At 49.0% G+C, this 87,212-nt stretch carries 78 protein-coding genes (1 of these 78 only partly in view); 18 read left to right on the plus strand and 60 right to left on the minus strand.

All coding sequences use genetic code 11. The features are described 5' to 3' along the window. Positions 1–96 carry the final stretch of a cupin domain-containing protein gene (locus tag KTH89_RS02105; protein WP_158344377.1) on the plus strand. It extends 243 nt beyond the left edge of the window, so the window shows 96 of its 339 coding nt (coding positions 244–339); its start codon lies beyond the left edge, outside the window; its stop codon occupies positions 94–96. A 130-nt stretch (positions 97–226) separates the two neighbouring features. Next, entirely contained in the window at positions 227–1,327 is a 1,101-nt protein-coding gene (gene aroC / locus KTH89_RS02110) for a chorismate synthase (protein WP_238720452.1), read from the plus strand. Between the two features lie 26 nt (positions 1,328–1,353). On the opposite strand, the gene KTH89_RS02115 is transcribed toward aroC, so the two are convergent. From KTH89_RS02115 to KTH89_RS02185, 15 genes are all read right to left on the minus strand, one after another. Then, positions 1,354–1,704 (minus strand): hypothetical protein, encoded by a 351-nt coding sequence (locus KTH89_RS02115; RefSeq protein ID WP_158344375.1) that lies wholly within the window; start codon positions 1,702–1,704, stop codon positions 1,354–1,356. A gap of 167 nt (positions 1,705–1,871) precedes the next feature. Continuing rightward, positions 1,872–3,119, minus strand: a complete 1,248-nt coding sequence (hisIE, locus tag KTH89_RS02120) for a bifunctional phosphoribosyl-AMP cyclohydrolase/phosphoribosyl-ATP diphosphatase HisIE (protein WP_238720453.1) — start codon at positions 3,117–3,119, stop codon at positions 1,872–1,874. A 29-nt stretch (positions 3,120–3,148) separates the two neighbouring features. After that, on the minus strand, positions 3,149–3,739 hold the full coding sequence (gene hisB / locus KTH89_RS02125) for an imidazoleglycerol-phosphate dehydratase HisB (RefSeq protein WP_158344373.1): 591 nt from the start codon (positions 3,737–3,739) through the stop codon (positions 3,149–3,151). Between the two features lie 11 nt (positions 3,740–3,750). Next, complete coding sequence (hisD, locus tag KTH89_RS02130; RefSeq protein WP_238720454.1) at positions 3,751–5,043, minus strand: histidinol dehydrogenase; 1,293 nt, start codon at positions 5,041–5,043, stop codon at positions 3,751–3,753. A 29-nt stretch (positions 5,044–5,072) separates the two neighbouring features. After that, positions 5,073–5,708 (minus strand): ATP phosphoribosyltransferase, encoded by a 636-nt coding sequence (hisG, locus tag KTH89_RS02135; protein WP_158344371.1) that lies wholly within the window; start codon positions 5,706–5,708, stop codon positions 5,073–5,075. A gap of 2 nt (positions 5,709–5,710) precedes the next feature. After that, a complete protein-coding gene (gene hisZ, locus KTH89_RS02140) occupies positions 5,711–6,976 on the minus strand; it encodes an ATP phosphoribosyltransferase regulatory subunit (RefSeq protein ID WP_238720455.1) in 1,266 nt (421 codons plus the stop codon). Positions 6,977–7,118: 142 nt separating this feature from the next. Continuing rightward, positions 7,119–7,673: a Holliday junction resolvase RecU gene (locus KTH89_RS02145; protein WP_238720456.1), complete on the minus strand. Its 555-nt coding sequence runs from the start codon at positions 7,671–7,673 to the stop codon at positions 7,119–7,121. Positions 7,674–7,685: 12 nt separating this feature from the next. After that, complete coding sequence (gene lepB, locus KTH89_RS02150) at positions 7,686–8,240, minus strand: signal peptidase I (protein ID WP_158344368.1); 555 nt, start codon at positions 8,238–8,240, stop codon at positions 7,686–7,688. A gap of 208 nt (positions 8,241–8,448) precedes the next feature. After that, on the minus strand, positions 8,449–9,087 hold the full coding sequence (locus KTH89_RS02155; RefSeq protein WP_158344367.1) for a cytidylate kinase-like family protein: 639 nt from the start codon (positions 9,085–9,087) through the stop codon (positions 8,449–8,451). Between the two features lie 168 nt (positions 9,088–9,255). Then, positions 9,256–10,173 carry an RluA family pseudouridine synthase gene (locus KTH89_RS02160; RefSeq protein WP_238720457.1) on the minus strand — a complete coding sequence of 306 codons (918 nt, stop codon included), beginning with the start codon at positions 10,171–10,173 and terminating at the stop codon, positions 9,256–9,258. Then, positions 10,160–10,714 (minus strand): signal peptidase II, encoded by a 555-nt coding sequence (lspA, locus tag KTH89_RS02165; protein WP_158344365.1) that lies wholly within the window; start codon positions 10,712–10,714, stop codon positions 10,160–10,162. Before lspA ends, KTH89_RS02160 begins: the two co-directional genes overlap by 14 nt. Further along, positions 10,707–11,816: a 3-dehydroquinate synthase gene (aroB, locus tag KTH89_RS02170; protein ID WP_238720458.1), complete on the minus strand. Its 1,110-nt coding sequence runs from the start codon at positions 11,814–11,816 to the stop codon at positions 10,707–10,709. The genes lspA and aroB overlap by 8 nt, the downstream gene beginning before the upstream one ends. 248 nt (positions 11,817–12,064) lie before the next feature. Then, the gene (locus KTH89_RS02175; RefSeq protein WP_158344363.1) at positions 12,065–12,589 is read right to left on the minus strand and encodes a cell division protein SepF; all 525 of its coding nucleotides are present in this window, start codon (positions 12,587–12,589) and stop codon (positions 12,065–12,067) included. A gap of 74 nt (positions 12,590–12,663) precedes the next feature. After that, positions 12,664–13,368, minus strand: a complete 705-nt coding sequence (locus KTH89_RS02180; RefSeq protein ID WP_158344362.1) for a YggS family pyridoxal phosphate-dependent enzyme — start codon at positions 13,366–13,368, stop codon at positions 12,664–12,666. Between the two features lie 26 nt (positions 13,369–13,394). Further along, positions 13,395–14,786 (minus strand): HlyD family efflux transporter periplasmic adaptor subunit, encoded by a 1,392-nt coding sequence (locus KTH89_RS02185; protein ID WP_238720459.1) that lies wholly within the window; start codon positions 14,784–14,786, stop codon positions 13,395–13,397. A 118-nt stretch (positions 14,787–14,904) separates the two neighbouring features. On the opposite strand from KTH89_RS02185, the gene KTH89_RS02190 reads away from it, so the two are divergent. Further along, positions 14,905–15,126: a DUF378 domain-containing protein gene (locus KTH89_RS02190; RefSeq protein WP_158344360.1), complete on the plus strand. Its 222-nt coding sequence runs from the start codon at positions 14,905–14,907 to the stop codon at positions 15,124–15,126. 250 nt (positions 15,127–15,376) lie between these two features. After that, entirely contained in the window at positions 15,377–15,964 is a 588-nt protein-coding gene (locus KTH89_RS02195) for a DUF1349 domain-containing protein (protein WP_238720460.1), read from the plus strand. Positions 15,965–16,665: 701 nt separating this feature from the next. Here KTH89_RS02195 and KTH89_RS02200 read toward each other — a convergent pair. The 20 genes from KTH89_RS02200 to KTH89_RS02295 all read right to left on the minus strand — a co-directional run bounded on the left by KTH89_RS02200 (position 16,666) and on the right by KTH89_RS02295 (position 40,554). After that, positions 16,666–17,085 (minus strand): twitching motility protein PilT, encoded by a 420-nt coding sequence (locus KTH89_RS02200; RefSeq protein ID WP_158344358.1) that lies wholly within the window; start codon positions 17,083–17,085, stop codon positions 16,666–16,668. 103 nt (positions 17,086–17,188) lie between these two features. Then, positions 17,189–18,166 (minus strand): D-alanyl-D-alanine carboxypeptidase family protein, encoded by a 978-nt coding sequence (locus tag KTH89_RS02205; RefSeq protein ID WP_158344357.1) that lies wholly within the window; start codon positions 18,164–18,166, stop codon positions 17,189–17,191. Further along, on the minus strand, positions 18,150–18,545 hold the full coding sequence (locus tag KTH89_RS02210) for a methylglyoxal synthase (protein WP_158344356.1): 396 nt from the start codon (positions 18,543–18,545) through the stop codon (positions 18,150–18,152). The genes KTH89_RS02205 and KTH89_RS02210 overlap by 17 nt, the downstream gene beginning before the upstream one ends. Before the next feature lie 18 nt (positions 18,546–18,563). Beyond that, on the minus strand, positions 18,564–19,667 hold the full coding sequence (locus tag KTH89_RS02215) for an FtsW/RodA/SpoVE family cell cycle protein (protein ID WP_158344355.1): 1,104 nt from the start codon (positions 19,665–19,667) through the stop codon (positions 18,564–18,566). 11 nt (positions 19,668–19,678) lie between these two features. Next, the gene (gene minE, locus KTH89_RS02220; protein WP_158344354.1) at positions 19,679–19,954 is read right to left on the minus strand and encodes a cell division topological specificity factor MinE; all 276 of its coding nucleotides are present in this window, start codon (positions 19,952–19,954) and stop codon (positions 19,679–19,681) included. A gap of 19 nt (positions 19,955–19,973) precedes the next feature. Then, positions 19,974–20,762 carry a septum site-determining protein MinD gene (gene minD / locus KTH89_RS02225; protein ID WP_158344353.1) on the minus strand — a complete coding sequence of 263 codons (789 nt, stop codon included), beginning with the start codon at positions 20,760–20,762 and terminating at the stop codon, positions 19,974–19,976. Positions 20,763–20,783: 21 nt separating this feature from the next. After that, positions 20,784–21,449, minus strand: a complete 666-nt coding sequence (minC, locus tag KTH89_RS02230; protein ID WP_158344352.1) for a septum site-determining protein MinC — start codon at positions 21,447–21,449, stop codon at positions 20,784–20,786. An 11-nt stretch (positions 21,450–21,460) separates the two neighbouring features. Then, complete coding sequence (locus KTH89_RS02235) at positions 21,461–24,319, minus strand: penicillin-binding transpeptidase domain-containing protein (protein WP_317251194.1); 2,859 nt, start codon at positions 24,317–24,319, stop codon at positions 21,461–21,463. Continuing rightward, positions 24,312–24,830, minus strand: coding sequence for a rod shape-determining protein MreD (gene mreD / locus KTH89_RS02240; RefSeq protein WP_158344351.1), 519 nt, complete (start codon positions 24,828–24,830; stop codon positions 24,312–24,314). The genes KTH89_RS02235 and mreD overlap by 8 nt, the downstream gene beginning before the upstream one ends. 40 nt (positions 24,831–24,870) lie before the next feature. Beyond that, a complete protein-coding gene (gene mreC / locus KTH89_RS02245) occupies positions 24,871–25,710 on the minus strand; it encodes a rod shape-determining protein MreC (protein ID WP_158344350.1) in 840 nt (279 codons plus the stop codon). A gap of 17 nt (positions 25,711–25,727) precedes the next feature. After that, entirely contained in the window at positions 25,728–26,744 is a 1,017-nt protein-coding gene (gene mreB / locus KTH89_RS02250; RefSeq protein WP_158344349.1) for a rod shape-determining protein, read from the minus strand. 15 nt (positions 26,745–26,759) lie between these two features. Further along, positions 26,760–27,458, minus strand: a complete 699-nt coding sequence (radC, locus tag KTH89_RS02255; protein ID WP_158344348.1) for a RadC family protein — start codon at positions 27,456–27,458, stop codon at positions 26,760–26,762. A 78-nt stretch (positions 27,459–27,536) separates the two neighbouring features. Further along, a complete protein-coding gene (locus tag KTH89_RS02260) occupies positions 27,537–27,797 on the minus strand; it encodes a DUF4321 domain-containing protein (protein WP_158344347.1) in 261 nt (86 codons plus the stop codon). A gap of 74 nt (positions 27,798–27,871) precedes the next feature. Further along, a complete protein-coding gene (locus KTH89_RS02265) occupies positions 27,872–29,464 on the minus strand; it encodes an NAD(P)/FAD-dependent oxidoreductase (RefSeq protein WP_238720461.1) in 1,593 nt (530 codons plus the stop codon). After that, a complete protein-coding gene (locus tag KTH89_RS02270; protein WP_238720462.1) occupies positions 29,461–30,732 on the minus strand; it encodes a BaiN/RdsA family NAD(P)/FAD-dependent oxidoreductase in 1,272 nt (423 codons plus the stop codon). The genes KTH89_RS02265 and KTH89_RS02270 overlap by 4 nt, the downstream gene beginning before the upstream one ends. Beyond that, complete coding sequence (locus KTH89_RS02275) at positions 30,729–32,006, minus strand: methionine gamma-lyase family protein (protein WP_238720463.1); 1,278 nt, start codon at positions 32,004–32,006, stop codon at positions 30,729–30,731. Before KTH89_RS02275 ends, KTH89_RS02270 begins: the two co-directional genes overlap by 4 nt. Next, on the minus strand, positions 32,003–33,082 hold the full coding sequence (miaA, locus tag KTH89_RS02280) for a tRNA (adenosine(37)-N6)-dimethylallyltransferase MiaA (RefSeq protein WP_238720464.1): 1,080 nt from the start codon (positions 33,080–33,082) through the stop codon (positions 32,003–32,005). Before miaA ends, KTH89_RS02275 begins: the two co-directional genes overlap by 4 nt. A 45-nt stretch (positions 33,083–33,127) precedes the next feature. Next, complete coding sequence (mutL, locus tag KTH89_RS02285) at positions 33,128–35,449, minus strand: DNA mismatch repair endonuclease MutL (RefSeq protein ID WP_238720465.1); 2,322 nt, start codon at positions 35,447–35,449, stop codon at positions 33,128–33,130. 26 nt (positions 35,450–35,475) lie between these two features. After that, the gene (gene mutS / locus KTH89_RS02290; protein WP_158344341.1) at positions 35,476–38,115 is read right to left on the minus strand and encodes a DNA mismatch repair protein MutS; all 2,640 of its coding nucleotides are present in this window, start codon (positions 38,113–38,115) and stop codon (positions 35,476–35,478) included. Between the two features lie 222 nt (positions 38,116–38,337). Beyond that, positions 38,338–40,554, minus strand: a complete 2,217-nt coding sequence (locus tag KTH89_RS02295; RefSeq protein WP_238720466.1) for a bifunctional diguanylate cyclase/phosphodiesterase — start codon at positions 40,552–40,554, stop codon at positions 38,338–38,340. A 163-nt stretch (positions 40,555–40,717) separates the two neighbouring features. Between KTH89_RS02295 and KTH89_RS02300 the strand changes: the two genes are divergently transcribed. The 3 genes from KTH89_RS02300 (at position 40,718) to KTH89_RS02310 (ending at position 44,653) form a co-directional block, all read left to right on the plus strand. Continuing rightward, on the plus strand, positions 40,718–42,187 hold the full coding sequence (locus tag KTH89_RS02300) for a GntR family transcriptional regulator (RefSeq protein WP_238720467.1): 1,470 nt from the start codon (positions 40,718–40,720) through the stop codon (positions 42,185–42,187). A gap of 135 nt (positions 42,188–42,322) precedes the next feature. Continuing rightward, the gene (locus tag KTH89_RS02305) at positions 42,323–44,092 is read left to right on the plus strand and encodes a prolyl oligopeptidase family serine peptidase (RefSeq protein WP_238720468.1); all 1,770 of its coding nucleotides are present in this window, start codon (positions 42,323–42,325) and stop codon (positions 44,090–44,092) included. A gap of 57 nt (positions 44,093–44,149) precedes the next feature. After that, positions 44,150–44,653, plus strand: coding sequence for a MarR family winged helix-turn-helix transcriptional regulator (locus tag KTH89_RS02310; RefSeq protein ID WP_238720469.1), 504 nt, complete (start codon positions 44,150–44,152; stop codon positions 44,651–44,653). Between the two features lie 114 nt (positions 44,654–44,767). Here KTH89_RS02310 and KTH89_RS02315 read toward each other — a convergent pair whose 3' ends face one another. The 6 genes from KTH89_RS02315 to KTH89_RS02340 form a co-directional block, all read right to left on the minus strand. Next, positions 44,768–45,976: an NADP-dependent isocitrate dehydrogenase gene (locus KTH89_RS02315; RefSeq protein WP_238720470.1), complete on the minus strand. Its 1,209-nt coding sequence runs from the start codon at positions 45,974–45,976 to the stop codon at positions 44,768–44,770. A gap of 64 nt (positions 45,977–46,040) precedes the next feature. Beyond that, on the minus strand, positions 46,041–46,724 hold the full coding sequence (locus KTH89_RS02320; RefSeq protein WP_158344337.1) for a GntR family transcriptional regulator: 684 nt from the start codon (positions 46,722–46,724) through the stop codon (positions 46,041–46,043). A gap of 18 nt (positions 46,725–46,742) precedes the next feature. Next, positions 46,743–48,131 carry a beta/alpha barrel domain-containing protein gene (locus tag KTH89_RS02325; RefSeq protein ID WP_158344336.1) on the minus strand — a complete coding sequence of 463 codons (1,389 nt, stop codon included), beginning with the start codon at positions 48,129–48,131 and terminating at the stop codon, positions 46,743–46,745. A 433-nt stretch (positions 48,132–48,564) separates the two neighbouring features. After that, a complete protein-coding gene (locus KTH89_RS02330) occupies positions 48,565–49,935 on the minus strand; it encodes a [FeFe] hydrogenase, group A (RefSeq protein ID WP_158344335.1) in 1,371 nt (456 codons plus the stop codon). Between the two features lie 348 nt (positions 49,936–50,283). Beyond that, positions 50,284–50,868, minus strand: a complete 585-nt coding sequence (locus KTH89_RS02335; protein WP_238720471.1) for a DUF1653 domain-containing protein — start codon at positions 50,866–50,868, stop codon at positions 50,284–50,286. A 129-nt stretch (positions 50,869–50,997) separates the two neighbouring features. Further along, a complete protein-coding gene (locus KTH89_RS02340; RefSeq protein WP_158344333.1) occupies positions 50,998–51,840 on the minus strand; it encodes an AraC family transcriptional regulator in 843 nt (280 codons plus the stop codon). A 175-nt stretch (positions 51,841–52,015) separates the two neighbouring features. Between KTH89_RS02340 and KTH89_RS02345 the strand changes: the two genes are divergently transcribed. From KTH89_RS02345 to KTH89_RS02365, 5 genes are read left to right on the plus strand one after another with little or no spacing between them, the layout of a single operon-like run. Beyond that, entirely contained in the window at positions 52,016–53,314 is a 1,299-nt protein-coding gene (locus tag KTH89_RS02345) for an ABC transporter substrate-binding protein (RefSeq protein WP_330656645.1), read from the plus strand. A gap of 58 nt (positions 53,315–53,372) precedes the next feature. Continuing rightward, complete coding sequence (locus tag KTH89_RS02350; RefSeq protein WP_158344331.1) at positions 53,373–54,248, plus strand: carbohydrate ABC transporter permease; 876 nt, start codon at positions 53,373–53,375, stop codon at positions 54,246–54,248. Beyond that, positions 54,245–55,087 (plus strand): carbohydrate ABC transporter permease, encoded by an 843-nt coding sequence (locus KTH89_RS02355; protein WP_158344330.1) that lies wholly within the window; start codon positions 54,245–54,247, stop codon positions 55,085–55,087. The genes KTH89_RS02350 and KTH89_RS02355 overlap by 4 nt, the downstream gene beginning before the upstream one ends. Before the next feature lie 12 nt (positions 55,088–55,099). Next, entirely contained in the window at positions 55,100–56,545 is a 1,446-nt protein-coding gene (gtfA, locus tag KTH89_RS02360) for a sucrose phosphorylase (protein WP_238720472.1), read from the plus strand. Further along, positions 56,535–58,742 (plus strand): alpha-galactosidase, encoded by a 2,208-nt coding sequence (locus KTH89_RS02365; RefSeq protein ID WP_238720473.1) that lies wholly within the window; start codon positions 56,535–56,537, stop codon positions 58,740–58,742. Before gtfA ends, KTH89_RS02365 begins: the two co-directional genes overlap by 11 nt. 359 nt (positions 58,743–59,101) lie before the next feature. Here KTH89_RS02365 and KTH89_RS02370 read toward each other — a convergent pair whose 3' ends face one another. From KTH89_RS02370 to KTH89_RS02430, 13 genes are all read right to left on the minus strand, one after another. Further along, positions 59,102–59,845: a glutamine amidotransferase gene (locus KTH89_RS02370; protein ID WP_238720474.1), complete on the minus strand. Its 744-nt coding sequence runs from the start codon at positions 59,843–59,845 to the stop codon at positions 59,102–59,104. Between the two features lie 165 nt (positions 59,846–60,010). Further along, positions 60,011–61,285 (minus strand): ArgE/DapE family deacylase, encoded by a 1,275-nt coding sequence (locus tag KTH89_RS02375; protein WP_158344326.1) that lies wholly within the window; start codon positions 61,283–61,285, stop codon positions 60,011–60,013. Between the two features lie 12 nt (positions 61,286–61,297). Continuing rightward, a complete protein-coding gene (locus KTH89_RS02380) occupies positions 61,298–62,242 on the minus strand; it encodes an ABC transporter permease (protein WP_238720475.1) in 945 nt (314 codons plus the stop codon). Further along, the gene (locus KTH89_RS02385; protein ID WP_158344324.1) at positions 62,235–63,734 is read right to left on the minus strand and encodes a sugar ABC transporter ATP-binding protein; all 1,500 of its coding nucleotides are present in this window, start codon (positions 63,732–63,734) and stop codon (positions 62,235–62,237) included. Before KTH89_RS02385 ends, KTH89_RS02380 begins: the two co-directional genes overlap by 8 nt. 111 nt (positions 63,735–63,845) lie before the next feature. Then, positions 63,846–64,865, minus strand: coding sequence for a substrate-binding domain-containing protein (locus tag KTH89_RS02390; protein ID WP_238720476.1), 1,020 nt, complete (start codon positions 64,863–64,865; stop codon positions 63,846–63,848). Between the two features lie 34 nt (positions 64,866–64,899). Next, positions 64,900–66,018: a M28 family metallopeptidase gene (locus KTH89_RS02395; RefSeq protein WP_238720477.1), complete on the minus strand. Its 1,119-nt coding sequence runs from the start codon at positions 66,016–66,018 to the stop codon at positions 64,900–64,902. A gap of 60 nt (positions 66,019–66,078) precedes the next feature. After that, positions 66,079–67,080: a LacI family DNA-binding transcriptional regulator gene (locus KTH89_RS02400; RefSeq protein ID WP_238720478.1), complete on the minus strand. Its 1,002-nt coding sequence runs from the start codon at positions 67,078–67,080 to the stop codon at positions 66,079–66,081. Positions 67,081–67,194: 114 nt separating this feature from the next. Next, positions 67,195–68,244, minus strand: a complete 1,050-nt coding sequence (locus KTH89_RS02405; RefSeq protein WP_238720479.1) for a substrate-binding domain-containing protein — start codon at positions 68,242–68,244, stop codon at positions 67,195–67,197. A 28-nt stretch (positions 68,245–68,272) separates the two neighbouring features. Further along, positions 68,273–69,457 (minus strand): M24 family metallopeptidase, encoded by a 1,185-nt coding sequence (locus tag KTH89_RS02410; RefSeq protein WP_238720480.1) that lies wholly within the window; start codon positions 69,455–69,457, stop codon positions 68,273–68,275. A gap of 676 nt (positions 69,458–70,133) precedes the next feature. Next, positions 70,134–71,042: a S8 family peptidase gene (locus KTH89_RS02415; protein WP_158344318.1), complete on the minus strand. Its 909-nt coding sequence runs from the start codon at positions 71,040–71,042 to the stop codon at positions 70,134–70,136. Positions 71,043–71,101: 59 nt separating this feature from the next. Then, positions 71,102–73,666, minus strand: coding sequence for an ABC transporter permease (locus tag KTH89_RS02420; protein ID WP_238720481.1), 2,565 nt, complete (start codon positions 73,664–73,666; stop codon positions 71,102–71,104). A 12-nt stretch (positions 73,667–73,678) separates the two neighbouring features. After that, entirely contained in the window at positions 73,679–74,347 is a 669-nt protein-coding gene (locus tag KTH89_RS02425) for an ABC transporter ATP-binding protein (protein ID WP_238720482.1), read from the minus strand. 286 nt (positions 74,348–74,633) lie between these two features. Next, positions 74,634–75,119 (minus strand): hypothetical protein, encoded by a 486-nt coding sequence (locus KTH89_RS02430; protein WP_238720483.1) that lies wholly within the window; start codon positions 75,117–75,119, stop codon positions 74,634–74,636. A gap of 163 nt (positions 75,120–75,282) precedes the next feature. On the opposite strand from KTH89_RS02430, the gene KTH89_RS02435 reads away from it, so the two are divergent. The 5 genes from KTH89_RS02435 to KTH89_RS02455 all read left to right on the plus strand — a co-directional run bounded on the left by KTH89_RS02435 (position 75,283) and on the right by KTH89_RS02455 (position 79,808). Beyond that, a complete protein-coding gene (locus KTH89_RS02435) occupies positions 75,283–75,957 on the plus strand; it encodes a response regulator transcription factor (RefSeq protein WP_238720484.1) in 675 nt (224 codons plus the stop codon). Continuing rightward, a complete protein-coding gene (locus KTH89_RS02440) occupies positions 75,945–77,126 on the plus strand; it encodes a HAMP domain-containing sensor histidine kinase (RefSeq protein WP_238720485.1) in 1,182 nt (393 codons plus the stop codon). Before KTH89_RS02435 ends, KTH89_RS02440 begins: the two co-directional genes overlap by 13 nt. A gap of 86 nt (positions 77,127–77,212) precedes the next feature. After that, entirely contained in the window at positions 77,213–78,277 is a 1,065-nt protein-coding gene (locus KTH89_RS02445; protein WP_238720486.1) for an ABC transporter permease subunit, read from the plus strand. After that, on the plus strand, positions 78,277–78,927 hold the full coding sequence (locus KTH89_RS02450) for a hypothetical protein (RefSeq protein ID WP_238720487.1): 651 nt from the start codon (positions 78,277–78,279) through the stop codon (positions 78,925–78,927). Before KTH89_RS02445 ends, KTH89_RS02450 begins: the two co-directional genes overlap by 1 nt. A 5-nt stretch (positions 78,928–78,932) precedes the next feature. After that, positions 78,933–79,808 (plus strand): ATP-binding cassette domain-containing protein, encoded by an 876-nt coding sequence (locus KTH89_RS02455; protein WP_238720488.1) that lies wholly within the window; start codon positions 78,933–78,935, stop codon positions 79,806–79,808. Here the strand turns inward: KTH89_RS02455 and KTH89_RS02460 are convergent. The 6 genes from KTH89_RS02460 to KTH89_RS02485 are packed head-to-tail and all read right to left on the minus strand — an operon-like array spanning position 79,802 to position 86,094. Further along, positions 79,802–81,775 (minus strand): FtsX-like permease family protein, encoded by a 1,974-nt coding sequence (locus KTH89_RS02460; protein ID WP_238720489.1) that lies wholly within the window; start codon positions 81,773–81,775, stop codon positions 79,802–79,804. The two genes, KTH89_RS02455 and KTH89_RS02460, sit on opposite strands and share 7 nt — an antisense overlap. Next, positions 81,759–82,454: an ABC transporter ATP-binding protein gene (locus KTH89_RS02465; protein ID WP_158344311.1), complete on the minus strand. Its 696-nt coding sequence runs from the start codon at positions 82,452–82,454 to the stop codon at positions 81,759–81,761. Before KTH89_RS02465 ends, KTH89_RS02460 begins: the two co-directional genes overlap by 17 nt. Positions 82,455–82,495: 41 nt before the next feature. Then, complete coding sequence (locus KTH89_RS02470) at positions 82,496–83,431, minus strand: sensor histidine kinase (RefSeq protein ID WP_238720490.1); 936 nt, start codon at positions 83,429–83,431, stop codon at positions 82,496–82,498. Beyond that, positions 83,428–84,120 (minus strand): response regulator transcription factor, encoded by a 693-nt coding sequence (locus KTH89_RS02475; RefSeq protein WP_238720491.1) that lies wholly within the window; start codon positions 84,118–84,120, stop codon positions 83,428–83,430. The genes KTH89_RS02470 and KTH89_RS02475 overlap by 4 nt, the downstream gene beginning before the upstream one ends. Positions 84,121–84,142: 22 nt before the next feature. Then, positions 84,143–85,114, minus strand: a complete 972-nt coding sequence (locus KTH89_RS02480) for an MraY family glycosyltransferase (RefSeq protein ID WP_238720492.1) — start codon at positions 85,112–85,114, stop codon at positions 84,143–84,145. 35 nt (positions 85,115–85,149) lie between these two features. Beyond that, on the minus strand, positions 85,150–86,094 hold the full coding sequence (locus KTH89_RS02485) for an NUDIX hydrolase N-terminal domain-containing protein (protein WP_238720493.1): 945 nt from the start codon (positions 86,092–86,094) through the stop codon (positions 85,150–85,152). 366 nt (positions 86,095–86,460) lie between these two features. Between KTH89_RS02485 and KTH89_RS02490 the strand changes: the two genes are divergently transcribed. Next, positions 86,461–86,697 carry a chorion class high-cysteine HCB protein 13 gene (locus KTH89_RS02490; RefSeq protein WP_238720494.1) on the plus strand — a complete coding sequence of 79 codons (237 nt, stop codon included), beginning with the start codon at positions 86,461–86,463 and terminating at the stop codon, positions 86,695–86,697. Positions 86,698–87,212: the final 515 nt, after the last annotated feature.

An 87,212-nucleotide genomic window follows, 5' to 3' on the forward strand; every position in this document is an offset into this window, starting at 1 on the left:
GGGGAGGCTGGATTCATCCGGCCGGGTCAGTTTCATGGTCTGATGAATACCGGAAGCGGGGAAATGGTCGTGGTTGCGGTCGTGCTTTATGCATAATCTGTAGCTGATTGTTGATAAAGGGTAAGCTTGCGTTATTCTTGCTATTCATTTGGGATTTTGGTTGTTTTTGTTTCTATTTGGGCTTTTTTTAAATAAATAAATGAACGGGATAAGGAGTGGAGTTTGTATGTCAGGATCGACTTTTGGCACTATATTTAAAATGGCAACCTGGGGGGAATCCCATGGGAATGGGATCGGCGTGGTGGTGGATGGATGTCCTAGTGGTCTTCCACTCTCGGAAGAGGATATTCAGGTCTATTTGGACCGGCGTAAACCTGGGACGTCCAAATTCGCTACGCAGCGCAAAGAAGGGGATCTGGTGGAGATCATTTCCGGCGTGTTTGAAGGACGTACTACCGGCACTCCCATTGCTATGCTGGTGCGGAATATGGATCAGCGCTCCAGGGATTATAGTGAGATCGCTGATTATTACCGGCCGGGCCACGCGGATCTGAATTTTGACGTGAAATATGGCTTTCGGGATTACCGCGGCGGCGGACGTTCTTCCGGCAGGGAGACGATCGCCCGGGTGGCGGCAGGGGCGGTTGCCTGTAAGCTTCTAAAGTCTCTTGGCGTCACTTTGACTACTTATACAAAGTCGATCGGACCGGTGGAAATGAACGCCGAACGCTTTGATCCGGAGGAAATTAACCGCAATCCGTTCCATATGCCTGATCCGGTGGCTGCCGGTGAGGCTGCCGCTTATCTGCAGGAATGTATGCGCAATCAGAATTCTTCCGGCGGTGTCATTGAATGTATCATCCGGAATTTTCCCCAGGGAGTCGGTGAGCCTGTCTTTGAAAAGCTTGACGCTAACCTAGCCAAAGCGGTTATGTCTATCGGCGCCGTGAAGGGCTTCGAAATCGGTGACGGCTTTGCGGCTGCCCGTTCTACCGGGCTGACCAATAATGATCCTTTCACTGTGGATGCTGCCGGTAAGATCACAAAAGCAACGAACCATGCAGGAGGTATTTTGGGAGGTATCAGCGACGGCTCTGCTATTATTTTGCGGGCTGCGGTGAAACCGACTCCTTCTATCGCCGCTCCTCAGATGAGCGTTAACCGCAGTGGGGAGGCCCAGGAAATACGTATCAAAGGGCGTCATGATCCTGTTATTGTTCCCAGGGCAGTCGTCGTGGTGGAGTCTATGGCCGCTATTACCCTGATTGATATGCTGTTCCAGAGTATGACCTCACGCCTGGATGACATTGTGGAGTTTTTCAAATAGAATAGAACAGAAATATTCCCGGAGGATCAGGAATCCTTCGGGAATATTTGGTTTTTCACATCTTCAATATAGGCGGACACATCTTCCGCTTCAATCGTGTCGGAAAATGCGGCGACAATTTTCTGGCTGTCATAATTAAAAATGGTAGCCCCCGTCGTATATAGAAAAAGGAAGCCCATGAAAAGCACAACGGCGATGATGCAGCGGATTTTGAAAAAGCTGACCGTTCCTTCCGTCTCCTGCTGCTCCTGCGTTCTTCCGTATCTGGGATGAATCAGGCCGGGGTTATTAAACGCAGATTCTCCATGGCTGGACGACATGGTGGCTCTGGCTTCCGCCAGCAGCTGCTGCCGGTATTCCATCGGATTTTTCGGCATCTTTTTTCCTCCTTTATTCCTAGTCAGGACAGCGCATCCTGGTTCCTCAGAATAACTTATCCATCCTTTTTTACACTATATGTGGGATTTTTGGGGTTTATGCCGTCTGCTTTGTATCTTCTTCTCTTTTTCTTCTCTTTTTCCTTTTCTCCGTATCTGCCTTTTTTCTATCGTCTGGCCAGTTCTCTCATGATATCGTCCCAGGTTACGCCCCGCTCCGCCATCAAAACCATGACGTGATAGAGAAAATCTGAGATCTCATATTTAATCTCTTCCGGATCCGGATTCTTGGCGGCGATGATAATCTCCGTCGCTTCCTCTCCTACCTTTTTGAGAATCTTATCGATCCCCTTATCGAACAGGTAGTTCGTGTAGGAACCCTCTTTGGGATGCTCCTTGCGGTCCATGATTACGCCGTATACGTCTTCAAATACTTTGCGGGGATTGGTCTCGTCGTACTGTTTTTTTACAAGTTCATTGAAAAAACAGGAAATCTCTCCGGTATGGCACGCCGCTCCCACCTGGGAGACCCTTGCCAATATCGTGTCTTTGTCGCAGTCCGCGCTCAACGAACGGACATATTGGAAATGTCCCGATGTGAGGCCCTTTACCCACAGTTCTTTGCGGCTTCTGCTCCAATAGGTCATCTTTCCTGTCCGCAATGTCATCTGAAAGGCTTCTTCGTTCATATAGGCCAGCATCAGAACCTGATCCGTGCGATAATCCTGAACGACCACGGGAATCAAGCCGTCGCCGTTTAACCGGAATTCTTCCCAGGCGATGGCACTCTCCATGACATTCATGGAATACCCCCCGGCCCGAAACTCTTCCTTCAGCTGCATATAATCCACCGTATCCCGGCTCAATGACACGCTGGATACGCCGGTAAGGCCGGACTGTTTAAGATAAGCCGGGATCGCGCCCTCCACATCTATGGTCATAAAAATGATCCAGGGCGCGGCCATATTCCGTTCGACTGCGGCCGCATCCTCCGAGCCATAATACACCACTAGGGAGGCGTATTCCTGTATATCCGCCCGGTGTTTTTGCAGAGATTCCAAATCATCTGCGGACACAGCGATTTTTTCTTTTCCGAAGCGTTTGGAAGCTTCGGGCAGAAGCCCACGATGGGCTTCGTTGGAAAGCTCCAGCAGCGCTTTATCACATCCGGCGTAGAGCAGTTTTTTCACATCTTCCAGCCGTTTGATATTCCCGCCTGCGATGACGGGCAGATCCACCTTGCGGTAGATTTCTTTGATTTCCCCGATCACTTCGTCGTGACCGGTATCGTCCGCGGAACAGTCCAGGATCAGCAGCGCGTCCGCTCCCCGGTCCGCAAAGCTCTGAGCCTGCGAGAGCGCATGGTCCGAGCGGTCGTGGATTCGTATATAGGGTATCAGGTTCTTTTTATTCATAGGATTTTTCTTCCACTCCTTACCGTTATTCAGAGGCTTCCTTTTGTGGACAGTACGTTCTGTATCCTTCTGTCATACACGGTTGCCTCATCCAATGCCTTGGCGAAAGCCTTAAACATGGCCTCAATGATATGGTGATTATTGCTGCCGTACATCAGCTTCAGATGCAGGTTCATTCCGGCTGCGTAGCTGACTGCGTAGAAGAATTCCCGCACCATCTCCGTATCCAGATATCCGACCCTGTCCGATGTAAATTCTGCATCGTATACCAGATAGGGGCGGCCGGACAGATCTACCGCGCACAGGACTAACGTCTCGTCCATAGGAAGCATAAGGCTGCCATACCGTTTGATGCCCTGCTTATTCCCTACGGCCTTTCGGATCGCATTTCCTAGCACGATGCCCGTGTCCTCCACCGTGTGGTGACAGTCCACGATCAGATCACCCTCCGCCTTTACATCCAGGTCAAATAAACCATGCCGGGCAAACCCGTTTAACATATGGTCAAAAAAGCCGATCCCGGTGTCGATCTGGGCTTTGCCGCTTCCATCCAGATTCAGCTCCATTTTTATCTTTGTCTCATTGGTATTTCTCTCAACTCTTCCGATCCTTTGCTGCATGCTACCTCTCCTTATTCTTCAAAACGGACTTTGATGGAATTGGCGTGGGCTGTCAGCTGTTCCGCCGCAGCGAATTTGATGATATCCTCATGCACCGGCTCCAACGCTTCCCTGGAATAGTAGATAATGCTGGACTTCTTGATAAAGTCATCAACGCTTAAGGGAGAAAAGAACTTCGCCGTTCCATTGGTGGGAAGGACGTGGTTCGGCCCTGCAAAATAGTCGCCCAGCGGTTCGCTGCTGTATTCACCGATAAAGATCGCTCCCGCGTTGCGGATCTTTGTCATCACCTCAAAGGGATTGGCCGTGATGATCTCCAGATGCTCCGATGCGATCTCGTTGGCCGTCTCGACCGCTTCTTCCATATCCTTGGCCAGCAGAATATAACCGTATTGATCCAGGGATTTTTGCATGATTTCCGTCCGGGAAAGCTCCGCTACGAAACGATCCACTTCTTTGGATACCTGTTCCGCCAGTTCCCTGCTGGTAGTGACCAGGATGGCGGACGCCATCTCGTCATGCTCCGCCTGGGACAGAAGGTCTGCCGCCACAAAACGGGGATTGGCCGTCTCATCCGCCAGCACCAGGATTTCACTGGGGCCCGCGATGGAATCGATGCTCACATGACCGTACACGGCCTTCTTGGCTAAAGCCACGTAGATGTTGCCGGGCCCTACGATTTTATCCACCTTGGGCACACTTTCCGTTCCAAAAGCCAGGGCGGCTATGGCTTGCGCCCCGCCCACACGGTAGATCCGGTCGATGCCTGCCTCATTGGCCGCCACTAAGGTGACCGGATAGACTTTTCCGTCCCTCATCGGAGGCGTCGTCATAATAATCTCATCGACCCCGGCGACCTTGGCCGGAAGCACATTCATCAGTACGGACGATGGGTATACCGCTTTTCCTCCGGGCACATAGACGCCGACCCTTTTAAGGGGGGTCACTTTCTGGCCCAGCATGGAACCGTTGGGTTTACTGTCAAACCAGCTGTACTGGCGCTGCTTCTCATGGTATTCCACGATATTCGCCTTCGCCTTGCGGATGATCTCTACCAGCTCCGGATCAACCAGCGTATAGGCTTCCTCGATCTCCTCTTTTGTCACCAGAATGGTGTCGGCCGTAACCACAGCGTGATCAAACCTCTCGGTGAAGGAAAATAGCGCCTGATCCTTCTTCTTCTTTACCTCATCTATAATCTGCGCCACCTGCTCTTCAAACTCTCCATAGCTGGAAGGGTTCCTTTTGAGCAGCTGTTCCTGAAGATTTTTTCTGGATTCTTCCGTAATCTGTATCGTCTTCATGATAACCTTGCCTCCTGTATATGATAATATTATAGAATCTTCTTCAAATCCTGAATAATCCGGCTGATCCGCTCATTTTCCATCTTCATGCTGACCTGATTCACTACCATACGGGCGGACAATGGGCACACCTCTTCCAATACCTTCAGGCCGTTTTCTTTAAGGGTGGAGCCCGTCTCCACGATATCCACGATCACTTCCGACAGCCCCACGATAGGCGCCAGCTCGATGGAGCCATTTAATTTTATGATTTCCACCGTCTGGTGTTTCTTATTATAAAAATAGTCCTTCGCGATATTCGGATACTTCGTTGCCACCCGGATCAGCTCGTGGTGCTTTAATAATTCCCGGGCAGATTCCGGGCCGCACACGCACATCGTGCATTTTCCAAAGCCCAGATCCAAAACCTCGTACATTCTCCGGCCCTCTTCCAGTATGGTGTCCTTGCCGACGATCCCGATGTCGGCAGCGCCGTACTCTACATAGGTGGGAACATCCGGCCCCTTGGACAGGAAAAACTTAAGCTTCAGCTCCTCGTTCACAAAGATCAGCTTTCTGGACCCCTTGTCCTTCATCTCCTCGCAGGTTATTCCGATTTTTTCAAACATCTCCAGCGTCTTGCTGGCAAGCCGTCCTTTGCCCAATGCAAATGTCAAATATCTCATGTTTACACTCCTTCAATCAGATCATTCAGGTTCACGGTCCGCCTGCTTCCATCTGACATATGTATCATTTCAATCTGCCCGTCAGGCCGCAGGACCAGGATTCCCCCGATCCGATTCTGCCTTGCGTACTCCAGGTATTCGCTCAGCTCATGATCCGGGCTTTTCCGTATCATTTCCACCTGGGCCCCCGTCTTTCTAAGCCCCACGGCCAAAGGGATCGCCGCCTGGCGAAGCGCCTCTTCATAGAGCAAAAGAGTAGCGCCGTTTGAAAGAGGAATATCGATCTTCTGTCTGGACAAGGCCATCATCAGCTGGTCTATCACAATCGCGAAACCGATGGATGGCGCTTCCTTGCCAAAATGCCCCAGCAGATTATCATATCTGCCGCCTTTCACGATCGCGTCTCCGGTTCCGTAGGTATATGCCCGGAAAATCACGCCGGTATAATAGTGATATTTACTGATCATTCCCAGATCAAAAGAAATATACGGTTCATAGCCATAACAGCACATCACCTCATACAGTTCCCTGAGGCGTTCCAGCGCCTGCAAGGATCTGTCATTGCGGGTCAGTTCCTTCGCCTCATCCAACACGGCAACACCGCCGAACAGCTCCGGCATTTTCAGAAATACCTGTTTTAACTCCCCGCTGAGCCGCTGCTCCTCCACCAGCTCCTCGATTCCGAAATGATTTTTATTGGATATCAGTTCCCGCAGCATTTCCTCGGTGTCTTCCTCGATTCCGGCCTGCTCCAGCAGCCCTTTGAAGAAATCAATCTGTCCGATGCTCACCTGGAAATCCTTCAATCCCGCTTTCAACAGCGCTTCCACCACCAGAGCGATCACCTCGGCGTCGGCATCCACACTTCCGTCCCCGATCAGCTCCGCACCCATCTGGGTGGTCTCCTTTAACCGGCCCTGATAGCTGGAATGGTTGATGAAGGTATTTCCCATATAACACATGCGCAGCGGGAGCTTTTCCTCCATAAAATATTTGGCCGCAGAACGGGCGACGGACGGCGTGATGTCCGGCCGGAGCACCAAAGTATTCCCCTCCCGGTCAAAGAATTTGTACAGCTCTCTGGACGGCGTGGTCCCGATCTCCTTGCTGAACACATCAAAAAATTCGATGGTGGGCGTCTGAATATCCCGATATCCATATAGCTGCATAACCTGATGCAGATTTTCCTGCAACACATTTTTTCTGGCGCATTCTTCATTATAAATATCCCGGACGCCCTCCGGCGTATGTAATAATTGCTGTTTCATAACTGCCTCCGTTTCCTGACCTTTGCCGCCCGCTTTGATCCGTCATTCTTCGATCTGAATTACTTTATCGATTTAAAGTGATAATTCTCTAATTTGGTAGCAAAGTAAATCTCATATATTATAATAGTAAACCGAATACTTGTCAATCCCTTTGATCCAGATCTTCATCCCTTTGATCCAGATCTTTCTGCAGCGCATCCAGATACGGAACCATCACGCCTTTTCCCGGATGTATCTCGAATCCCTGCTCCAGTTCCTCCATGCGAAAGCTCTTGCGTCCGCCATTTTCAGCCCTGCTCCAGAATTTCTGCAGCTGCCGGAAGGTAAGATAGTAAAAAAAGTTCTCCGAAGTATAAAAAAGAAGGAGAAATGCGATTCCTCCCTGATGTTCAAACTCTTCCATAAATTGCATCTGATGTGCATGGACATTCTGAAGCGGAAATGTCTGTGTCGTACACTCTTTCGCGTCGAAGCAGACCGGTATTCCCTGAATAGCCCCTATGTAATCCACCGTACTTTTCTGTTCAAAGTACGCCAGGGTAATATGCCGGTTATCCTTATCAATCTTAATGGGGGTAATAGGGGTCGGGACCTTCTGAATCAAAGCCAGTCCCTTCTCCCGGTATATATCATTGGTCCGGTTAATCAGCTCCTCCAGGGTAGAACCCCTTAAGCCTCTTGAATTCCAGGTAGCCATCTCATCCCTCCGTCAATGCAGCATCTGAAAGCCCGGATAATATTTAAAATACGCTTTCCCGATCAGCTCATCCTCAGTCACATACGTGTGATCCCAGAATCTCGAGTCATGGGAATCATTCCGGTTATCCCCCATCATAAAATAGCAGCCCGCCGGTACGGTAAAGGTGCCAAATGATCCATAAGGGGTCTCTTTCAGATAAGGTTCATCCAGAGGGGTATCGCTGCCGTTGATATAGACCTTTCCGTCCACGATCTCAATGGAATCTCCCGGAAGCCCAATCACTCTTTTCACAAAATTCTGGGACTCGTCATCGGGGAACTTAAATACCACGATGTCTCCCCGCTCCGGGCCTTTAAACCAATAAGACACTCTCAGGCCCATAATATGGTCTCCCGCCTTGATCGTATTCTCCATCGACTTGGTGGGGACTTCCGCATTGACCAGAATAAACGCGTTCAAAAACAAGGCCAGCGCCACTGCGAACACGATAACTCCAACCCAGCTTAAGATCTCCCTCCCTATACTCACTTCTTTGTTTTCAGTTTCTCTATTGTCTTTTGCCATGAATAAAAAGCCTCCGTTACTTGATAAAGCGCAAGCGCACTTCTCAACTATTATAACACCACTTTCATAAAATTACCAATAAATTTGACAAAGGCTGCGGGCGGGCTTCATCCCGCCTTCCCATGTAAAAAAAAGCAAAACCGCCGTCAGCATCCGAAAAAGCTGAACCGGCGGTTCCGTCATCGATCTATTTAAAATTAATAAAAGCTTACAGTTTGGGTTCCGGAGTGGATTCCTTGATTTCTACGAAATCGAGGATCATTTTGACCGCTCCTTCAACTCCCAGGATTCCGCTGTCTACGCTTAAGTTGTATCCGGCGGCCTCGCCCCACTTCTTACTGGAATAGTAATTATAATAGCTGGCTCTTTTTTTATCGGTCTTGTGGATGATGTCTTTTGCCTTCGCATCCGTCAAGTCATAGATCCGGGCAATACGGCGGATCCGCGCCTGAATGTCCGCATGAACAAATACGCTTACCATATTCGGATAGTCCGCCAGCGCGTAATCCGCACAGCGTCCAACTAATATACAGGGGCCTTCGTCTGCGATTTTTTTAATGGCGTCGAATTGTGCCAGAAATACCTTATGGTTGATGGGCATATCTGAAAATGCCGCGGAAGAATATCCCAGGGAATATGTATCCATGACCAGGGAATATAAGAAACTGTTAGTGGGCTTTTCGTCATGATTTTCAAATAATTCCTCACAGATCCCGCTCTCTTTTGCTGCTACCGCCAGCAATTCTTTATCGTAACATTTGATTCCGAGCTTTTCCGCTACTTTTCTTCCAATCTCACGGCCACCGCTGCCGTACTGCCTTCCGATCGTAATAATAGTATTACCCATACGATTCACTCTCCTTTTGGGCTTCGGCATCTTCTTTCCCGAAGGATGTCTGATTACCAATATGAAAGCCGCTCCTTGTTGTATATTTATTATAACCCAATCGATCTGAAATGTAAAATATTTTTAAGGACCGGGAGAAACCGCACTTTCCTATGGAAAAAAAGCGGATCAGGAGATCCGCAGGGCATTTAACAAATCTGTGAAATAAGGAGGAAGAGGGGCGGTGTATTCTACATACTTCAACGTGGTGGGATGAATAAAGCCCAATACCATGGCGTGCAGGGTTTGGCCCTGCAGGCCTTTTACGGGACACTTAGCGGGGCCGTACACCTCGTCTCCCAATAGCGGGTGGCCGATACTGGCCATATGGACACGGATCTGATGGGTCCTGCCGGTCTCCAATTCACATTCAATGTAGGTGAAGTTGCGCAGAGGCTCCAGAATATGATAGTGGGTGACCGCTTCTTTACCGTTTTTTGGGTTGACGGCCATTTTTTTCCGGTCAATGGAATGCCGCCCGATCGGGGCGTTGATGATGCCATCTTCCTTCAGAACCCCATGCACAATGGCGCGGTAGCGCCGGGTGATGGAATGGACTTTGAGCTGGTCCGCCAGGCAGTTATGCGCCCGGTCGTTTTTACAGACCACCAGGACGCCGGTGGTGTCGCGATCAATCCGGTGGACGATACCGGGGCGGGTGATTCCGTTGATGCCGGACAGCTGGCCTTTACAGTGGAACATAAGGGCGTTGACCAGGGTCCCGCCGGAATGACCGGCCGCCGGATGGACCACCATGCCCTTGGGTTTATTGACCAGGATTAAGTCGTCGTCCTCATACAGGATGTCCAGCGGAATATTCTCCGGTTTGATATCCGGCTCCGCCAGATCCGGCACCAGCACTTCTATTTTATCTTCGGCGGCTGTCTTGCTGCTGGGGCGCGCCAGCCCACCGTTGATGGTGATCTGCCCGTCCTTTAACAGCTTTTGCAGATAAGAACGTGAGAAATCTCCCATCATAGATGAGAGATATTTATCGATTCGCTGGCCGGACTGTGTATCAGACACCTGGAATTCATATTTGGTCATTGTCTGTCTTGGACTCCTTTTGGGATCGGTATTTCTTGGGTATCAGGTTTTCAAAGTCTCCGTCTTTGTAGTAGAACAGGTAGAGGATGATCAGCATGACTGCGGACAGAGTTACATAGCAGTCGGCCACATTGAATATCGGGAAATTGATCAGTTCAAAATAGAAGAAATCAACTACAAAGTTTCTGGTCAGCCGGTCTATCAGGTTGCCCAGTGCTCCCGCCAACAAAAAGCACAGAACAATACGCAGAATCCGGAATTTCCGTTCATAGGGAAGGCGGTAGTAGGCATAGCCAAACACGGCCACGATGATCACCGCCATGATGGCGAACAGCCACTGGCGTCCCTGCATCATGCCGAATGCCGCGCCTCTGTTTTCCAGATATTGCAGGCTGAACACACCGTCGATGAGCGGGTGGGAGGCTTCTTTTAAATGGCGTACCGCCAGCAGTTTTGTCCACTGGTCCAAAAGGATCAGGGCAAGCATCCCGATTATACCACATATACAACTGTTACGTTTTCTCGTCTTTTCGCTAGTCATTTAGGTCCTCACTTTTTACGGATATATATTCTATGGCTTCTCTCATTTCCTGTTCTGTTACGGTTTTGTCGATAACCGCTTTACCAATGCCTTTCAGCAGAATATATTTCACCTGGCCGCCGGACATCTTCTTATCGGATCTGCTGGTTTCAATGATATCTTCCGTGCTAAGGCCCGTTAAGGAGATAGGAAGCCCGAATCCTACGAACATATCCCGGATCTCAAAGAACTCTTCCTCTGAAAGACTCCCCCTCTGCCAGGAGATATAGGCGGCTGCTACGCAGCCCAGTGCAACACACTCTCCGTGAAGCATCGTAAAGTCTTTTAATTTTTCTATGGCATGGCCAATGGTGTGGCCGAAATTTAAAAGGGCGCGTTCCCCTTGTTCCGTGGGATCTTTTTCCACTACCGCTCTTTTTATGATACAGCTTTCCGCGATCAGGCGCTGTAATACTTCCGGCTCCTTTTCCTCAATCTCGTAAAGGTTGCCCAGGATCCATTCATAATAGGAAGCGTTCCGAATCAGGCCATGTTTGAGCACCTCTCCCATTCCCGAGGCAAACTGTCTGTCATCTAAGGTATCCAGGGTGTGCAGGTTGATATAGACCAGTTTGGGCATATGAAAAGCGCCCACCATGTTCTTATAGCAGTCAAAGTCCACCCCTGTCTTTCCGCCGATGCTGGAATCCACCTGGGACAGTAATGTGGTCGGAATCTGAATAAAATCTATGCCCCGCAGATAAGTAGCCGCTGCGAACCCGGTCAAATCCCCCACCACGCCGCCTCCGAGAGCGATGAGAACGTCTTTTCTCTCAAAGTGATTTTGGATCAGATGTTCATAGAGTTTCTTAACGGTATCCAGCGTCTTGCTGGCTTCCCCCGCCTCAAATATGAACTCGGTTACGGACTCTTCCACCGGGATCAGAGACTCTTTTAACTGATCCGCATAGAGGGGGGCCACATGGCTGTCCGTGACAATACACACTTTTTTCCGGACCATGCCGGTCTCTTCAAGCGCAGCCGGCAGAGCCTGAAAATCCGGCTCCAGCAGTATATCATAACATTTGATTCCATCCTTTTTTACTTGTAGTCTCTCAGCCATTTTATCCTCCAGTACGCATTTGCCGCGCCAAACATATTTGCGAAAGCAGGTTCAAAAGAACTTATCTTTCGTATCCATCCAACCATTCCATTCCAAAAGAAAGAGCATCAGGAGTAAAAGCTTCTTACTGACGCTCTGCACAGACATAGCCGCCGAACCGTACCATCATTACGGATATAATCTCCCGTCCCGGCTATGTAACATATGTAATTGGTGTCTCTATTCCCGCCTATCCTGTGCCGGATGCTTTAGAAATCCGTCTGGATAGCCGGCACATCGAACGCGCCGTTTAAGATATCCTGAAGATCTCCGGAAATATCCACACTGGAAGGCGTCACTATGAAAATGAAACTGGAAATCTTTTGCAGGTTTCCGTTGATGGCAAAGCAGGACCCGGAGGTGAAATCAATGATCCGCTGCGCCAGCTCCATATCCAACCCTTCCATATTCAAGACTACGGTCCTGTCCGACAACAGGGTCTCGGTGATCTCCCTGGTATCCTCAAAAGAAGTGGGTTTAATCACACAGACTTCCATTCCACTGCCGGTCCTTCTGGGCTGGCGCATCGGGGTTACCTTATTACTTGCCTGCTTCATAGGTTTTACCTTGGCCGGCTTCTCATCCATGAAATCGTCATCATCGTCTATATCGGTTTTCTTAAATTTTCTTTTCTTTGGTGTATCGTCAAATTCTTCATCATCGAAGAAATCGTCATCAAAATCGTCATCATCATTCAGTTTCATCGCATCCAAAAACTTGTCCAAAACGCCCATGACTAACTCTCCTATCTATATCCTATTCGTTCCCGCGCGGCCATAAACCGCACGCTTATCCTAATGGCATCGGATTACAGGCTGTCAGGGACGGCGTAATTTCTGGCTCCAAAAATACCTGTGCCAACCCGTACCATCGTAGCCCCCTCTTCGATTGCTACCTCATAGTCACCTGTCATTCCCATCGACAAGGCGCTCATAGATACATTATCAATGTTTTTCCCTGTTATGTCAACAGATAATTTCCTTAAATTACGGAAATGAATCCGGTTATCTTCGGGGTTTTCCACAAACGGGGCGATGGTCATCAGCCCGTTTACCCGGATACCCGGAAGCTTAGCGGCGGCTTCCACAAGCCCGGGGGCAGCCTCCGGCGCGACGCCGAACTTGGTGTCTTCCCCGGCCATATTCACTTCGATCAATATCGGAACTACCACATTTTTCTTTACCGCCAGCTCGCTGATGGTCTCGGCCAGCTTAAGTGAATCCACCGAATGGATCATGCATACTTTATCTACAATGTACTTTACTTTATTTCTCTGCAGGTGTCCGATCATATGCCAATTCAGTTTTTGCGGGATTGCTTCATACTTATCCACGATTTCCTGCACTTTATTCTCTCCGAAATCCACGATTCCGGCCCCGATAGCCTCTTCCATCATGGATACCGGTTTTGTCTTACTGACGGCGATCAGCGTAACTTCTTCCCGGTTCCGTCCCGCCCTTTCACAGGCTTTACTTATACGTGCCTCTACTTCTGCCAGATTCTCTTTTACCATGGAATCCATCTCCTTTTTTCTAAAAACTATTGGTAAATAATATCGTCTTCCTTCACCGCGGAACCGTCCAAAGCGATATGGTCATAGATCGACAGGCCATATTTGGTCCCCTCTTCCACGATACAATATTCCTCATTCTGATACAGGATATTGACCTGACGGAATATGGCATATCCTTTGTTAATATTATAGACGCCTTTTAAGGTGGCCTTTTTCCCGATCTGATAGCGCTCCTGGGATTCCGGCTTGATCACGTAATCCCCCAGATGGAATTCCACCGTATCCACATATGCCTCCGTCTCAGAGACCGAATAAACCGTTGGATAAATCATTTCCATAGACGCCTGCCCGTTCTCATCATAGGTCTCCAGCATAAATCCTTCCTGGCTGCTGGTGCCGCCGACGGTCAGATAATCAAGCGGTATCAGATAAAAGTCCTTATCCACCAGGGAACTGGCCGGTATTTTTAAGCCCTTTGTCTGATCCAGCATCAGCTCTATATGCAAATACCGTTTATCGGCATAGCGGATCATGGAATTCCTGAAATCCAGTTTTCCATAGGTATTTCCATCCCTGCTGGACATACTGAAGGAAGCCCAGGCCTTCGTATTATCATCCAGGAACCGGACCTGCACATACTGCATGTCCTGCATTCTGCGCACCTGGTCCTCGTCCATCTGGATCACCACGGACCAGTCCTCACCGGTTATCAATTTGTAAGCGGGGTCACCCGGATTCACGATCTCATTGGTCCTCAGGTTCGTCTTTTTATAAGCGGTCTCGTCAAACATATCCGGAGTCACCACATCCGCCGTAACCCCTTCCAGCTGATCCACATTATAGACGATGACTCCCGGCTCAGCCGCGGAATACGTATTGAACATCCCTCCCGCCTGCGAAGCGATCTCGCCCAGATCCGTCAGCATAGCGGTGTTCATCAATTCTATGATGTCCCCCTCCAGGCTGTATTTGAAATCATAAACGCTGGTAAAATCCGAATTATCGAAGCTGCTGCTGAAATTCTGGATTTCCGACTTAATCGTTTTCAGGTTGTCTCCTGACAGGATATTTTCTTCCTTTGCGGATTCCGCCAGGGCTTCCATGGCCTTTCCGCTTTCATCTATGGAATAGACAACGGTTCCGTTGGCTACTTTTTCCTTTTCTCTTGCGTAATAGTTGACATACCCGGACTGCTCCGCATTGACCACGGTTTCCTGGCGCAGAATGAGGCCTGTATAGGTGTTATCTTCAGCCAGACTTCCGGCTTTTACCTCATATGGTGAGATACGTACACGCGTGGCATACATATAGACACAAATCACTAAATAAATAAAAATTGCCGCAAATATAATGACTCCGATATTTATGTGAAAAGGTTTCCGGTACTTCGTAACCTTTTTATTCTTGCTGCCTGACAACTTATAACCTCCGATCCTTTCGTCGCTTTTTCGATTATACCACTTTTTCCCTCTTTTGTGTATAACTTCTTATAATTCAGCCAATAATACAATCAGACTGAAAAGGAGGTATGATATTATGGGTTCTAAAGGTATTGACTATACGGTTCTCACTATCGTTATCATCGGAGCAATCAACTGGGGATTAATCGGCTTCTTTGGTTTTGACCTTGTGGCTTTTCTCTTCGGAAATATGACCTGGCTATCCAGAATCGTATATGGACTCGTAGGTATCTGCGGTTTATATATGATCAGCATCTATGGTCGTGTTACTGATCTGGGCCATGCTCACAGCAACTAATGTTTGCAGCCATTTTGTTTCCTGTTCGTGAACGATAGGGAACAAAACACCAAGTTAACCGGAATAGAAAAAAAGAACCTTTTCCAAGTCCGTCTCATTTCCGCCCAAAACGGCTGAGACAGATAGACGGCCTGGAAGGGTTCTTTTTTCTTATGCTAGGGTTCTTTTTTCTTATGCCCCATTGTCAGAACCCCGCAGGAATGCTAAATTAATAGTAGATTCAACCAAAAGCCAAACCAGGAGGTCCCCTATGAAATTTGATACCAAAGATATGAAATGGATTCACGAACCAAAAGCCTATGAAATCACAAAAGACCGGATCGTGATCCAAACAGATCCTTTCACCGATTTCTGGCAGAGAACATATTACGGATTCCAAAACGACAATGCCCCGGCCCTTTTGTATGAGACCGGCGAGCCATATTTTTCCTTTACGGTCCGAACCGATTTTGAAAGCCGGTGCCGGTTTGATCAGTGCGGCATCGCCGTCTATGAAGACAGTGATAACTGGTGCAAAGCATCCGTAGAATATGAAAATGAACACTTCCAAAGACTTGGGAGTGTAGTAACGAATCTGGGCTATTCCGACTGGGCGACCACCGACATATCCGCAGAAATAAAAACCGTCTGCTACCGCCTCAGCCGCCGGGAAAGTGATTTCTGCATCGAGTACTCCATGGACGGCCAAACCTATCACCAGATGCGGATCTTCCATCTGTTCCGTGGAACCGAAAAAATACATTTCGGAATATACGCCTGCAGTCCTGAGGATTCCTCCTTCCAAGCAACCTTTACCAAGATGGAATTAACAGACTGCAAATGGCCTGCGCATAAGTAGTGTTCTTGGGCGGGTTTGGACTGTCCCTCCCTTCCCTCTGTTTCCTTTATGCCGCTTCGGGGGGATGCCTGGCGCCGGAGGCCTTTTGTGTCTCCCCGGACGGGCATAGGGCGGCTGTGAAGCAGCTTAGTGAAATCCAAAGGCCGGATTCAGGAACCGGGCCAATTTCACCAGGGGCTGTCACACTCTTAGTGTTCTTCCTGGAGGCTTCGTATGTTCGCTGCTTACGGCTTGGAAACGCGGGCTGTATACGGGGACGCTCCGGGCGGCCGGGTTCTTTTGTATCTCCCTGGGGGCGCATAGGGCGGCTGAGAATACGCTTAGTGAAATTGGAAAGCCGGATTCAGAATGCACGGCGGACTTCACGTCCGACGGGCAAGAGCCTCTGAACCGGGAACACATCACGTGTTCCTGGTGAATTGGCCCGGTTCCTGAATTCGGCTTTTGGATTTCACTTAGCTGCTTCCAGCGCAAGCCCTCCGCCCTGGGAGACACAAAAGGCCTCCGGCGCCAGACAGCCCCCCGAAGCGGTACAAAGGAAACAGAGGGAAGGGAGGGGCAGTCCAAACCCGCCCAAGAACATCCACAATGTTCCTAACAATAAAAAAAGCATTCCGCAGAATGCCTTTTTTATTCTATTTTTTTCTTACTTTAAATTCAATTGTTATTTTATGAAACGAAAAGTGATTCCCTATGTATGATTACAGGGAAACCAGGATGTTCTGTTTTACTGACTCAGGGAGTTGGTCCTCATCCATAGAGATACTTAATACAAATTTAATACCGAAGGTTTCTCCGATCTTTTCTATTTTTGAAATTACAGAAGTGATATCCTGTCCTTCCAAACAGGCGATTTTTAAGAAGCTGTCTAAATACATCTGCTCAAGATCATGATCCTGGGAAATAATCCCGCTTATAAATCCAACAAATTCATCACTGTTTTCAATCAGATATTCTGAAACATCGATCAAACGAATCTTATTATTTAACTCATACATGTGCTTCGCACTTTTATCCAGATATACAATGTTTCCGGAAGCGGCTTTGATCTCCTGATTTACTTTATCCAAGAGATGTTTTGTCTTTCCTTTCCCTTTGTTGCCTACGATTAACTGTACCATTGCAATCTCCTCCTTGTTTCCGGGATGTTCTTGTTCGTTAAATTTACCAAAAACATCTGTTATTTATACTTAATTATAGTCTGAATGATAAAAAAATACAACCTTAATTATTAATTATACTCAACAAATTATTCATCTGTGCGTATAACGCGTCTCTGTCCTTCGCTTTTAGAATTGTGGAAATATATGGATTGCCGGAAGCATCCTGCGCTAACAGGGTCAGACAGGACTGGGCCTTCTCCGTGGTCCCCGTTTTCCCGCCGATTACGACTACGTTTTCCGGGGCAGTGGTGTCGCCGGTAAGGTAATGATTCGTGTTCTTCCAGTTGATCTCTCTGGTTGAGCCGTCGGCGGATGTGACCGTCGCCGTATATTCCTTGGTCTGCATCATATCCTGGAAGGTTTCATTTTGAATCACCTTCTGGAAGATAAGGTAGAGGTCATAGACGGTAGAATAATGGTTATCGTCGTGAAGACCGCTGGCGTTTACAAAGTGGGTGTCCACAGCCCCCAATTCCCGGGCCCGCTGGTTCATCCGGTTGGCAAATTCTTCCTCGCTGCCGGCGATATGCTCCGCCACCGCTTTAGCCGCGTCGTTGCCTGACCACATGATCATTCCGTACAGCAGATCCCGGAGTACGATCTGATCTCCCGCCTTGATTCCGCTTTTCTGCGCTCCGGCTTCCAGAGTCACCGCGTTCTCACTTACGGTTACCACATCGTCCAGGTTCCCCTGCTCCAGCGCGATCAGCGCGGTCATGATTTTTGTGATGCTGGCCGGATATAAAACCTCGTGCACATTTTTCGCATACCGCACGTCCTGTCCATTGATGTTGAACAGACCCGCGCTCTCTGCCTGCGACATATCGATATCCGCGTCCACGTCCCCCGCTGTAACGCACAAATTCGCAGCAAAGGGTTGGAGCTCCTCTCCTGCGTCACTGGTTGCACTGGGGCCATAGGCCGGATTGTCAAAATCATAAGCATCTGTAAGCACTGCACTTTGTCCGCAGCCTGCTAACAGGACTGTCATGAAAAGTGCGGCACTTACCCCTCTGATCTTTTTATTTATACATCTCACGCCACTCTAAGTCTCCTCTGTCCAGAGATTTAATCAGTAACTCCGCGCTGGCCAGATTGGTCGCCAGCGGAATATTGTGCATATCGCACAACCGCACTACATTGTTGACATCCGGTTCGTGAGCTTTCGGCGCCAGAGGATCCCGAAGGAAGATCACCAGATCAATCTGATTATGTTCGATCTGTGCTCCCAACTGCTGCTCTCCGCCCAAATGGCCCGCCAGATATTTGTGTACGTTCAGATTCGTCACTTCTTCGATCAGGCGCCCGGTTGTCCCTGTGGCATATAATTCATGTTTGCTTAAAATCCCCCGATAAGCAATGCAAAAGTTCTGCATTAGTTTCTTCTTCGAGTCATGCGCGATTAATCCGATATTCATTTACGATTCCTCCTAATGCTAATATTTCTTGGGCTGCATCCCCACGTTCAGCACGATCCCCATACCAATGAATAAAGTTACCAGCGAAGTCAGCCCATAACTGACAAACGGCAACGGTATTCCCGTGTTGGGGAGCAGTCCTGTTGCTACACCGATGTTGATAAAACTCTGGAACCCGATAAATGCCCCCATACCACAGCATATCAGGGTTCCCTCCAGATCCCTGGCTTTCCTTCCCATCCAAATACATTCTAACACAATTAAAAACAATAAGATAATGATGGCACAGCAGCCGATAAATCCCAATTCCTCTCCTGCAACCGCAAAGATAAAGTCTGTCTGAGGTTCCGCGATAAAATTCCCGTTTTTGACGGATGAGATCTCATTGGTATCCAGTCCCTTTCCGTACAGCTGGCCGGAACCTATGGCCATCTTGGAATTCAACTGCTGATATGCAATATCCGGATATTTCTCCGGCTCCAGCCAGGCCAGCACCCGATCCTGTTGATAGTCATGGAAAAACGGCTGATCCGGCTGAACAATCAGACTGAAAAAAATGATAACAAGAGGAAGCACTACCGCCAGTACCCCACCTATTATTTTATAACTTAATCCGGCAACATACAAGAGGCTGCAGAAAATTAATGTAATCGCAATCGTGGTCGACAGGTTCGGCTCTTTATAAACCAGAAACAGCGGAATTCCGATCAGGATCAGGGATGCGCCGATTAAGCGCACCGTATTGATGTATTCCCGATAATCGGATAACAGCTTTGAAAAGAACAAAATCAACAAAACCTTCGCCAGCTCCGAGGGCTGAAACTGAATTCCAAAAATCAGAATCCATCTGGTAGCCCCGTTCACCTCTTTACCGAATATAAGCACCGCCACCAGCAGCGCCACACACAGCAGATACATCAGCCACTGAAACTTCAGAAGGAAATGGTAATCGATCAGAGAACATACAATCAGCGCGACCATACCGATGGCCATACCGAAGATCTGCTTGTCCTGTGACGATTCCTGGGCGCTGCCCACGATCAGGATTCCCATAATGGTAACCAGAATTATATAAAACAACAATCTGAAGTTATAGTTTCTAAGCTGATATTGTTTGAACATAAACACTCCTGCTATTTATTCATTTTCTTCATGTCTTTAATCGGAATGTTCGCGTACAGCGCCGGAACGCTGCCATTGCTTCCTTCCGATTCCGTCTGGGTAATCTGAATATCCAGGCCATCCGGGTCTATTTCCATATATTTCGTGATAACCTGAATAATATCATTTTTTATCATTTCCATTACTTCCGGTGAACAATTCGCCCGGTCGGAGATTAACAACAGTTTTAAGCGATCTTTTGCAACGTCTCCTGAATTTTTCTTTTTAAATAAATCTAATAATCCCATTGTTGTATCCTCCCCCTGATCACTTTTTAAATAAACCGGCCAGTTTTGCAAAAAATCCACTGCTGACTGCCAAATCCATCAGCGGGACCTCTTCACCTATAACCCTCCTGCAGATATTCATAAATGCCTGTCCTGCCATGGAGTCGCTTCCTACCAGCGGCTCGCCCTGGTTCGTGGCGACGACGATATTCTCGTCATCCGGAACCGCGCCGATCAGGTTAATAGCCAGGATATCCACCACATCATCAATGGACATCATATCTCCCCGCTTCACCATATCCATGCGGATTCTGTTAACGATCAGCTCGATCTTTTTTAAACCATTGGCTTCCAGCAGACCGATGATACGGTCCGCATCCCGGATCGCAGATACTTCCGGAGTCGTCACTATGAGCGCCCGGTCCGCTCCTGCGATGGCGTTTTTGAATCCCTGCTCGATTCCGGCGGGGCAGTCCAGAAGTATGTAGTCGAATTCTTCTCTCAATTCATCGGTCAGTTTTTTCATCTGCTCAGGGGTGACCGCCGTCTTGTCTCTGGTCTGGGCGGACGGCAGCAGATGAAGGTTCGGATATCTTTTATCCTTGATTAACGCCTGTTTGATCCGGCAGTTTCCTTCTATTACATCAACCAGGTTATAGACGATTCTGTTCTCCAGTCCCATGACCACGTCCAGGTTCCGAAGCCCTATATCCGTATCGATCAAAACCACCTTTTTATCCAATTTGGCAAGGCCTGTTCCGACGTTGGCCGTAGTTGTTGTTTTCCCGACGCCGCCTTTGCCTGATGTTACTACGATTACTTCACTCATGCTGATTCCCTCCAAATGTTTTTATAAATTTAGTTCTCCGATGGATTCTTTGGTAATTGGCTCGATATAGATATTGCCGTCCTCCACATAGGAGATTTTCGGCTCATTATCGCTCTTCTTATGTGATTCATCCGGGCAGCGCGCAATCACGTCGCCGATCCTGATCTGCATGGGATGCATGGAAAGGGCCGCCACAAAGGCGTTTTGATTTCCATTGGCTCCCGCATAGGCATTCCCCTTAAATGCCCCCAGAATTACAATATTGCCTTTGGCAATCACCTTCGCCCCGGGGTTTACATCACCCAGGATTATAATGCTTGTCTCAGACTCCAGTACCTGTCCGGATCTTAAAGTGCCTTTATAAAATTGTCCGTCATGGGCGGAAATTTCATTCAGTTTCTCATCCAGTGATTTTTTGAATTCCTGTTCTTTCTGAAGATCCGTGTCTACCACACAAAGAATCTTGATATCGGAATTCTCACTGATCGCTTCCAATGCCTGCCCTATCTCTTCTTCCGATAATTTTCTTCCCTCAAAACTGACAGCCATCTGTGCATCTTTGAAAAACTTGGCTGAGTCACGGAACTTTTCAGCAATCTTTTCCAGCAATTCCGGGAAAGGCATGTCCCGGTCCAGAATCACGATAATACCGTACCGATTGCTTTTGATGATTACAGGCTGATTCATTGCTAATCCCCCTAGTCTCCTGTTACTGTTTGTGTCTCTGTGGCTGTGCCGCTTATGATCTCCTCCGCACTTGCCAGATTAAAATAGTATTTTACAATGTCTCTTGTGATCTCCGCGGTGTTCGCGGATGTATAACCGTTGGCGATCCGCGTCGCGATGGCGATCTCGGGCTGCTCATAGGGCGCATACCCCACAAACAGCGCGTGGTCCGGCCTGCTGGTGGTCTGCTGTGCCGTACCGGTCTTACCCGCGGCCTGCACGCCCAGCCCATCGAATGCCGAGGTCTTCTCCACCACCATACGCATTCCTTCGTGAACTGCATTCCAGATCGTATCCGGAAGATCCACTTTAGTACCTTCTTTGGTTCCAAAGGATTTTATGGTTTCTCCCGACGGGCTTGTCACTTTATCCAAAAGAGTCAGCTCATAACAATTGCCGGAGTTGGCAACGGTCATCACATAGCGGTTCAGCTCGGAGGTCGTATAGGCGTGGGAACCCTGTCCGATTGCGGAACGCACCGCGTCCTCCTCGGAAAACTGCGGCTCCGATTCGGGAATCTCGATTCCGGACTTGGAAGTCAGACCGAACATCTCCGCATATTTTTTCAAACGTTCCAGGCCGTATTCACTCTTATAATTCCCATTGGCCGTTCCCAGCCGGTATCCCACCTCGTAGAAAAAGTAGTTACAGGAATCCCGAAGCGCCGTTGAAACCGTCTCCGCCCCATGAGTCCCGTGTGAACGGACATAGAGCCAGCATTTTGGTGATGGTGTTATTTTATCATAAACACCCAAATCTTGTATAGTGGCAGTTGTGGAAATCACCTGTTCCGACAATCCCGCAACTGCGGATAACATCTTAAAGGTGGAACCCGGAGCCGTCCGCTCCTGCGTGGCCCTGTTATACATGGGGGCCGCCTCTTTATCCGACTGCAGTTTCTGGAAATACGCCGAATCCATGGAATTGGCCAGCCGGTTATTATCATACCCCGGATAGGAGACGCTGGCCAGGACCTGTCCGGTGTTCACATCGGTAATCACCGCGGAACCGGAGCAAGGGTCAAGCCCCAGCTGGCCCGGTGTAATCTGAAGATTCGTGATCTTTTTCATCATAAACTGGTAAGCCGACATCTGGCCGCTCTCGACCGCCGCTTTGTCTTCGTCGTCGGCCGGAAGAATTCCCTGCTCATATAATAACATACAAACTTCTTTCCCGCTAAGGGAATTATCGCGAATCATATATTTATAAATAAGGGAACTGAATCCTTCCTCGCTCTCTAAGGAGGTGACGATATAATCCACCAGGGCGTCATAGATCTGGGAGGAATCCAGATATTTATCTTCCACGGATATATTGGAAATATCAATCCACTCTTTGGAAATCGCGTACTCCAGATATTCCTTAAGCCCGATTGTCTCGTCACTTTTCCAGGCGATATAGGTGGGATCTTTTGTATCCACCGCCTTGGAGATCAAGATCTGATTATCCGTCAGGAATGTGTTGACGATATAGCTCATATAGGACTGCATATCCTTGGGAAGCGCCCGGTAAGCGGTCGGCGCGTCGGTGGTAAGTTCGGAGCGGATCCGGCTCAGCACGCTTTGCTGGCTGCCGACGAATTTATCATATACCGCCCTCTCCGTCTCCTGCGCCTCGGGCTTGGAAAAGCGTCCCGTATCCAGAACCTTGTGCTTGAAAAATGCGTAGTAGACATCGTCGATGGGAATCACGATATCACCCGCGCCGCTGTTGGCAGACGGGTTATACTCTTTGATATTCCGGATCTTGGACACCAGAATTCCAGCCAGCTTCTGCTCGATTATATCGTAGACAGCTATCTGCAGATCCCGGTCGATGGTCAGGTACAGGTCGTTGCCCGCCTCGGGCTCAGTCCGCTCGGATACCTCGAGAACCTTTCCCAGGTTGTCCACATAGAACTTTTCCATTCCCTTTTTCCCCTGCAGATCGGTCTCCATATATTGTTCAATCCCGGATTTTCCGATGATATCGTTCAGGGCATAGCTGTCATCCTGTTTCTTCAGCTCATCCAGCTCCTCCTGGGAGGCTTTTCCGGTATAGCCGATAATATGGGAAAAATACAGGCTGTCGTTATATCTGCGGAGGAATCCTTTCTCGATCTGTACCCCCTGAAGCTTATCGCTGTTTTCCATGATAACCGCCACCGTTTCGTCGCTGACATCCGTGGCGATGGTGGTGGCCATATACTTCTGATAGTTGTTTCCGGCCATGGCAAACCGCACGCTGGCTATTTTCAATATTTCTTCTTTTGAAAAATCCGGTGAAATCCCATATCCCGTCTTATTATCCGCGCACAGACGCGCCATGATCGTATCGGCAGACGCGTTTTTCTGCGCCGGTTCCAGTTCATCTATGGTCTTCTTCCCGTAAACGTCGGCGCGGAAGCGCATCAGCGAAGTGCCTTCCACAGAAAAAATATAGTTATCGTTACTGTCCAGCACGATCTGGAAATCGCTGATCATGGTATCGCCGTTGCCTTCCACGATCTGAATTACCTGATCGATAATAGAGTTGAGCTCTTTATTTTTTTTCGAAATGCTGTCGTATTCCCCGTTGTCCTCTATCGTAACGGAATAGGCCAGCTCGTTATAAGCCAACAGATTCCCCTTACTGTCGTAAATATTACCCCTGGTGCCGTTTAAAACCCGCTCTTTTTTTATTTTCAGCGTAAATGTATTTAAGTAATCCTCTCCATTTACGATCTGCAGGACAAACAGCCTCTGAATCAGTAAGGCCGCCAGCGCGAGAAAGACGATTACCATAACAAACTCTCTGGATTTTACAACGCCCAGGATATATTCTTTGATATCCCTTAGTATCTCTCTAAACAAATTTGTTTGCACTCCTTTTCTCGGCCGCCTCTAATTTCCGGTTGATCCACAGGATAATCCGGTAAAGGATCACGGTGACCACCACGGTGTACACCACCTCCGGTATGATCACATGGACCAGGTAATACGGAAATTCCAGCCTGTTGCGCAGTAAAAATAAAAAGAAATAGATCACAAAGCTGAATATGATCTCGCTTAAAGTGATCAGGATCATGGGCAGCTTCACATCCTCGTCGAAAAAGATCTTGTGGAAGAATCCGTTCCCATACCCGATCAGCATGTACATCAGAGCGTAAAAGCCCAAAATGTCTCCATAAAAAATATCGATTAAAAAGCCGCAGAAAAAGCCGATAATCAGCCCTTCCTTCTTGCCTCTCATGAAACCAAATGAGGAAGTTACGACAATCAGCAGGTTCGGAGAAATACTTGCCAGAGCCAGACTCTGGAACAGCGTACACTGCAGCACATAACATATAATAATCAACACGGTGACAACCAGCGTTCTCTTCACTTGCCTGATGTCCTCCTTTCTTCCGGCGATTCCGTTATTATTATTTCAGATCCGTAATCACCAGCACTTCTTCCAGATGTTCAAAATCCACCACCGGAGTGATCGTACCCGATTTTGTCAGGTTGTTGGCGTCCGGATTGATTTCTTTTACATATCCGATCAATATCCGCGGCAGATACTTACTGCTGATAATCGATGTTACCACCTTGTCTCCCACATTGACCTTATTTTCTTTATCGGACAGTTCGCTGAACTGGATGATCCCATCGTTCATCAGCTGGAGATTTCCTTGCACAATACAGCGGTCGGAGGTGGTCTCAATCATGGCGCTGACATTTGTGGTATCGTCAATGATGGACCTCACGGTGGCGTAGTCAGGCCCCACCTCGGTGATGATCCCCACCAGGCCGCCGCCTGCGATAACATTCATGTCCACCGCAAGGCCGTCGTTGGTGCCTTTGTCAATCAGAAACTTATCGAACCAGTTGCCCGGGTCCTTTCCGATGATTCTGGCTCCGACTTTCTGGTAATCCGAATACTCGGAATCCAGCTTCACCAGCTCCCGCAGCCGCTCCAGCTCGAATTTGTCCTGCTGAAGTATCGTATTCTCCGCCGTCAGCTCGTCCACCTGCTGCTGCAGCTCCTGGTTTTTGGCCCGGACTTCTTTTAAATCCGCCAGATTCTCCTTCTTATCGCTGATCCACCAGCCAATCTGATTGATCCCTTTCTGGATCGGCACAAACACGTAGTTGGAAACCGTGCGAAGCGGCCCCGTAGCCATATCCGTAGTAAAGGTAAGCAGCATAAGCCCGATACAAAGCAGGGTCAGGAACAGCAGCAGATATTTACTTGGTATCGAAAATTTCTTTCTCTTTCTCATGAATAACCCCTGTCCGATTAATGATAAACCCTGGTCTGCCGTACAAAGTTCAGGGAACGCAGACTGTCATCGGCGATAATGGTCGCCAGCCCTCTTACCACGCTCTCTTCCGGCTCTTCCACGATATTGGCTTTCAGATTCGTCTCCTTGCGGATGAATTTGTCCAGGTTCCGGATTCTGGAAGAACCGCCGGTCACATATACGCCGTTGGCCACAATATCCGCGGCCAGTTCCGGAGGCGTCCTCTCCAGTATAATCTTGACGGAATCGATAATCGTATGCAGATGATCGGAAATCGCCTCGAAGATCAGGGAAGCCGGCACATCCACCTCCACCGGCAGGCCGGTTACCACGTCGATTCCATATGCCTTCGCGCTTGATTCTTCACAGTCCGTGGCGCACGCCAGCTGTTTTTTCAGATTCTCGGCAGTCTTGTCACCGATATAGAAATTATACTCCCGTTTCAGTACATTCTGGATATCCTCATCCAACTGGTTTCCGCCCACATGGATCAGGCGGCTGATCACGATTCCTCCCAGAGAGATAATGGCGATCTCGGTGGTATCCGCGCCGATATTGATAATCATGACGCCCTTGGCGCTCTTAACATCCACGCCCAGTCCCACGGCATCCGCCACGGCTTTTTCCACCATATCCACCTGTTTGGGTTTAAAATTGCTGTTTAACACCACATCATGAAACGCTTTCTTCTCCACTTCCGTGATATCGTTGGAGAAGGTCATGATAAATTCACTTCCCTTTAAATTGCCCTTTGAATGGCGGTTTAAAAATTTGGAAAGCAGCTGCTGCATCGCATTGATATTGGAAATTACGCCATTGTTCATCGGAAAGAACACGTTGATGTTAGCCGGCGCTTTTTCATACATTTCAAAGGCCTCATCCCCGATGGCAAACACATCCTTTTTATTGGCAATGGCTATAATATTCTTTTCTTTATAAATCTGGTCGGCATGGCGGTCGTAGATTTTGATATTACACGTTCCTAAATCCACTCCAAAAACATTGTTCGTCATTTTGCGTTAGTCCTCCTAAATAATTCCTCTTTCCTGTAAACTACAGTATTTTTGATCTCCTATAATAATATGATCTAACATGCGGATACCGATCAGTTCTCCGGTTTCTCTGATCCTTCTGGATATGTCCACATCCGCTTTGCTGGGAGACGGATCTCCGCTGGGATGGTTATGGACCAGAATCATATTGACCGCTCCGTAACGCAGTGCCAGAATAAATATTTCCCGTGGGGATACTAAAGAAGCATTGACGGTACCTTTGAAAATAACCTGTTCTCTCAACAAGCGATTTTTGGAATTCAGAAGCAGCACCATGAGATGTTCCTGCTCTAGATGACGGAAATCTTCCATATAATAATCCGCGATGGTAGACGGCCTTTCGAATCGAAGGCTCTCTGCCGCCGCTTTTTTGGCTATTCTTCTGGACAATTCGGCCACGCACTGTATTTGAATGGCCTTCACTTTCCCAATTCCCTTTATCTTCATCAAATCCTGTATTCCGACACGGCAGATTCCAAGAACCCCCTGTCCGATACCGGATAGCTGTAAAATTCGATCCGCCAGATCCAGACTGCGTTCCCCTTTGACGCCGCTGCGTATGATCACTGCCAGAAGCTCTGTGTCTGTCAGCGCTCCCGCGCCCAGAGCCAGGCATTTTTCGTAGGGCCTCTGCTCGCTGGGCATTTCCTTAACCGTTATGTTCTTTTTTTCCATATTCCATCACTCCTTAGCATTGTCTCTCTCCAATCGCGACAATACGGCTGCGCCGCTCCTACTAAGGGTTCTGACTGCTTATATCATCCGGTAAATTATAATTCCCAGAATGACACCGATAATGCTGGCTATCGTTATTTTAATATGAAGCCCGAACGTGATGACCAGAATCCCCAGATTCAGGATAATGGGACTGTCCAGTCCGAACTGCTGCCCATAATTCAGCCAGCTTAAGAAGGATACTCCTTCTGTCAGGGAGCCGATAAAGCCACCCAGTACAATTCCTGCCAGAATGAGCAGAAAACATGCCCACGCATTTTTACCTGCTGATGCTCTCATAAACCTTATCCTCCGATTTTTTATTCTAACACAAAACAGGATGCTTGTATATCTATAATTTCCTTAATAATTTGTTAAGCAAGAGGCTTATATCTTTGCGCAATGGCCTCCGCGGTTTTCATGCCGTCCATAGCCGCCGACGTGATTCCTCCCGCGTATCCCGCACCCTCGCCGCAGGGATAAAGTCCCTGTATTTCACTTTCATAAGCAGGGTTTCTGAGAATCCTGACCGGGGAGGAGGTGCGGCTCTCCACACCGGAAAGAATACTGTCTGGCCTTGCAAAGCCCGGTATCTTATTGTCGAACAGAGGCATCGCTTCCAGGATGGATCTGGATAACACCTCCGGAAGCACTCCCCGCAGATCCGAAAGCTTCCACTCCCCTTTGATGGAAGGCGCGATATCTCCCAGGTTCCGGCTCGGCTCGGCATCCTGAAAATCTTTCAGAAGCTGGACCGGCACCCGGCCCTCCCCCGCCATGAAGGCGGCTCGTTCCAGCCTCCGCTGAAATTCCACACCCCCGAGAATATCTGTGGAGCCAAAATCCTCCGGGGTAACCGTCACCACGATAGCGCTGTTGGCGTTACGACCGCCGCGGGCCTGGTAACTCATGCCGTTCACCGCCACAGCCCCCGGCTCCGAACCGGCATTCACCACATATCCGCCCGGACACATGCAGAACGAATATACACTGCGGCCGGTAGATGTGGACGCCGTAACCTTATAGTCCGCAGCCGGAAGCTTTCCCGACGCCTGGACCCCATACTGGGCCAGATCGATCATATTCTGGGGATGTTCCACCCGGATTCCCACGGCAAATGGCTTTGGCTGCATGGGAACCGCCAGTTCCTTTAACCGGGCAAAAGTATCCCTGGCGCTGTGTCCGATGGCCAGCACCACCAATTCGGCCGGAATGCGCCCGGTGCCGTTGACGGTCACGGAACAGATCCGATGATCCCTAATTTCCAGATCCGTCACTTTCGAGTGGAACCGGATCTCCCCGCCCAGGCGGATGATCTCCTGCCGGATATTTTTTACCACGGATTCCAGAACATCGGTGCCGATATGAGGCTTGTGCTCGATCAGGATATCCGGCGACGCCCCCGCTTCCGTGAAGATCTCCAGGACTTTCCGGCTGCGGCCGGCATGATCTTTGACCAGGGTATTCAGTTTGCCGTCCGAGAAGGTTCCTGCTCCGCCCTCCCCGAATTGGACATTGGACTCCGTGTCCAGCACTCCGGTCCGCCAAAACCGTTCCACTGCGGTCTTTCGTTCCTCCATACCGGCTCCCCGTTCCAGGACCAGCGGCTGATATCCATGTCCGGCTAACAAAAGGGCGCAGAACAACCCGGCCGGGCCGCTCCCGATTACCACCGGCCGGGTTGCCAACGGCTGCTCTCCGGATGACGGGAACTGATACCGCTGTTTTTTTACCAGGGTCAGGTTTTTGCTGTTCCTCTTTTTCAAAAACTGCTGTTCCTTTGGGATCTCCACATCGACGGCGTAGACATAGAAAATGTCCGGCTTTTTTCTGGCATCGATGGAGCGCCTTACGATATGGTAATTCTTTATCTGTCCCGGAGGCAGCTTCAATGCGTCGGCGACTGCCTGCCGAAGCATTTCCGGAGTATGGCCGATGTCTAATTTTAACTGTTGAATGCGGATCATGGCTGTTCCTTTCTCTGCAGCCGGCCTCCGGCCGCGCTGGTTCCTGCTATATAACCGCTTGTCCAGGCCCACTGCAGGTTATAGCCGCCGCAGGCTCCGTCGATATCCAAAAGTTCTCCCGCCAGATACAGGCCCGGAACGATTCCGGACTCCATGGTGCCGGGGTCGACTTCCCGCGTATCTACCCCTCCGGCGCAGGTCTGGGCCTGGTCAAAGGAATTGGTTCCGGTGATATCCACCGGATATGCTTTTAACAGCAGGATCAGCTTCATCATGCCTTCCGGCGAAAGCCGGCCCACCGGCTCAGACGCCTTAAGCCCTGCCTTAATAAGCAGCACCTCTGAAAGCTTCCCGGGCAGCATACCGGTGAAGAACTGCCCCATCCGCTTATAGGATATCTGTTGGATCCGCTGCTTGAAAAACGTCATCAGATTATCCGCCGTAAACTCAGGAAAGAAATCCAGCCATACCTGGACCTTTTTCTGCTGTTCCAGCGCCTCTGCGGCAAACCGGCTGACCTGAAACACCGGGATACCGGATATCCCATATCCGGTCAGCTGTACCTCTCCCTGATCCGAACAAACAGAAGTGTCTTCCACCCGCAACGTCACTTTCGCTTCCGCGCGTATGCCGGCGAGCTTCTGAAACTCTTTCCCGGCCGCTTTGAGCTGCACCAGCGCCGGCAGCGGCGTTATGATCCGGTGTCCCAGCTGCTCGGCCAGCGGATACCCGCTGCCGTCGGAACCGGTCTTGGGAGCCGCCTTTGAACCTGTACACAGGATCAGGGCGTCGGCCGGATAGGTCCAGCTTTCCGTTTCAATCAGGAAGCGCTGGTCTTTTTCATTACCCGCACCTGTTCTGTCATTTACATGTATAGACCGTACGACGGAATTACAGGATATTTTTACATGCTGATGTTCATTTTCCGCCATCAACACCTCCGCCACATCAGCGGCCTGATCGGAATGCGGATATAGATATCCGTTTCTGTTTTTTGTATAGATCCCAAGTTCCCCGAAAAATTTAACGGTATCCGCCATGGAAAACTTTCTCAATGCCTCCATGGCGAATTCCGGATGCGTCCCTCTGTAATGTTCCGGTGATTGGTCGGTATTTGTCAGATTACACCGGCCGTTGCCTGTTACGCGAATCTTTTTTCCGATCTGCGGCGTATGTTCCAGGATGGTTACCTGCGCGCCTGCGCGCGCCGCCGCGATGCCTGCCATCAGCCCGGATGCTCCTGCACCCACGATCACGACTTTTTTCATAGGCTTACCACTCCCGCGTCGATCAGCTTCTGCAAGGACATCAGAATGCCGAATTTGGCATGGGGCCATGTAAGCCCTCCCTGGAAGTAGACCGCGTAAGGCGGCTTGATGGGCCCATCCGCGCTTAATTCGATGGAGGAGCCCGACACAAACGCGCCCGCGGCCATGATCACATCACTGTCATAACCGGGCATCGCCCAGGGTTCCGGCGTCACATGGCTGTCCACCGGCGCTGCGGCCTGTATCCCTTTGCAGAACGCGATCACGCCTTCCGGCTTTCCAAAGGTAACCGCCTGTATAATATCATGCCGGCTCTCCCGTGCATTGGGCACCACAGAGAATCCAAGCGCCTCGTAGACATTGGCGGCAAAAACAGCCCCCTTTAACGCGCTGGCTGTGACTGTGGGAGCCAGAAAGAAGCCTTGGTAAAAAGAATTCAGTATGCCAAGCGTCGCTCCGACTTCCTTGCCCAGCCCCGGTGAGGTCAGACGGTACGCACAGTTTTCGATCAGCTCCTGCTTTCCTACAATATAGCCGCCGATAGGCGCCAGGCCGCCGCCGGGATTCTTAATCAGAGAACCCACGCACAGATCCGCTCCCACATCGGTGGGCTCTGTCGTCTCCACGAATTCCCCGTAGCAGTTGTCCACCATGCAGATTACGTCCGGCTTGATCCCTTTTACAAACCGGATCAGCTCGCCAATACGCTCCACCGATAACGTGGGCCTGGTCTGATAACCCTTGGATCTTTGAATAGTCACCAGCTTTGTCTTCTCATTTATGGCGCTGCGGATATTCTCATAGTCAAAGCCGCCGTCCTCCAAAAGATCCACCTGCCGGTACGTGATTCCATACTCCGCCAGGGAACCTTTGGAGGGCCGGATTCCAATGACCTCCTCTAACGTATCATAGGGTTTCCCAACCGGAGAGAACAACTCATCTCCCGGACGCAGGTTCGCCGCCAGCGCCACCGCCAGCGCATGGGTTCCGCAGGTCAGCTGCGGCCGCACCAGGGCGCTTTCCGTATGAAAAGCAGACGCGTATACTTCCTCCAGCGTATCCCGTCCCAGGTCGTTATATCCATACCCGCTGGTGGCGGCAAAGCACGCTTCGCTTACCCGGTGCCGCTGCATGGCCTTTATCACCTTCAGCTGGTTATATTCCGCATTTTTGTCGATCTGCACAAAACGTTCCGTCAGGGTCTCCTCTATCTTCTTCCCAAATTGATATACTTGCGGGCTGATGCCCAGCTCTTTATAGATTGCTTCTGTCATTTTTCTTTTCCTTTGTTTCCCTTTCCTGAGTAGCCTATAGGGGACATGTCCATTTTGATTTGGGACATGTCCATTCCGGTTTGGGACATGTCCATTTTGGTTTGGGACATGTCCATTCCAGTCTGGGACATGTCCGTTTCAGTTTGGACATGTCCCAAATTAAGCATGAAGTCAAGAATTCTGTCTTCATCGTAGTCAAAATCCGGTTTATTAACCCAGATCACGTCCCGCTCCCTTTTGAACCAGGTAAGCTGACGCTTTGCAAAATGCCGGGTATCCCGTTTGAGAATATAGACCGCGTCTTCAAGCGTGCATTCTCCGTCGAGGAAGGCCAGAATTTCCTTGTAGCCCAGGCCCTGCATGGAAACCATGTCTTTCGTGCAGCCCATGGCTTTCAGGGCGCGGACCTCGTCCACCAATCCATCCGCCAGCATCTCATCCACCCTGGAATCAATCTGCCGATAGAGTTTCGCCCGGTCATCATTCAGCACAAAATAGGAAAACCGGTAAGGGGACTCCTTCTGCCTTTCCGCCTGATTGTGAGCGGATATGGGCTGTCCTGTCTGCCGGTAGTATTCAAGCGCCCGGATAACGCGCTTTATATTATTTTCATGAATGATACCAGCCGATTCCGGATCTACTTCGGCCAACTGCCTGTGCAGATACGACGCCCCTTTTTCCTGGGCCAGCGCTTCTAATTCCTCCCGCACAGACGGATCTTCTCCGTTTTCGGTAAAATCAATATCATATAAAACAGCCTGGATATAAAATCCGGTACCTCCGGTAAGGATCGGTATCTTCCCCCTGTCATAGATCTGTTCCATAGCTTCCCTGGCCAGCTCTTTGAATTTTACCACATGAAATTCTTCAAAGGGGGACAAGACATCGATCAGATGATGAGGCACTCCCTGCATTTCTTCCACTCGTATTTTTGCGGAACCGATGTCCATATGCCGGTATACCTGCATGGAATCCGCAGATATGATCTCTCCGCCGACCGCCTTGGCCAGACGTATGGATAAACGGGTTTTCCCCACCGCGGTCGGACCAGTCAGAATTATGAGCGGCCGCTTCATGCTGTCACCTTCTGTCTTAATATTCTTTGTTTCATCATTTTTGCCTCAGACAATTCTCTTAAATTTCTTTTCCAGCTCATATTTGGACATGGAAATAATCGTCGGCCTTCCATGCGGGCAGTTATAAGGATTCTCAAGCTCCAGGAGCTCGTCAATCAATGCTTTGGCCTCCGCCTCGGATAAAACCTGTTTTCCTTTTACCGCGGCTTTGCATGACATGGACGCGATCTTTTGGTTGATCATATCGGCTTCCATCGTGATATGAAAATCCGCCAGTCCGTCGATCAGCTCCACCAGCAGGTCTTTGTGCGCGATGCCGAACAGGTTGTCCGGAACCGCCCTGACGGAGTATTCATTGCCGCCGAAGGGTTCGATCTCAAATCCGATCTGTGTGAAATAGTCCTGGTACCGCTTCAGCAGCTCTGCTTCCTGCATCGTAAGCGTCAGAATGATCGGCGGGCTTAACAGCTGGGATGTAAACTCCCTGGAAGCAAGGCTTTTCATAGTTCTCTCATACAATACCTTCTCATGGGCCGCATGCTGGTCAATGATATACAGATGATCCTTAAACTGTACCAGCCAATAGGTCTCAAACAGCTGGCCAATGATCCGGTGCTCCATCCTGGAGTCCTTATCCAGCAGGCGGTGTTCGAATAATTCCAATTGTTCCGCTGCCGCAGCACTTTCAGCAATCGCATCCGCTCCACTCTTATCCTCTGCGCTTACCGTTTCTTCCCGGCCCTTCGCATCCGTCCGTCCATAATCACTTTCCTCCCGGATAAATCCCGGACCGGCATCCGGTGTTTCCTTTTCAGCCTGGCCATCCCCGTATAAATCGCTCGGCTGGGGTCCTTCTGCCGGAATATCCCCGTTGCCTGCTCCCGGATCATTGATCTGCTGAACCGGCCGTATCTGTTCATAGAGCCGCTGCGTCTCCATCTGCGCCTCATGATTCGCCAGCACGCGCCTGCGCATTTCCTCCATAAAGTATTCCAGATTCTTCTGGCCTGCGCCGCCATTCACAGCCTCCGGCTGGGGCTGCCGCCCATTATCTAAAGGATTGCCCTGTCTTTGCCCTTCATATTCCGACCCGGATAAGTTTTTCGCATCCGGCGCATTCGGCGCATCCGTTGCTTCCGCTGCCGTTACCCCGGGGGCGCCGCCCCTCCTGGTCAGCCGCAGATCCAGCCTCTCAAACCCCATTTGATTAACGGCAGCCGTTTTACCCGGCATCTCTTTTCGCCCGGCTGCCGCTGCCCGTTCCTCCGCGATCAGCCCCCCTGTTGTCCGATCCTCTGCTGTCCGCCCCTCTACCGTCCGATCCTCCGCTGCCTTTTGTTCCGCTTTGCCAACATCCAGCGTCACCTCCGGTATCAGCTCCCTGCCGGCCAGCGCATCCTTAAGCGTCCGGACGATCAGCTGATACATCTCCTCCTGATTGGAAAAGCGCAGTTCCATCTTAGTCGGATGCACATTGACATCCAGCAGATCCCCTTCTATGGTAAAATGCAGGACGGTAAACGGATATTTGTGCTGCATCATAAAAGTTTTGTAAGCGTCCTCGATCGCCCTGGATATGATCTGGCTCTTAATATACCGCCCGTTGATATAATAATTTTCGTAATTCCGATTGCCTCTGGATATGACCGGTTTGCCGATGAATCCCCGGATCTGCACGGCAGCGTCCCCGGCGTCGACCGCGATCAGTTCGGACGCGATCTCTCGGCCATATACACCGTAAATAATGTCCTTCAGGTTTGTATTTCCGGAAGTATGCAGACGCACCTGTCCATTATTAATAAATTTAAAAGAAATGTCCGGATGAGACATCGCCAATTTGATCAGCAGGTCGTTGATATAACCGGCCTCCGTCATGGCGGCTTTCAGAAACTTCTTCCGGGCCGGCGTATTATAGAAAAGATTTCTGACCAGAAATGTGGTCCCGTCGGGAGCTCCCACTTCCTCCAGACTGACTTCTTTTCCCCCTTCGATGATATAGCGAACTCCCGTGGCTTCCGAAGGAACCTTAGTCACCAGTTCCACCTGGGCAACCGCGGCAATACTGGATAAAGCCTCGCCCCGAAACCCCAGGGAATGAATCGTCATCAGATCCTCCACCGCCCGGATCTTGCTGGTGGAATGCCGAAGGAATGCCGTCGGCACCTGGTCTTTCCCGATACCGCTTCCATTATCTGTGATCCGGATGAAGCTTATGCCTCCCTCTTTGATCTCTACCGTTACCGAGCTGGCTCCCGCATCGATGGCATTCTCCGCCAGCTCCTTGACTACCGACGAAGGCCGCTCGATCACTTCGCCGGCCGCGATTTTGTCAATTGTATGTTGATCTAATACTTCTATTCTACCCATATTTTCCTCCCGTGGCGCAAGACTTCCTACCACCGGTTTTTAATCTTGTTCTGCAGGCGGTAAATGGTATTTAACGCGTCGATGGGCGTCAGGGTGCTGATATCGATATCCCTCAATTCCAGGATAATGTCATCGTCCCGGACCGTATCAAACAAAGACATCTGTTCCACGTCCATCGAATGAAGGGATTCCGAAATAAATCCGCCGGAACTGACGGCGATATCCCTGGCCTTCGCCGTAATATCGGCGTCGCTTAACTCCTCCACCAGTTCTTTTGCCCGTTCGATGACCAGATCCGGCACACCGGCAAGCTTGGCCACCTGGATTCCGTAACTCTTATCCGCGCCGCCTTTGACGATCTTGCGCAGGAATACGATGTCGTCGCCCTTTTCTTTTACCGCGATGCAGTAATTGTTCACATTGTTCAATTTTCCTTCCAGCTCCGTCAGCTCATGATAATGGGTGGCAAACAGCGTCTTTGCCCCCAGAAGCTTCGGATTGCTTATGTATTCCACCACGGCCCACGCAATGCTCAAGCCGTCGAACGTACTGGTTCCCCGGCCGATCTCATCCAGGATCAGAAGGCTGTCCGAGGTGGCGTTTCTTAAAATGTTGGCGACCTCTGTCATCTCCACCATGAACGTGCTCTGCCCGGACGCCAGATCATCGGACGCGCCGACCCGGGTAAAGATCCGGTCCACGATCCCGATATTGGCGCTTTTGGCCGGCACAAAGCTGCCGATCTGGGCCATCAGCACGATCAGCGCCGCCTGCCGCATATAGGTAGATTTCCCGGCCATATTCGGCCCTGTGATAATGGATATTCTCTTGTCCTTGTGATCCAGGTACGTATCGTTCGGAATGAACATATCGTTGGCAATCATCCGCTCCACAACCGGATGCCTGCCGTCCTTGATATCAATGATCCCCTTCTGATTCACCTTCGGACGGACATAATGATTCCGTTCCGCCACCAGCGCTAAAGAGGCGAATACATCGATCTTCGCGACGGCCCGGGCCGTGGTCTGGATCCGCACGACTTCTTGTGCAATCCTGTCCCTTACCTGGCAGAACAGGTTATATTCCAGCACCGTCAGCTTATCCTCCGCCCCCAGGATCATATCCTCCAGCTCTTTTAGTTCCGGGGTAATATAGCGCTCCGCATTTGCCATTGTCTGCTTTCGGACAAAATAATCCGGCACCATGTCTTTATAGGAATTCGTAACCTCCAGATAGTAGCCAAATACTTTGTTAAACTTTATCTTTAAATTTTTAATTCCGGACTTTTCCTTTTCCCTGGCTTCCAGGTCGGCCAGCCAGTTCTTCCCCTCGGTCTTGGCATGTCTTAGCTTGTCTACCTCTTCATTGTAGCCGTCCCGGATTATCCCGCCCTCCCGGATCGTGATCGGAGGTTCCTCCTGGATCGATGATTTCACCAGATCGTACAGATCGCTCAGCTCATCAATTTCCTCGTAGATCTCCTGGAGCAGCGGCGCCTGCAGATTTTTCAGCAGGAACTTAATATGCGGCAGCATATACAGGGAACCGGCAAAGGCGTTTAAATCCCTGGGCCCGGCAGTTTTATAGCTGATCTTGCTGATCAGCCGTTCCAGGTCGTAGACCGGATTCAGGTACTCCCGGATCTCTTCCCTGGTAATCGCGTTTTGGTTCAGTTCTTCGATGGCGGACAGCCTTTTTTCGATCTCTTTTCCATTGATTAAGGGCTGCTCTATATAACTGCGCAGCATGCGGGCTCCCATGGCTGTTTTCGTTTTGTCCAGCACCCACAGCAGCGACCCTTTCTTCTGTTTTTCCCGCATCGTTTCTACCAGCTCCAGATTTCTCCTGGTGGAACTGTCGATCACCATAAATTTCCCGGTGGCATAGGGGGTCAGGGTAGTCATATGCTGAAGCGTTGTCTTCTGCGTCTCATAGAGATACTGCAACATGGCCCCCGCGGCGATGACGCCGCAGTCATAGTCCTTTAATCCCAGCCCGTCCAGGCTTCCTACCCGGAAATGCTCCTTGAGCACCCGGATACATTTCTCATCGTCAAAATACCAGGCATCCTGGGAATATATCGTGATGCCTAACCGGTTCTGCAGATCCTCAAGATCCATTCCGCTGACGTAAAATGAGTCGTTGCAGATAATCTCCGACGGCATATATTTATGGATCTCATCGATCAGTTTCCGGTCCGTATCCAGTTCCGTCACCAGAAATTCTCCGGTGGTAATGTCGGATACCGAAACTCCGTATTTCTCATCCAGATAAACAATGCACATCAGATAATTATTCTTCGACTCATCCAAAGTCTGGGTATTAAAATTCGTTCCCGGCGTCACGATGCGGACTACTTCCCGTTTCACCAGGCCCTTGGCCATCTTAGGGTCCTCGACCTGCTCGCAGATCGCCACTTTGTATCCTTTTTTTACCAGTTTCGTCAGATACCCTTCCACCGCGTGGTAGGGTATCCCGCACATGGGAGCCCGTTCCTCAAGGCCGCAGTCCTTCCCCGTCAGGGTGATCTCTAACTCCCTGGAAGCCGTCAGCGCGTCCTCAAAAAACATCTCATAAAAATCACCCAATCTATAAAACAAAATACAATCCTGATACTCTTCCTTCGTCTTAACATACTGCTGCATCATCGGTGTTAATTCTGCCATCTGTGAAACCTTCCTTATCTTCGCGTATTATCCGTTTTATTATAGCACCTGATTTACCGGAACACAACAACCTGATTTCAGGGAAAATCCCACCACTAGATGTTGGGTTACGCAAGGGATCGCCATACACAATTGAAAAACGGGATGATTCCGTGCCACAGGCGTCGGTGCCGCACCTGTGGCTTCCGGAGTCAATCCCGGTTTTTCCTACAGCTTTATAGTTTAGAACAGATGATTTTGGGCCCATTGCTCAAACTCGGCAACGGGCAGGGGCTTTGCATACAGATACCCCTGGATCAGATCGCAGTGTAATTCTTTCAGGACATTTAGTTGTTCCTGGGTCTCGATTCCTTCCGCGACCGTTTTTATGTTCAGATTTTTGGTCAATTCCATGATACACGCCAGGATGTGCCGGCTTTTGGGATTCGTGATGTCCTGGGCAAATTTGCGGTCCAGCTTGATGGTGTCGATATCAAATTCTTTCAGTAATCCAAGAGACGAAAAACCGGTGCCGAAATCATCCAGGGAGCATAAAAATCCAAGTTGATGCATGGTCTTAATGTTATCCTTTACGATTTCGATTCTCTTGTCGTCGAAAAATACGGACTCCGTCAATTCCAGCTCAATCATACCATCCGTTATCTGATGTTTTCGGGCAATATCGGACAGATGCGGCAGCAGTTCCGGATTCTTAAAATGCTGTCTAGACAGGTTGACCGAGATCGGGATAACCGGCTTATGATTGTCGATCCATCGCTCTATCAGGATGCAGACTTCCTCGAACATATAATTGTCCAGCCGGCAGATATTTCCGTTTTTTTCAAACAGAGGAATGAATTCGGAAGGGTAGATCATTCCCTGCTTCGGATGCTGCCAGCGGACCAGGGCTTCGGCCCCCAGCAGGCGGCTGCTGTACGGACACACCTTGGGCTGAAGGTAAACCTTGAAATCATGATTTTGTATGGAAATATCGAACAAGTCATTCAGTTCATGTTCCCTTTGCAGCTTCCTGGTTATCTCGGAATCATAATAGACGACAGGCTGCTGCGCATGGTATCTTTGCTGAAAACAAGCCGTCTTTGCCCTGTCCTGGATCAGCGTAATCTCCATGGACGGCTGGTCTACCAGGTAAGCTCCCTGAGAGATGGCCAAATAATAGGGTTCCTCCCTGTTTTGATTAAAGGAGTTCACATCCTCCAGTATCCGGTCCATCCTGGACTGGATACGGTTTCTGTCCGATTCTTTCAGGCAGAGGAAAAAGTTATCGGCCTCCCCGCGTGCGCACAGCTCGTCCTCCTTAAGATTTCTCTTTAACACTTGTCCGATATAGCGCAGGGTAGCGTCCCCGGAAGGACTTCCGAAATTTTCATTGATTAGTTTAAAGTCTTTCATATTCAATGCTATTAATGTGTAAGTACCTGCGGGGGCCTTCTGCAGCATTTCCTTGCATCTAAGTTGAAAGGCCGCATTACTCATACCGCCGGTTACGGTATCTTCAAAGGCGATCAGCTCCAGCGTTTTTCTGTGGTTTCGGAACGTATTGGTTATGATCAGCAGGGACAACGCAAATACCATAATAATCCCTGCAGTGATCAGAAAGGTTCTGGTCACATACCGGTCCGTATCCCCGGTGATCAGATCCGCCGGAACTAACGTCAGCAATACCCAGTCATAGGGTTCCAGATTATTATAGGAAAGAATCAGTTCGGAGCCGTTAAGAGCTGTGAAGGTAAACACCCCGTCCTGATGATTTCGCATATTGTCCCGCATCTGATATATGGACTGCAGTTCTCTTTGATGGGTTTTCGTTTCCTGGGTGAAAATATGATCCAGTCTTAAAAAGGGATCCAGATCCGTGGGCGAGATAATCACATTTCCCTCGCAGTCTGCAATGCAGGTCAGGCTTTTCCCGTCGAAGCTGTGAGGCTGGATTAATTTTTGCATATTGGATTTGCTTCGTATCCCGGACAGGGCCCCTATCACCTTCTCATCCATATAAAAAGGAACCGAATAAAGGATGTTCTGCCCGTCCAGAAAAGAAACTCCATTTTTACCGTTGAGAGCATCCTGTACTCCGGAAAACTCCTGCAGATTGTCTATGTGATCTCCGGTCGAATAGCTTTCTCCGGATCTGGAACTTATAATCAGGGAATCAAATTCCAGTAATCGGGCCTTCCAGTTTAAAAAGTTTTTTAAATCCTCCGCCCCCTGATATTCATAAATTTTTCGCGCACTATCTTCCAGCGACTTCATATCCTGGGTGATTTTCTTCAATCTTGCCCCAATATCACTGGTCAATTGCAGGGATACATCTTCTACATAACTCTCCGTCTTACGGGAAATAATATAATTAAGTTCTGCCGCATTCCAGACCGTAATGACAGACATGGCCAGAATGACCACGGTCAGAGCTATGACTGATATTTTTACTTTCTTCATAACTGCTCCTGTATAACTCCATTCTCCAATCATATTGATTTCTGGTTTTCGACAAATATTATTTTAGCAAAACAAAAACCGACAGACAAGATCATATCTGTGTACGTAAGCATATAGCTTGCTGCCATTTTTTATGTTATATTAGAAAAATGGAGGGATTACCATGCAGGACAAAAGAACTTTATTTGATTATCTGTACCAAAATTTGCGAAAGCAGATTCTAACCGGGCAATTCGCCTATGGCAGCGCGCTTCCGTCCATGAGCCAGATCTGCGAAATTTACCATGTTGGTATACGCACGGCCAAAGACGTGCTGCACGCGTTGAAAGAGGAAGGGCTGATCCGCACACAGGAACGAAAGCCGGCGGTCGTCATTTATCAATGTACACAAAACGGTACCGTCCCCTCTTCCATTCCTTATATTTTAAGATGCCGGACTGCCATTGAAGACGCATACCGGACGTTAGAAATCATCATGCCCATTCTATTATCTTTTTCCGTCTCGGTCAGTGATGTGCGGAGCATGGAACACTACGCTTACGCGCTGGCATACTCCAAAAAACCGCATTCCAAAAATGACTGGCGTACCGCGAATTTTCTGTTGCACGATGTGCTGCATGCGTCTGGGAATCTGCTGTTCACCGAATTGTATTCCAGTCTGCAGGTAGACGCCCACGCGCCGTTTTTTGCGGCATACGGCTCGCCCTCCGGCATATCGGATTTGCAGAATATACAAGGATATATGACTGCGGTCATAAATGCTTTAAATAAAAGCGCTCCTCAGGATACCAAGCGCTGTTTCCAGGATATTTACCGTGAGATCACCGCTTATATTCTTTGCCGGCTCGAGGAATTTTCTGTGCGCTTTCCGAATGTGAAGGCAGATCCCAAAATCTCCTTTGTATGGCATGCAGAGCGGGGCCGGGATCACTATTATACTCAGATCGCCCGGGATCTCATCAATAAAATAGGGACCGGCGAATATCCATCCGGTTCCTATCTGCCCGCAGAAGCCATGCTGGCAAAACAATACGGCGTGTCCGTGTCCACGGTCCGCAAAGCGCTTTCCATGCTGAATCAACTGGGCTTTGGCCAAACCATAAATGCCAAAGGAACTTTAGTTCTTATGCAGGATGATCAGGCCACCTTTCACTGTCTGAAGGACAAAACCTTCCGGCACGACACTTTGCTCTATCTGAGCGGACTACAGCTCATGGCCCTGCTGATCGGGCCTGCCGCGCTGCGCGTCTTCGACCGCATCACGCCCCGGGAAATAAACGCCCTGAAGGACCGCTTCGCGCAGCCGCAGTCGATACCCTTAAAGCATATTTTTACCTGTATCATGAACCATTTGGATTTGCAGCCTTACCGGACTATTTTAAGTGAAATCAACAAATTGCTGTTATGGGGCTACTATTTCTCTTTCTACAGCGGCAAAAGCGATAGTACGAACCAGCTGAATCTAAACAGCCTGAAAGCGTTTCATTGTCTTCAGGCCGGGGATGCGGATGGCTTTGCTTCCGGCCTCTCCTCCTGCTACTGCCATATCCTGACAGTGGTCCGCAGTTTTTTAATCAAATACGGGCTGCCGGAAGCGGCATCGCTCCGGACACCGCCTGTTTTTACTCCGTGAGTCGAAAAGATAAGCGAATTAAACAAACCGGCCTTATATTATTTGTGTATATATAATATTGTTTATACATGAACAATATTATATAATATACCTATCAAAGGTCCAGAAAAAATAAATAGCAGGAGGGTTTGTTTAATGAAAGGAAAAGTAAGAATTTTAGCAGCTGCACTCATTATTATTGTTTTAGGCTCACTCTTATCCTACGGAATTGACACAAGCTTCGGTACTGTAAAGACTCAGCGTTTACAACTCATGGATGATGATGGTTACAACGTCTCAGCAAACCTCTACGTACCGGACTCTGCCTCTGTGGCTCCCGCTCCGGCCATGATTATCTGTCCCGGCGGGGACTGTCCCTCCGATATCGCCAGCCCCTGGGCAACCGAGCTTGCCAGACGCGGCTATGTGGTAGCGGTCGTGGATTATTCCGGGTGCGGAGATACCGAGGTGAATCCCGCGCAACAATACTGGACCAATAATGGCTCGATGGAATTAGACACCATCTACGATTATCTGGCAACTCTCGCATTTGTGGATTCTGATCAGATTGGAGTCGGAGGGCATTCCATGGGTTCTTTGTACAGTTACCGACTCTCCACGAAAAGGCCGGTCTCCCTGGTAATCTCCGATGTTATTTACAACGATGCGCTTCCGGAATATGACTTTAATTTTGTCCAGATCTCAGCAGAACACGATGAAGGCATTCTGGCCAGACTCACAGATTTTGATGAAATCTATCAGGATGAATTCCTGACTGCGGTATTCGGTACCGATATCATCGAACCGAATAAGCTCTATGGTTCCTGGGAGGACCGAACTGCGAGAATCTTCTATCCGCTCAACCAGACCCATCAGGACGATATGATATCCGGTCCGTTCATCCGGCTGGAAGTACAGTCTGTGATGAATTCTATGGAGGCTCCGAATCCCATATCGGAAAATGATCTGATCTATGGCTGGAAAGTAGTCGGCCTTGCTGCGGCTATAATCGGTCTGGTCATGTTCTTATTCAGCCTGGCCGGTATCCTGTTAGATTCCAGCCTGTTCTCCAGCCTGAAATTAAAAGCAGAACAGGCTCCTGCCGGTTTTGCATACAAATCAAAGGGCTGGTGGATCTGCGCGTTGATTCTCACCCTGATACCCCTTGCCTTTTTCTTTCCCGGAACCGCTGTCGGCAACAAGCTTTCTTCCAACCGTCTGTTTCAGTTGGGCACCACGCCTAACGGCTATGTGGTCTGGACCCTTTTTTCCGCGGTTGGACTCCTGGTGTTTTTCTTGATTTACCATTTCAAATTCGGAAAAAAACAGGGAGGCAGCTTGAGTACATATGGCTTTTCCTGTGCGGACAATGAAAACAAGTTCCAATTATCCTACCTCGTGAAGTCTGCGGTATTTGCAGGTATTCTGTTTATGAGCGCTTATTTCATTCTCCTTTTGATATACCGTTATTCAAACACAGATCTGCACATATGGACCTTAAGTATCCGTCCCTTCAGCCCGCAGAGAGCCGCAGCCTTGCCCTGGTACTTCCTTGTGTTACTGCCGTATTTCTCCCTCTTTTTACTCGCCGGCAACTGCCTGAAATTTAAAGATGATATCACGCAGGGTAAAGGACTGGTAAAATCCGTGCTCATCGGCACAATCGTCGGTCTGGTGGGAATGACTGCACTGTTTGTTGTTTACCAGGTGATTCTTCGGTTCGACAAGCCCTTTTATACCGGACATTTTGCACATTTTTACATGGATCTGCTTTCTAACGTAATTCCGCAATTCGGCGTAGCGACCGCGCTGGCCCTGTACATAAGAAGAAAAACCAATAGCTTCTATGCCGGAATCATGATTGGCGCTGCGATCATCGCCTTTTGTATGGTCAGTACCAACTGTCTGGCCATGATGATTTCCTAAGAAGAATTTTGACAAAAACAAAGGGGGTGGTATATACTTGTAAAGAGGTACTTGCTTATGAAACAGAATTGGAAGGGGCGGTACGGCGACCTTGTCGCCTCCATCGTCCGGTTTAACAATATCGCCGCAAGGAATTCTACCCTGCAGACGAAATATGAGGAATACGGATTCAGCTTATCTGCGCAGGAATGGCAGGTTCTGGAATATCTTCTGGAACACCCGGACAGCCATGCTCCCATGGCTTTTATTTCACAGCAGTTAGGAATTGCGACCAGCACTCTGACGAAGTACTCCGCAAAACTGGTCAAACTGGGACTGGTAGAAAAGTATAAAACGGCGGATAACCGAAAAAATATCATTCTGCGCGCAAGCCGGATGGGGGAACAGTTTTATTATCAGATGGTTGACCGGTTTATGAAGTCTAATTTTGAAGATTTTTTTAAATCTTTAGCTTCCCTTAGCGACGAGCAGCTTACAAATCTGACGGAAGGAATCGGTTCTCTGGCCGGCCAGTTGGCCACAGACGAAGGCGACTCCAGGAATCTGATCCGTATTGATTAAATAATTATAGAATATTCTGAATCTCTGAATCAAAGAAAATGCAGCGGCAACCGCATAGGGTTTGTCGCTGCATTTGTTATCTTTTTATTGCTTTCCTGATTTTCTTCTTCCGGCTTACAGCATTTCTTCCAAAGTCGTTCTCACGGCTTTGATAAATCCTTCGCTGCTCAACACGGTCGGATTCTGGATGCTTGTGATCAGCGCCAGATCCTTCGTCATTTTGCCGTCCTCGATGGTCTTGATGCAGGCCTTCTCCAGCCGGTTGGCGAACTCTGCTAACGCCGCATTGCCATCCAGCTCGCCGCGCTTACGAAGGGCTCCTGTCCAGGCGAAGATCGTAGCCACAGAGTTTGTGGAAGTCTCTTCTCCCTTCAGATGCTTATAGTAATGTCTCTGAACCGTTCCGTGAGCCGCCTCATATTCAAAATATCCGTCCGGGGAAACGAGTACGGAGGTCATCATGGCCAGCGAACCGAAGGCGGAAGATATCATATCGCTCATAACATCGCCGTCATAGTTCTTGCAGGCCCAGATGTATCCGCCTTCCGACTTCATGACACGGGCTACCGCGTCGTCGATCAGCGTATAGAAATATTCAATCCCGGCCGCATCGAATTTTTCCTTATATTCTTTATCAAAGATCTCCTGGAAAATATCTTTGAAGGTATGGTCATATTTTTTGGAAATCGTATCTTTCGTGGCAAACCACAGGGTCTGTTTCGTATCCAGCGCATAGGTGAAGCAGCTTCTGGCGAAGCTTTCAATGGATTTGTTCAGATTATGCATTCCCTGGATGATTCCAGGACCGTCAAATGCATGAATCAATTCCCGTGTCTCGGTTCCATCTGCTGCCGTGTATACTAACTCTGCCTTGCCCGCTGCCGGAATCTTCATTTCCGTAGCTTTATAGACGTCGCCGTAGGCATGTCTGGCAATGGTGATGGGTTTTTTCCAGTTCTTCACGCAGGGTTCGATTCCTTTTACCACGATGGGTGCGCGGAATACGGTGCCGTCCAGGATCGCACGGATCGTGCCGTTCGGACTCTTCCACATCTCTTTTAAGTTGTATTCTCCCATTCTGGCCGCGTTGGGCGTGATGGTGGCGCATTTTACCGCCACACCGTATTTCTTGGTGGCTTCGGCGGAATCGAAGGTTACCTGGTCGTCGGTCTCATTTCTGTGCTCCAGTCCCAGATCATAGTATTCTGTGTTCAGCTCAATGAACGGGAGTAATAACTCGTCTTTGATCATCTGCCACAGAATCCGGGTCATTTCATCTCCGTCCATCTCAACCAACGGAGTCGCCATTTTGATTTTTTCCATTACTCATCCTCCTAGTTATTGCAGTCTTTATTCTCCCGGGAGTGCCGTATTGTTCCTGCCATGCTCAACCGAGAATATTTTCCAGACCGTATTTGCTGATATTTTCCATGGTGTTCATGATATGCTCGTTTGCCAGGCTCTCCGCCTGCTTTTCATCCCTTGCCCGGATCGCCTCCACGATTTTGCGGTGCTCCTCGTTGGACTTTAGCGCCCGTTCCGGGGTCGCAATGGATATCTTACGAACACGCTGGACATAATGATGAAAATCCGAAAGGACATGATCCAGGATTTTACTGCCCGACGCATCGTACAGCAACTGATGGAACCGGTTATCCAGCTCCAGCACCTGGTCATAGTGTTCTTTTTCCGCGTGAAATTCCGACAGATAGATATTTTCTTCCAGCTCGCCTAACTGCTGTTCCGTGATGAATTCCGTGGCCCACTTGGCGCACAGCCCTTCCAGATAGGAACGGATCACATAGATATCCTTGACATCCTTGATGGTGATCCCGGTCACATAGGCTCCCTTGTTGGGGATCAGATTGACCAGGCCCTCAAGCTCCAGCTGCCGGATCGCTTCTCTGACCGGGGTTCTGCTGACCCCCAATTCCGTAGCGATGGCTACCTCCCGAAGCTCCTCGTTCTGTTTGTACTTGCCGCTTAAAATATCTTCGCGAAGCTTATGGAACACTCTTCCACGGAGAGAAAATTTATCCGTCACTTCTTTTTGCACATCGTATTCACTCAAATCGGATCCTCCTATCGATTATAAAACAATCCCCAACTCTTTACAAGCATTAGTGATAACAACCACCAGCTCATTGTCCGTGATTACAGTGACGCGGCCGGAATCATACTCGGCGTCCACCCACTCTTTTACCTTCGCTACCAGTGCGGAGTTCTTATCCACCTGCCGTTGGTCTTTTAATTTATAATAGGTATTGATCCAGTGGGCGATCCCCGCCAGGCCCGATGTGTTGGATACCGCTACTAACGCCGGCCGGTTCAGGAATTTTCCGGTATCGAAGATATTGTATATCTCTTCATTTTTCAGCAGGCCGTCCGCATGGATACCGGCTCTGGTCACGTTAAAGTTCCGGCCTACAAAGGGGGTCCGGGAGGGAATGTGGTAATCGATTTCCTTTTCGAAATATTCCGCCATCTCCGTTATCACGGTAGTATCCATGCCATCCAGGGTTCCGCGCAGCTGCGCGTATTCAAATACCATCGCCTCTAACGGCGTGTTCCCGGTGCGCTCTCCGATTCCGAACAGGGAACAGTTTACGCCGCTGGCCCCATAGAGCCAGGCCGTGGTGGAGTTTGATACCGCTTTATAGAAATCGTTGTGTCCATGCCATTCGATCAGCTCCGAAGGGACGCCCGCGTGGGTGGTAAGCCCGTAGATGATGCCCTGTACGGACCGGGGAATTACGGCGCCGGCGTAGTTCACCCCGTATCCCATCGTGTCGCAGGCCCTTACCTTGATCGGAATCCGGTATTCTTCCATCAATTTCATCAGTTCCACACAGAACGGAATGACAAATCCGAAGATATCGGACCGGGTGATGTCCTCCAGATGGCATCTGGGGCTGATCCCTGTCTCCAGGCACTCCCTGACAATGCTCAGATAATGTTCCATCGCCTGCTTTCTGGTCATTTTCATCTTATAGAAAATGTGATAATCGGAACAGCTGACCAGGATTCCCGTCTCCTTCATGCCGATCTCTTTCACCAGTTCAAAGTCTTTTTTATTGGCCCTGATCCAGCTGGTGACTTCCGGGAACCGGTAGCCTCTCTCCATGCATTTGTAGACCGCGTCCCGGTCCTTCTTGCTATACAGGAAGAACTCGCACTGGCGGATGATTCCGTTGGGGCCGCCCAGCCGGTGGAAATAATCATATATCTTCACGATCTGTTCCGTGGAATAGGGCGCCCTGGACTGCTGTCCGTCCCGGAAGGTGGTGTCTGTGATCCAGATCTGCTCCGGCATATTGTGCGGCACGATCCGGTCGTTAAAAGCGATCTTCGGGATCTCGTCATAGGGGAATAAATTTCGGAATACGTTCGGCTTATCTACGTCCACCAACGGATAGATATGCTCTTCCAACTGAAGCAAATTCGTGTGCTCATTCATTTTAACCGGTCTGTTGTCCATAATCGCCACTCCTCTTTTTTCTTTTTCACCTGCGTTGCTATAATTTACCATCAAATTAAGTATCATTGTATACAATAATACTCTTCGTGTCAAGTGAATTTTTCGTAGAAGGACCGGAGGATGAGGGGATGAGGAGGAGGTCCGAAGCAGAGGCGGACGTAACGGGTCCAAAATCGCTTCGGCCGGACCTAAGAACGGGTAACTCCGAAGAGGGCGAAACCTCCGATTAGCAGGACCCGGGGCAAACTCGCCAAAATACGGCTCAGACAGTGCCCCGGGTCCTGCGAGGTTTCGTCCTCTTCTGCGTAACCCGTTCTAAGGTTCGGCCTCAAGCGATTTTGGACCCGTTACGTCCGCCTCTGCTTCAGCCCTCCTCCTCATCCCCTCATCCTCCTACACTGGTGAATACACAGGTGAAATTTGAGGATTCGTGTTATTTGCCTAGATCGCTGCTTCTGTCGTGGTAGGATGTATGTAGCATTTCTTCTGCCAGTTTGCTTAAGGGGCGGCCGTAGAATTCTTTGTATAGTTTTTGAAGCTCCGGATTATCGTGGCTGTTGCGGAGGTTTAGCTGGGTATCGCGGTTGTACAGGCCGTCTATGCGGTTTTGGCGCAGGCCGTCGCCTTTAAATAAAGTGCCTTTGGGCTGGCCGCCGCCTCCGATACAGCCGCCAGGACATGTCATTACCTCTATGAAATGATAGCTCTGGTTTGTCTCTTTCCATTGGTTTATGAATTCGGTGGCGGCTTTGGTGCCGTAGATGACGGCTACCTTTAACTGTAAGTCCGCAATGGTTACGGTGGCTTCTTTTACCGCTTCTAATCCGCGTACCGGCTGAAGATTTAGGAAGTCTTCCGGGACCGCTTCTTTGGTGATGTATTCATAGGCGGTGCGCAGGGCCGCTTCCATTACGCCTCCCGTGTTTCCGAAGATCACGCCTGCGCCGGAAGCTTCACCCATCAGGCGGTCGTAATCGGAATCTTCAAGGGAGATAAAATCGATGTCTTCTTCTTTTGCCCATTTGGCTAGTTCGCGGGTGGTGATGACATAGTCCATGTCCCTTACATTGTTTAGGCCCAGATAGCCGGAGGCTGCGTTCATCTCTTCCCGGCGGATCTCAAATTTTTTGGCTGTGCAGGGGGTTACCGCGACGTTGACGATTTTTGACGGATCCAGGTTCATCTGTTTGGCAAAGTAGGTTTTTATGGTCGGTCCCTGCATGCCGATGGGACTCTTCGAGCTTGACAGATGGGGAAGCAGATCCGGATGGTAGGTTTCCGCATATTTTACCCAGGACGGACAGCAGCTGGTAAATTGGGGCAGGGGCGCTTGCTGTTTCGTGATCCGCTCAATCAGTTCGCTGGCTTCCTCTACCACAGTCAGATCGGCAGCAAAATTTGTGTCCAGCACATAGTCGCCGCCGAGTTTTCTTAAGAGGGCTACCATTTTTCCCTGTACAAAGCTTCCGTCCGGCATGGCAAATTCTTCTCCAAGTGCAATACGCACGGACGGGGATGTACTGAATATGACGATTTTATCCGGATCTGCTATGGCTTTCCTGACATCCGGATATTCGTAGGTTTCCGTGATGCTGGATACCGGACAGACATTCGCACATTGTCCGCAGTTGATACAGACTGCCTTGTTATTTGTATCCTCCAGACGGTACGTGTTATGAACGCCGATATAGCTGCTGCATATCTCCCGGCATTGCCCGCATTTGATGCAAAGGGACTCTTCTCTTTGAATTGAAGGATTGTCTGTTTCAATCGGGACACGTACGCTCATTGGTAAATGATTCATTTTGTTCCTCCTTAGTTGATTTCCTATAGTTATCTGGGTCTAAATAATAGTAATTATTACCATTATTAATATAATACCATGTTTTTCCTGTATGTCAATGGAAATGGGTTATTTATAAGCGTATTGTCTCATAATTTGTCTCAGTGATGCTTCGGTTACTTTCTCTGGTTTTGGTATGTCCGCTGTTTAAGGTATGACCGGTGGACTTCACGTCCGACGAACAAGAGCCTATCCACCGGGAACACATGATGTGTTTCTGGTGAATAGGCTCTTATCCTTGAACCCGGCCAGCCGGCTTGTCCCCGCATACAGACCGCGGTTCCAAGTCCTAAGCATCGGGCATTCTCTTTATCGTCTGGCGCTCTCGTATTTGATATAGGTAAGCAGACAATTTTGTAATTCTTTGTACTTTTGCTGGATATCCTTTCCGCTCAGAGTCAGATCCATGGACATGGCCAGGTCGTCCATTAATTTATCATCGATCTCTCTGCGGATTTTCTGGAGAATATCCAGTTTTTCCTGATTGGTAGAGGCGTCCAGGAATTCTAAAAGCCTGGGGTTCACGGTCCCCTCCTCCGGGTCTTCCGAAAGGGTCTGTTGAATATCCTCTCGGATATCCCCGCTTTCTTGGCCGTTCGTCTTCATAGATTCTGAAGCCTGCATGCCCGGCGCCTGCGCGCCCGCAGTCTGCATGCCTTGATCCTGTATCCCCGGTTCATATGTTCCGGCAGATTTCCTGGGACGAACCCGGTTCGTCTCGGCCAGGAAACGCTCCATTGGTTCCGTGTAGACCGGGAACTCCCCGGTTAACGCCTGATAAACCACTTTGTAGCCCCCGTCATCCACATCCTGCGCCACTGTAATGATTTGATATAATTTATCCGGATCACGCCGGTAAAAATCTCCCGGTACCGGCCGCTGCTTTTCTGCCATATCTGTCTCCTTTCTGTGCTGTCGCTTCCGTTTGAGTATAACACTTGTCGTTATTCCTGCAGGTTATCTGTGTATCAAGCATTATTGTAGTTTATTACACCTAAATTTGCAAGACCGGTAAAATGGAATTTATCTGTGCTGATTTCTCCATTCTCTGGGGGAAACGCCATAAATAGTTTTAAACGCGCGTGAAAAATGAAGCTGGTTTTCATACCCCACAGCCGAACTGATGTCCGCAATCGACAGGGAGGTCAGTTTTAATAATTCTGTGGCCTTAACCATTCGATAATTCATTAAAAATTCCTGCGGGGAGCGCCCGACTGCATTTCTGAAAATTTTTCCAAAATAGCTGCGGTTAATTCCGCAGACAGCGGCAATGTCTTCGATCGTAATGTCGTTTTGGAAGTTTTGTTCAATGTAGTTGATGGCTTCCTTGATGTAATAATCACTCATTTTGCTGCTCTTCACCAGTCTGCTGGATTTCGCGGACTGGGTAAGGTAGTCAAAAAACAGATACAGATGGCCGATCAGATGAAAGGGGGATTCCTTTTCATGATGGGCAATATATAACATTTCATTCAACATTTGTTCACGAAGATTTTTGGAGTGCGAGCGGTATACGGGGGCGTCTTTGGAAAGTTCCGTCAATGCAAGCGCCTCTTTTACCCGCAAACCGTCAAACTCAATCCATACATATTCCCATGGAAGCTCCTGATCCGCGATATACGTCGTAATCTGTCCGGGAAAAATCAGGAACCCCTGCCCGCTTTTTATGGAGTATGTCTGTGTCTCGCCATTGGCATTATCCGCCATGAGCGTTCCCGTACCGGCAATAATATAATGGAACAAATAATGATTTCTCGCGGCAGGGCCAAACGAATGCCCAGGTTCGCATTGCTCACAGCCATACTGATACATGCCCAGATCAATGAAGTTTTCATTGGGAAAAATGTTAAAGAAAATATTGCTCATTTCAGACTCCTTTATCATGGAATATACCAAAATGCGATATCACTTGATATTATATCACAAAAGCTAGCATAGTGATATAAAAGATGAAAAATACTGGTATTTATAGTTAGCATAATGGTATGTTAAAATAGATGTAACAATAAAAACTGAAATCCGCCTGAGAGGAGAGGAATGTATGTTAAATGGGAAAAGAGTCCGAAGATTTTCCGTGGTTTTAGGTATTATGGCGGGAATGGCAAGTCTTGCCGGATGCGGCCAAGGCGCACCTGAGAGTAAGACGGAGGTGGAACTGGTGTCCTATAAACCGGAAGCGGTAAAAGCTTTTGAGGAAATCGCAGAACGTTTCAATGCCTCCCACGATGATATTCACCTGACCATCGATTCCCCCAATGAAGCCATGACAATCCTGAAAACAAGGTTTATCAGAGAAGATTATCCTGACATTGTAGGGATCGGCGGCGATATCAATTATTCAAATTTTCTGGATGCCGAGTTATTTATGGATATTTCGGATCTTGAGGAAGTCACAGAGGTAAAGCAGTCCTACCTGGATATGGACAAGAAACTTGAGTTTATTCCGCAGGAGGGTATTTATGCATTGCCCTATGCGGCGAATGCGGCCGGGATTCTATACAACAAGGATATGTTCGAGGAGCATGGATGGGAAATACCAGGAACCTGGGATGAATTTACAGCGTTGTGCAATGAGATAAAAAGTAACGGAATCCAGCCGTTATATTTGGGCTATAAGGATACCTGGACCTGTTATGCGCCCTGGAATGCCCTGGCAGTCGGTTTATCGGATGCGGATACTTGCAGCCAGGTAAATATGGGTAACACGACTTTTACGGAATCCTACCGCGAGGTTGCCGAAAAAATGCAAGTACTGCTCGATTACGCGGAACCCAATCCATATGCCTACGGATATAACGACGCATGCACCGCTTTTGCCAGAGGGCAGTCTGCCATGTATCCCATCGGCAGCTATGCGATACCGCAGATCAAGTCGGTAAATCCATCTATGAATATCGATTCTTTTACCTTTCCCGCAAACGCGTCGGAAGAAGAAAATGTCCTGAACTCAGGCATAGATTTACAGTTCAGCGTGATGAAGAATTGTGAAAATAAAGAAGCCGTATATGAGGTACTCCGGTTTTTATATGAGGATGAAACCATCCAGATCTATCTGGACGACCAGGGCGGGATCGCCTGTAAAGAAGGCGATTTCCAAATTCCGGCCGAATTAGAAGGGATGCGGTCTTATATTGAAAATGACAGAATGGCCGATTATCAGGATCACCATTATCCCAGTGAAATGAGTGTAGACGCCATGATCCAGACCTTTTTGCTGGATACCCAGGAGGGCGCGGCGGATCGGTTCTTGGAACGGTTTGACAAGGAATGGAAACGGTATAACAGGGATTTGATCTGGAAGATACAGCAATACCGGCAGGAAACGGAGGGTGTGGATTGAGCGAAGGCTGGTCCGCCCATACCAATCAGTGCAAAGAGACGCACGCAAGGAGGATATAATGAAAAAAAGGATGACAAATCGTGATAAAACATTCTGGGCCGTTATCATCTGTGTTCTGGTTTTGTTCTTTACCTTCAATACGCTGCCTATGATAAAGGGTATTATCTACAGTTTCACGAATTATAAAGGATATGGCAGTTATGATTACGTAGGATTCCGAAACTATATCGATCTCTTCTCCGATGTCCGGGTGGGAAAAAGCTATCTGTTTACCTTTAAATACGCTTTGGCGGGAACGGTACTGGTAAACGTGCTCAGCCTGATTATGGCTTTGGGATTAAACAGCCGGATTCGTTTCAAGAGCGCGGTCAGAGGAATTTATTTTGTTCCGAACATTTTGGGGGGATTGGTGATCGGCTACATCTTCAGCTTTATATTTACCTATATTCTTCCGGCAGTCGGGAATACGTTTCATATAAGCGGACTGCAGAACAGCATTCTTGCCAGTGAAACCTATGCGTGGGTCGGCGTGCTGATCGTAGGCGTCTGGCAGGCGGTGGCACTGAATACCATTATTTATATCTCGGGCCTGCAGACGGTTCCGCAGGACGTATATGAAGCAAGTATGCTGGACGGGGCAAGTAAATGGAAGGAATTCTGTCATGTGACGTTACCGCTTGTTATCCCCTTTGTGACCATCAATCTGGTATTAAGCACAAAGAATTTCCTGATGGTTTTCGATCAGATTATATCTTTGACTAAAGGTGGTCCGGCGCAGAGTACGGAATCTATCTCCTATCTCATATACCGGAACGGAATGGATGGCGGCCAGTTTGGTTTCCAGAGTGCCAACGCCGTAATTTTCTTCATTGTGATCGTCGCCATATCTATTTTCCAAATGACCGTTATGAATAAAAAGGAGGAGCAATTATGAGGCGGAAAACCACAAAAACGAACTGGGTACTTACCCTTGTTTTGATTTTAGGAACAGTAACGATATTTTTCCCGCTCTATATGGCCTTTATCATAGCATTTAAGCAGCCCAGCGAAATGACCAATGACGTAGCCGGCGCCTTGTCTTTTCCCGTCCACTGGAGCCTTGATAATTTCCGGCAGGCTATGGAAGTCACTGATTTCTGGCATTCCCTGGGAAACAGCCTTTTGATTACTTTAACTACCATTGTTCTGGCTATTCTCATTCATTCGATTGCGGGGTATGTCATCGGCAGGGGCATGGCAAGGAAAAAGAGCTTCCGTTTTATTTATCTGTATATCGTCAGCGGCATGTTTGTTCCCTTTTCCATACTGATGATGCCCTTAGTAAAACAGACCGCGCAGATGGGACTGGGAAACCGCGCCGGAGTCATATTGCTGTACCTGGTATTCTATATGCCGATGAATGTTCTGCTCTATACCGGATACTTAAAGAATATTCCGGTCGCATTAGAAGAAGCCGCGGACATTGACGGGGCAAGCACATGGACCACGTATTGGAAGGTCATTTTTCCGATCATGACACCCATGCACGCAACGGTTGCGATTCTCACAGCGCTTGGTACATGGAATGATGTTATGACGCCGCTTGTTATCATGTCCGGAACAGGACAAAACACATTGCCGTTGGCGCAGCTTAATTTCCAGACGCAGTTCGGAACGAATTATAATCTGGCATTTGCCTCATATATACTTGCATTGATCCCCATATTGATATTCTATATCATATGTCAGAAACAGATCTTAAACGGCGTCGCAAATGGAGCAATAAAAGGTTAGGAGTCTATGATAATGAAGCTTAATAATAAGATTATGCTGATCACCTATGCCGACAGCATGGGCAGAAATCTAAAAGATCTGCATGCCGTACTCAATACCTACTATAAAGAAGCGGTGGGCGGTGTACATATCCTCCCCTTTTTCCCTTCCTCGGCAGACCGCGGCTTTGCGCCGAAGTGTTATACAAAGGTGGACGAGGCCTTCGGAGATTTCCAGGATGTATCCGCTATTGGGAATGATTACTATCTGATGTTTGATTTTATGGTAAATCATATCTCCGCTTCTTCCGAATACTTTCAGGATTTCCTGGAAAAAAAAGAGGCGTCTGCTTACAAGGATTTTTTTATCCGGTATCAGGAATTCTGGGACAACGGAGAGCCTACGCAGGAGCAGATCGATAAAATATACAAAAGGAAACCGAGGGCGCCATACATTGAGGCGGAATTTAAGGACGGAACCAGGGAAAAGATATGGTGTACGTTCTGTGAAGAGCAGGTAGATCTGAATCTTACCAAAGAAGCGGTCAGGAATTTTATGAAAGACACTTTAAAAAACATGTGTCTTAAGGGGGCTGCCGTTATCCGTCTGGATGCTTTTGCATACGCGGTAAAAAAGAAAAATACCAGCTGTTTCTTTGTGGAGCCGGATGTGTGGGAGCTGCTCCGTGAGATAGAGAAAACAACAGCAGAATACGGCGCAGAAATTCTACCGGAAATTCATGAGCACTATACTATCCCGCTGAAAATCGCGTCGCACAGCTTCTGGATCTATGATTTTGCTCTGCCGGTCCTGACCTTACATGCGCTGTATAATCATACGGGCGAATACTTAAAGAGATGGCTGCAGATGTGTCCGATGAAACAGTTCACAACCCTGGATACCCATGACGGTATCGGTATCGTAGATGTTAAGGATCTGCTCCCTGATGAGGAAATCGAAAAGGTAAAGGAACAAATGTATCAACACGGGGCAAATGTCAAGAAGATTTATAGCTCTGAAGCATATAACAATCTTGATATTTACCAGGTCAATACCACCTATTATTCCGCATTAGGCAATAATGACGCGGCCTATCTTCTGGCCAGGGCTATCCAATTTTTCGCACCGGGCATTCCGCAGGTTTATTATGTGGGACTTCTTGCAGGGGAAAATGATGTGGAGCTCATGAACCAGACGAAGAATGGACGTGACATTAACAGGCATTATTATTCATTGGAAGAGATCCGGGAACAGCAGAACCGTCCTGTGGTGAGAAAGCTTAAAGAATTGATGGAATTGAGAAATACAGATCCCGCTTTTCATCTGGATGGAGGCATTGAGGTAGAAGCAAAACAAGACCAGCTGATTATAACAAGAAAATACGGTGCGGCAAGTATTACATTATCAGCAGATTTAACTGACTTTTCCTTTGATATTGTAAGCTCCGGCAGAGAAGGGACACAAACTTATGGCTATTAGAGTGGAAAACAACGTATTTTATTTAGAGACCGCCCATACGCTTTATCAGATGAAAGCAGACAACTTCGGAGTTCTCCAGCATTTATGGTACGGTCCAAAAACAGACTGTTGTATGGATTATCTGTTGGATTACCCGGACGTTGGCTTTTCGGGAAATATCTATGAAGCCGGGGATCAAAGAGCCTACTCGCTGAATACTATGCCTTTAGAATACGCGGCAGGCGGCGTGGGGGATTTCCGTGTGCCCGCGGTCTGCGTTACCCATGAGGATGGGAGCCGCGCCTTGGATCTTAGATTCCGGGAGTATCATATTAAAAATGAAAAATATAACATCCCCGGACTGCCCGCAGTGTATGCCGATGCTTCCGAGGCCGAAACCCTGGAAATCCTATTAAAAGATACGGCATCCCAGGTCGAAGTAATCTTAAAGTATGGGGTGCTTTCAGAAACCGATGTGATTACCAGAAGTGTGGTGATCCGAAATCAGGGTGATACGCCGATTTTAATCAACCGGGTACACAGCTTATGCCTGGATATCCCGTACGGAGATTGGGAATGGGTGCATTTTCACGGAAGGCATACGATGGAGCGGCAGGCGGAAAGGGCCCCTTTGATCCATGGCATTCAGGAAAGCAGCAGCACCAGGGGAACGTCCAGTCACCAGCAGAACCCGGCGGTGCTTCTGTGTGAAAAGGGATGTACGGAAACCTCCGGCTTTTGTATCGGCGCCGCGCTTATGTATAGCGGAGGTTTCCAAACCCAGATAGAAAGGGACCAGTTAGACCAGGTTCGCGTGGTAATGGGCGTGAATCCGGATACCTTTGCATGGACGTTATCCGCAGGCAGGTGCTTCTATGCGCCGGAGGTGATTTTATCCTGCTCGGATCATGGTATGGGGGAACTCTCCCATCACTTCCATAATCTCATCCGCAATCATGTGTGCAGGGGAAAATACAAATTGTCGAAAAGGCCCGTCTTAATCAACAATTGGGAGGCTACCTACTTTGATTTTGATGAGGAAAAAATAGAAAGCATCGCAAAGCAGGCCTCCGAATTGGGAATTGACATGATGGTTTTGGACGATGGATGGTTTGGAAAACGGGATTCCGATACGTCGGGTCTTGGCGATTGGTTCGTCAATGAAACAAAGCTGCAGGGAGGCCTTAACAGGCTTGTAGAACGGATTAACCGTATGGGCATGAAATTCGGCTTATGGTTTGAGCCTGAAATGATCTCGGAGGACAGTGAGTTATACCGTAAACATGCCGGCTGGGCTATTCGCATTCCGGGCAGAAACCCTACGCGGAGCAGATCCCAGCTTGTCCTGGATATGTCCAATCCGGAAGTTGTGGAGTATCTGTATCAGGCCATGAGTAAAGTCTTAAGCGAAAACCATGTCGAGTATGTCAAATGGGATATGAACCGGAGTATATGCGACTGGTACACCCCGACACTTCCGAACAGCCGGCAGGCAGAACTGCCCCACCGCTACATTCTGGGACTATACAGCCTTCTGGAAAGGCTGACCCATGATTTCCCGGATGTGCTGTTTGAAGGATGCAGCGGAGGCGGCGGAAGATTTGACGCCGGAATGCTGTATTATTGTCCTCAAATATGGTGCAGCGATGATACGGATGCCCATGAGCGCTCATTTATCCAATATGGAACCAGTTTTTTTTATCCTATTTCAGCTGTGGGCTCCCATGTATCCGCCGTACCGAATCATCAGACCGGCCGGACCACCTCTATGCGTACAAGGGGAACCGTAGCGATGGCAGGCAGCTTTGGTTATGAGCTGGACTTAAATACATTAGACCGGCAAGAGAAAGAAGAGGTTGCCGGACAGGTCACCCGCTACAAAGAGTATCAGTCTCTCATATATAATGGCTTATATTACCGTTTGAGCAACCCTTATGAAGAAAACCTGTCCGTCTGGTCCTTTGTCTCTAAAGATCAGGCAGAGGTTCTGGTCCAGGGTATTGTTTTCAGAGCCTCATCCAATTCCCTGCGCCCAAGAATCCGTCTTGCAGGTTTGGCGGCGGACGATAGTTACATGGTCCCGGGAGAAGAACGCGTATATACCGGGCGCGCGCTGATGTCCGGTGGAATTCTGCTTCCCGATATAAAGGGGGACGACGTGTCCATAGAATTCACCTTAAAAAAGGCCGGATATTCCGAGGGCAGTCCGAAATTTTGAACAGTAACATCATAAAAGGAACTGCCTCACTCGCTTAGCGTTCTTCCTGGAGGCTTCGTATGCTAGCTGCTTAGGGCTTGGAACCGCGGGCGGTATATGGGGATGCTCCGGGCGGCCGGGTTCTTTTGTATCTTCCTGGGAGCGCGGAGGGCTAACGCTGGAATACGCTAAGTGAAATCGAAAAGCCGGATTCACTAAGCGTATTCTCAGCCGCCCTATGCGCTCCCAGGAAGATACAAAAGAACCCGGCCGCCCGGAGCATCCTCGTATACCGCCCGCGGTTCCAAGCCCTAAGCAGCTAGCATACGAAGCTTCCAGGAAGAACGCTAAGCGAGTGAGGCAGTTCCTTTTACTCCTTCTTATTCCCCTGCCGCCCAGGTCAAAACCCTTCTCCACAGCTCTTTGTTCAATTCGCTTTCACAAAAGGCCGCCGGCATCCAGTGGGGAGCGCAGTCGCTGGCCCAGGCAAAGGTCCGTCCTTTTCCGTAGGTTCCAAGCGTCAGGATCGGATCTCCCTCAAACTGCGCCAGTACCCGGGCTCCATCCTTTGCGGTCAGCTTATTATATCCCAGCAGATACGGCCACGGGGAAGGCAGCCCTTCGGTCAGCGGGTCCTGGCAGGCCGTCACGGTAATTCCCTCAGGGTGTTCTCTGCGGTCGTCGGTCTGCATCATGGTTACAGGCAGAATCTCTTCGATAACCGTATCGTGATACCGGCCCTTCCCTTCGATCCCCATGAAGGTCATATAACCGCCGATCATTCCGAACGCACCGCCTTGCTCCACGTAGTCCGCGATCGCCTTTAGCTTATCCGGCGTGGGGATACTGCGCTGGAAGGTGTCCGGATGCAGGAGAAAAGAATTGGCCCCCACATCACTGACCAGCACGGCATCGTATCCTTTCAGTTTTTCCGCAGAATCCGGAAACTCTGTGGCCACCAGGTGGGCCGGAATATGGGGGATATCCGCATATTCTTCCATATACGCGCGTACCCGGCCGATCTCCGTCTCATATCCCCCTATGGTAAACTGATCGAAACCTTTTGTTTCCGTCGTGGTAAAAAACCAGGATTCGCCTGCAAATAAAACGTTATATTTTCTCATACCCTTCTCCTGTACTCTTATAACTATTCTTTTTGATTTCTGCTTCCTCTCGTTTACGGTTCCCTCTTCTACATCGTTCTGACGGTTCATGTCATAAATTCATATGCATTATGTAAACTGCTAATATTTTTATGTAAATCACTAACCGCAGTTGACCATAATGGCTCAAGCCGTCCAGTTCATGATCATTTTCGCATAGGACTCAATCGCCTTGAAAAATTGGTCTTTCGTCAGGTATTCATTTACCACATGGGCATTCTGGCAGGTGCCGGGGCCATATACCACGGTAGGCACTTTTGCTATATTGGTAAAATGTCTGGCGTCACAGCCGGCCGACATTCCCGCGATCACTCTTCTGCCGGTCACATCCAGGGCCACATCTGCCAGCGTCTGTACTAAGGGGTCATTGGCGTCTGTCTCGAAAGGGGCACAGTCCTGGAACCAGTGAAAGCGGATCGGATGATCCTTAAGCCACTCGTCGCCGTTTGCCATGGCATTTACATAATCTTCCACTTCCTTCACCACCTCATCCTTGTCTACCGGGAACCGGTTGCCCAGTTTATCAAGCTCCGACGGATAGTATTCGATTTCGAATTTCATCAGGCAGCTTTCCGCCACAGTAGAGGCCGCTACCCCGCCCTGAATATAACCAAAGTTGATCGTGGGAGGATCCAGCAGGGGGTGGCGTTTGGTGGTCAGCCATTTTAATTCCAGTTCCCGCATGCAGTTCATGACTTTGACCATCTTGTCGATCGCGCTTTGCCCAAATCCACGGAGGCTGGCATGGATCGGAAGGCCGTCGATCTCCACCTCGCCGAGCCAGGCGCCCCGGTTCACCGGGAATACTTCCAGATTCGTTCCTTCCGCGATAATCACGCCGTCGGCCCGGTATCCCATATCCACACAGGAGAGGGACCCATTTCCACCGCCCTCCTCATCTACCACGCTCTGGATCATAATATCTCCCCGCGGTTTAAACCCTGTGGAAAGCACCAGTTCCAGGGCCAGTATCGCGGCGGAAAGGCCGCCTTTCATATCGTCCGTACCCAGTCCGTACAATTTGCCGTCTTCCTCCGTCATCTCCCACGGATTGTATTTCCAGCGTTTCAGCTCTCCGGAAGGCATCGTATCGATATGGCCGTTTAAGATCAGGGATCTGCCGCCGCCGGTTCCCTTGTAAGTCCCGACTACGTTGGGCCGGTTTTTGTACTGATGTCCGTGGTTATAACCGGGATATTTGCTCATGCGCTCATTGTCCGGCTCGAACATATCCACTTCGCAGCCCATATTCTTCAGATATTCCGCCAGGAACTCCTGCGCCTTCGCTTCCTGCCCGTCTTCCCCGTGGCGGATGACCGAAGTATCCATCCCGATGAGTTTTCTTAAGAACTCCAGATATTCTTCCTGCTTTTCCTGTATGCTTTTTTTGATCTCGTCCATATTTTCCTCCAGTTAATCGCTCTTCAGTCTGTCCAGTCCGACTGCCACGATGATGATTGTCCCCTGCATGATCAGCTGCCAGTTGGTGGAAATATTCAGCAGGTTCATGCCGTTTGCGATAATTCCCATAATCAGGGCTCCCAGGAAGGTTCCCCAGAGACGTCCTTTTCCTCCGGAAGTACTGGTGCCGCCTATTACACATGCGGCAATGGCATCCAGCTCCAGTCCGTTTCCTGCCCCCGGCTGTCCTGAGAACACGCGGGAGGCCAGGACAACCCCCGCGATTCCGGCGGTCAGCCCGCTGATGGTATGTATGAGCACTTTATTTCTGGATACCGGTATCCCCGATAATCTGGCCGCTTCAATGTTTCCGCCGATGGCATAGATGCTGCGGCCGAATTTCGTGTATTTCAGCACGATGTAGCCGATCACATAACAGACCACCATGATGATGACCGGAATCGGAATCGGTCCCAAATAGCCCCGCCCCAGAACCTTAAAAGCGGCGGGCAGACCGGTGATCGGATAAGAATTCGTGATGACCAGCACAACTCCTCTGGCGATGTTCAGCATACCCATCGTCACAATAAAGGATGGGATCTTCGCGAACGTGTGTATGGCTCCATTTAAAAATCCGCAGAACACGCTGGACAGCAGCGCCAGCAAGATGCAGATTCCCATATTCCACCCGGATTTCAGGGTCAGCGCTACGATAATACCGGATAATGCCGCCAGGGAGCCCACACTTAAGTCGATCTCTGCGGATATCAGGACATAGGACATCCCGATGCCCAGAATGGCCACGATCGTCACCTGCCGCATGATGTTCAGCAGATTTTCCGCTGACAGGAACACCGGTTTGATGATTGCCAGTATCACGATCAGCACAAGTAAAATCAAGACGATGGCCAGATCATTCCAGTTAATCCTTTTCTTCGTTTCTACTTTTTCATTCATTCTGGTTCCCCCCGGTTGCATAATGCATTATCTTTTCCTGTGTTAACTCTTCTTTCATCAGTACGCCCGCAATCTTTCCCTCAAACATGACATTCACTCTGTCACAAAGTCCGATAATTTCCTGCATTTCGGACGAGATCAGGATAATTGACTTCCCCTGAGCGGCCAGATCCGTGATCATATTGTAAATCTCCATCTTCGCGTTGACGTCGATTCCACGGGTAGGTTCATCCAGGATGATGATCTCCGGCCCGCAGTTCAGCCATTTGGCCAATACCACCTTCTGCTGGTTTCCGCCGCTTAGATACTTTGCCGTCTGGGTCTCCGACGGCGTCTTGATCATCAGATCCTTAATATACCGCCGGCACAGCTCTTTCGCCCGTTTGGCGGAGAAGAAACCTTTGACCATGGCGTTCTCGGGTTTTGCCATCACCACATTGTCCATCACGGACAGCTCGGTGACCAGGCCTTCCCCCTTCCGGTCTTCGGGCAGGAAGCCAAGTCCATGGTGGATCGCATCCTTCGGGGAATGGATTGAGGCCTTCTTCCCGTTGATGAGAACCGTCCCCTTTGCCTTCTTATCCGACCCGAACACCGCTTTTAAGGTCTCGCTTCTTCCGGCTCCCACCAGTCCTGCGAAGCCCAACACTTCCCCTTTTCGCAGGTCAAAGGTGATTCCCCGGACTTCCTTGTCATTATGCAGGTCCTGTACCTGCATAATGACATCGCCGATTTTATTTTTCTTTTCCGGAAACACCTGGGACATCGGCCTTCCAACCATGTATTCGATAATCTTATCCAGGTTCACATCCCGGATACTGCCGCTGCTGATAAAAGTCCCATCCCGCATAACCGTATAGGAATCGCAGATTTCAAATACTTCATCCATCCGGTGGCTGATATAGATCATCGTGATTCCCTGCTCCTTCAGATTCCCGATCACCTGGAACAGCTTTTTGGTCTCCCCTTCCGTCAGGGCGGAGGTAGGTTCGTCCATGATCACGATTCTGGCGTTCAGCGAGATAGCCTTGGCAATTTCTATCATCTGCCTTTGGGCTACACTTAACGTTGAGATCAATACTTTGGGCGAAATATTCATGTCGATCCTTTTCAAAACCTCAACGGCGTCCTTATTCATTTTCTTCCAATCCAGGAATCCCGCCTTTTTCGGCTGCCGTTCCAGAAATATATTTTCCGCCACCGACATCTCCGGTATCAGGTTCAGCTCCTGGTATATGATGGATATTCCGAGCTTCTCCGAATCTTTTGTATGACGGATGTTCACTTCCCGGCCGTCGATCAGTATTTTGCCCGTGTCCTTGCTGTATGCCCCTGAGAGAATCTTCATCAGGGTTGATTTTCCCGCGCCGTTTTCACCCAGCAGTGCATGGACCTCGCCTTTTTTTACGCCAAAGCTGATATCTTTTAACGCCTGTACGCCTACAAAAGATTTGCTGATGCCCTGAAACTCCAATATGTATCCGCTGTCCATAAGCCTTCGTCCCTCTTTTTTATAATTCCTGTTTTTCGCTGCGCTCGTTTCTTTTCCATCCGGTATCCGGTCTTCGTTTTGCGGACCGGATTTCTCTGTATCCGATCTTTTTTACTTCAGGTCGGAGGCGTAGAAGATCTTATCCTTCGTATACACACCAACTTCTACCGTCGTATCCGCTTGGAGGGTTTCTCCGGCCAGGACTTTGTCGACACACTCTACCGCTGTCTCCGCCAGCTTGCTGGGGAACTGCATGATGCTGCCCTTGTAGCATCCGCCTTCCGCGATCACGTTCTGTTCTTCCGCCGATGCGTCGAAGCCGATCACCGCGATCTCATCTTCCCTGCCTGCCGCCTGGATCGCGTCATAAGATCCCAATCCGCCGTCCGCGCTGTAGGAAAATACCAGATCCACTTTGTCATTGGCCGTCAATACGTCTTCCATCACGCTCATAAAAGATTCTCTCGAATCGGCGCCCTGTTCCGCCACAATATTCGCTTTCGGACATTCCTTCGACAGGATATCTTTGAACCCGTCGATCCGTTCTACCGCTGCGATGGACATCGGGTTGCTCAGGAATACAATATTCGGGGTCTCATTTCCTTTGAGTACATTCTGGAGCGCCCATTTCGCCGCCAGCTGTCCGCCTAGGAAGTTATCGGAACCGATGTAGGTCTCGAATTTTCCGCCGCTTGGCCTATAATCCACCGTGATGACCGGAATCCCTTTTTCTTCACAGGTATCCAGCGCCGGAATGATTCCATTTCCGTCCACGCAGGTCAGGATAATGGCGTCCACACCCTGTGCACAGAAATTCTCAATGGCGTCGATCTGATTCTGCAGATCCATATTCGGATCGTTGAATACGATTTCATATTTATCCTTAGCCGCCTCTTCAATTCCCGCCTTAATATCCTGGAAGAACTCGTACTGGAGGGTCATCAGGCTGACGCCTAGTAACTTTTTCTCCCCATCCGTTTTTTCCGTATCCGCGGGGGCTTCCTTCTGTTCATCTGCCGCAGGCGCCGCCGATTCTTTTGGCTTTGAGGCCGCAGGCTCTTCTTTTTCCGAACATCCCATCATGCCTAACACCATTGCTCCGCAAAGTAAAACTGCCAGTAACTTTTTCATAAAAATACCTCCTAATTATAAACTGATAAAGTTTTTACTGTTCCCCAATCTTTTCAATAAATCCAAGGTGTTCCATCAATCCCAGCGTCAGCCTGACGATTTTCGACATATTCGCAAGCTTGCTCTCTTCATATACGTCCTCCGGCGTATGAAGAATTCCCTGGTCATTAAAGGTAAGCATACAGACCGGAATTCCCTTTTCAAAGTACGGCGCGTGATCACTTCCAGGCGGAGGCGGACAGATATAGACCGGTGTAAACTCCTCCCTGCTTTTATCCAGGTAAGTCCTTATCTTTCTCTCAAAGCTCTCCGGCCCGCTCCACACTTCCAGGATGTTCTCTCTGCCCACGCCGTCCAGGTTGATAACCGCTGCGGTCTTCTCCTGGTCCTTAGCACATCTGGCTCTGGCGCCTCTTAGATCGAATTCCTCCCCGTCCGTCAAAAGGATCTCCACCCTTTTCTTCAGACGGTATGTCTTAAGCCTCCTGGCCGTCTCCAGCAGCGCCGCCGCTCCCGCCGCGTTATCATATGCCCCTGTGGTATTGTAGACCGTGTCAAAGTGGGCGCACAGCACCACCTTCTCATCCGCGTCTCCCAGACTTCCCACCACGTCATAGCACCGGCTGTCCGGCTGCATTTTCGCCTGCACGAATCCCCCGATCCGCGCTCCGCTTTCGACCGCCTCCAAAATTCTGCTTCTCTCCTCTTCTCCCACCATAAAATGCGGAAGTCCGCCTGTTCCCGTGAACAGCATCTGTGGGATTGCACCGCCTCCTTCTCTGATGGTCACATACGCCTTTATTTCCCCTTCCGGGTCTGTCACCGCGTATCTGTCCCAGACATACATGTTCCATACTCTGTTATATCCGGCAAACCGAAGCCTTCCCTCGAATCCATCTGACGCTCCGCTGCCCAAAAACGGATAAGCTTTTAATTCCCCGCCTTCCGAATCCACAAATCCAAGGCTCCAGTCTCCTACCTCCCAAGCCGGCATCTCATAGACATCCTGCGCCGCATCCGGGCAGATCCTGCCAAGCCTCTCCACCAGGTAATCCGCCGCCCGGATCAGGTTCGCCGACCCAAAGGGCTTGCACCCGATGTCGATCAGCCCCTTCCACTCCTTCTTCATCTCTTCAAAACCGGAATCTCCCATCTCTTTAAAACCTCCTTCCCCTCTCATCCACTCAATTTTCCCCCCGTGCAATCCCCGCCGTCAGGTTGAGGACCGCACGATCAGTTCTGATTTCATAACCACCGATTGCCCCACATAGTTCGCATCGTCTTTGTCCGCGATCCTGCGCAGTAAAAGCTGAGCCGCCGTCCTGGCCAGCTCCAGTACCGGCTGGCGCACTGTGGTCAGCGACGGGGTCACCATCTTCGCCACCATAATATCGTCGTAACCTACTAACGCCACATCCTGGGGAACCTTATAATTGTGCTCGATCAGATACCGCAGGGCACCCATGGCCATGTAGTCATTGGCGCAAAACACCGCTGTGGGCGGTTCCTTAAGTTCCATCAGCTGCTCCATTCCCGCATATCCGCCTTCTAATTTATAATTTCCCTGTACCACATACTCAAATGGCACCTGAATCCCGTGTTCCCGCAAACACTCCTGATAGGAATCGTACCGTTCCATGGCCATGGCCGAGATCACCGGCCCCTGTATATGGGCGATCCTCGAATGCCCTTTTTGGATCAGGTGGCGTACCGCCTCGTAGGCGCCTACCCGGTTGTCTATTTTTACGGAATCCAGATTGGTGTTTCCGGCGTCCCTCTCCAACAATACCATCGGGATATCGGACTGAAGCTTCTCAATATGGGAACTGGGCATGTTCATACCGATCAGGATCACCCCGTCTATCTGTCTTTTTTCCAGCATTTTCAGGCATTCCAGCTCCATCTGAATATTGTTATCCGAGTTGCAGATCAAAAGGTTATAACCGGAGTTCTTAAGCTCCGTCTCCACGCCCCGCATCATCTCCAGGAAAAACAGGTTACTCATATCATTTACCACCAAACCGATCACATTGGTGGACTTCTGTTTTAAACTCCGGGCGATACTGTTGGGCTGATATTCCAGCTGCCGGATCGCCGATTCGATCCGTTCTTTCGTCTCATCTGTCATATGACCGGCATTCTGGCCGTTCAGATATCTGGATACGGATGTTTTCGAAACATTGGCCAGTCTGGCCACATCCAGGATGGTTGTCATATACAAATCCTCCTTCATTTCTCATTTAGGAAACCGTTCCCCTAAATGTTTAGAAAATGGTTCCCCTCGTTTTGGGGAACTATTTTCCTTCACTCTTTATGGAATCGCCTGCTTTTAACGTTTTTGGCAGGAATTCCGTTCAATCAGTTTCACTTCAATTTTCATTTTCAGGTTTCTTCCCTGTTCTTCCTCCATCTTATCGATCAGGCGGCCCACCGCCAGATCGGCCAGATCGCTCCACGGAACGCTCATGGTGGTCAATTCCGGCGTTACCAGATTTGCCACGACGATATTGTCAAATCCGACCACCGATACTTCGCCGGGCACATCGATTTTTAACTGCTGGAGGCATTTGATCGTTTCCACAGCCAATGTGTCGCTCTCCGTAAAGAAAGCGGTCGGCAGCTTCGCGCGTCTGCCCAGCTCTTCCATCAGGCACGTTTCGATCTCCTGTCCGTTATTATCCACCCGGATCATATAGGTCTTCTCAGGTTCGATCCCATTTTCCCGGAGCGTCGCCTCGTAACCGGCCCGCCGTTCCTTAAAATTCTCGCTGTCCACAGCGGAACAGATATAGCCGATCTTCGTATGGCCCAAACCGATCAGGTAGCGCACCGCTTCACAGGCCCCGGCAAAATTATCGAAAGACACACAATCCACGCTGATATCCCGAAAATAACGGTCGATGGCCACCACCGGTACCGGTACGTCGCAGATCATCTTCATTTCCTTTGAGGTGAGATCCGTAGCCAGTACGATGATGCCGCGTATCCGGTAAGTTTCAATGATTTCTTTTAACTTATCCTGAAAATCCTCCTGGATCTGGACGGATTTAAAAAACAGGTAGTGATGATATTCATTTATGCTCTTTTCTATTTCCTTCATAATCTCGTAAAAGGATAGGGACACGTTCCAGCTGTCCTCTTCCCCGAGATTGGACACCGGGCACAGGAGCATGATCAGTTTGGATTCCATCAGTGATCCGTCGCTTTCCATGCCGCCGGTTTTAACCAGTGCATTGGTGGTATAGCCTTCCGCTTTTACAATATCCAGTATCTTCTTCCTGGTCTCATCGCTGATCCCGGCTTTCCCATTCAATGCAAAAGACACCGCCGTCGTAGATACCCCTGCTTTCTTCGCGATATCTTTAATTTTCAGTTTCATGAAAAATCTCCTGTCTATCTGCTAATTTCTATAGTGATTCCTTTTTATAGTTCACATCGCAGGAACACAGGGCTTCGCACCCGTCTTCGGTCACCAGATAGCCGTTTTCCAGTCTCATTCCGCCCCAGTCATTCAGGAACATGGGGATGTCAATGGAGAATACCATGTTCTTTTGAAGGGTCAGATCCAGTTTGGAGGACAGGATCGGCGGTTCGAATTCAATCGTACCGGTGCTGTGGATGCCGGAATAAGCAAAATGGCTTCCCATACCGGCCTCCTCTATGTATTTCCTGGAAACCGCATCCATCTCCCGTGCCGTCACGCCCGGGCGGAGCATCTTCCTGGTCTCTTCCTGCGCATACATGACTAACTCAATATAACGCTTGATATCATCGGCCGGCGTTCCCAGCACAAAGGGACGGCCAATCGCGCCATGATAGCCTTCATATCGGGGAGCGATCGTGGCAACCACCAGATCTCCCTTTTCAATCCTCCGGAACGTAGTCCTGGACAGGATCGGTGAAGTGTTCTCCGGGCCGGAATTGACCATCATGGCGATTCCCATTCCTTCCGCGCCCATTTTCCGCATCACGTACTCCGCCTCAGCGGCGATCTCCCGCTCGGTAATCCCCTCCCGGATGCTTTCATATACTTTCTGCATTCCCGCCTCAGCGATCTGATAAGCATAGCGGATCACTTCGATCTCGTTTTCCGTCTTCACGGCCCGCAGCATGGACATAGAGGCATCCATATCCACCAGATGTTCTTCCCCGAACCGGCCGGTCAAGGTACGATACAAATCATAAGGAACAGCCGATTTGCCGGCGATCCCCACGTTTATAATCTTTCTTCCGGAGCTTTCTTCCAGTTCCCGGATCACAGAATCCAGATGGGTAACCTGACAGTACGGATACTCTTCATCCGGATGCAGAAATTCCCAAATGGCTTTCACATTCCTGCATTTCGAAGAAAGAAGTGCGAATTCCACCGATTCGGCTCCCGTTATAATGCAGGGCTCTCCCACAGCCGGCACCAGCACAAATGCGGCCTCAAACTGGGGTTCGTAATCCACCAGCCATCTGGAATATGCCTGTCCGTAAACATAGCGGTCATCCGCGTAAGCTGCCACCAGATCCACCTTCTGCTCTTCCATCAACGCCTGAACCTTTTTCCATCTGTCTGCAAATTCCTGTTCTCTGATTACCGGTCTCATCCTTCTATTCTCCTTTTTCGTCCATGTGCTCATGTGTTTTCTAAATTTCTTTAGTTTAATTTTAGCATCATTTTAGAAAAAGTCAAGAGAAAAACTAAAATATTTTTGTCATCCTTCCGATTTTCTTTTAATTTCATTGTTAATTCCTTGATGAATCAGCTATATTTTTTCATATATTTGCTATTTTATTAACATTTTGCACAATTTAGTCTGGAATCTTGAATTTTAATGAAATTACAAAGTAAGTTTCTTTTTGTTATTTAACTAAAATATTTTAGTTATTCCGTTTCCTATTCGTAGAAAACCGGAAATTTCTGCGGTAACCGATTCCCGGCATTCCTGCTATCCATATTCCATCGGGAATGCTTTCGAGACAACGTGCAATCCAAACCATACTGCCAAGTCATCACCCCTTTCCAGACGATTCTGATTTTTATTTACTCCAGGCTTCTGATCCGGAGTCCGCATAGCATCTGTCCCGTTTGGATGTCATAATTTAAGTCATATCCTCATTTTAAGGGATTCCCCTGTAATTGGCAAACAGAAGTTTAAAATTGCCGCTTTTGGGCCAGGCGCAGAGAAACCGCAGGCCTGCGTTCCCTGCTATATCCCGGGAATGCCGGCCTGCGGTTCTTCTGCCTAATCGGGCCGGCAGTACCGGCTTCGTACCGCTTCCCTAGATTTGTAACAACCGGTCCACCTGGATCAGACCCCACCCCTGCTGCTCTCTGGCCAGCCCCAGATCCTCCGAATATTCCCGCAGACGAAGCTTTACCTCTACATTGGTCATATCCGGGTATTTGGAGAGCAGCAGCGCTATACAGCCCGAAACCACCGGGGTAGCCATGGAAGTACCGCTTTTGGAAGAATAAAACGGCCGCCCGCGCCGGACACAGGCGGCATTACAGGACACGATATTCGATCCGGGCGCCACCACATCCGGTTTTTTTACGCAGGACATAGTCGGTCCGCGTCCGGAATAATTATAGCGCCGGTTTCCGAACACATCCACATACTGCTGATCGTCGGATGAGCCGATGGTGATCACCTTCCGGCTGATACCGGGCGTCGTGATGCTCTGGGGCTTGGGCCCGTTGTTCCCGGCCGCCACGCATACGACCAGCCCGTTGTCCCAGGCCCGGTCCACTCCCCTGACCAGCGCGGATTCCTCGCCGGTCCCCTCTTTTGGTTTGGTACCTACAGATATATTAATAATACGGATATTATACTCTTCTTTATGGGCAATCACCCAGTCCAGGGCCGTCAGCACATCCTTGGAATTACCATTTCCCTTATGATCCAGCACTTTGATGGAGATCAGCTGGCATTCCGGGGCAATTCCCATATATCTTCCCTTGGAAGCCTGACCGCTGCCGCCGATGATGCCGGCTACATGGGTACCGTGGCCGTTGTCATCATAGGGTCTTGTCTTTTGATGCAGAACATCATAAAAACCCATAATCCGGCCCTGCAGATCCGGATGCGGATTGACACCCGTATCCAGGATCGCAACGCCGATTCCCTGTCCCAGAATGTGCTGCTTGTATGCGCTTTCACATCCCAGCAAATTTCTGACTCGATTCACAAGATAATTTCCTCTTGATTCTTTTCTATTACAATATTCAGATCAAGGGAAAAAGTTCTTTATTCCGCTGCCCGCAGCCGGTCCACCAGGCTGATCTTTTCGATATTTCTAAAGCAGAGGCAGGGAACGATTACCGCGAACAGCAGCAGCACCGGCGTACACACAACCAGAGGCAGGATGGTGAACCGGAACGTACTGCTCCAATCAGAGGCTACCAGCATCCGCACTCCGATACCCACAGCCAGCGTACCGGTCAGGTAAGAGGCGGCCAGGGTCAGCACCGCGTAATAAAGCCCTTCAAATATCAACATGTTCCGAAGCTGTCTCGTCGTCATACCGACACTCTGGATCATAGCAAATTCTTTCTTTCTGGATACGATAGCGGTTACCATGGAATTGATAAAATTCAAAATACCGACAAATGCAATAATGATGCTGACCGCCATTCCGGTAATAACCGTGGACATGGTCTCCGACCGGTACTGTTCGGCCATGGTAGCTTTGGATAGGATCGAAAGATTTTTATCATGATTCTTCCGGTAGTCTTCCAGGAATTTTTCCGCATCGGCCTGATTTTCTTCCGCCACCTGAAAGAAATATTTGCATCGGCTGCTGTCCGGGAATATTTGGAGAAAGGACTCTGCCGGGAGGAAAAAGTCCATACAGTAGGCCGCGTCTTCCCCATTCCTTCCTTCGATTCCAGCCGGATACAGCGGGTCAATGACCGCCATCACCTCATATTCCTTTCCATTCAGCGTAAGCTTGCTGCCAACCTGATAAGTGGGCTGCGTTTCCTTTTTGTTCTGTGTATCATAACCGCCCGCGATCACATAATTACCGCTCTGAAACTTCTCAGCGTCAAATGCGCCCTCCAATACATAGGCATCTTCCGTGAGCATTTCCGGCAGAAAGCCGTCGATTCCGAAGACTAAAGCCTTTACTTTCTTTTGTCTTTTCGCCTCATCATAATTTTCGATCCAGTATGGATCATACTGCATGGCCTCATAGCGCTGCCGGTTGTCACGCTCAAAGAATGTTTCCATCCGGTCCAGTACCTCCGGGGTCAGATCCAGATCCGTCTTCTGCGCATAGAGTGACGCCGTATCCTGCAGGCCTTTCAGCTGGTTGATCCGGCCGATCAGCTGGTCGGACAGTGTCAGTCCGTATGGGTTAAAGGTTCCGGATGTACTGCTTAAAGAAAGATCCATCACCGTAAAATCACTGATTGCCTGGCTTCTCATATATTTATCCAGATCAAAGCTTTTGTTTTTTGCGTATACACAGCTAAGCAGCACCATACCAAGGGTCAGGGAGCAGATGACCGTAGCCGTACGTTTTTTATTTCTGCCCAGGTTCGAAAGCGCCATGCGGGATATCGAAGCCCCTTTTTTCGTCTTTCTGGTTTCCGGTCCATGGACAAGGACATCGGAATATTTCAGGGCTTCCACCGGAGAGATCTTTCCCGCTGCTTTTGCAGGTTTTCGACAGGAGATCCGAACCGTCACCCAGGCAAATATAGCCGCTCCCAGAAAGATCACAGGACTTGCGGATACAAACGGGCGTTCACTTAAGATCAGAACCGGTACCAGAAGGCTCCCAAGGCCATAGCCGATCAAAAGCCCTGCCGGTATTCCCCACAGGCACAATCTGCCTGCCTGGGCATACAACAATTTTCGTATCTGTTTTCCTGTGGTTCCCAGTGTTTTGAGTTTCCCGTAAAACTGAATGTCATTGACTACGGAGATCTGGAAAATATTGTAGATAATCAGATATCCGCTGACAAATACCAGGATCATGCCGAGCAGCATAGGAATCAGATCCGAGATCCCGGCATATTTTATCTGCGGGTCGTAGGCCCAGTTGACTCCGTATGAAAGTTCCGGAACATTCAGATCAGTTAGTATCTGCTGGGCGGTCTCTTCCAGATTCGATTCCTGTTTTACCATAACACTTAGCATGTGGGTTCCTCCCACCTGGTTTTTCGCAATCTGTCCGGCTATATCCGTTCCGTCATATTTCTCCGCCGCAAACTGTTTGGATACAAATGCCATGCCGGCTAAAGAAGACGCATTTCCTTCCCAATATCCGCAGAGTACAAACTCCTGCCCGGTAAGCGCTTCGCTGTTCAGATCATCCCGCCAGTGAAGCGTAATCTTCTGTCCCAGTTCATAGGGAAGTCCCAGCGCGTCCAGAACAGCGGTGTCCAGCGCGATATCATATTTCCCGATGGGCATGGCGCCGGTTGTCGGATAGGCATAGGAGTATGCCGCATAGGTATCGTCCGCATAGCGGATCTCCACCTGGCGGTTTTTCAGTCCCTCGTCCTCAGCGATACCGATGACAATACTTTCTCCCCAGCCGGTAATCTCCGGGTGGGTTTTCAGAAGCTCCGCCTGCTCCCCGGTCAGATACTTAAAAGACATATGGCTATAGGTACCGGCCTGCCTGAAATTCATCTGTCTTAGATTTTCCATCATACTCTCTGAAAGCACAAACAGGGAGGTGAACATCACCGTAGTCAGGACAATCGCCAATATTGCCACCAGATTCCGGCTTCGGTTAGCGCGGTAGCTGGCTTTTGTCAATGTTTTTAACATGGGGGTGCGTTTTGTATTTTTTCTCATGATGGTCACCCCTTACTCGAAGATCCGGCCGTCTTCGATCCGGACGATCCTGTCAGTCAGTTCCGCGATGTCGTTGTTGTGGGTAATCATCACAATGGTCTGGTGGAATTCTTTTCCGGTCATTTTCAGAAGTCCGATCACGTCGTCACTGGTTCTGCTGTCCAGATTTCCGGTCGGCTCGTCGGCCAGTACAATGGAAGGTTTTGAGGCCAGCGCCCGTGCGATGGCCACCCGCTGCTGCTGTCCGCCAGACAGGTGATTCGGCATATGGTACAGCTTCTCATTTAATCCTAACAACGTCACTATACGACCGATAAAAGCCTCATCCGGTTCTCTCCCATCCATAGATAACGGAAATACGATATTTTCCCATACATTCAGAACCGGAATCAGATTGTAATTCTGAAAAATAAAACCGATCTGCTTTCTCCGGAATATGGTAAGCTGTTCCTCGTTAAGGCCGGTCAGCTCCGTTCCTCCAACGATTACGCTGCCGTTACTTGGATGGTCCAGACCGCCCAGCATGTTTAAAAGCGTCGATTTACCGCTTCCGGAGGTTCCGACGACAGCAGTAAAGCTTCCTGCCTCAATGGACAGGTCAATGCCATCCAAGGCTTTTACCGTCGTTTCACCGGTTCCATAATATTTTTTCAGATTCTTTGTCTGTAAGATCGTTTCCATTTCGTGTCTCTCCTCTTCTCTGTTTTTCTGTATAAGAGGATTGTAATGGAAGATCGTTACGGAATAGGTACGAAAAAGGTACACTTTTGTAACTTTTGGAAAATGTTTTTTACCGCTTTTTAAATCAGGAAATGATCGTTAAGAAAAATCAGATGAATGGAATTAATAATTAAAATGAGATGGAATATTTCTAAGATTCATAAATACTACCCACAGACACGAAAAAGAACAGCCCCTATTGCAATGCAAAATGGCATACCTTCCAGCATCAGTATTGAATTCAGGTTTATACCAAGCCTGCCACTTTCTGCAGATTCTTAAGTTCCCCGTCTAAACGGTTTACTCTCAGGTGATACAATGTGTTTAACTGTGAAGACTTCAGGGCTTCATCCAGTTTCCGGTCGAGATTCAAGTGAGATTCGGCTATAATCTGGATATTTCTATTGGTTTCATTCTCTAATATAATTTCCAGTTTATCGATTTTTACCTCAACCTTGTCCATGCGCTGAGTCAGTACTTTCGTGGTTTCTTCTACATTGCATAAACGGCAATCCATCGTTTCTATAGTTTCTTCCACTTTACACAGACGAGCACCCATCGTTTCTACAGCTTCTTCCACTTTATACAGACGGGCATCCATCGTTTCTACAGCTTCTTCCACTTTATACAGACGGGCATCCATCGTTTTCATGGTCTCTTCCACTCTGCACAGCCGGTCATCCATCACATTGATTTTTCCCAGTATCAAATCCAGTTTTTGACTATCTGTCATGTCACATCCTCCTTTCTTTTCTATTTTGCCGGTACCTGTTTTTATTATCCGACCCCCCTTTTAAAAAGTCAAATAAAATTTATATAAAATCACAAGGCAAAATGAAGCGCATTGTTTTTTTGTTAGAATTTATATGGTAGTATATCATTCAGAGGTGATAAAAATGTCTTATAAGCTATTAATCGTAGATGACGATACCGAATTGTTAGAGATGCTCAAAAGTTTCTTTGAAATAAAGCGCTACTCTGTAATTACAGCAGAAAACGGAGGGGATGCCTTGAACAAGATCAAATGCAATCCCGACATTATATTGTTGGATATCAATATGCCGAAAATAGACGGCCTGGAAGTATGCCGCCGGATTCGGGATAAAATATCATGTCCGATTATTTTCCTGACTGCAAAGGCCGAGGAGCAAGACCGGGTCAATGGGTTATTATCCGGAGGGGATGATTATATTCTAAAGCCTTTCAGTCTGAAAGAGTTGGATGCCAGAATCATCGCACATTTGAAAAGGGAAGAACGACACAAGTCCAAATCCGTATATCGTTTACAAGGGGAATTATCGATTGATTATACAAAGAAAAAAGTCCAGGTAGGAAATAACAGCCTGGAATTGACAAAGCTGGAATATGAGATTATACAGTTCCTGTCCATGAACCCGGGGCAGGTTTTTGACCGGGAACAAATTTATGAAAAGCTGTGTGGTTACGACGCCGAGGGCAGCAGCCGGGTTATAACGGAATTAATCAGAAGAATTCGAAATAAGATAGCAAAGTACACGCCGGAAGAGTTTATAGAAACGGTCTGGGGGATGGGCTACCGATGGAAAAAATAAAAAATTTATCTTTGAGAAAAACCATTATTCTGTATACTGTAGCCAGCTTGGTCTGTACATTTCTTCTTTCGGCTGTAATCTTTAAAACCGCAGAGCACACGCAAAAACAGATTTTTTGGAAATATGCGGATGAAGAAGCCTATTTTGAGATAGAAGAAAAGGAAGGGCTTCATTATAGCGTAAATATCCAACGGCCTGATTCCCAAATCATGACGCAGACGGATCTTTTCTTGTATGAACTCTGCGATTTTTTACAGACATATACCATTCTTATTTTGTCTGTGACCGGATGCTGCTGCGCGGTATTGTTCTTTTATAAAAGCAAACTAAAAAAACCGCTTCAGGAACTGGAACGGGCCTCCAAAAATATAAGTGAAAATAATTTGGATTTTCAAATCACTTATAAAAACAAGGATGAAATGGGCCACCTGTGTCATGAATTTGAGCGAATGAGGGAACAGCTTACCAAAAACAATCAGAAATTATGGAGAATGATCGAGGAGGAAAAAACTCTGCGCGCGGCAATTGCGCATGATATTCGTTCTCCGTTGGCGATTATGAAGGGCTATCAGGAAATGCTCATCGAATATCTGCCGGATGAAACGATAGACATGGACAAAGCGGTTCACATGCTGACTGCAGGCATGGCGCAGATTGAGCGGATGGATCATTTTGTGGAGACTATGCAAAAATTAAGCAGCCTTGAAAATAGGGAGCTGTCTCGCGAAGAGATCACTGCCAGGCAGTTGGCAGCGGATATGCAAGCGGAGCTTACTGTATTCGAAAAAGCGTCTGCAAAGCAGTGCGTCCTGCAGGCTCCTGAGACAGAAGAAGTATTTTTCGGGGACAAAGCCGTCATTTTGGAAGTTACGGAAAACCTGTTGTCCAATGCCCTGCGTTACGCAAAGGAAAAGGTACACATCTGTATACAGCTGACCGCTTTGGAATTGAAAATCCGTGTTCATGATGATGGTAACGGATTTGGAGAAAATGCGGAGGAAATGACAAAGGCATTCCGGCAGCAGAATGCGAAAGACAGCCTGAATCATACGGGATTGGGTATGTACATCAGCAGGCTGTATTGTGAAAAACACGGAGGGCATCTGCTGTTGGAAAATAATGAGAATAACGGGGCAAGCGTAACAGCCGTATTCAGCCGGATTGTGTAAACAGTCCGGTTATTTTTCTGTCATTGTCTTTTTGTTGTTATTTACCCGTTAAAATAATAGCATCAAGATAAGCGAGGAAGAAAGAAATGCTGGCAATTCTGAAAAGAGAAGTAAAAAACTATCTGAAAAGGCCCTTGTTTTGGATAGGCACGGCAATTGTTATTTTGGGAGTATTTCAAGCCCTAAGCCCGTATCTAAGTATCCACTACCTAAAGCCGGATGAGAAAATAGTCAATGATTATCCGGAGGCGGTAAGGGAAGGGGAAGTCTATGAGGGCTATGTGCCATCGAGCGAAGAACAAAAACGGGAAATTTGGGAGAAAGACATCGAGCGCACATTGATTTCCGAATTTAAAATCGATAAGGAAAAAGCTGCAAACCTCATAAATGAGATGAAAGATAAGAATGTGGCGCAAGCCTGTGAATATCTGGAAAAGGAATATCATTATAAAGGGGCAATCGCTTCTTACGAAAACGCCGCATATTATAAGGGGACAAACGGTGAAATCAATCTCTACCTGAAACAAAAACTGGAAGATAAGCCGTTTTCTTATTACTTTTCAAGAAAATTCGCTGATTTTACAGGTTTGTTTATGGGATTTTTTGCAACGCTGCTGCTATCCGTGTTATTCATGCAGGATACGAGAAAGAACACCTATGAACTCCTTCATACCAAACCGATCCGGGCCGGCACGTATATCCTGGGAAAGATCGCCGGCGGTTTTTCAGTTTGCCTGCTTGTATTAGCCGTTCTGAATGTAGTATTCTGGACTCTTTGCTGCGCCTACACAAAGAGCAGCGGATTTGAAGTTCACTTATCGGACTTTATCGCAGCCACCTGCCTTTATGTTTTGCCGAATATGCTGATGATTCTGTCCGTCCATGGGTTTCTTGCCCTGTTGTTCAAAAACCCTCTTCCGGCAGTGCCGCTTTTGATTCTATACATGGTATATTCGAATATGGGAGGCCGGAACGCAGATGGCGTGTATGGATATTACGGCAGGCCGCTTGCCATCATGGTACGCTTTCCCGGACAGCTATTTGATACCGCCCCGCCTCCGATGGCGCTTTTGAACCAGAGCTTCCTGATATTATCCTCCATCGTTATCATTTTTATTTCCATACAGCTGTGGGAAAGGAGGCGGATATAATGGCAAAGGAAATAAAAATCTCTTTACCGTTATATAAAATTGGCTATGCCGTATTTTTCGTAGTGATTTTAAGCTTGATTCGGGGTGTAACCGCTACCTATGAAATAGGCATTGCATTAGAGACACCTATGGCACTGCTTGCTGCAGCGTTTTGTGCAGATACCTATACACAGGAAATCGCCAGCAAAAGATCCGAAATCCACCGGCTATATCCCATAAAAAAAAGAAAACGGTCTTTGATAAGCAGGATGTTTGTACAGGAAATATTTCTGTTTTTACTTACGGCAGCCGGTTATGGATTGTTTTTTGCCTTTCAAAAGCCGATGGGATATACGGCGGGTGAAACGGAACAATATTTTGTGTTCCTTTTTGCCGCTGCGGCTACGCTTCTCTTCTGGGGTATGCTGTCCAATACGCTTGCTATGCTCTTTCGAAATATGTGGTTTGGCATCGGAGGCAGTCTGATCCTATGGCTCATCACAAATTCGACCTTGGGAGAGCACCTATTTGGTCCCTGGAATCTATTCTCCTATACCTTCAGAAATGTAGAAAACGGCGACTTAACCTGGATGCGCGGAAAAATAATCAGTATTTGCTTCAGCATCCTAATGATAGGCATTCTGCCGAACATCATAAAAAAGAGAGGATAACCGTTATGAGCGTTAAAATAGAAGATTTGACCGTAACATTTAGAAACGGCGTGACAGCCGTTAACCATGTGAATTTGAACATCACAAATGGCATCTACGGATTATTAGGCGAAAACGGAGCGGGAAAAACAACGCTGATGCGCGTATTGACCACTGTCTTAAAGCCTGCAAGCGGAAAGGTATCACTAGACGGTATCTTGTACCAGGAAGGCAATTATGAAAAAATACAGCGCAAAATAGGCTATCTTCCTCAGGAAATTGACTTATATTCCTCGTTGACCGTCCGGGAATGTCTGGAATATATGGGGGATTTATCCGGCATCGACAAAGAAATCTGCAGAAAACGAATCGATTATTACCTGGAAAAAACAAGCCTGGCGGCGCACCAGAAAAAGAAAATGAAGCAGCTCTCCGGTGGGATGAAACGCCGGGCCGGACTCGTCCAGGCGCTCTTAAACGAGCCGGACTTTTTGATTATCGATGAGCCCACCACAGGATTAGACCCTGAAGAACGTATCCACATCCGCAACCTCTTAGTTGATTTTTCAGAGAATCGAACCGTATTATTTTCCACCCATGTGGTGGAGGATTTGGCAACCACCTGCAGCCGGCTTGCTGTAATGAAAAAAGGCTCCTTTTTATATGCCGGTTCCGTCCGGGAGCTGATCGAGAAGGCGAACGGACATACATGGTTATGCAGTGTGGCGGACGAGCGGCAGGTCAGAGAATTAGAAAAACAGTATCCGATCACGTCAAAGCAATATTTGGACGGGACGCTGCAAGTCAAACTGCTCAGCGAAAGCAAGCCTCCGATCGGGTGTACCCAGACAAGTACCTCCTTAGAGGACGCCTATATCTACCTCATGAATCAAAATCAGTAGCGGAATGATTGTCTTTTCACCACCCGGTAACACAGTAAGGGAATCCCTGCTGAAACCGCCAGAAGAATCGGCGTGCAGGCCAGCAGCGGCCTTATGGAAAACCGGTATTGATAAGCCCAAAGGCTGCTGATTTTAGTTAAATACAGATACATTCCGGGGCCTGCCGCCAGCAAGGATAGCGGATATACCACCGCGAGCACCAGTCCTGTCACGCAGACGCCTTCCCAGAGCATGCTATATAGCAGCTGTTTATCCGACATTCCCAGTTTCAGGCAGGCAATGAATTCCTGGCTGCGGGATAAAATCCCCGCAGTCAGCGTATTCGCCAGATTAAAGATGCCGATCAGTCCAAAGGTCAGCGCCAACAAGGCTCCAACTGCCGCACCGGAGCGAATCTGACGGTCAAAGGTTTCTCTTAGCGCTGTCTTGGACCGGATATCTAAGAATGGATCCTTCGTATTCCGGTAGTCTGTAAGCCAGCGGTCCACTGCGGCGCGCTCCACTTCTTCCACATTCAGATAAAGCTCACAAATCCCCCTCTTCGGAAACAGTTGTCTGAAACTCTCCTCCGGAATAAACAGTCCCAGGGAAAAAGCGGATTCCGCGCTGTCATGATCCGTTCTTTGGTAGGCCGGAGCTTTCGACAGCGCCATAATTTCAAAGGTTCTTCCTCCGATTTCTACCCGTTCCCCGACATGATAATTCGGCTGTCCTCCCTCTCCATCCGCACCTTCCGCTATGGCGTAGCCGCCGGCCGCGAATTGTTCTGCGTCAAGAGTTCCGTCTATCAGCCGGTCCGGACCGGCCAGCAATTGTGTGTAGCCGCTGTCCACACCATAGACCAGACCGACGCAGGTATGACTCTTCCGCATATTTTCATAAGCCCTCGTCCAGTACTGATCTGCCTGCATTTCTTTTAAACGCCAGCCTCCCTCCGACTCAAAATAATTCGTCAGCCTGTTGTAAACACGATCCTCAAGGTTCAGCCAGACTTCCTGCTTATAAAGCGCTCCTCCCCGGCTGACCCCCGGCAGCGCTTCCGCCTGACGGACAAAAGACGGTTCCAGGTCACTGCTCACATAGGTGTCATTTCCACCGTCTCTCACCGCAGACAACGTATAATCCGAGAAAGCCACATGATGAAGATAGATCTCAGGATCCGCGCTGATATATTGGACATAGACGCAGCTCAGCAAAATAAAAGCCAGAGACAGCGAGGCAATCACAACCGCCGTTCTTCTCTTGCTGTGCGCCAGATGATATACCGCCATTCTCCTTGGCGTTATCCTTTTCTTCCTATAGGTTTCCTGTGACTGATCTCTGCGTCCCGGCAGTTCCATATAACGGGCGGCTGCCGTCGGTGACAGGCCGGACGTGATCCGGGCCGGCCGGAAGCCGGAAACCAAAACAGTCAGCGTGGTCAGCGCTCCTGCCGCGGCGATTCCCTTCAGGCTCAGGATCAGCCCGATCGGAATTTTCGAAAAGCTCAGGATTTCATGTTCAAAAAGCACCGCCCCGCCGATACCCAGGGCGGCCCCAAGCGGCACACCCAGTCCGCAGACGGCAAGCGCCAGCTCATACCAGATCGCCCGAATCTGTCTGGGCGTCATTCCCAGTGTTATCAGCTTCCCATAGAAACGAATATCCGCATCCACCCCGATACGGAAAATATTATAAATAATCAGAAAGCCGCAGCAAAACACCGGAATAAAACTCAGCACATAGGGAAGCAGTTCCGGCAGCTGGCTTACCAGCAGCTGCCGGTACATCTCTTCCGTTGCATGCATCTCGCTGATGCTATACTCATGGATACTGCCCACCAGGCTTTGTACCGTGACCGATAACACGGTAAAGAGGGCCATCGTCAAGGCTGCGCTTAAGACGGCCAGCAGATTTCTGCTCTTATGGAACCGGAATTCCCTCCTGGCCAGCCGCCGGCATACGGACAAGTTATTGTTCCGGAACATTTCCGTTTCCTCCTGCCGGTATGATTTTTCCGTCTTCGATGCGGATCAGCCTGTCCGCCGTCTGGGCAATATCCTCATTGTGCGTGATCATAACCAGGGTCTGACGGAAACGGTCCGACATGCTCCTGAGCAGTCCCATCACATCCTGGCTTGTCCTGCTGTCCAGATTCCCGGTAGGCTCGTCCGCCAGAACGATAGCAGGCTTTACAGCCAGGGCTCTGGCGATCGCCACTCTTTGCTGCTGGCCGCCGGAGAGCTCATGGGGAAACGCCCCAAGCCTGTCCTTTAGTTTCAGCAGTTCCACAATTTCACCGACCATCTTCGTGTCGATGCGGCTGTGATCCAGATCCAGAGGAAATACGATATTCTCATACACGTTCAGGGTAGGGATCAGATTATAATCCTGAAATATAAATCCCACCCTCCGCCTTCTGAATATGGCGCGCTGCTCCCGCGTCATGCCCGAGAGCTCCCTGCCTTCCACCAGGACGCTGCCCGAGGTCGGCGTATCCAGCGCGCCCAGCATGTTCAGCAATGTGGTTTTCCCGCTGCCGGAGGTTCCGACCACAGCGGTGAAACTGCTCTGTTCGATTTCCAGATCCACTCCATCCAGCGCGCGTACACAGTTCTTCGCATTCCCATAATATTTTGTAAGCTTCTTTGTTTGTATGATGGTCATTTTCGGTCCCTTTTCTAATCCTTTATATCCCGTCTCCTCATTCAGACATTTTCGGTTCCGTCTTGAACCGTGTTCAAAAGAAATACCGAGAAGGTGGTACCCTTTTCCGGTACGGACCGGACGCTGATGTATCCTTTTTGCATACTCAGTATTTCTCTGGCCAGATAGAGGCCTAATCCGACTCCCTCCTGTGAGGTTATCTCCGGTTCCCGGTAAAAGCGCTGAAAAATCTTATGATACCGGTCCTTCGCAATTCCTTTCCCATTATCGGCCACATCAATCCGGGTATAAAATTCCCCGGGCTTTACTTCAATCTTGATCAGGCCGCCCTCCCGGGTGTATTTTACCGCGTTATCCAACAGATTAAACAGCGCCTCCGCCGTCCACTTCGGGTCATGCCTGACATGGATATGGGGATCACAGTTTACCTGAATCCCGATGTGCTTTCGCTCCGCCTTTTCCCACGCTCCATTTAACGCTCTGGCTATGGTCTGGTATACGCTGGCGTCCTCAAGCGCCGCCGACAAAATCCCGGCTTCCAGCCGGGACATTTGAATCATGGACTGCATCAGAAAATCCAGTTTGTCGATCTGTCCCTCCATCAGCTTCAGAAAACTTTCCCTTTTCTCCTCGTTAAGCTCATGCTGCTGTAAAATACCATGGAACATCTTGATATTGGCGATCGGGGTCTTTACCTGATGGGAAATATCCGATACCATCTCCTGGATCTCCCTTTTCGTTTCGGTGATTTCCTCCCGCTCCGCCTTTACCTGCGAGGCGTACTGGTTTAACTTTCCCTGGACCTTGGCCTCCAGCGTATCCTCATAGGGTTCCCGGACCGCTTCCCGGGAAATCATACGGTCCAGAGCGCCGCAGATCGTATCGGTAAACCGGACGGCCTTTTGATGCAGGTAAATATTCCGGATCAGCAGCAGAACCACCGAAGCCGCCAGCAGAATCAGCATCATATCTTTCATAGGTTCACCCCTGTAAAGACGTAACCCATCCCGTAGATTGTCTTAATGTATTTGTGATCCGGGTCCTCGATCTTATTGCGAAGCCGCGTCATATTCACAGTCAAAGTATGTTCATCGATATAGTTTTCCGCACTGTCCCATAGTTTTTCCAGAAGCAGCTGTCTGGTCACCACATTCCCGGCATTGGCGGTCAGTATTTTCAGAATCTTATATTCATTCGGCGTAATCACCAGCTGTTCTCCGTTTTTTACTGCCGCCAGCGCTTCAAAATCAATTTTCAAATATCCGTCGGAGAAGCCGTTCTCATTCTTCGCAGGTTCCTGCTTCTGATTTCTTCTCAGCACCACTTCCAATTTCCGCCGAAGAATCTGAATATTAAATGGCTTGGTTATATAATCCTCCGCGCCCAGGTCAAAACCGGCCAGTATATCCTGCTCCATGTCACAGGCCGTTAAAAACACAACCGGAGTTTCGTATTTCTCCCTTATAATCCGGCACAGCTCCATACCGCTGCCATCCGGCAGATTCACATCCAGGATTACCAGATCAAAACGATCCGATTCCATCACCTGTACTGCCTGCCGGCAGTTGTAGGCCGCCATGGTAATATAGTGGTCCGTCTGCAGTTCAAAGCACAGTCCGGCGCTTAAGGCCAGATCATCTTCCACGATCAGTATTTTTTCCTTCATCTATATATCTCCATGCCCTCCGTCATGCCAGCAGTGAAACCATATAAACCACACCCACCGCGATCATAATCTGAATGATTGCAAACCGGTATACCGTCTGGGTATTTGACCAGCCCCACACCTTCCGGACATGATCGTGCAGCGGCGTTCTGACATTCGTCAGGATTTTTATTTTCAGAAAGCGGAGGAGAGAGACCTTTATAAGCCCCAGCCCTCCGTCCAGGATCAGTACCAGCGCCAGCAGCACATACAGGAAAGGGCTTCCCATCTTCAGCACCGCGATACTGATAAACAATCCCATAGCCCGGGACCCCGCATCTCCCATCATCAGCTTGCTGGGAGTGGCGTTAAACCACAGATATCCAAGCAGACAGATCACAAACAGAAGGATCAGATAATTATAATTTTCATCCGTCCCCTTCATCCGGTCCAGCACATAGATGGAAAGCAGGGTAACGATCGTCAGCGTTCCGGACAGACCATCCACCCCGTCCGAACAGTTGGTCACATTCACCGATACCCACACCAGTATTACAATGAGAACACCGAACACTACAGGCGGAACCGATACGGTAGTCTTAAACAACATCAAATCAACCGCGTTGCTGTTAAAATTCAGAAAGGTCACCGCCACCATTACCGCGATAATCAGGTCCAGCAGGCCTTTTTTATACTCTCCCCACGGCGCCTTCGAGCAGTCATCCAAAAATCCCGTCATCATCGCGGCTGCCACCAGGATCAGGTAGATCACCATTTCCCGCTCAATTCCGATAAACAATACCGCGGCAACCAGGAACACGAGAACAAATATAAACCCGGCCCCTCTTGGTTTTCCCGCGGACAGCTTGCCGTCGTGCGCATACTCCCTGCCCTGGTCCGTGGGCAGCAGCCCGCTGAATTTCTGAAGCAGAAAGCAGGTAGCCGCAAAAGCAAACACAATTCCGATAAAGGCGGCAAGCCGGATATCGATCTTATCTCCCAAATATGTAATCATCCTCTTACTCTCCCTTTCCCTTATAAATTTCTACGTCAATCGAAGACGGTTACCCAGCCCGGGTCCTGACTGGCCAGAAAGCATAACCGTATCTGCCCGGCGGTATTTTTATCTTCTGCCAGCTCCGGCAGCTCGTCCGGTCCGAAGAAGCGGCTTTCCTGGGTCTCTATATTTTCCTCAAACTGTCCATCCACGATTTCGCACTGCACAAAGGCTTTGAGGATACCGTAAGCATAGGGCGGCGTATTGTGAAGGTTCCGGTCCTGGACCGCGATCAGCCGGCTGGGAACCACGCAAAGCCCCGCCTCCTCTTTCACTTCCTTCACCGTATTGGTGCGGATGGACTGGTTCACATCCACCCATCCTCCCGGCATAGACCAGGTGCCGTCCCGCTCTTTCACCAGAAGAATCCTGCCGTCTTGGAAAATCGCCGCGCGGGTATCCATCTTCGGCGTCTGGAACCCCGTCTCATTGCAGAATACTTCTTTCACCTTTGTAAATGGAACTTCCGTCTGCGTACTAAGTATCTCCGCAGCAATTTCCCTGATCCTGGCAAACCTCTCCAGGTCAAACGGATCTTTGGAATAGGTAATCCCCGCCTGTCCGATGAACTGCAGTTCGATTGCCCAAGACAGCCACCGGTGTTTGTCTCTCTCCTGCGGTTCCGTATCCAGAAAATTCAGGATATCAAAGGGCTGTATAAAATAATAATCCGCTTTTGTATGACGCACCGAAGAACAGCCCCACAGCGCCAGGCCGAACTTTCTACCCGCTGTATGCGCGGCAGACGCATCCTCCGCCCGGCCGGATATGCAGAGAACCCGGCCAGGCTCTATCTCCCCGGGGATCTCCTTTTCCGAATAGACGGTCCGATACCCTTTCCTCTTCATCTCATCCAGAAGCTCACCCATCCGGTCATAAGGCTTGCCTCCCTCCTGCATTACACAGGCTTTATCCAAGCATATTATATCAATATTCATCTGTTCCTCCCTGCCTACTTTTTCCCCGCTCGTGTTTTAGTTTATCACAAAGCGTTCCCGGTGAAAACAGCCTTTTCAAAGTTTCCCGGTTTCGGATATTCCGATATCATTCCTTACCTTCTATATTCCTTACCTTCTATAATAAATAAAAATATTTTTTATCGCTATGAGAACTTGCGGCTGCTTTTGAGCCGCTTACGTGCGATGCATGAAAAATAGTCAACGAGGCTTTTTCGAACGCTGCTATTTTTATACCACCGAAGCTCACTACAATGGAATAAAAAATAATTTTAAAATTTATAAACATAATCAAGCCCACCTACATATTATGAAGTGTAAACAAAATATTTGTTGGAGGAACAAAACATGAGTGATTTAGCTGCTACAAACTGCGGATGTGGATGCGAAGGAAATGTAGGCTTCGGAGGCAATAGCTGCTGGTGGATCATCATCCTGCTTTGCTGCTGTGGCGGAATGGGCAATGGCGGTAGCTGCGGCGGTGGCTGCAACGGCGGCTTCGGCGGAGACTGCTGCTGGATTATCATCCTGTTACTCTTCTGCTGCGGCGGTAGCTGCGGTGGAAACAGCATCGGATGCTGCTAATCCGTAAATAAGAGTTTCGCCCGCGAAACTCTCCGTCTGCGGCGGGCCGCCCAAGCGGCCCCGCCGCAGTGCGGTTCCCCACCCGAGGGGATTTTATTCCATAGGCCTATGCTCCTATGAAATAAAAAGAAGAGGCTGAAAAAAGCAGCCTAACAACGAAGAGGGCTTACCGCCTCAGCAACACTGAGGCATAAGTCCTTTTCTTATTGTCTTATGTCTTCTGACCCTATTCCTGCATCTGCCCCTCCTTATCTGGTAAAAAAAGCTCTCTCCGAATACGCAATAGCAGGTTCTTCCACGGGTTTGGGCATGCGCGCTGCTTATGATTGGGGGCTGGGGATAGCTGAGGCATCCGGGAATGCCCCCGATGGCCGGGTTCTTTTGTGCCTCCCCGGGAGCGCATAGGGCGGCTGAGTCTCCGCTTAGTGGAATCGGAAAGCCGGGTTCAGGATGCACGGCGGACTTCACGTCCGACGGGCAAGAGCCTCTGAACCGGGAACACATCACGTGTTCCT

Source organism: Diplocloster agilis (assembly GCF_019042275.1).
In the GTDB taxonomy this organism is placed as follows: domain Bacteria; phylum Bacillota; class Clostridia; order Lachnospirales; family Lachnospiraceae; genus Diplocloster; species Diplocloster agilis.

What these genes read in the sequence shown, in the direction of transcription:
- aroC (WP_238720452.1), top strand. Translation starts at nt 227, where the DNA reads ATGTCAGGATCGACTTTTGGCACTATATTTAAAATGGCAACCTGGGGG.
- KTH89_RS02115 (WP_158344375.1), bottom strand. Translation starts at nt 1,704, where the DNA reads ATGCCGAAAAATCCGATGGAATACCGGCAGCAGCTGCTGGCGGAAGCC.
- hisIE (WP_238720453.1), bottom strand. Translation starts at nt 3,119, where the DNA reads ATGAATAAAAAGAACCTGATACCCTATATACGAATCCACGACCGCTCG.
- hisB (WP_158344373.1), bottom strand. Translation starts at nt 3,739, where the DNA reads ATGCAGCAAAGGATCGGAAGAGTTGAGAGAAATACCAATGAGACAAAG.
- hisD (WP_238720454.1), bottom strand. Translation starts at nt 5,043, where the DNA reads ATGAAGACGATACAGATTACGGAAGAATCCAGAAAAAATCTTCAGGAA.
- hisG (WP_158344371.1), bottom strand. Translation starts at nt 5,708, where the DNA reads ATGAGATATTTGACATTTGCATTGGGCAAAGGACGGCTTGCCAGCAAG.
- hisZ (WP_238720455.1), bottom strand. Translation starts at nt 6,976, where the DNA reads ATGAAACAGCAATTATTACATACGCCGGAGGGCGTCCGGGATATTTAT.
- KTH89_RS02145 (WP_238720456.1), bottom strand. Translation starts at nt 7,673, where the DNA reads ATGGCTACCTGGAATTCAAGAGGCTTAAGGGGTTCTACCCTGGAGGAG.
- lepB (WP_158344368.1), bottom strand. Translation starts at nt 8,240, where the DNA reads ATGGCAAAAGACAATAGAGAAACTGAAAACAAAGAAGTGAGTATAGGG.
- KTH89_RS02155 (WP_158344367.1), bottom strand. Translation starts at nt 9,087, where the DNA reads ATGGGTAATACTATTATTACGATCGGAAGGCAGTACGGCAGCGGTGGC.
- KTH89_RS02160 (WP_238720457.1), bottom strand. Translation starts at nt 10,173, where the DNA reads ATGACCAAATATGAATTCCAGGTGTCTGATACACAGTCCGGCCAGCGA.
- lspA (WP_158344365.1), bottom strand. Translation starts at nt 10,714, where the DNA reads ATGACTAGCGAAAAGACGAGAAAACGTAACAGTTGTATATGTGGTATA.
- aroB (WP_238720458.1), bottom strand. Translation starts at nt 11,816, where the DNA reads ATGGCTGAGAGACTACAAGTAAAAAAGGATGGAATCAAATGTTATGAT.
- KTH89_RS02175 (WP_158344363.1), bottom strand. Translation starts at nt 12,589, where the DNA reads ATGGGCGTTTTGGACAAGTTTTTGGATGCGATGAAACTGAATGATGAT.
- KTH89_RS02180 (WP_158344362.1), bottom strand. Translation starts at nt 13,368, where the DNA reads ATGGTAAAAGAGAATCTGGCAGAAGTAGAGGCACGTATAAGTAAAGCC.
- KTH89_RS02190 (WP_158344360.1), top strand. Translation starts at nt 14,905, where the DNA reads ATGGGTTCTAAAGGTATTGACTATACGGTTCTCACTATCGTTATCATC.
- KTH89_RS02195 (WP_238720460.1), top strand. Translation starts at nt 15,377, where the DNA reads ATGAAATTTGATACCAAAGATATGAAATGGATTCACGAACCAAAAGCC.
- KTH89_RS02200 (WP_158344358.1), bottom strand. Translation starts at nt 17,085, where the DNA reads ATGGTACAGTTAATCGTAGGCAACAAAGGGAAAGGAAAGACAAAACAT.
- KTH89_RS02210 (WP_158344356.1), bottom strand. Translation starts at nt 18,545, where the DNA reads ATGAATATCGGATTAATCGCGCATGACTCGAAGAAGAAACTAATGCAG.
- KTH89_RS02215 (WP_158344355.1), bottom strand. Translation starts at nt 19,667, where the DNA reads ATGTTCAAACAATATCAGCTTAGAAACTATAACTTCAGATTGTTGTTT.
- minE (WP_158344354.1), bottom strand. Translation starts at nt 19,954, where the DNA reads ATGGGATTATTAGATTTATTTAAAAAGAAAAATTCAGGAGACGTTGCA.
- minD (WP_158344353.1), bottom strand. Translation starts at nt 20,762, where the DNA reads ATGAGTGAAGTAATCGTAGTAACATCAGGCAAAGGCGGCGTCGGGAAA.
- minC (WP_158344352.1), bottom strand. Translation starts at nt 21,449, where the DNA reads ATGAATCAGCCTGTAATCATCAAAAGCAATCGGTACGGTATTATCGTG.
- mreC (WP_158344350.1), bottom strand. Translation starts at nt 25,710, where the DNA reads ATGAGAAAGAGAAAGAAATTTTCGATACCAAGTAAATATCTGCTGCTG.
- mreB (WP_158344349.1), bottom strand. Translation starts at nt 26,744, where the DNA reads ATGACGAACAATGTTTTTGGAGTGGATTTAGGAACGTGTAATATCAAA.
- radC (WP_158344348.1), bottom strand. Translation starts at nt 27,458, where the DNA reads ATGGAAAAAAAGAACATAACGGTTAAGGAAATGCCCAGCGAGCAGAGG.
- KTH89_RS02260 (WP_158344347.1), bottom strand. Translation starts at nt 27,797, where the DNA reads ATGAGAGCATCAGCAGGTAAAAATGCGTGGGCATGTTTTCTGCTCATT.
- KTH89_RS02265 (WP_238720461.1), bottom strand. Translation starts at nt 29,464, where the DNA reads ATGATCCGCATTCAACAGTTAAAATTAGACATCGGCCATACTCCGGAA.
- KTH89_RS02270 (WP_238720462.1), bottom strand. Translation starts at nt 30,732, where the DNA reads ATGAAAAAAGTCGTGATCGTGGGTGCAGGAGCATCCGGGCTGATGGCA.
- KTH89_RS02275 (WP_238720463.1), bottom strand. Translation starts at nt 32,006, where the DNA reads ATGACAGAAGCAATCTATAAAGAGCTGGGCATCAGCCCGCAAGTATAT.
- miaA (WP_238720464.1), bottom strand. Translation starts at nt 33,082, where the DNA reads ATGAAGCGGCCGCTCATAATTCTGACTGGTCCGACCGCGGTGGGGAAA.
- mutL (WP_238720465.1), bottom strand. Translation starts at nt 35,449, where the DNA reads ATGGGTAGAATAGAAGTATTAGATCAACATACAATTGACAAAATCGCG.
- mutS (WP_158344341.1), bottom strand. Translation starts at nt 38,115, where the DNA reads ATGGCAGAATTAACACCGATGATGCAGCAGTATGTTAAGACGAAGGAA.
- KTH89_RS02295 (WP_238720466.1), bottom strand. Translation starts at nt 40,554, where the DNA reads ATGAAGAAAGTAAAAATATCAGTCATAGCTCTGACCGTGGTCATTCTG.
- KTH89_RS02300 (WP_238720467.1), top strand. Translation starts at nt 40,718, where the DNA reads ATGCAGGACAAAAGAACTTTATTTGATTATCTGTACCAAAATTTGCGA.
- KTH89_RS02305 (WP_238720468.1), top strand. Translation starts at nt 42,323, where the DNA reads ATGAAAGGAAAAGTAAGAATTTTAGCAGCTGCACTCATTATTATTGTT.
- KTH89_RS02310 (WP_238720469.1), top strand. Translation starts at nt 44,150, where the DNA reads ATGAAACAGAATTGGAAGGGGCGGTACGGCGACCTTGTCGCCTCCATC.
- KTH89_RS02315 (WP_238720470.1), bottom strand. Translation starts at nt 45,976, where the DNA reads ATGGAAAAAATCAAAATGGCGACTCCGTTGGTTGAGATGGACGGAGAT.
- KTH89_RS02325 (WP_158344336.1), bottom strand. Translation starts at nt 48,131, where the DNA reads ATGGACAACAGACCGGTTAAAATGAATGAGCACACGAATTTGCTTCAG.
- KTH89_RS02330 (WP_158344335.1), bottom strand. Translation starts at nt 49,935, where the DNA reads ATGAATCATTTACCAATGAGCGTACGTGTCCCGATTGAAACAGACAAT.
- KTH89_RS02335 (WP_238720471.1), bottom strand. Translation starts at nt 50,868, where the DNA reads ATGGCAGAAAAGCAGCGGCCGGTACCGGGAGATTTTTACCGGCGTGAT.
- KTH89_RS02340 (WP_158344333.1), bottom strand. Translation starts at nt 51,840, where the DNA reads ATGAGCAATATTTTCTTTAACATTTTTCCCAATGAAAACTTCATTGAT.
- KTH89_RS02345 (WP_330656645.1), top strand. Translation starts at nt 52,016, where the DNA reads ATGTTAAATGGGAAAAGAGTCCGAAGATTTTCCGTGGTTTTAGGTATT.
- KTH89_RS02350 (WP_158344331.1), top strand. Translation starts at nt 53,373, where the DNA reads ATGAAAAAAAGGATGACAAATCGTGATAAAACATTCTGGGCCGTTATC.
- KTH89_RS02355 (WP_158344330.1), top strand. Translation starts at nt 54,245, where the DNA reads ATGAGGCGGAAAACCACAAAAACGAACTGGGTACTTACCCTTGTTTTG.
- gtfA (WP_238720472.1), top strand. Translation starts at nt 55,100, where the DNA reads ATGAAGCTTAATAATAAGATTATGCTGATCACCTATGCCGACAGCATG.
- KTH89_RS02365 (WP_238720473.1), top strand. Translation starts at nt 56,535, where the DNA reads ATGGCTATTAGAGTGGAAAACAACGTATTTTATTTAGAGACCGCCCAT.
- KTH89_RS02370 (WP_238720474.1), bottom strand. Translation starts at nt 59,845, where the DNA reads ATGAGAAAATATAACGTTTTATTTGCAGGCGAATCCTGGTTTTTTACC.
- KTH89_RS02375 (WP_158344326.1), bottom strand. Translation starts at nt 61,285, where the DNA reads ATGGACGAGATCAAAAAAAGCATACAGGAAAAGCAGGAAGAATATCTG.
- KTH89_RS02380 (WP_238720475.1), bottom strand. Translation starts at nt 62,242, where the DNA reads ATGAATGAAAAAGTAGAAACGAAGAAAAGGATTAACTGGAATGATCTG.
- KTH89_RS02385 (WP_158344324.1), bottom strand. Translation starts at nt 63,734, where the DNA reads ATGGACAGCGGATACATATTGGAGTTTCAGGGCATCAGCAAATCTTTT.
- KTH89_RS02390 (WP_238720476.1), bottom strand. Translation starts at nt 64,865, where the DNA reads ATGAAAAAGTTACTGGCAGTTTTACTTTGCGGAGCAATGGTGTTAGGC.
- KTH89_RS02395 (WP_238720477.1), bottom strand. Translation starts at nt 66,018, where the DNA reads ATGGGAGATTCCGGTTTTGAAGAGATGAAGAAGGAGTGGAAGGGGCTG.
- KTH89_RS02400 (WP_238720478.1), bottom strand. Translation starts at nt 67,080, where the DNA reads ATGACAACCATCCTGGATGTGGCCAGACTGGCCAATGTTTCGAAAACA.
- KTH89_RS02405 (WP_238720479.1), bottom strand. Translation starts at nt 68,244, where the DNA reads ATGAAACTGAAAATTAAAGATATCGCGAAGAAAGCAGGGGTATCTACG.
- KTH89_RS02410 (WP_238720480.1), bottom strand. Translation starts at nt 69,457, where the DNA reads ATGAGACCGGTAATCAGAGAACAGGAATTTGCAGACAGATGGAAAAAG.
- KTH89_RS02420 (WP_238720481.1), bottom strand. Translation starts at nt 73,666, where the DNA reads ATGAGAAAAAATACAAAACGCACCCCCATGTTAAAAACATTGACAAAA.
- KTH89_RS02425 (WP_238720482.1), bottom strand. Translation starts at nt 74,347, where the DNA reads ATGGAAACGATCTTACAGACAAAGAATCTGAAAAAATATTATGGAACC.
- KTH89_RS02430 (WP_238720483.1), bottom strand. Translation starts at nt 75,119, where the DNA reads ATGACAGATAGTCAAAAACTGGATTTGATACTGGGAAAAATCAATGTG.
- KTH89_RS02435 (WP_238720484.1), top strand. Translation starts at nt 75,283, where the DNA reads ATGTCTTATAAGCTATTAATCGTAGATGACGATACCGAATTGTTAGAG.
- KTH89_RS02440 (WP_238720485.1), top strand. Translation starts at nt 75,945, where the DNA reads ATGGAAAAAATAAAAAATTTATCTTTGAGAAAAACCATTATTCTGTAT.
- KTH89_RS02445 (WP_238720486.1), top strand. Translation starts at nt 77,213, where the DNA reads ATGCTGGCAATTCTGAAAAGAGAAGTAAAAAACTATCTGAAAAGGCCC.
- KTH89_RS02450 (WP_238720487.1), top strand. Translation starts at nt 78,277, where the DNA reads ATGGCAAAGGAAATAAAAATCTCTTTACCGTTATATAAAATTGGCTAT.
- KTH89_RS02455 (WP_238720488.1), top strand. Translation starts at nt 78,933, where the DNA reads ATGAGCGTTAAAATAGAAGATTTGACCGTAACATTTAGAAACGGCGTG.
- KTH89_RS02460 (WP_238720489.1), bottom strand. Translation starts at nt 81,775, where the DNA reads ATGTTCCGGAACAATAACTTGTCCGTATGCCGGCGGCTGGCCAGGAGG.
- KTH89_RS02465 (WP_158344311.1), bottom strand. Translation starts at nt 82,454, where the DNA reads ATGACCATCATACAAACAAAGAAGCTTACAAAATATTATGGGAATGCG.
- KTH89_RS02470 (WP_238720490.1), bottom strand. Translation starts at nt 83,431, where the DNA reads ATGAAAGATATGATGCTGATTCTGCTGGCGGCTTCGGTGGTTCTGCTG.
- KTH89_RS02475 (WP_238720491.1), bottom strand. Translation starts at nt 84,120, where the DNA reads ATGAAGGAAAAAATACTGATCGTGGAAGATGATCTGGCCTTAAGCGCC.
- KTH89_RS02480 (WP_238720492.1), bottom strand. Translation starts at nt 85,114, where the DNA reads ATGATTACATATTTGGGAGATAAGATCGATATCCGGCTTGCCGCCTTT.
- KTH89_RS02485 (WP_238720493.1), bottom strand. Translation starts at nt 86,094, where the DNA reads ATGAATATTGATATAATATGCTTGGATAAAGCCTGTGTAATGCAGGAG.
- KTH89_RS02490 (WP_238720494.1), top strand. Translation starts at nt 86,461, where the DNA reads ATGAGTGATTTAGCTGCTACAAACTGCGGATGTGGATGCGAAGGAAAT.